This window comes from Planctomicrobium mucosum (assembly GCF_051466335.1).
Taxonomy (GTDB): Bacteria; Planctomycetota; Planctomycetia; order Planctomycetales; family Planctomycetaceae; genus Planctomicrobium.
In genome coordinates, this window is sequence record NZ_CP195793.1 from 2,234,214 (window position 1) to 2,349,556 (window position 115,343).

At 52.8% G+C, this 115,343-nt stretch carries 85 protein-coding genes (2 of these 85 cut by a window edge); 43 read left to right on the forward strand and 42 right to left on the reverse strand.

The window, feature by feature from the left end:
• Both SH668x_RS09105 and SH668x_RS09110 read left to right on the forward strand, forming a co-directional pair.
• Positions 1-2,041, forward strand: the 3' portion of a protein-coding gene (locus SH668x_RS09105) for a hypothetical protein (RefSeq protein WP_437188376.1). It extends 26 nt beyond the left edge of the window; 2,041 of the gene's 2,067 nt are visible here — the last part of the coding sequence; its start codon lies beyond the left edge, outside the window; the stop codon is at positions 2,039-2,041.
• Between the two features lie 87 nt (positions 2,042-2,128).
• Positions 2,129-3,055, forward strand: a complete 927-nt coding sequence (locus SH668x_RS09110) for an ABC transporter ATP-binding protein (RefSeq protein ID WP_437188377.1) — start codon at positions 2,129-2,131, stop codon at positions 3,053-3,055.
• 61 nt (positions 3,056-3,116) lie between these two features.
• On the opposite strand, the gene SH668x_RS09115 is transcribed toward SH668x_RS09110, so the two are convergent.
• Positions 3,117-4,571: a serine/threonine protein kinase gene (locus SH668x_RS09115; RefSeq protein ID WP_437188378.1), complete on the reverse strand. Its 1,455-nt coding sequence runs from the start codon at positions 4,569-4,571 to the stop codon at positions 3,117-3,119.
• A gap of 377 nt (positions 4,572-4,948) precedes the next feature.
• Here SH668x_RS09115 and truD point away from each other — a divergent pair, with 377 nt between their 5' ends.
• On the forward strand, positions 4,949-6,160 hold the full coding sequence (gene truD, locus SH668x_RS09120; protein ID WP_437188379.1) for a tRNA pseudouridine(13) synthase TruD: 1,212 nt from the start codon (positions 4,949-4,951) through the stop codon (positions 6,158-6,160).
• A gap of 164 nt (positions 6,161-6,324) precedes the next feature.
• On the opposite strand, the gene SH668x_RS09125 is transcribed toward truD, so the two are convergent.
• The gene (locus SH668x_RS09125; protein ID WP_437188380.1) at positions 6,325-7,563 is read right to left on the reverse strand and encodes a Gfo/Idh/MocA family protein; all 1,239 of its coding nucleotides are present in this window, start codon (positions 7,561-7,563) and stop codon (positions 6,325-6,327) included.
• 169 nt (positions 7,564-7,732) lie between these two features.
• Between SH668x_RS09125 and SH668x_RS09130 the strand changes: the two genes are divergently transcribed.
• From SH668x_RS09130 to SH668x_RS09140, 3 genes are all read left to right on the forward strand, one after another.
• Positions 7,733-9,001 carry a cytochrome-c peroxidase gene (locus SH668x_RS09130; protein ID WP_437188381.1) on the forward strand — a complete coding sequence of 423 codons (1,269 nt, stop codon included), beginning with the start codon at positions 7,733-7,735 and terminating at the stop codon, positions 8,999-9,001.
• Positions 9,002-9,146: 145 nt separating this feature from the next.
• Positions 9,147-10,460 carry an outer membrane protein assembly factor BamB family protein gene (locus tag SH668x_RS09135; protein WP_437188382.1) on the forward strand — a complete coding sequence of 438 codons (1,314 nt, stop codon included), beginning with the start codon at positions 9,147-9,149 and terminating at the stop codon, positions 10,458-10,460.
• 82 nt (positions 10,461-10,542) lie between these two features.
• On the forward strand, positions 10,543-11,163 hold the full coding sequence (locus SH668x_RS09140) for a redoxin family protein (protein WP_437188383.1): 621 nt from the start codon (positions 10,543-10,545) through the stop codon (positions 11,161-11,163).
• 56 nt (positions 11,164-11,219) lie between these two features.
• Here the strand turns inward: SH668x_RS09140 and SH668x_RS09145 are convergent, their stop codons facing one another.
• Positions 11,220-11,654 carry a hypothetical protein gene (locus SH668x_RS09145; RefSeq protein WP_437188384.1) on the reverse strand — a complete coding sequence of 145 codons (435 nt, stop codon included), beginning with the start codon at positions 11,652-11,654 and terminating at the stop codon, positions 11,220-11,222.
• 188 nt (positions 11,655-11,842) lie between these two features.
• On the opposite strand from SH668x_RS09145, the gene SH668x_RS09150 reads away from it, so the two are divergent.
• The 5 genes from SH668x_RS09150 (at position 11,843) to SH668x_RS09170 (ending at position 19,113) form a co-directional block, all read left to right on the forward strand.
• Positions 11,843-13,138, forward strand: coding sequence for an outer membrane protein assembly factor BamB family protein (locus tag SH668x_RS09150; RefSeq protein WP_437188385.1), 1,296 nt, complete (start codon positions 11,843-11,845; stop codon positions 13,136-13,138).
• Between the two features lie 88 nt (positions 13,139-13,226).
• The gene (locus SH668x_RS09155; protein ID WP_437188386.1) at positions 13,227-14,447 is read left to right on the forward strand and encodes an aminotransferase class V-fold PLP-dependent enzyme; all 1,221 of its coding nucleotides are present in this window, start codon (positions 13,227-13,229) and stop codon (positions 14,445-14,447) included.
• A gap of 295 nt (positions 14,448-14,742) precedes the next feature.
• Positions 14,743-15,165 carry an ExbD/TolR family protein gene (locus SH668x_RS09160; RefSeq protein WP_437188387.1) on the forward strand — a complete coding sequence of 141 codons (423 nt, stop codon included), beginning with the start codon at positions 14,743-14,745 and terminating at the stop codon, positions 15,163-15,165.
• A complete protein-coding gene (locus SH668x_RS09165) occupies positions 15,165-17,399 on the forward strand; it encodes a prenyltransferase/squalene oxidase repeat-containing protein (RefSeq protein ID WP_437188388.1) in 2,235 nt (744 codons plus the stop codon). The genes SH668x_RS09160 and SH668x_RS09165 overlap by 1 nt, the downstream gene beginning before the upstream one ends.
• A gap of 526 nt (positions 17,400-17,925) precedes the next feature.
• Positions 17,926-19,113: an EAL domain-containing protein gene (locus SH668x_RS09170; protein WP_437188389.1), complete on the forward strand. Its 1,188-nt coding sequence runs from the start codon at positions 17,926-17,928 to the stop codon at positions 19,111-19,113.
• On the opposite strand, the gene SH668x_RS09175 is transcribed toward SH668x_RS09170, so the two are convergent.
• Positions 19,085-19,831 (reverse strand): class I SAM-dependent methyltransferase, encoded by a 747-nt coding sequence (locus SH668x_RS09175; RefSeq protein WP_437188390.1) that lies wholly within the window; start codon positions 19,829-19,831, stop codon positions 19,085-19,087. The genes SH668x_RS09170 and SH668x_RS09175 overlap by 29 nt on opposite strands.
• A 194-nt stretch (positions 19,832-20,025) precedes the next feature.
• Here SH668x_RS09175 and xerD point away from each other — a divergent pair, with 194 nt between their 5' ends.
• Positions 20,026-20,973 carry a site-specific tyrosine recombinase XerD gene (gene xerD, locus SH668x_RS09180; protein WP_437188391.1) on the forward strand — a complete coding sequence of 316 codons (948 nt, stop codon included), beginning with the start codon at positions 20,026-20,028 and terminating at the stop codon, positions 20,971-20,973.
• 96 nt (positions 20,974-21,069) lie between these two features.
• Here xerD and SH668x_RS09185 read toward each other — a convergent pair whose 3' ends face one another.
• Positions 21,070-22,911, reverse strand: coding sequence for a hypothetical protein (locus SH668x_RS09185; protein ID WP_437188392.1), 1,842 nt, complete (start codon positions 22,909-22,911; stop codon positions 21,070-21,072).
• Between the two features lie 155 nt (positions 22,912-23,066).
• Positions 23,067-24,122, reverse strand: coding sequence for a Gfo/Idh/MocA family protein (locus tag SH668x_RS09190; RefSeq protein WP_437188393.1), 1,056 nt, complete (start codon positions 24,120-24,122; stop codon positions 23,067-23,069).
• Between the two features lie 237 nt (positions 24,123-24,359).
• Between SH668x_RS09190 and SH668x_RS09195 the strand changes: the two genes are divergently transcribed.
• Positions 24,360-25,763, forward strand: coding sequence for an outer membrane protein assembly factor BamB family protein (locus SH668x_RS09195; RefSeq protein ID WP_437188394.1), 1,404 nt, complete (start codon positions 24,360-24,362; stop codon positions 25,761-25,763).
• Between the two features lie 300 nt (positions 25,764-26,063).
• A complete protein-coding gene (locus tag SH668x_RS09200; RefSeq protein WP_437188395.1) occupies positions 26,064-26,237 on the forward strand; it encodes a hypothetical protein in 174 nt (57 codons plus the stop codon).
• 542 nt (positions 26,238-26,779) lie between these two features.
• Here the strand turns inward: SH668x_RS09200 and SH668x_RS09205 are convergent.
• From SH668x_RS09205 to SH668x_RS09215, 3 genes are all read right to left on the reverse strand, one after another.
• Positions 26,780-27,241 carry a RidA family protein gene (locus SH668x_RS09205; RefSeq protein ID WP_437188396.1) on the reverse strand — a complete coding sequence of 154 codons (462 nt, stop codon included), beginning with the start codon at positions 27,239-27,241 and terminating at the stop codon, positions 26,780-26,782.
• A gap of 166 nt (positions 27,242-27,407) precedes the next feature.
• Positions 27,408-27,572 (reverse strand): hypothetical protein, encoded by a 165-nt coding sequence (locus tag SH668x_RS09210; protein WP_437188397.1) that lies wholly within the window; start codon positions 27,570-27,572, stop codon positions 27,408-27,410.
• Positions 27,573-27,728: 156 nt separating this feature from the next.
• Complete coding sequence (locus SH668x_RS09215; protein WP_437188398.1) at positions 27,729-28,667, reverse strand: bifunctional riboflavin kinase/FAD synthetase; 939 nt, start codon at positions 28,665-28,667, stop codon at positions 27,729-27,731.
• A 391-nt stretch (positions 28,668-29,058) separates the two neighbouring features.
• Here SH668x_RS09215 and SH668x_RS09220 point away from each other — a divergent pair, with 391 nt between their 5' ends.
• On the forward strand, positions 29,059-30,645 hold the full coding sequence (locus SH668x_RS09220) for an ATP-binding protein (RefSeq protein ID WP_437188399.1): 1,587 nt from the start codon (positions 29,059-29,061) through the stop codon (positions 30,643-30,645).
• Between the two features lie 325 nt (positions 30,646-30,970).
• On the opposite strand, the gene SH668x_RS09225 is transcribed toward SH668x_RS09220, so the two are convergent.
• The 3 genes from SH668x_RS09225 to SH668x_RS09235 all read right to left on the reverse strand — a co-directional run bounded on the left by SH668x_RS09225 (position 30,971) and on the right by SH668x_RS09235 (position 39,994).
• Positions 30,971-31,747 (reverse strand): FliA/WhiG family RNA polymerase sigma factor, encoded by a 777-nt coding sequence (locus SH668x_RS09225; RefSeq protein WP_437188400.1) that lies wholly within the window; start codon positions 31,745-31,747, stop codon positions 30,971-30,973.
• 862 nt (positions 31,748-32,609) lie between these two features.
• Positions 32,610-33,107 (reverse strand): hypothetical protein, encoded by a 498-nt coding sequence (locus tag SH668x_RS09230; RefSeq protein WP_437188401.1) that lies wholly within the window; start codon positions 33,105-33,107, stop codon positions 32,610-32,612.
• 608 nt (positions 33,108-33,715) lie between these two features.
• Positions 33,716-39,994 (reverse strand): alpha-2-macroglobulin family protein, encoded by a 6,279-nt coding sequence (locus SH668x_RS09235; RefSeq protein WP_437188402.1) that lies wholly within the window; start codon positions 39,992-39,994, stop codon positions 33,716-33,718.
• A 573-nt stretch (positions 39,995-40,567) separates the two neighbouring features.
• Between SH668x_RS09235 and coaE the strand changes: the two genes are divergently transcribed.
• Positions 40,568-41,224, forward strand: coding sequence for a dephospho-CoA kinase (coaE, locus tag SH668x_RS09240; protein ID WP_437188403.1), 657 nt, complete (start codon positions 40,568-40,570; stop codon positions 41,222-41,224).
• A gap of 174 nt (positions 41,225-41,398) precedes the next feature.
• A complete protein-coding gene (rho, locus tag SH668x_RS09245) occupies positions 41,399-42,814 on the forward strand; it encodes a transcription termination factor Rho (RefSeq protein ID WP_437188404.1) in 1,416 nt (471 codons plus the stop codon).
• 46 nt (positions 42,815-42,860) lie between these two features.
• On the opposite strand, the gene SH668x_RS09250 is transcribed toward rho, so the two are convergent.
• The 9 genes from SH668x_RS09250 to rpsU all read right to left on the reverse strand — a co-directional run bounded on the left by SH668x_RS09250 (position 42,861) and on the right by rpsU (position 52,195).
• Positions 42,861-43,895, reverse strand: a complete 1,035-nt coding sequence (locus tag SH668x_RS09250) for a hypothetical protein (protein ID WP_437188405.1) — start codon at positions 43,893-43,895, stop codon at positions 42,861-42,863.
• Positions 43,895-46,270 carry a hypothetical protein gene (locus tag SH668x_RS09255; protein WP_437188406.1) on the reverse strand — a complete coding sequence of 792 codons (2,376 nt, stop codon included), beginning with the start codon at positions 46,268-46,270 and terminating at the stop codon, positions 43,895-43,897. Before SH668x_RS09255 ends, SH668x_RS09250 begins: the two co-directional genes overlap by 1 nt.
• A gap of 123 nt (positions 46,271-46,393) precedes the next feature.
• Positions 46,394-46,870, reverse strand: coding sequence for a DUF1569 domain-containing protein (locus tag SH668x_RS09260; RefSeq protein ID WP_437188407.1), 477 nt, complete (start codon positions 46,868-46,870; stop codon positions 46,394-46,396).
• A gap of 45 nt (positions 46,871-46,915) precedes the next feature.
• Positions 46,916-47,689, reverse strand: a complete 774-nt coding sequence (locus tag SH668x_RS09265; protein ID WP_437188408.1) for a phosphorylase family protein — start codon at positions 47,687-47,689, stop codon at positions 46,916-46,918.
• The gene (locus SH668x_RS09270; RefSeq protein WP_437188409.1) at positions 47,686-48,012 is read right to left on the reverse strand and encodes a hypothetical protein; all 327 of its coding nucleotides are present in this window, start codon (positions 48,010-48,012) and stop codon (positions 47,686-47,688) included. The genes SH668x_RS09265 and SH668x_RS09270 overlap by 4 nt, the downstream gene beginning before the upstream one ends.
• A 92-nt stretch (positions 48,013-48,104) precedes the next feature.
• Entirely contained in the window at positions 48,105-49,391 is a 1,287-nt protein-coding gene (gene serS / locus SH668x_RS09275) for a serine--tRNA ligase (protein ID WP_437188410.1), read from the reverse strand.
• 82 nt (positions 49,392-49,473) lie between these two features.
• On the reverse strand, positions 49,474-50,850 hold the full coding sequence (locus tag SH668x_RS09280; protein WP_437188411.1) for a dipeptidase: 1,377 nt from the start codon (positions 50,848-50,850) through the stop codon (positions 49,474-49,476).
• 501 nt (positions 50,851-51,351) lie between these two features.
• Positions 51,352-51,903: an inorganic diphosphatase gene (locus SH668x_RS09285; RefSeq protein WP_437188412.1), complete on the reverse strand. Its 552-nt coding sequence runs from the start codon at positions 51,901-51,903 to the stop codon at positions 51,352-51,354.
• A gap of 97 nt (positions 51,904-52,000) precedes the next feature.
• Positions 52,001-52,195, reverse strand: coding sequence for a 30S ribosomal protein S21 (gene rpsU, locus SH668x_RS09290; RefSeq protein ID WP_437188413.1), 195 nt, complete (start codon positions 52,193-52,195; stop codon positions 52,001-52,003).
• Positions 52,196-52,563: 368 nt separating this feature from the next.
• Between rpsU and SH668x_RS09295 the strand changes: the two genes are divergently transcribed.
• From SH668x_RS09295 to SH668x_RS09310, 4 genes are all read left to right on the forward strand, one after another.
• Positions 52,564-53,010 (forward strand): hypothetical protein, encoded by a 447-nt coding sequence (locus tag SH668x_RS09295; RefSeq protein WP_437188414.1) that lies wholly within the window; start codon positions 52,564-52,566, stop codon positions 53,008-53,010.
• A gap of 326 nt (positions 53,011-53,336) precedes the next feature.
• Complete coding sequence (locus tag SH668x_RS09300; protein WP_437188415.1) at positions 53,337-54,761, forward strand: class II fumarate hydratase; 1,425 nt, start codon at positions 53,337-53,339, stop codon at positions 54,759-54,761.
• A 396-nt stretch (positions 54,762-55,157) separates the two neighbouring features.
• A complete protein-coding gene (locus tag SH668x_RS09305) occupies positions 55,158-56,204 on the forward strand; it encodes a DUF1559 family PulG-like putative transporter (RefSeq protein WP_437188416.1) in 1,047 nt (348 codons plus the stop codon).
• 414 nt (positions 56,205-56,618) lie between these two features.
• On the forward strand, positions 56,619-57,647 hold the full coding sequence (locus SH668x_RS09310; RefSeq protein ID WP_437188417.1) for a DUF1559 family PulG-like putative transporter: 1,029 nt from the start codon (positions 56,619-56,621) through the stop codon (positions 57,645-57,647).
• 95 nt (positions 57,648-57,742) lie between these two features.
• Here the strand turns inward: SH668x_RS09310 and SH668x_RS09315 are convergent, their stop codons facing one another.
• Positions 57,743-58,867 carry a serine hydrolase domain-containing protein gene (locus SH668x_RS09315; protein ID WP_437188418.1) on the reverse strand — a complete coding sequence of 375 codons (1,125 nt, stop codon included), beginning with the start codon at positions 58,865-58,867 and terminating at the stop codon, positions 57,743-57,745.
• Between the two features lie 155 nt (positions 58,868-59,022).
• Between SH668x_RS09315 and SH668x_RS09320 the strand changes: the two genes are divergently transcribed.
• Positions 59,023-60,315, forward strand: a complete 1,293-nt coding sequence (locus tag SH668x_RS09320) for a hypothetical protein (RefSeq protein ID WP_437188419.1) — start codon at positions 59,023-59,025, stop codon at positions 60,313-60,315.
• A gap of 71 nt (positions 60,316-60,386) precedes the next feature.
• On the opposite strand, the gene SH668x_RS09325 is transcribed toward SH668x_RS09320, so the two are convergent.
• Complete coding sequence (locus SH668x_RS09325; protein ID WP_437188420.1) at positions 60,387-62,213, reverse strand: M3 family oligoendopeptidase; 1,827 nt, start codon at positions 62,211-62,213, stop codon at positions 60,387-60,389.
• A 468-nt stretch (positions 62,214-62,681) separates the two neighbouring features.
• Between SH668x_RS09325 and SH668x_RS09330 the strand changes: the two genes are divergently transcribed.
• The 9 genes from SH668x_RS09330 to SH668x_RS09370 all read left to right on the forward strand — a co-directional run bounded on the left by SH668x_RS09330 (position 62,682) and on the right by SH668x_RS09370 (position 73,442).
• Positions 62,682-63,434 (forward strand): glycosyltransferase family 2 protein, encoded by a 753-nt coding sequence (locus SH668x_RS09330; protein ID WP_437188421.1) that lies wholly within the window; start codon positions 62,682-62,684, stop codon positions 63,432-63,434.
• 108 nt (positions 63,435-63,542) lie between these two features.
• Positions 63,543-65,204 (forward strand): hypothetical protein, encoded by a 1,662-nt coding sequence (locus SH668x_RS09335; RefSeq protein ID WP_437188422.1) that lies wholly within the window; start codon positions 63,543-63,545, stop codon positions 65,202-65,204.
• 500 nt (positions 65,205-65,704) lie between these two features.
• Entirely contained in the window at positions 65,705-66,229 is a 525-nt protein-coding gene (gene rimI / locus SH668x_RS09340; protein WP_437188527.1) for a ribosomal protein S18-alanine N-acetyltransferase, read from the forward strand.
• Between the two features lie 303 nt (positions 66,230-66,532).
• Positions 66,533-67,846 (forward strand): Gfo/Idh/MocA family protein, encoded by a 1,314-nt coding sequence (locus tag SH668x_RS09345; protein ID WP_437188423.1) that lies wholly within the window; start codon positions 66,533-66,535, stop codon positions 67,844-67,846.
• On the forward strand, positions 67,847-68,806 hold the full coding sequence (locus SH668x_RS09350; RefSeq protein WP_437188424.1) for a nucleoside hydrolase: 960 nt from the start codon (positions 67,847-67,849) through the stop codon (positions 68,804-68,806). It begins immediately after the preceding gene.
• 204 nt (positions 68,807-69,010) lie between these two features.
• Positions 69,011-69,622: a riboflavin synthase gene (locus SH668x_RS09355; protein ID WP_437188425.1), complete on the forward strand. Its 612-nt coding sequence runs from the start codon at positions 69,011-69,013 to the stop codon at positions 69,620-69,622.
• 96 nt (positions 69,623-69,718) lie between these two features.
• Positions 69,719-70,636, forward strand: a complete 918-nt coding sequence (rsmA, locus tag SH668x_RS09360) for a 16S rRNA (adenine(1518)-N(6)/adenine(1519)-N(6))-dimethyltransferase RsmA (protein WP_437188426.1) — start codon at positions 69,719-69,721, stop codon at positions 70,634-70,636.
• A 165-nt stretch (positions 70,637-70,801) separates the two neighbouring features.
• Positions 70,802-72,292, forward strand: coding sequence for an IMP dehydrogenase (guaB, locus tag SH668x_RS09365; protein WP_437188427.1), 1,491 nt, complete (start codon positions 70,802-70,804; stop codon positions 72,290-72,292).
• Complete coding sequence (locus tag SH668x_RS09370; protein WP_437188428.1) at positions 72,225-73,442, forward strand: hypothetical protein; 1,218 nt, start codon at positions 72,225-72,227, stop codon at positions 73,440-73,442. Before guaB ends, SH668x_RS09370 begins: the two co-directional genes overlap by 68 nt.
• 112 nt (positions 73,443-73,554) lie before the next feature.
• Here SH668x_RS09370 and SH668x_RS09375 read toward each other — a convergent pair whose 3' ends face one another.
• Positions 73,555-75,141: a hypothetical protein gene (locus SH668x_RS09375; RefSeq protein WP_437188429.1), complete on the reverse strand. Its 1,587-nt coding sequence runs from the start codon at positions 75,139-75,141 to the stop codon at positions 73,555-73,557.
• Between the two features lie 339 nt (positions 75,142-75,480).
• On the opposite strand from SH668x_RS09375, the gene hisF reads away from it, so the two are divergent.
• The 3 genes from hisF to SH668x_RS09390 all read left to right on the forward strand — a co-directional run bounded on the left by hisF (position 75,481) and on the right by SH668x_RS09390 (position 78,419).
• Positions 75,481-76,368: an imidazole glycerol phosphate synthase subunit HisF gene (hisF, locus tag SH668x_RS09380; RefSeq protein WP_437188430.1), complete on the forward strand. Its 888-nt coding sequence runs from the start codon at positions 75,481-75,483 to the stop codon at positions 76,366-76,368.
• A 60-nt stretch (positions 76,369-76,428) separates the two neighbouring features.
• The gene (locus tag SH668x_RS09385) at positions 76,429-76,680 is read left to right on the forward strand and encodes a hypothetical protein (protein ID WP_437188431.1); all 252 of its coding nucleotides are present in this window, start codon (positions 76,429-76,431) and stop codon (positions 76,678-76,680) included.
• A gap of 611 nt (positions 76,681-77,291) precedes the next feature.
• Positions 77,292-78,419, forward strand: a complete 1,128-nt coding sequence (locus SH668x_RS09390; protein WP_437188432.1) for a hypothetical protein — start codon at positions 77,292-77,294, stop codon at positions 78,417-78,419.
• Positions 78,420-78,581: 162 nt separating this feature from the next.
• Here the strand turns inward: SH668x_RS09390 and SH668x_RS09395 are convergent, their stop codons facing one another.
• From SH668x_RS09395 to SH668x_RS09425, 7 genes are all read right to left on the reverse strand, one after another.
• Positions 78,582-79,988: a DUF1552 domain-containing protein gene (locus SH668x_RS09395; protein ID WP_437188433.1), complete on the reverse strand. Its 1,407-nt coding sequence runs from the start codon at positions 79,986-79,988 to the stop codon at positions 78,582-78,584.
• Positions 79,989-80,055: 67 nt separating this feature from the next.
• Complete coding sequence (locus SH668x_RS09400; RefSeq protein WP_437188434.1) at positions 80,056-81,414, reverse strand: DUF1552 domain-containing protein; 1,359 nt, start codon at positions 81,412-81,414, stop codon at positions 80,056-80,058.
• A 52-nt stretch (positions 81,415-81,466) separates the two neighbouring features.
• Entirely contained in the window at positions 81,467-83,404 is a 1,938-nt protein-coding gene (locus tag SH668x_RS09405; protein ID WP_437188435.1) for a DUF1592 domain-containing protein, read from the reverse strand.
• A gap of 378 nt (positions 83,405-83,782) precedes the next feature.
• Positions 83,783-84,892 carry an AI-2E family transporter gene (locus SH668x_RS09410; protein WP_437188436.1) on the reverse strand — a complete coding sequence of 370 codons (1,110 nt, stop codon included), beginning with the start codon at positions 84,890-84,892 and terminating at the stop codon, positions 83,783-83,785.
• 434 nt (positions 84,893-85,326) lie between these two features.
• Entirely contained in the window at positions 85,327-86,244 is a 918-nt protein-coding gene (locus SH668x_RS09415) for an N-acetylglucosamine-6-phosphate deacetylase (protein ID WP_437188437.1), read from the reverse strand.
• An 80-nt stretch (positions 86,245-86,324) separates the two neighbouring features.
• Positions 86,325-87,074 carry a glucosamine-6-phosphate deaminase gene (locus SH668x_RS09420; protein ID WP_437188438.1) on the reverse strand — a complete coding sequence of 250 codons (750 nt, stop codon included), beginning with the start codon at positions 87,072-87,074 and terminating at the stop codon, positions 86,325-86,327.
• A gap of 249 nt (positions 87,075-87,323) precedes the next feature.
• On the reverse strand, positions 87,324-88,652 hold the full coding sequence (locus SH668x_RS09425; RefSeq protein ID WP_437188439.1) for a Gfo/Idh/MocA family protein: 1,329 nt from the start codon (positions 88,650-88,652) through the stop codon (positions 87,324-87,326).
• Between the two features lie 325 nt (positions 88,653-88,977).
• Between SH668x_RS09425 and SH668x_RS09430 the strand changes: the two genes are divergently transcribed.
• The 4 genes from SH668x_RS09430 to SH668x_RS09445 all read left to right on the forward strand — a co-directional run bounded on the left by SH668x_RS09430 (position 88,978) and on the right by SH668x_RS09445 (position 92,568).
• Complete coding sequence (locus SH668x_RS09430) at positions 88,978-90,198, forward strand: amidohydrolase family protein (protein WP_437188440.1); 1,221 nt, start codon at positions 88,978-88,980, stop codon at positions 90,196-90,198.
• Positions 90,199-90,269: 71 nt separating this feature from the next.
• Entirely contained in the window at positions 90,270-90,971 is a 702-nt protein-coding gene (locus tag SH668x_RS09435) for a 3-keto-disaccharide hydrolase (protein WP_437188441.1), read from the forward strand.
• Positions 90,968-91,630, forward strand: coding sequence for an HAD family hydrolase (locus SH668x_RS09440; protein ID WP_437188442.1), 663 nt, complete (start codon positions 90,968-90,970; stop codon positions 91,628-91,630). Before SH668x_RS09435 ends, SH668x_RS09440 begins: the two co-directional genes overlap by 4 nt.
• Entirely contained in the window at positions 91,627-92,568 is a 942-nt protein-coding gene (locus SH668x_RS09445) for an alpha/beta hydrolase (RefSeq protein WP_437188443.1), read from the forward strand. The genes SH668x_RS09440 and SH668x_RS09445 overlap by 4 nt, the downstream gene beginning before the upstream one ends.
• Positions 92,569-92,662: 94 nt before the next feature.
• Here the strand turns inward: SH668x_RS09445 and SH668x_RS09450 are convergent, their stop codons facing one another.
• The 4 genes from SH668x_RS09450 to SH668x_RS09465 form a co-directional block, all read right to left on the reverse strand.
• On the reverse strand, positions 92,663-93,907 hold the full coding sequence (locus SH668x_RS09450) for an ABC transporter permease (protein ID WP_437188444.1): 1,245 nt from the start codon (positions 93,905-93,907) through the stop codon (positions 92,663-92,665).
• A gap of 61 nt (positions 93,908-93,968) precedes the next feature.
• Positions 93,969-95,078: a substrate-binding domain-containing protein gene (locus tag SH668x_RS09455; protein WP_437188445.1), complete on the reverse strand. Its 1,110-nt coding sequence runs from the start codon at positions 95,076-95,078 to the stop codon at positions 93,969-93,971.
• 359 nt (positions 95,079-95,437) lie between these two features.
• Entirely contained in the window at positions 95,438-97,513 is a 2,076-nt protein-coding gene (locus SH668x_RS09460; RefSeq protein WP_437188446.1) for a diguanylate cyclase, read from the reverse strand.
• 394 nt (positions 97,514-97,907) lie between these two features.
• Entirely contained in the window at positions 97,908-98,783 is an 876-nt protein-coding gene (locus SH668x_RS09465) for a thioredoxin family protein (protein ID WP_437188447.1), read from the reverse strand.
• A 381-nt stretch (positions 98,784-99,164) separates the two neighbouring features.
• Between SH668x_RS09465 and SH668x_RS09470 the strand changes: the two genes are divergently transcribed.
• Both SH668x_RS09470 and SH668x_RS09475 read left to right on the forward strand, forming a co-directional pair.
• On the forward strand, positions 99,165-100,313 hold the full coding sequence (locus SH668x_RS09470) for an FtsW/RodA/SpoVE family cell cycle protein (RefSeq protein WP_437188448.1): 1,149 nt from the start codon (positions 99,165-99,167) through the stop codon (positions 100,311-100,313).
• 44 nt (positions 100,314-100,357) lie between these two features.
• Positions 100,358-101,536: a UDP-N-acetylglucosamine--N-acetylmuramyl-(pentapeptide) pyrophosphoryl-undecaprenol N-acetylglucosamine transferase gene (locus SH668x_RS09475; protein WP_437188449.1), complete on the forward strand. Its 1,179-nt coding sequence runs from the start codon at positions 100,358-100,360 to the stop codon at positions 101,534-101,536.
• Positions 101,537-101,587: 51 nt separating this feature from the next.
• On the opposite strand, the gene SH668x_RS09480 is transcribed toward SH668x_RS09475, so the two are convergent.
• The 5 genes from SH668x_RS09480 to SH668x_RS09500 all read right to left on the reverse strand — a co-directional run bounded on the left by SH668x_RS09480 (position 101,588) and on the right by SH668x_RS09500 (position 108,343).
• Positions 101,588-102,832, reverse strand: a complete 1,245-nt coding sequence (locus tag SH668x_RS09480) for an LL-diaminopimelate aminotransferase (RefSeq protein WP_437188450.1) — start codon at positions 102,830-102,832, stop codon at positions 101,588-101,590.
• Positions 102,833-102,936: 104 nt separating this feature from the next.
• Complete coding sequence (gene metG / locus SH668x_RS09485; RefSeq protein WP_437188451.1) at positions 102,937-104,991, reverse strand: methionine--tRNA ligase; 2,055 nt, start codon at positions 104,989-104,991, stop codon at positions 102,937-102,939.
• A 199-nt stretch (positions 104,992-105,190) separates the two neighbouring features.
• Positions 105,191-106,795, reverse strand: coding sequence for a CTP synthase (locus SH668x_RS09490; protein ID WP_437188452.1), 1,605 nt, complete (start codon positions 106,793-106,795; stop codon positions 105,191-105,193).
• A gap of 98 nt (positions 106,796-106,893) precedes the next feature.
• Positions 106,894-107,703, reverse strand: a complete 810-nt coding sequence (kdsB, locus tag SH668x_RS09495; RefSeq protein ID WP_437188453.1) for a 3-deoxy-manno-octulosonate cytidylyltransferase — start codon at positions 107,701-107,703, stop codon at positions 106,894-106,896.
• Positions 107,704-107,896: 193 nt separating this feature from the next.
• A complete protein-coding gene (locus tag SH668x_RS09500) occupies positions 107,897-108,343 on the reverse strand; it encodes an RbsD/FucU family protein (protein WP_437188454.1) in 447 nt (148 codons plus the stop codon).
• A gap of 574 nt (positions 108,344-108,917) precedes the next feature.
• On the opposite strand from SH668x_RS09500, the gene SH668x_RS09505 reads away from it, so the two are divergent.
• The 3 genes from SH668x_RS09505 (at position 108,918) to SH668x_RS09515 (ending at position 113,617) form a co-directional block, all read left to right on the forward strand.
• Positions 108,918-111,668, forward strand: a complete 2,751-nt coding sequence (locus SH668x_RS09505) for an efflux RND transporter permease subunit (protein ID WP_437188455.1) — start codon at positions 108,918-108,920, stop codon at positions 111,666-111,668.
• A 393-nt stretch (positions 111,669-112,061) separates the two neighbouring features.
• A complete protein-coding gene (locus SH668x_RS09510; protein ID WP_437188528.1) occupies positions 112,062-112,661 on the forward strand; it encodes an OmpH family outer membrane protein in 600 nt (199 codons plus the stop codon).
• Between the two features lie 227 nt (positions 112,662-112,888).
• On the forward strand, positions 112,889-113,617 hold the full coding sequence (locus SH668x_RS09515; protein WP_437188456.1) for a zinc metallopeptidase: 729 nt from the start codon (positions 112,889-112,891) through the stop codon (positions 113,615-113,617).
• 173 nt (positions 113,618-113,790) lie between these two features.
• On the opposite strand, the gene SH668x_RS09520 is transcribed toward SH668x_RS09515, so the two are convergent.
• Complete coding sequence (locus tag SH668x_RS09520) at positions 113,791-114,489, reverse strand: hypothetical protein (protein ID WP_437188457.1); 699 nt, start codon at positions 114,487-114,489, stop codon at positions 113,791-113,793.
• 33 nt (positions 114,490-114,522) lie between these two features.
• A protein-coding gene (locus tag SH668x_RS09525) for a thioredoxin family protein (protein WP_437188458.1) crosses the window boundary here: on the reverse strand, positions 114,523-115,343 show its 3' portion. The gene runs 763 nt beyond the window's last position; 821 of the gene's 1,584 nt are visible here — the last part of the coding sequence; the start codon falls outside the window, past its right edge — the gene reads right to left on this strand; its stop codon occupies positions 114,523-114,525.

Consider the following 115,343-nt stretch of genomic DNA (forward strand, 5'->3'; position numbering starts at 1 on the left):
CCAACCTGCGATTCGCTCGGTGGACCCAGATGGGCAAGGGACGCTTCAGCCTCTCGGCGAAGCTGTGATGGATGCATCTGGTCCAACGCGAGTACGCGGCCTGTTTCGTCATGGGAAATTGAAGGGTTCTCTTCAAATTCAGATTCTGGATGGAGAGCAGCTACTCAAGGCTTTTCCTGTCCGGATCGGAGCAGGGGGGGCAGTTCAGGTGGTCTCCCCTTCGACAAGTGTTTGGGTCGCTGTCGGGAATCAGCCTGTGATTAGTGGAGGCATCGCTGAGTGGAACAGTTCCAAAGCAGGAAGCGTTCAACTGATTGAATTGCCCGATCTTGAGCAGTCGATCCTTTCAGGTGAAGCGTTGGACGGGGTTGATGTGATCGCCCTGACCGGGGACGTGAAGATGTCGGAAACGGCCTCCCGATCAATTCGCGACTGGGTTCGCCGGGGCGGCCGTTTGATTCTCTCCATCGGGAACACAACGGAGTCGCTGAGCCAGAGTTCATTGATGGAATGGCTGCCGATCGAGGTGAATGGCCAGTCAGAAATTGTGAAGCTCGCAGGGATTCAGGAACTGGTTCCGCGTAGTTCGCAACTCCGCACATTGACCAAGTTCACTGCTGCGAACCTGAAACGCGGGAACGGGATTGTCGTTGCGAGCGGAATTTCTGGCCCGCTTGTGACCCGTTCAGCCTACGGGCAAGGGGAAGTCACCGCTGTCGCTGTGCGGCTGGATGAGCCACCACTTTCGACTTGGGAGTCGTCCTCTCAGGCGAAGCTCAGCGGAATTCTGGGATATGTTCCGGATTCGATCGAATCGCTTGGGACTGGGGCACGGGCGCAGGTCGATCTCGACCCGAATTCTGTGACCGATCTTCAATCGCAGTTAAATCACACGCTCGACAGCTTTTCACAAGTGAAAAAGACCTCACCTTGGATGGTGATCGGTTGGATTGCACTCTTTGCTGTTGTGATCGGTCCTTTGGATTATCTAGTTGTCAGCTACTGGCTCAAGCGTCCGGAGTTGACGTGGATCACGATGCTCATGTGGACGGCTCTTGCTTCTTTGTTCGCGATTTCAATGGGAGATCGAGTGAACAGCCACCCGCCCGTCGCGCGACAAATGAGTTCCCTGAATTTCGACGTGGCGACCAACACTGTACGCGGTGAGAGTTGGTACAACTTTTATTCAGACAGTAACCGGCGCCATCGCGTGACGACAAAATTCGGCACCGCTTTCGGGACATCAACTCCTGAGACTGTTCGCGTGAGTTGGGTCAATCGACCTGGAGACGGGTTCCGCGGAATGCTTGGTTCCGGCGGGCTCGATGAATCCAAGCCACAATACCGCTTCTTCCAGGATGCATCAGGAATCGAGAACTTTCCTGTTCGGAATTGGTCTTCGGGTTCAGTGAAGTGCGAATGGGAGTACGATCACGATGTCAGTAATTTCATTCAGTCATCGCTGACAGAAGGTCGGGCGAATCGGATTGGCGGAACTTTGACGCATCACCTCCCGGGTGAGCTCACAGACTGGTTTCTTGCCTGTGGAAGTGTGGCCTATTTTGAACGCGGGCAGGGGGGAGGGGCGCAGCCGTTGCGTCCCGGTGAAGAGTGGAATGTCTCCCGGGCGAGTTCAAACTTGTTACGAGGTCGCATCATGACCTTGATTCAGGAGAAATTCACAGGGAAGATTTCGACCGCCGCAGACGAAGACCTGCAGCGTCTCAGGTATGACCGCAACAACGTTGACCCGTATGTGAATGAGCTGGCAACTTCATTTTACGAAGTCATCGGGGGGGAGTCGTTTACTGGGTTGAAGAACGATTCGCTTTCCCAGTTGGATTTGTCATCAACCATCGAGCTGAAGAGAGCAGTTCTGTTTGGACGAATGAAGCTTCCACCAATGGAATTTGAACTGGATGGAGAACCCCTTCCGATCGAAGAACAGTCGGTGCTGGTCAAGATCCTCATCCCGGTTCAAGTTGTCGAGCGGGAAGCGGATCTCCCCCCTCCAGCAGATGTGCTCGTCCCGAGAAAGTAGCGGACAAAAATTGGGGGAATGTGACTTCCTCGCGAGTTGGTTTGAAGAAAATTCCTGGCTCATCTGATTCCAGAAAAGAACAGTACCGTGATTGAAACCATTAAGTTGACCAAGCGTTACGGTGAATTGATCGCTGCAAACGAAATCACATTGAAGCTGGTTGAAGGGGACGTCTTTGGTTTTATCGGGCCCAACGGCTCGGGCAAGACAACCACGATGCGGATGATCGCAACGCTGCTCAATCCCGATTATGGCGAGTGTTATGTCTGTGGGCAGTCGATCTATCAGAATCCGCAGGAAATCCGCCGTCTGGTTGGCTACATGCCAGACTTCTTCGGCGTCTATGATGATATGACCGTCATGGAGTATCTCGAGTTCTTCGCTTCCACATACCGCATCAATGGACCGAACCGTCGCAAGGTTTGTGAAGAGAAGCTGGAACTGGTCGATATGTCCTTCAAACGGGATGCGATGGTCAGCCAGCTTTCGCGCGGGCAGACGCAGCGTGTCGGACTTGCCCGAACACTGTTGCATGATCCTCAGGTTCTGCTTCTTGACGAGCCTGCCAGCGGACTCGACCCCCGTGCTCGAATTGAGATGCGCGGACTTCTGCGACGTCTGGGAGAGATGAAAAAGACGGTCATCGTATCCAGCCATATTCTTCCGGAACTGGCAGACGTTTGTACTCGCATCGGGATGATCGAAAAAGGAAATATGATCATCGATGGAGATGTCGAAGAAGTGATGCGCGAGGCACGGGGCGCGATCCGCCTGGAAATCAAGCTAATGGATCGAGAAGAGCAGGCTGCCCGCTTTATCGAACAACATGATCTGGTCGGCAACGTGACAATGGAGGGGAACACCATCTGTGTCACATTGAAGCCAGGAATTGAAGATTACAGTCCACTTCCTCAATTGCTGATCGAGAACGGGTATCGGATCCGGCAGTTCAGAGAAGAAGAGGTGAACCTCGAAACTGCTTTCATGCGGTTGACGATGGGAATTCAGCAATAAGACTGTTGCGGAGTTTCAGTAACTTCCGCTGGCGTGCTCACCCCGGTAGTTGCCCGGTCGATCAGTGCTCGCGTAGTTTCAGTACGCTGAGCGTCAGATAGATCAACGCGCCGAAACTGAGGAGCATGAAGCCGGTTCGGAGCCAGGGGAACGAAGCCGCGCTTGTCGGGTTTGCAATTCGGTGAATGGCATTCGCTGCGGCGACGCGGGCCGCTTCGTTCTCGTCACTGATCTGAATTTTCGTCAGTTGGGGAACGACATTCCGTGCTCCACGTCCCGCCTCTGCGAGTCCGTCGATGACCTGTACCCGACGACTCGCGTCAGCATTTGTGAGGTCTTCCTTCAAGATGCTGAGGTTGCTGGCGTCTGACGATGCAAGCTTTCCGAGCGAGCGGGCAGCGTGAGTGCGAACGTCCGGGGAGCCAGTTTGATACGCCTCGACCCATAATTTTTGAGCCTGAGACAGTCTGCTCACACGACTACTTTGGTACAGGTTGAGAAGTAGAGACGCCCCGAGTAATCCAAGGGAGATCAAGGTTAACTGGAACAGCTTTGGGGAGTGGGGCGGCTTGTCAGTCGGAAAGAACTGGGTCGGAGCAATCCTGGGCTCGGTCTGATTCTGATGCAGCGAATCCTCTGCTGCAGCGACGATTCCACCAATTCCCGGTTTCGGTTTGACTACAATCGTGTTGCTGATGGACTTCAGTTTCTCGGCGACCTCGGAGGCGCTTTGAAACCGCATTTCCGGGGGCTTCTCCAGCAATTTGAGGATAATAGCCTCGAGTCCCGGAGGGCAGTCGAGTGCCAGCTCTGTGGGGCGCTTGGGGACGGCGGTGCTGTGAAGGTGAAGGGTCGCTCCCGGCGTTTCGCCAATGAATGGAACTCTGCCGGTGACGAGTTCATAGAGGACGCAGCCCAGGGCGTAGAGATCGGTCCTCGGAGTGACCTCGAGTCCTCGAATTTGCTCCGGCGCCATGTACAGAAACGTCCCTGCAGTTTTTCCTGCAGCCGTGATTTTTCGTGCAGCAGCGACACTTGCCAGCCCGAAGTCACTCAGTTTCAGTTCACCATTCGGCCCAAGCAGGAAATTACTGGGCTTCACATCCCGATGGACGACCCCTTTCTCATGAGAGTAAGCGAGTGCGGCACACATCTGTAACCCGAACTCGATTGTTTGTTCCCAGGGAAAACGACCGCATGCAACCAGTCGATCTTCCAGCGACCCTCCTTCAAGGAGTTCCATGGCGTAGAAACGGCGTTTGTCTTCGCAGACACCGCCAAAGCACCGGACGATGTTCGGGTGCTTCAGAGTCTTGAGAACTTCAACTTCGCGTTCGAATCGGGCGAGAGCAGTTTTGTCGGTAATGTCTCCGGGCAACATTTTCAGAGCGACCATGCGATCGTTGACAACGTAGCGGGCGCGGAAGACGACACCCATGCCCCCTTCGCCGATCTGCTCGAGAATCTCGAACGGCCAGATCCACCGGGATTCGGGTTTTGGAGGCTGTGTCTGCACGACTGCGATCATCCTAGAATGGACAGCTGTTATATCATCAAATCGAAAATGCTCGCCCGCAATAACTCAAGATTGTACCAATCCAGTCTTTATCTGACATAGCCCCTTTGGTGGCGATCTGGCTGGCCTCTCTCGAAGAGCAATTTTATTTTTAAAGCCTTCAATGGCTTAAGCGTTGTCTGCTGAATGGGGTGTGATTGTGTTTTATTTCGTCTTGTTTGATTTTATGTTCGAGGCGTGTTGAGATCGGGTGTTTCTGCAAAGGATGTGGAAAATTTTCCTGATTCTTGTGCGGAATTTTCTTACTCAACACGACGTGCTGGCACTCGTTATGATTCCGGTTTGCATCCGAATCACACGCTATTTCAGAAGACCACATGAAACTTAGGCGACTCGTCGACGACTTCAACGTTCAGGAACTCAACCAGCTTTCCGTTGGGAAGGTGGGGCATTTCGCAGCGTATGAGTTACAAAAAACTGGTTGGACCACCCTCGACGCGATCAGTCACTTTTCGCGAACTCTGAATATTCCTCGAGCCAATTTTTCGCACGCGGGATTGAAAGATCGCCACGCGGTAACCAGCCAACTGATCACGATTCGGAATGGTCCAAGACGCTCATGGGAAGAGGAGAAGCTCTCACTGATATACGTGGGCCAAGCTCAGCGTGAGACCAATTCCACCGACATTCTTGGGAACAAATTCCGGATCGTACTCCGCTCGCTCTATTCAGAAGAAGTTCAGATCGCGACGAACGCAATGCCGGAACTGCAACGCTGCGGGCTGCCGAATTATTTCGACGATCAGCGTTTTGGATCGTGGTACGCAGGTGAGGGGTTTGTCGGAGAAGCCTGGGTCCGGGAAAACTACGAGAAAGCTCTCTGGCTCGCTTTCGCCGAGCATCATCCCAATGATGATGCTGTGGAGCGAGGTCAAAAGAAGATCCTGCGCGAGAACTGGAAAGACTGGCTCACCTGTAAACAGCTTCTCGATCGATCGCATCGGCGCAGCGTGGTGACGTTTCTTTGTGATAAGCCCGAAGACTTTAAAGGTGCCTGGGGAATAGTGAATCCCGATCTTCGCGGGCTCTATCTCTCTGCATTGCAAAGCGATCTGTGGAATAAGATTACCAGCGACTTCATCGCGTCACACACCGAGGAATCGCAGTGTTTTCCGGTCCAGCTTCGGACTGGTGAAGTGAATTTTCCTCAGCGACTGACGGATAATCAGATCGAGCAATTCAGTGGAAAAGAACTCCCATTGCCATCGGGACGGATTAAAGAAGGTGAAGATCCGGAGCAGGAGTTTCTGGACAATGCACTTCAGAAGTACCAATGGTCTTTGCGGCAACTCAAAGTGAAGTTCCCACGGGACAAATTCTTCTCCAAAGCCCGACGTTCCATTTTGATCCCATTGAAGGATCTGCAGGGGACTTTTGGTGACGATGAACTCGATCAAGGACATTCAAAACTTGACCTGAGTTTTACGCTTCCCAAGGGTTCCTATGCCACGATGGTCGTGAAGCGATTGACTTTGGGACTGGATGATGAAATTGCAGCGTTGAACGAGTCGTCCCCTCAAATTGACTGATGCCGCTAGCAAACGGTCCTGCGTGTGAAGCTCACTTGCGAACGGGATAACACGACAAAGAAGGCGAGAACGCACCTCCTTCCGGGATCGCTGTCGTTCTCGCTGCGGAATCGGAGTGGACCAAGTTCAAGGGAAACGGCTGGGAATGTTTTGCAGCGATGCGATTATTTCCAGCCGTCCAGACCGTGGCCCCGATTTTCGAGCGGGAGCTGGATTCGTTGCCCATGGTGACGGTGAGACGCATAGATCGCATGGCTCATTTCCACGACGGAACGACCATCCTCGGCACTGCATAGGGGCTCTCTCTCTTGCTCGATGGCGCTGAGTAAATCTCTCGCTGCCAGCGTGTGAAGTGCAACCTGCTTGCCAACGTCGACGATCGGCTCGTTCACACCGATTCCAGCGCTGCTGATCGGAATCCAGGGACGCGGTTCAGCGGTCGGATGGAACGGGTTGCCAGGGATGAGGTGGGCGACTGGTTCAATATCGATTCGTAGGTCGATAATCCCTTTGTTGCCAATCAGTTGCAGTCCAAAGTTGGCTGCGGGATAGGTGACTCCCTTGATGGAATCAAAGTAGAACGGAAGACCGTTCTCCATGTCAAAGCGAGCGTGTAGGCGGTCTCCGGCGATGAGCCCGATTCCTTCATCTCCCTCGCGGAGATCGGTTGGCACCGCCAGTCGTACGCCCTGATACAGGTTGGCAGAGCAGGCAATTGGATTCCCTGCGAAATAACGAGCCAGGTCAAAAACATGGCTTCCAAGGACCCAAAGGTCGAGGCAGCCACCACGGTGGTCTTCTTTCCCACGCCCCCGCAGTTCGAGAAGGTCGCCGATTTCTCCTGATTTCAATGCTTTCAGCGCGACTTCGAGAGCAGGGTGGTAGTGGTTGCGGTGGGCGATCGCCAATCGGCACTTGTGGCGTTGGCAGGCACTCAGGATTTCGTCGGCCTCTGCAGGAGTGCGGCAAAACGGCTTCTCGCAGTAAATTCCTTTTGCGCCAGCGTTGATCGCAGCCATGATCATGTCGCGGTGTTCGGCAATAGCACGGGGAGCGACAACAACAATGTCCGGCTTCGTTTCCGCAAGCATTTTCCTGTAGTCAGCATAGGCTACTGCATGGGGGAGTTTAGACTGCTCTTTCTCTCGACCCGCATTGTTTGCGTCTGCGAACGCAATGACATTTGCTTGCGGTAGCTCGGACCACATCGTGTCGAGGCCGTGCCCGTAGTTTCCCTGTCCGGAGTGTCCGATTACCGCCACGTTCCACTTGGGCGGTGCAACTTGAGAATGCGCAGAAGCCAAAGAGGGGTTCAGGAGCGTCGTCACCGTTGCAAACCCAGCTGTTTGCAGGAAATTGCGACGCGGAAGTGTGAAATTCGTCGTTTTGATGCTCTGAGCCACTGAACGCACCTTTCATGTCGGGTGTACCCCCGAACCTGAGCCTCTCAAACGGGAAAATTCCTGAGAATGGGTCTCAATGCCGCTCAAAGTTGGCTGTTTTAAACGGCCCCTTCTACAATCTGATTTCACGAAATTTCCCCCACCTCTCTGCTAGGAGTCGATCCTACCAATGTTCTTCAAACTGAACAAACTCCATTTCAGCTTAGGTTTGATGGCTTCCCTTGCCGGAGCAACAATAGTCGCAGGAAATGCAATCGGCGCGGGGATTGAAGAAGCCTCGGAAGAAGTTCTTGTGCTCGGTACAGGAGATCTCCTGAGTGGAGTCCCTGGAGAAGGTGCACTGACAGTCGAGGAAATCAAAAAATGGCTCGCAATTCCAGGCAATCACGAGACTCTGAAATTCAAGCTCCCATTGGGATTAGCGGCTGGAGAATCGACCATTAAAGGGATTCAAGAGAATCCAATGACCCGGGCGAAAATCGAACTCGGTCGTCAGCTCTATTTTGATCCTCGTCTCTCTATCGACGGGACAGTCAGCTGTGCATCCTGCCACCATCCAGATAGCGGTTTTGCATTCAATACCCGCTTCGGTGTTGGGATCAACGGATTGGAAGGGGGACGAAATTCCCCTGTGAGTTTCAATCGTATTCTGTCTGACCTGCAGTTCTGGGATGGGCGTGCAGCAACTCTGGAAGAACAGGCGATCGGGCCCATTGCAAACCCGATTGAAATGGGAAACACCCATGATACGTGCATCGAGTCTCTGAAGAAGATCAAAGGGTATCAGCTTCAGTTTGATGCTGTGTTTGGTCAGAACTCTCTGAACATCGACAATGTCGGCAAGGCATTGGCAGCATTTGAACGCGCGATCGTGACCGGGCCATCGCCGTACGACTACCACGAAGAACTGCAGCGATTTGCTAAACTGGATCAAGCCGATCTGGAAGAATTACTGGAAGATGAAGAAATTGCGGCGACATACAGGGCTGCCGTGGACGCAGCGAAAGCCCATCCGCTGAGCGAAAGTGCTGCTCGCGGTTACAAGCTTTTCTTTAGCGAAAGAGCCAACTGTGCTGCATGTCACGTCGGAGCGAATCTTTCCGACGAGAAGTACCACAATCTGGGAATTGGAATCGACGCGGAAGAGCCAGATGTTGGGCGTTACGCAGTGACCAACAACGATGCCGATTGGGGAGCGTTCAAGACTCCAACCGTTCGTAACGTCGCCCAGACTGGTCCGTATATGCACGACGGCAGCCTGCAGACACTGCTGGAAGTGGTGGAGCACTACAATAAAGGGGGGACTCCGAACAAGAACCTCAGCGACAAGATTTTCCCGTTGAAGTTGACTGAGCAGGAAAAACTGGATCTCGTTGCTTTCATGGAAGCTTGCACCGGTCCATTCCCCGAAATTGAAGCGGCTCGACTGCCTGAATAGTTCTCGATTCAAAATTTGAAATTTTGAAGTAGAAGCGTCCCAGATACCACTTTCGACATGTCAAATTTGATTTGTCGGATGGTATTATTGGGACGCTTTCATTGAATTGACCGGCATTTGAGTTTTGTTCAGACAGGGAGGCCACATGGCTGGTACTCGTATGGTTGCTCGGCTCGTACTTTCCACTCTCGCGTTTTCTCTAATGGGGTACGGAATTGGTTCGGCTTCCGATAGCTGGCCTTCCTTCCGGGGAGAGAACCGTTCTGCCGTTTCCAATGACTCTGGACTTTTAGACAAGTGGCCAGAAAATGGTCCTCCGCTGCTTTGGAAAATGCAGGGTGCCGGCCGAGGTTATGCTGAACTGGCAATTGCAAACGGGCGGATCTACACGCTGGGTGATGCCCCGAGTGTTGCCGACGACAAAGATGAATACCTGATCTGTTTTGAGCAGGCGACCGGGAAGCCGCTCTGGCACACAAAGACTGGTGCTCCCTGGACTGAAGGGAAGCCCGATTGGCAGAGTTCCCGAGGAACCCCGACCGTCGCTGGGGATCAGGTCTTCGTTGTGACCCCCGGAGGCGAACTTGTCTGCTGCAATGCAGAAGATGGAACCGAGCAATGGCGTCGCAATTTGAAGAGCGACTTCAACGGCGTCAAAGCCGATAGCTGGGGATACAGCGAGTCGGTTCTCGTCGATGGAGATCGCGTGATCTGCACACCAGGCGGCGAGACAAATACCGTTGTTGCACTCAATAAACAGACTGGCGAAACAGTCTGGACCTGTGCACGCGAAGGTGATCGCGGTGCTGGACACGCATCGATTGTCCCATCTGAAATTGGCGGGACAAAAGTGTATGTGCAATCAACAGGAAGTGGGCCGATGGGGGTCCGCGCCGAAGACGGCAAACTGCTTTGGACCTACGAGGTAGAAAAAACTGTAGCAGTCATTCCAACACCAATTATTCGTGATGAGTTGGTATTTTTCGTCGCTGGCTACAAGCGAGGAGGGGCACTGCTCAAACAGGTTGCAGGGGAAGGGAATACCGTCTCAATCGAGGAGATTTACCCACTCAAGGTGAAACTGGCTAACAAGCATGGGGGAGTTGTCCTTTATGGTGATTACCTGTACGGCGATTCTGACGACGCGGGCATTCCATATTGTGCAGATCTAATGAGTGGTGAGGTGCTTTGGAGTCAGCGTGGATCGGGTCGCGGATCGACTTCTGTTGCAGCGGCCGATGGTCATCTCTATTTCCTGTTCTCCGACGGTAAAATCGCACTCGTTCCAGCGAATCCCGAGAAGTACGAAGAAGTCAGTTCGTTTCAGGTTCCGGAGAGTGGAGAGCGTCCTAGCTGGGCGCATCCTGTCATTGTCGATGGAAAGCTGTATTTGCGACAGCAAGACACAATTCTCTGCTACGATCTCCGCAGCGGGAATGACAGTCAGGTCCGACGCTAGCCTTCCTGTGAGTGGGCAGTCACTCGCTTAGCGCCGCTTGTGATTGTTTGCATCGAGCGATTCAGTTCTATCGGAGTGACCAATGAAGCGTTTTCTTGCTTATCTGATGATTTTCGCCCTGATACTCGCTCCGCATGTCATGGCCGGTGAATACAACGACGTCCTCTCGATTGGTGATCCGGCTCCCCAATGGAAAGACTTGCCGGGCGTCGATGGTATCGCACATTCCCTGAGCGATCTGGCCGAGAAAGATGTCGTCGTGGTGGTGTTCACGTGTGTCAGTTGTCCCACCGCCGCTGACTATGAAGTTCGAATTAATGAGCTTCACAAGAAGTATGCCACGGAGGGAAAAGTCGGAATCGTCGCCATCTGTGTGAACCGAGTGGCGGATGATAAGCTCCCAGCGCTGACGGCACGTGCCCAGGAAAAAGGGCTGGAATTTCCCTACCTGTATGATGAGTCGCAGAAAGTCGCTCGTGATTTTGGCGCGGTCTTCACCCCGGAGTTTTACGTTCTGAATCGCGAACGCAAGGTCGTCTACATGGGGGCGATGGACGATGCGACCGATGCGTCGAAAGTGACAAAGCACTTTGTCGACGCAGCGATTCAATCGGCGATTAACGGCACTGAATTGCAGGAGAAAGAAGTGATCGCACGAGGATGTCGCGTCCGGTATGTGAAAGAACGGCGACGCCCTGAATGATGTGATTTGTGCATCTGAATCGAAACCGCGTTGCGGGAATTTTTAAGCGGACTCAGCTATGCAGATGGCGGAATGTAGGGATCATCTGCTGGCCGGAATTCATTGACTCCTTGCGTGGTAACCCCCGGAGTTGTCCCCTGAGGTGATTCGATTGGTGGAAGAAAGTTGTCACCCGGATCACCTTGTTTCGGAATTGGTGTGGCAGGCGGGGTTTTGAGTGGCGCTGGAGTCAGGGGAGGAGGCGGTGCGTCCTTTTGAACCGGATACTCGTCAGCCGCCTGTTTGTGACTATGAAAATTCAGCTCATCCGGCGTCCGGAGGTAATGTGGAACCGGGTAGCTCAACGGAGCGGGCGTCGCTTCACGAATTGCGTGTGGAATGTAATTCTCACCAACAGTGTCGCAGTGAATACGTTTCGAGGCACAGCAGCAACCAGTGATGAGTACCGGTGCCGCCATGAGAAGAGCGAAGGAGATGGATTGTCTGAGCATGATGCTAATCTCAACCGATTCTTCAGCGTGTTTCGTCTGTAACGGTTTTTATGATCGGATGGGTCGTGATGCTGCCATCAGCTCAATGGGGGATCGTGTGCGCTGAATTTTAGGTGCAGTTACTACAATCGTTGAAACTATCCCATTCTTCCAAATTGATTCCCGTTTGCTTCCGCCAAGGGGTGCTTATGTTTTCCAATTTAAAGCGAAATGCGTCACTTCAGCTTTGGGCCAGCCTGATTTCGATCATGGGACTTCAGTTCGGACAGGGAGCAATTTTTGCCGATTGGCCTGAATTCCGAGGCCCATCAGGGCAGGGACATTCCGAGCAGGAAAATCTCCCACTCGCCTGGAGTGAATCTGAGAGCATTGGGTGGAAGCAGGAGATCCCGGGGATTTCCTGGGCATCCCCCGTCATCGCGCAAGGAAAGATTTTTCTTTCAACCGCGATCGACGTGACTCCTGAAGCATCTGACGAGAATGAGAATCCAGAGCAAACAATCAATCTGGGAGCGATCTGCCTAGATGAACAAACGGGTGAGAAGCTCTGGGTGATCACCTTGTTCACTCAGGTCGGTGAAGTCGAGTTCCATAAGAAGAACAGCCATGCGAGTCCGACTCCGATCATTGATGGCGATCAGATCTACTTTCACTACGGTCCTCACGGGACCGCTTGTGTGGATATCTCCGGGAACACTCTGTGGTCCCGCAAGTTGGAATATTCGCCCACACACGGGAATGGAGGCTCTCCAGCGTTGGTCGATGACTTGCTGGTTTTCTGCTGCGATGGTCACGATCTTCAGTATTCAATTGCACTCGATAAGAATACCGGCGACGTCAGGTGGAAAACGGATCGCTCTTTCCATGATGGACCGGGGTTTTCTTTTTCGACCCCATTGATTGTGGAGATCAACGGAACGATGCAAGCAATCTGTCCCGCAAGTGGTGCCGTCTACGGATATGAGGCAGCGACAGGGAAAGAGATCTGGCGATTCCAATATCCGGGCGGCTATTCCGTGATCCCCAGACCTGTCTATGGAAATGGACTTGTCTACATCTGCACCGGATACATGAAACCCACATTGCTGGCGATTGATCCAACAGGCACGGGAGACGTCACTGAAACGCACCTTCGCTGGAAGACGGAAAAGCAGGTTCCGCATTCCGCTTCGCTGTTGTTGATCGACGAAAATCTGTTCTTCGTCTCCGACAAGGGGATCGCTCGCTGCGTCGATGCCCTGACAGGCGAAACTCACTGGGAGGAACGCATCGGAGGGAATTTCTCCGCGTCCCCTTTGTATGCTGCGGGGCGGATCTACTTTCAAAACGAAGAAGGGCTAGGAACGGTGATCGCTGCATCCACGACATTTGAGGTGCTCGCCAAAAATCGCATTACGGAGGAGGAGCGGACCTTTGCCAGCTACGCTGTTAATCAGGACTCGCTCTTCATTCGAAGTGAGCGCCATCTGTTCAAGATCGACTGAATTCTGTCGGTCTGATCGAAGATGAAACGTCGAATTCGAAATTAACTCGCCGACTCTTCTGGAGTCGGCGTTTCTCTTGGAATCAACTATGTCTGTCGTCTTAAAACCGGTCAGTGAAGAGGCGCGAATTGCATTTGCCAAGGACCAGTGGTCGTTCCCAGAGGGGGTAACCTTTCTGAATCATGGTTCATTCGGACCGACCCCCCGCGCCGTGCGGGAATCTCGCGAAGGCTGGTTACGGGAGCACGCAGCGAACCCGATGGATTTCTTTGTTCGTCGCGTGGCAGGCCTCATGGAAGAAGCATTGCACGAAGTTGCCAGATTGGTGAAATGCCATCCTGAGAATTTGATCTTTGTCCAGAATGCGACATCAGGCATGAATATCGTCGCGGAGAATACGCCGCTCAGTTCCGGTGACGAAGTTCTTCTGAGTGATCACGAATACGGGGCAGTCGTTCGGATCTGGGGGCAGGCCTGTCAGAAGGTGGGAGCGAAAACAGTGTTGGCCCGCCTCCCGGACCCGCTCGATTCAGAAGACGAGGTCATCGAAGCGATTTTCGCGAAGGCGACACCTCGAACGAAAATGCTCGTGGTGAGCCATGTCACCTCGGCGACCGCAGTCATCATGCCCGTCAAACGGATCTGCGAGCGGGCCAGGGAACTGGGGATTCCAGTCTGCATCGACGGCCCGCATGCGCTCGCGCAGATTGAAATCGACATCAATTCAATTCCATGCGACTTCTACGCGGTCAGTTGCCATAAATGGTTGTGTGCTCCGTATGGAACAGGCTTTCTTTACGTGAAATCACGACACAAACAGGGGTTAAAGCCAAACTTGATTAGCTGGGGAAAAAGTCTCGGCGGAAGACCAGCTTCATGGCGAGATGAATTTCATTGGCCGGGAACCTTTGATCCGACGGGATTTCTCGCGATTCCAGTTGCGATTCAGTGGTTGCGTGATTATGGAATCGCCGAGTTTCGTCGTTACTACACTGAGCTAACGTCTTATGCCAAGTCCCAATTGTTGCAGATTGACGGTGCTCGACTGTTGACGACGGACGCTGTCGATTGGAATGGCAGCATGGTGACTGTTCGTCTTCCGGTTCCAGATACGGGAGAACGTCCCAGCGACTCGCAGCCACTTCAGGTGTGGCTATGGGAGAAGAAGAAAATCGAAATTCCCGTGGTCCGCTGGCGGGATTTCGTCCATACCCGAGTCTCAAGCCACCTCTATAATGACCGGTCTCAGATCGATTATCTTGTCGCGTCGATTCGTGAGTTTTTGGAGACTGAAACCCGGCCGAATTGAGCGGCGTTGAGGAATTCGGGGGTGACTGGAAAGTCTGGTGGCGGGATATTTTCCTATTTCTGCTCAAATTTCCATTTTACTTGTAAAAGTCGTCAACTGCAGGGAAATCTTCTCTGCAGCGGAACCGTAAACCGATATGATGATTCCCGGATTCGCTGACGATTCCAGTGCCACTCTCCTTGCGCTGAAGGATCTTAGGGCGAATCGATTCCTACGCAAAAGTGATTTTTGAATACAATGCCGCTGCACCAGTTCCGTTGGATCCATTTCTGGATGTTGCAGTTCTGAGTTTCCGATGCCAATCAAAAGCAATCAGCTCAAAGACCCTGAATTAAATCTCGTCCCGATGGTGGACGTTCTCATGGTATTGATGATTTTCTTTATGGTGGGGACGCAGTTTATCCGCCGGGAAAGTCAGTATGAGATCAAGCTGCCAACCGTGACAGAAGCGATGCCCTTGACCGACTTGCCGGATGAGCTGGTGGTCAATGTTCAGGAAGACGGGACGTTCTTTCTGGGAGCAGCACAAAAGACGACGGATGAGCTTCTGACGGATTTGATCGCTGCCCAAAAACGTTATCCCGAACAGGTCGTTGTGATACGTGGTGACGAAAGTGGGCGCTACCAGCATGTGATGACAGTGTTGAATCTGTGTAAACGTGCGAGCATTACGAACATTCAGTTGGCGAATCGGATTTCCACCGATGGAGGCTCGTGATGTTCGCAGCCGTGAATCTGAATGCAGAATACTGGCATCTCGTACGCCTCATCATTGCGCTGCTTCAGCCTGTGTTGGTACTGGCATTCATCGCAGGCCTTGTGGTGGCGACCGCGCATCTGCTTTCCATGATTGGAACACGCTGGGGGGATCGACGAACCTCTTCCAAAGCGATGTTCTTCTCGGTGGTGATTCACCTGTTGCTTGTGGTGGGATTGATCACTCTGATCCCGGAGTATCGCACCAAATTTGTTTCACAACTCTCCGAGTTTGACTCCCGACCGATCCGGATCACACAAAATCAAACAGACTCCGGTTCGGAAAGTCTGTCGGAAAAACGCCTTCTTGCTGAGAGTTTGCAGCGTTTTCATGTGAATTCTCTTGCGCCGCTCAATGAATGGGAGCGTTCTGAAACGCCGAGAGAGAAGGCTGCGTCAAATGGAGAGCTGACACGTCCTTTCGACGCCACCGTTCCGCAGACTCCTGATGTGCCTGATCGCGACTGGAAGGCTGAGATTCCTCAACCGGAAGCGCCTCCGAACATTCCTCAGGTGAACACTCAGTTATCGCAGGCTCAAGATGTACTGAGCCCGGAATCGTTGACCCGTGAAACTCAGACAGCGCCGGAAACGCCCGCTGCCTCGATGGAGCGGATAAATCTCACTACATCCCAACCGCAGCCCAATGCTGACCTCGCCCGACCTGAATCACCAGTCGCGATGCCGGAAAATCAGGAACTGATTTCGAACAGGGTGCCTCCGATGGTGAAGGAACCCGCTTCAGAGCCGTTACCCAATCGCACGGACCTCGATGTTTCGCCAACATTGGATGGAGAGATGCCAGCTGCTTCCAATCCTGTTGCGGTCTCTGTTGTCAGGGAATCTCCGGCTGCGAGCCAGGATCAAGCGTTTCCGACGATGACTCGTACTGAGACGAGAACCAGCGTGCCTTCCGCCATGTCTCCGGTGATTGACCGAACTGCGCCACGCCCCCAAGAATTGCCAGCTGACTCAGCGATGGAAGGTTTCGACAGTCGGCTTTCCAGCCTGACTCCAGGATTGAATGGGGCTCAGGAATTGCCGCCGCTCAACACATCGAACGATCCGTTTTTGCAGCGAAGCAATTCCGATCGCGTTCCAATGGCGTACAAGTTACGCACTGAAGACGGTCGGCAAAAAGCTCTCGAAATGTTTGGGGGATCGAAGGAATCTGAGGAAGCAGTCGACCGCAGTCTGAGATGGATGGCGTCTGTTCAGAATCCTGCAGGCTACTGGTCTGCGTCGGAAGAGATTGGTGCAAGTGGGGCTGGGGTTCCGGATGTTGGGGTCACGTCGCTGGCAATCCTGGCGTTCCTCGGCAAATTGAACACGGTGGATCAAGGGCCGTATTCCCCGCAGGTTACCAAAGCGTTGAGATGGCTGGTACAGCAACAAACCGCCAAGCATTGGGGAGAAGGCTGGGGGAGCACTGACGGGTATCTCGGGGGGAATGCAACCGATTTTGAATCGATGTATTGTCACGCGATGGCGACATTTGCGCTGGGAGAAGCCTTCGCAATGTCGCGCGAAAATCCGGAAGCCCAGTGGTTACGAAAGCCTTTGGAAAAAGCGGTCGCATTCATCATCGACGTGCAGAACGTCGACGGAGGGTGGAGGTACGTCAAAGGCCAACGCGAAGGGGATATGAGCATTTTCGGTTGGCAGTTGATGGCTCTGAAAAGTGCCGAAGCAGCAGGCATTTTCATCGATCCGGTCCGTAAAAGTCGGATGCAGAAGTTCTTGACCGAACGTCAACTTGGCAATGCAGGGGGACTCGCAGGGTACCGTGCTCGAGAGGCTGCCAATGCCGCTCAGACAGCGGAAGCTCTTTACTGCCGCCAGATCCTGGGGCTTGGAAAGAACTCCAAAGCCAATCAGGAAGCATTGAATTTGATGCTGGAAAATTTGCCGCAGGAGACGACCCTGAACTTTTACTATTGGTACTACGGCACACTGGCCATGCATCATGAGGGAGGTGAAGCGTGGGAACGTTGGAATGCAGCGTTACGCGATTTGCTGGTCTCTGAACAACGAGTTGATGGCTCGTTCGCAGGGAGCTGGGACCCTAGGGAAGTTTGGGGGAGCTATGGGGGGAGAATGTACTCAACCGCCATCGCGACCCTGAGTCTGGAGGTCTACTATCGTTACCTGCCACATTACAGGTCGTACGATCAATTGTCCGAGGAAACTCGCTAGCCTCTGTCTCAGGTGTGTGTGGCGGCGAAAGCCAGCAATCCGTGCAGACACCCAGTTTTTCAGTCAAACCGTGTGCTTCCAGGTTTACCAATCAGAGATAGCAAATTTCGTCTGATTGAGTGTTTATTTAATGAATGACTAGGAGTTTTTCCTAAGTTGAAATAGGTGTTTTTCTTGTTGATGTGTGGGTTGCAATGGCAGTAGTTTTGGCATCACGACGCTCGATGTTCTGGTCTGCCAATTGATTGCAACAACGTCTCGGCAACGTGGTATCGGCTTTTGTGATGCTGCTGACGGATTCGCCGGAATCACCTGGAAATTAGGGATTCTGGAGGGCTGATTGTCCCCTCTTTCTTTTTTATTTGACTGTTGCGATCAGCAGAAGCGTTATTTTCGATAAGTCGGGGAATATCCCAGCTAAAGTACAAACTTGCCCTTATAAGAAATCCCACTCTACTAGGTTTCGGACGTAGGTTCATGGTGGTGTTGTCTATTGTAGGCACGATATGCCGTTGAGTATTCGACGATGGTGGCAGGATCAGAGATGACCGGTGCGGGCGCGATTCCTGTTGGCAAATCACGTGATGAGTGGGTGCTTGTGGGGTGTCTCCCTCAATCCAACTCGCTCAGCGAAATTCGGATCGATTCACCTTCCTTCGTCATTGGTCGGCGTGCAGAGTCGAATCTGATCATCTCGTCTTCTCGCATCTCTGGACGCCATGCTGAATTACTGAAGATCGGGAAGAACCTCTTTCTGCGAGATCTCGGAAGTACGAATGGAACGTACCTGAACCGCAGAATCGTCAAGCAGCCGACACTCATCTCAGAAGGAGATCACATCGAGCTTGCGGATGTCGAGTTCCGGGTAGAGCTTCGTACCATTCAATCTGAAGAAGAGAACGCTCAGTACGAGATCCTGAAAAAAACAACTCAGGCGTTCGATGTTCTCGAGTCCACATGGGTCATGAGCCAGTTGGATTTATTGTTGTCCGACCGGATGATTCTCGCTGCCTATCAGCCAATCGTTCGACTGGAAGATCGAGAAATTCAAGGATTCGAATCGCTTGCTCGAACGACATTGGCGGGGCTTGAAAACCCGGCCGAGATGTTCCGAACTGCGGAACTGGTCAGAAAGGAAGTGGAACTCAGTCAGTTGTGTCGTGAGTCAGCGGTTGCAGATTCCGGATTTATTCCTCCTGGAATGAATCTCTACATCAATATTCATCCCCATGAACACCTCCTTCAAGATGTGCTTCCTTCGTTAGTCAAAATTCGCCAGAGCTATCCGACGCTCCCGCTGGTGACTGAGATTCATGAAGGAGCGATCTGCGATCTTCAGCTGACGATGGAGTTCTGTCGAGAAGCAAGAAATCTGGGGTGCCAAGTTGCTTACGATGATTTCGGAGCAGGGCAGTCGAGACTTCTCGAACTGATGAAGGCTCCCCCTGATTTTCTGAAGATCGATTCGAGCCTGATTCGTGATATCCATCGTGTTGACCCCTACCAGCGGCGGATGTTGAGAATGCTCGTTAAACTGTGCCGCGATGTTTCGATCACGACAATCGCGGAAGGGGTCGAAAAGGAAGAAGAATTCGTCGTCTGTCGCGAACTGGGATTTGAACTTGCCCAAGGCTTCTATAGTGGGCGCCCCAGATTTGCCTCCAGCTATCTGAATCTCGAATCGATCAAGAAGCAGGGTGCGTCTTCAACTTGAAGATTTGAAATTGATTGCTGAGCGGTTCGGGGTGAAGAGTTCCCTGTTCATCTTCGATCTCGACTGAGAATCCCAGTTTCTTTGCCGCTTTGTAGAAATAGGGGGCCTGAAATCTTCCCGGATCTCCCAGCCAGCACTCGCCTCCCTGTGTCAAGATCGATTGAATGAGGAGCAGGAGAGGTTCGTGTAAGGTTGCATCGTAGGTCACCTCGCATCCAACGAGGACCGGGAACTTGATTTCGGGGATCTCTCGCCAATCGAGTTGCATCACTTCCGGGTCTGACAATCCGTTGAGAACCGCGTTGAAGCGACAGATGTGCAGAGCAGTCTGGTCGTAATCGCTGTAGGTGACTGAATCACCCCGTAGCTGTGCCGCCAGCCCGACTAGTCCTATTCCGGCTCCTAGTTCCAGAACTTTGGTGCCGACCGGCCACGGTGCGGTGAACATTCTGGCTGCCATTTTAATGGAACTGGGCCAAAGAAATGCCCAGTACGGCATGTAATCGTTCTTCGCGTTTTCCGCATGAACCTGCTCATCGTCCAGAAAGAGATCGGGATCTCCGGGACGATACATGCGAATCGTTTGATCGGCGATCCGAATCTCCTGTGGGGTCCAGCCACCGGGGATTTCAGGCAGAACGTCCGCGGTTCCTGGAATCGTAGGAAACGCTGATGGTGCTGGATTTGGAGAATCGGAGTCGAGTGGAGATTGGTTCATGATGCCCGTTTTAAGAACCGCGGCGACTGGAGTCCAGTTCGAGATCCCCGGCAGAGTTTACGCCAACGTCACGATTCCGAAATTCCGCTTGGCATCGCTTCGCATTCCCTGTCAGGGCGGGGATTGCTTAGAGACAATTCCTCGAGAGCCACGATAATTTTCTGAAGAGTTCACAAACACTTCGGAATCCACAAATGCCTCCACGTCGACGCCCCCCAGTCAGCGGACAAGCTGTTACGACGCGTCACTTGCATCCGGAGCAATACCTGCAGCCATTTCTGAGGTATCTGGAGGCTGAATGTGGGATGTCATCCAATACGGTTCAGGCCTACCGGAACGATTTAAGCCAGTTCATCAGCTGGTTCGATGAAAAGCACATCCAGTCGGTGTTGGAAGTCAATTTGCAAGTTCTGGCGGGGTTCGTCGAAGCTCTGCACGAACGGAATTTGAAGCCGACAACGATCTCTCGCCGGCTGGTCGGTCTGAAGATGTTTTTCCGCTTTCTTGTTTTGGAAGGGGTCGTCGTCGAGAGCACGGTCGAACTGCTTTCTTCCCCCAAATTGTGGCAGTATCTCCCGACGGTATTGAGTCCTGAAAAGGTAAATGAACTACTGAACGCCCCGAATTGGGAAGATCAGTTTCCATTACGTGACAGGGCTGTGCTGACTGTCCTGTACGCAACTGGATGTCGAGCTTCTGAAGTGACAGGCCTGCGTCTCACCGACGTCAAACTCGATCAGAATTTCTGTCGATGTTTGGGGAAGGGAAACAAAGAACGCATCGTCTCGCTCAATCCGATCGCAGTGAAGGCGATTCAAGACTACCTGACACGAGAGCGACCGACTCAGACACGGCTGAGGGATTCAGAGTTCATGTTTCTGACGCGAACTGGCCGACCACTGACACGAGTGAATGTCTGGCAGTTAGTGAAGAAGTACTCGCTTCGCGCTGGATGCGGCAATCGTGTGAGCCCGCATACCCTTCGTCACAGCTTTGCGACACACATGCTGGCGGGTGGGGCCGAGATTCGTGCACTTCAAGAGTTACTCGGCCATGCCAGCATCCGTACCACGCAGATCTACACTCAGGTTGAGCATAGTCGACTGAAGTCAATTCATGCCAAATGCCATCCACGAGGGTAGACTCCGCCTGCTGAGGTGCGTTGTGGCGAAACGAGGCAGACTCAACTGAGTGTCGTGTCGACTCCCGATGACATCACACGTCGCTCGGCGTGAGAGTCAGTCATCTCCACGGCCAAGGTACGACCTGTCGATTCCCAGGAGAACCTGCAAACTTGTCGAGACGGTTCCCAGTGCGACACCGATCATGATCGCGCGATTCCCCGCGGTATTGAAGATCGACATGATGTAGACGGTCATCTGATCCAGTCGAAACGCCGAGAACTGATCTGGAATCCAGCTTGTGAGTGCCGGTCCGGCCGATGTTCTTCCCAGTAGAATGATGAACGCCGTCCCGAGAAGCAGGATCGCTTCAAGGTTCTTGGCACGAAATGCCCGGAACGCTGCTGAGGCAACATAGAACGCGAGCACTGCAAACGTTGTCGTCAACAGCGGTTGATAGATGTATTCGTAGAGCCACCAGAATGGGCTTCCCTGACCGGTGTAGTCGCCTGACCATCGATACTTGATCTGGTGAGCGTTGATGAACAATTCACCAACGCGTTGACGCCACGCAAACTGCTCTCTTGTTTCGCTCAACAGATAGTCGCGTTGTTCTGGAGCGAGATGCCCAACTTCCAGCAGTCGGAAGCAGAGAGCCTTCATTTGGTCGGCCTGATTCGGTAGCTGCGAGAAGAAAGAAGCGAGTGCATCCTGCTGTGCGGGCGTAAATTCACCCTGTGCCGCGAGCCCTTCAGCCAGTGCGGACTGTGACATGTCGCCACTCAGAGTGAATTCTTGTATCAGATTGATCTGAGCGTCATTGAGCTGAATTGGAGGGGGGGCTGGAGTGCTGAGATCTGGGTCAGTTGCTCCGCTGCGAATTTCAGTCAGGAGCTCGCAACTCGTTTTTGGAGTCGGTTCTGGAGCCCCGGCGGTATTCAACACTTGAACCAGTAACCCAGGTTTCCAATCGGCGGCAAAGAAGAGCGAGAACGCCTCCGATTGAGCTTCAGTTAACGGCTTTCCACGTTGTTCGATTTCAGCGAGGAGTGCGGCGCGCTGAGCTTCTGTGGATGGGCGTGTTTTCGGAGGATTCGTCCAGACGTTCGCGAGGTTCTCTCTCAGTCCGACCGAAATAGGACCTTTCACCCGGAGAATTCCCTCGTCAAGTTGAACAAGTTCACGTTGCCCCTCCGGGATTGAGAAGTTCTCAGGAACGTGAGCAACTTCGATTGCAGTTTCCCGACGAGTGATGTCGTAGAGATAGTCCGCCGTCTTTTTGGCGATTTCGGAATGATCGAACAGGGCAAGAAACGCCTCCTTGTCTGCGTCGCTCATCGACCCTTTGAATGCGAGCTTGGAGTGGTCAGCGTCGTATCGCAATTTCCCCTTGAGTGCCGCAGGAGGAACCGCCAGTTGAGAGAGATGTTCGATCTCGCATTTCCATTCCAGCTGATCACGATGGCTGATCAAGTCGTCGTGCTGTTGCTGACTCATCCATCCCCGGAAGCGGAGGAGATTTCCATCCTTCGTCTTTTCGAACTGGATTTGCTGGCGCGCCGATTTCGGGATCAGCTTTCCATCACCTCGCACCGGAATCTCTGCGATGGGGGATTCAAACAGAGGAAGCTGATCGAGAGGAAAATCAACGAAAGTTTCTCCGTATGCTTCCGAACTGGCTTCGGGGATCGTTCCAATTTTTCCCAAGCCGAGTAGGAGAGTCCCTACAAAGAAGATCAAGGTGATCGCAGCATAACCCCAGCCAGATTGACGATCGCTAATCTTCTGGAGTTGCAGTCGAAAGAGGTTGGCACCACCCAGCACAAAAGCGATGGCAGCCAGAATGTCGAACCAGATTGCAGCTTCTTCGCCTGGATGCTGTAACGCAGGTACGAAGTAAGAGACAATTAAAATAAACCCGGCAATTGCCGTAATCAGCAGTGGAATCGTCCGTTTCATGGATGCGGAGCCGATCTTTATCTCGTGCTGAAAACGCTCCTGAACATGGATGAGCCGGATTCAGGAGCGTGAGTTCAAATACTGCGACGACGTTCATTCCAAGAGTGAATCATCGATCGGCCTTTCAACTGCGGACGATCGATGTGCACTGTTCATTAACGAACGGGAGTGATCTTCCCGCTGCGAATACTTTCTGCTTCTGCGTAGCAAATCTTCAATGCTTCACAGGCAAGTTCACCTGAGAGGACATGGGCAGGTTCTCCTGCTTTGATTGCGTCGACAGCGGTCTGAATTTCTCCGATAAAGGCCCCGCACCATTCAGTGCTTCCGCCTGGATTAGGAGTTTCAACTGGTCCCTCATTTGGAATGAGGGTCAGTGGTCGGTTGACGACCCATTCTTCGCCGTATGTGCCGACGTCAAGCTGAATCGTGGCCTTCTCTAGCAGCAATTCGAAGCTCTGAGCGAACTTCAGTTGCCCTGCAGCGATTCCACCGCTGATGCAGCTGACGGCAAGGTCGGCGTCATCGTAGATGTACTGAGTGGAGACGTGATTGACGAAGCCTTCCTTGAGGAGACCGCGAGAGAAGACACTCTTCGGAATCCCGCACAGAAGGCCGATATAGTGATTGTCGTGGATGTGCAAATCGATCCCCCATCCGCCCAGCTTGCGGAAGTCGCTGATGTCCGACGACCATGCTGGTGGCGCGATGACTCGGCGGAATGAGGCTCCAAGGAGCTTTCCGTATCGTCCGCTGGTAACCGCTTCGCGTGCCCAGTTGAACTCTGGGAAGAAGGGGAGAACGTGGCCGACAAGGAGCATCTTGCCCGCTTTCTTGGCGGCAGCAAGCATCCGTTCGGCTGCTTCAAGTTCAATTGCAATCGGCTTTTCAACCAGAACATGCTTGCCAGCTTCGAGAGCTTCGATGGTGATGCTCTCGTGCTGATCGGTCGGCAGGCACAAGTGGACCAAGTCAATGTCTGGATCGTTGAGAAGATCTTGATGATCTTCGTAGGTCTTCACACCGGTCAGGTCTGTCTGGGCACTTCCTCGAGGGCCGAAATTCCCTTGAATGTCAGACCAGTCACCAGCGAGCTTTTTCTTGCTCCGAGTGGCAATCGCTGCGACGTGAGCCCCGTTGACATGTTTAATCGCCTCGAAATGGGTCATCCCCATAAATCCGAGCCCAATAATCCCGATTCTTAAACTCATCCACGTATCCTCTATAGTGAAACCGACAACAGCAAATTACCAGAGCTGGGCGCTCGTGCCAACTTGCGGGCGCTTGCATTCAGCGAGATTCGAATGTCCAATCGGAAACTTCCCACCTCTCTTCCATCCTAGTTGGGTCTCGAGATGTTTTGTCCCTGTCCAATCGCTTTCGTTTTGCACCGGAATTTTGCACTTCTCTGCGCGTTTCTGCTGTTGTGTTGCGAGAATCGTGATTGTTTGGCTCAGGCTGAAATATCAGGGCAATCTGCGGAGTCAAAGCAAGCGCTCGACAATAAAGATGCCCACAACTGGCCCGGTCTGCTCGGTCCATATGGAACCGGGCATTCTGATGAGACTGGTTTGCTTGATGAGTGGCCCAAAGAAGGGCCACCGGTAGTCTGGAAGAAGGAAATCGGAACCGGCTACAGCGCTCCAAGTGTGACTAACGGGCGACTGGTGTTTCATCATCGCATCGGAGGCAACGAGATTGTTGAGTGCGTTGAGGCTGCGACAGGCGAACCGATTTGGAGTCAGCAAACACGCAGTCGCTTTCAAGACCCGTATGGTTACAACAACGGACCTCGATGCAGCCCTGTGCTGACTCCAACGCGATGTTTCACGCTGGGAGCGGAAGGGAAGCTGCTCTGTCTCAATCTGGAAGATGGAGCGATCATCTGGGAGCGCAATCTCAGAGATGACTTCACGATTCCAGAAGGCTTCTTCGGAATCGGAGCGACACCCGTTCTGGAAAAAGACAAGTTGATTGTCGCAGTTGGTGGGCAACCGAACTCAGGGATCGTCGCATTTGCGGCGGAGACCGGAGAGATTCTCTGGGAGAGTGTTGGGGAGAACACCTGGGACGGCGCTGAGACCGGGTGGCCCAGCCCCAAGACATACACTTGGGAAGGGGATGAGATGGTTGTCAGCTACTCGTCACCGATGGCTGTCACCATTCATGGGCGGCGACATCTGTTGTGCTTCATGCGGCAAGGTCTGGTTTCAGTCGATCCGGAAACAGGCGAAGAGCTCTTTCATTTCTGGTTCCGTGCGAGGGTTCACGAGTCAGTCAACGCAGCTCAACCGGTCGTCGTCGAAGACACCATTCTGTTAGGGGCGGCATATCGCGCGGGTTCAGTTCTGCTTGGGGTAAATCCCGATGGGACATCGGTGAAAACAATCTGGCGAGAGCCGCAGATACTGTCGACTCACTGGTCCACGACACTCTTTGCAAAGGGGTGTTATTTCGGCTTCAGCGGGCGTCATGAGAATGAAGGAGTGCTGCAGTGTGTTGATGCAGCGACAGGGAAGGTCAAGTGGCAATCAACGGGTTGGGAGCGAGTTGAAGATCTTCAACAAGATGGTGTAGGTCGGGTTGTTGATGGCAAGACTGGAGGCGTGATTCCATGGCCATTCTATGGTCGAGGGTCCGCAATCATCGCAGAGGACAAGCTGATTGTGCTCGGTGAACGCGGGACACTCGCGCTGTTGAAAGTCGATACAGATCGCTGGGTCGAAGTTTCACGGTTCGCTGCGCCGGAGATGAAGTATCCAAGCTGGACAGCCCCTGTTTTATCAGGTGGAAGGCTCTTTTTGCGTTGCGAAGATGCTTTGGTTTGTCTTGATATTGCGGCAAAAAAATGAGGTCGCTCTTGAGGTTGGTGTTGCCGTATTTTGAGACAGTCATGTCGCACGATAGACAACGTTGTGCTGTCGTATTTTTGTGGTCAACATTTCACTCGCTCAATTGATTGAAGAGATTGCTTGGTACAGTGAATAGGCGTTTCAACAATTCTGAATGACTCTGCAAAAAATCACGTAGTGTTAAAAATTTCAGTTGTCGCAATCGCGGAACCGTTGCTATAGTTTCGGTTCAAACCAGTCTGGGGATTCAAAACTCATCCAGAATCCCAATCGTCCGTTCTTCCAATTTGGAGAGTCTTGGTGCAAGAGCATCTGATCGAAATCTGTGTTGGTGAGACCATCATGGTTGGCCAATGTCGAATCACGGTGCTGAAGACTCAAGGAGACGAACTGTTCTTCGAAATTGATGGTGATGGGGAAGGGGATTCTTCATGGGGATCCCTTCTTGATTATCAGCCGGAAGAGGTCGCTTAGTCCGACCTTTTGCAATATCGAATTTCCGACTCCTGTGTTGGGGGATCTGATTGCAAGCTGATTCCGGACGTGATTGAGTAAACTGCTCGTAGGCTCAATGTCCATGAACTCAAGGCTGAATCTCGGTGATCGATCGCTGGAAGTTGGTGGTCTTTTAAGCGGTGATTCGACTCGCAGGACGCGAGTTTTCTCTTAGCGACTCAATGCTTGGTCGTGTTGCGTAGTCGGGCTGTCTGGCGACTATTTTCGAGGCGACCGTGAGCGGCCAGTCTTCTGTCTCTGCTGCCCGCGTAAAACCAGCTTCGTCTTTAGCCTGGCTCTGTGTCACCACACGATGCTGACCAAGTCGGGGTCTGTGCAGACTGTTGGTCTGGCATGAGAGCGAGTTCATCACTGGCAACTCGGGCAATTGCAGAGTGCTGGGGGATTTCTCCCTACTTCAGTTTGTTGAGGAGTAGGGGAGAGTGAAAACGAAATCAGATTGGCTCCCGTTGTACAGAGGCCAATCTGGTTGATTTCAGTGAACTGGTTTCGCTGTTCGATTAAGCGACTTCGAAGATGGCTTCCACTTCCACAGTTGCGTTGAGCGGAAGGGCGTTGACCCCAACAGCAGCGCGAGCATGGCGACCTGCTTCCCCGAAGAGTTTCACCATGAGTTCGCTCGCGCCGTTGGCGACGAGCGGCTGATCGGAAAATCCATCGACAGATTGGACGAAGACGCCCAGTCGGACCACTCGTTTCACCTGGGAGAGATCTCCCCCAAGTTCCTGTTTCAAAATCGCCAGTGCATTCAGGACGCATTGGGAGGCAGCAGCCTGCGCCTGATCAATCTGGACTGAAGATGGAACCGGTCCTGTTGCCAGCAGTGCTTTTCCCGCGAATGGAAGTTGCCCGCTGATAAACACGAGGTTGCCGGTGCGGACACATGGGACATAAGCCGCGACGGGCTTTGGAGCCTCAGGCAGGGAGAGTCCCATCGATTCCAGGATTGTTTCAACAGACATTGCAGGGACTCCCAGTCAAGTTGAGGTTCGTTCGTCAGTAGGCAGGGCAAGCGGAAGGTGCTCGTGCCATAAACAAGTGCAGAGCGCTACAGGGACTGCAGCACTCTGTCTGTTGTTCCGTCCTAAAACCCAGACCGTTCAAAAGCCGGCAGGATTCTGATGAGCTCTACTTGCCTTGTGGGCGCTGGAGCTGTTCAGCTTGTCGGCGGTACTTCAACGCCTGATAAGCGAATGTTGACTGCTTTGGGCGGCTTCCTGCAGTCTTCGAGAGACGCTCGTACTTCGCAGACAGAGCCAACTTAACATCAACCAGAGTTTTTGTGCGGTCCATTATTTTCGCCTCTTCCGCAACTGAGTTTCTGTAATCAGAAACATCTATGCCGCAGTGTTCCAAACCGAATAGTGAGTTTTTTCAAATCCCATTTCGGGACCGGAAAAAGAATCGGGAATTCTAAAGAACTTTCGTCACAAATTCCAGACAACGTCCTCATGCGTCAACCGAGGGTTGCTCGAATTGACCACGAATTAACGCAACGTCCGATTTGATTTGATGTTGCAGCTCTTCGGCTGACTCGAATTTCTTCAGGCCCCGAACGAAATTGAGGAATTCAACAACGAGATATTGGCCGTAAAGGTCGCCGGAAAAGTCGAGAAGGTGAACTTCGATTTTCCGTCGACCATCGGAGAATGTTGGGTTAGGACCAATGCTCACTGCAGCAAGGTGAGATCCAGAACCGGTCAACACCCGGCATCCGTATACACCATCCACAGGGACCATGTTGTCGACATTTTCAATATTCGCTGTCGGAAATCCAATCGTTCGACCTCGCTGAGCGCCATATCTGACGACCCCTTCAATTGAGTGGGGGCGTCCAAGAAATTCCGCAGCGGCAGCGACATCTCCGGATGAGAGTGCTCTGCGAATCATGCTGGACGAAACGAGGCTCTCTCCCTGGGTCTGTAGATCGACGATGGTGAGTTCGCAACCCGCTTCTTCACAAAGCTGCTTGAGAACCGCGTCATTTCCCGTACGGTCTTTGCCAAAGTAGAAATTAGGCCCTTCGACCATGCCGCGGGCCTGAAATTGCCCAATGACAACCCGATCGAAAAATTCACGCGGGGTGAGCTGTAGCAATTCCGGAGTCGTGGGGTAAACGACGACGCGGTCGATCCCCAACTCCTGCATTCTCCGGATTTTCTGATGGGAGGTCGTCAGGCGGGGGGGAGGAGGCGTTTCTGGGTTCAGAAGGATCGCTGGATGCGGATCGAATGTCATCACAACAGATGGAACATTCAATCTGGCCGATTTTTCCATCAATTGCTGAAGGATGTGCTGATGTCCCCGGTGGATGCCATCAAAATTGCCAATCGAAAGGACGCAGCCAAGGTTCGGGTCGAGTCCCTCAATGAATGCCAGAGAGTTCATGCGAAATTCTAACTATTTGCAGCCAAGCATACTGCTCGACGTACGAAAATGATGGCCGAAATCATGTCGTCATTCACAGGGATACAGGGGGACCGGCCAGCTTGCTTCATCTCCCACCTGCGCGATCGAAGTTCCAGAATAGCGGACTGTTGGCCAACTTGCATATCGTCGAACGAATCCGCAATCACTGATTGAGCACCGAGTGCAGGGGGCTCCGGAGCATCTCGGGGTTGTTCTCTCTCGAAATTCACTGGTAGACTCCAGCTCAGTCCGGAAACGGGACGCGTCGCTGCACGAGCTTTGGATGAATGAACTTCGAAAATCGTCCAATTGAGTTTGTCGCGAATTCGAACTGAATCCGATGAGCTGTTTGTTGGAAGGGAACTCTACTGTGCTTCGAAACCGTTCGATCCAATGGACGCTATTTTTCGGCTTGGGATTTGTTGGCTTGCTTGTGGTCGCGTCGACGATCTGCAGTGCGATCGGCTTGCATGCCTACGGGCGAACAGTCGCTGATTTGGAACTCAGTACAGGCAAGCTCCCCCGACGTTCCGATTTGACTGCCGCCATCAGCAGGATCTATCCCCCCTTGATGGTCGATTTCCCTAGTGAGCAGGCTCCGCGTGAAATTCGAATTCAAGCGGGTAAAATTCAAAGATCCAACGTGCAGCGAGTGTTCGATACGGTTGTCGCGGAAGTCGAACTCATCAAACGTTCGTGGCAAACACTTCCCGCTGAGTTGCAACACAACTCGAGCGAACGTGTTGCTTACCAAACGTTGTTCTACACGGTCGACAGCGGACTCGAATCGATCCGCGGGATGATTGAAGGGCTCGAGCCGACTGAAACCCGCGATGTGCATGATCGAAACGCCAAAGCGATCGGTCAGACAGCCGCGCAGATGACAGACGTTATTAACGGATCGCTCGACCCAGCGAGTCGACTGAGTGATCGATTGCGTGAAGCAAAGTTGGCCTACTTGACGCAGACCAGACTTGCGATTGGTCTGGGCGTTCTGTCTGTTGTGGTGTTGTTCGTCTCCGCCTTGGGAGCATTCACGCGGATTTTTAAGCCGATGGCAGATCTCCTGAAGGGAGTTCGTCGCATCACCGTGGGTGACTATGCATTTCGTGTGAAGGTGAACTCTCAATGCGAGATTTCGGAACTCGCCAGCGCCTTCAATGAAATGGGCAGTCGAATTCAGGAAGATCGAGCGAATAAAGAACGCGAAATCGAAGAACGCAGCAAGCAATTGATCGTCTCTGAACGACTCGTGAGTGCCGGCTTTCTAGCATCTGGCGTCGCTCATGAAATTAATAATCCATTGTCAGTCATCATGACGGCGGCTTACGGCCTGGACATGCGACTCGATGACGAAATCCTTTCTCATGTGGTGGAATCAGACCGTGCAGATATCCGGGAGTATCTGGGTTTAATCCAGTCGGAAGCAGAGCGATGTGAACGGATTACCAAGAAGCTGCTCGACTTCTCACACGGCAGGGAAGAAGACCGAAATCTGTACGACGTGACAGCCATCGTGCAAGAGGTGACCAATATGGTTGGCCATCTGAGTCGGTATCAAGACCGCAAGATCAGCGTGAATCGGGAAATTCCTCTGCACGCATGGGTTAACTCATCTGAAATGAAGCAGGTGATTTTGAACCTTGTCGCCAATGCGCTGGATGCGACTCAAGCTGGAGGACATGTCGACATCAGTCTGCGTGAGCTTCCAGAAGAAGTTGAAATCAGCGTCAAGGACGATGGCTGCGGAATGACGAAAGAGCAGCTAAAAAAGATCTTCGAGCCCTTCTTTACGACAAAAGACGTTGGTAAGGGTACCGGACTGGGACTGGCAATCACGCACCGAATCATCCGTGATCACGGCGGAACGCTTGAAGTGGACAGCGCCGGTCCGAACTTGGGGTCACGCTTTTGTTTGCGACTTCCCAAGACCGCTGCCAGAGCCAATGCTGCTTGATGCCGACGTAAGAGTCAGCGAGCGCGCTTTCGCGTCGCCGGAAATGGGCGATATGGGCATCGTCGAGCAGCGAGAAGCTCGAACAGACACCCGTTTTTTCCGTTTCTTGAACGGCCGCGGAGCCTGCAATTTCGATCTGCCCTCAGAACAGAGTTGATCAAGATTGGATCGGAGCAGGGGGCAAAGGGCGGCAATGGGTTTTGAATCACTCTGACGGCCGATTCCGGGGCCGTTGCTGATTCGTCAGTATTTGAGGTGCCAAAACAAAAACGCCCCCTGCGGCACTCGACGCTGGGGGCGATTTTGAATGAATTCTGTCGCTCGCTTACGCAAATTCTGGACGACGGCGGCGAAGCTGATCTTTCAGGCGGGCGACGATGCTGGAGTGCATCTGGCTCACGCGGCTTTCTGAAAGTCCGAGTGTCTGACCAATTTCCTTCATCGTCAGTTCTTCATAATAATAAAGAATGATGATGAGGCGTTCGTTCCGATTGAGTCCTTTTGTGACGAGTTTCATCACATCACGTTTCTGGATGCCCAGTGTCGGGTCTTCACCCTTCTGGTCTTCCACAACATCGATCTCTCGGACGTCTTTGTAGCTGTCCGTTTCGTACCACTTCTTATTCAGACTGACGAGACCAACTGCCAAGGCTTCGGTCTTCAGCTTTTCGAAGTCGTCGAGTGACATTTCCATCTTGCGAGCAAGTTCTGGATCTGTGGGGGGACGACCGAAGGCTGCTTCGAGTTCCTTGCGGGCTGCTTCCAGTTTGCTGGCCTTACTTCGCACGAGACGAGGAACCCAGTCCATGGTGCGCAGTTCATCGAGCATGGCCCCGCGGATACGCGGCACGCAGTAAGTTTCAAATTTCACGCCGCGATCGAGGTCGAATGCTTCAATCGCATCCATGAGCCCGAAGACTCCTGCGGAAATCAGGTCATTCAAATCAACACCATCTGGCAATTTCGACCAGACGCGTTCTGCGTTGAATCGGACGAGCTGGAAATAGTTCTCAATGAGACGATTTCGCAGCTCCTGATTCTCTTGGTCTTTCTTGAATTCCAGCCAGACCGCCTGGATATCTTCTTTGACCCTCATGGTCATAAAACTCCTCCGTGACCTCATGTCGTCGCCGGAACCGAAAGGATCTTGTTTCCTAGGCCTGGCGAAGATGCGAAAGCCATATGGAAACTTGATCTATTAATCGGCAAAGCGAGAAGAGCAGTTGAGTGCGATTGTTACAATTGTTGCGACTGTTACAGATTCACAAAAGTGCCGGGGTTAATCATCTATCTATGAATGTCGCACCTCATTGGTGAGTCAATGGATTCCCAATCGCTCGCATCCTGCTGTTGCGATCGGGTTCGTGACTACCAGAAGTGATCGATTCAATTTTTCGAAACTGGTGAAATTGATCGACTGCGGATCAATTCCTGACCGGCTTGCGAACTCCGCGACAGGTTCATTTATTTGTCAGGCGGAAGCGGGTAGATATCGCAAGAAGCCAAAATCTGTCCAGCGCCCTCTCGAGAAATGAGAGTTGAGAGGGGGGTGGTCTGCAAAAGCTGCCGACCCGTTCCCCAGCAACTGAGGAACGGGTCGGAAACAAGCGAAATCTGCTGGTGAGTCGAGCACGCAGTTCAAGCAAAGCCCAGAGAGGCAACTGGTTCAGACAAGCTACCTAAAGTTACATAAGTTTTGGCTTTTGTATTTCACGGTCAGACATTCCGGCAGGAATTTTTTCCAGATGGGACTGTCGGAGACCTCTTTGCGACCCCGATGGACTCGTCCCGGAAAAGAAGCAGAAATTCGCCGGAACGAAACTGCTTCAGACCAAAAAGCGATCAGCGGTCATTGATGTCGATTACCCCCTGTCTCAGGAGGGTGTGGCGGCGAATGGCGGCAAAAACTCGTTCAAACGCTGCGTTTATGGCCGCCGGAAAGCCACACTCTCGTGAGAGGCGCTCTAGTATCGAACTCGTACCACACCGCGTCGTGGATAAACAACTGCTCGAGGTGCTGGACGCTGCACAGCGCGAATGACGACGGGAGCGGGAGCGACTGGCGTCACCACAACTGGAGCGCCGTAAACAGGAGTCGAGTAATAACCGACCTGCGTCACCATATCGTCAGCCATGGGGGCAACCGGAACTGGGGGAATTGGCGAACTCCCCTCAGGGATCGGTGCGATTGGTGTGGGGACGACTGGAGTCGGAATGGCTGGTGTCGCTGCCGGCACTTGTGGCGGCATTGCCGGTGCAGGGGGGACGATCACGGGAGCAACAGGGACCACCACACGATATGCCGGTGCATAACGCAGTCCGACCGGAACAGGTGTATAGACTGGGCCAACTACCACCGGGAAGGTCGTTGTGCCGGTTGGAACGTAGTAAACCTGAGCTTCCGCCAAAGAAGCGGACAGGCTGCAGACAGCCGCACACAACAACAGTCGAACAGTTCGCATGACTTAATCCTTGTATAATAGGCAAGTTGAAACGGGTAACTTGCGTAGACCTCAACTTTAGGGCAATTTCTGTTGGCTGTCGATTATATAGAGGGAGATATTGGCTTTTCTCACATTTCCCGAGCCATCCAATCGTCGCATTCGGTCTGATGTGCGTTGCGGAGGAGTAGGGAAGCCCCCTCGTTTTATCAGCGCAGACCGATTTGATTGAGCGACATGCTTTCAAACCTCTCGAAGTAATTCGATGGACTCAGAAACCAGACCAGAATGGACGAAGTGGCTCATCAGTCAGCTCATCCGCCAAATTTCTGGGGGTGAAGAACAGCCGATGCACCGACAACTACCGCGATCATGGGGTTCCGCGCCTCTCCAATGTCCCAGACAACCGACCGAAAGCACGAGGATTCACCTCTGAAGGGGAGTGATTTCCAGCTTTCGTGAATCGAAGCAAAGCAAATTGGGAGCAATCGAATTTTCGATCTTTGATTGAAAACTCCGGCTAAGTTGCCTCGGTTGCCACTCAGCGTCGAAATTGCTCGTGCAATAAAAAAAGAGCTGCTCATCCCATCAATGAGCAGCTCTCCCTTCCCTCCCCTTGAGAACTCCACTTACTTCGAAGCAGCCTTCTCAGGGAGATCACCAATAATCAGCTTCATTTCGTCCGAGTTGGCACGAAGTTCAGGGGAGTACATGGCGTGTGCCTTGGTGGGCAGGGCACTGAACTTTCCAGGGACTTCCGCACGCACACGGTAGCTCACAGAGTGTTTGCCGCGCGACAGCTGACGCAAGAAGAACGCCACTTTTTCGTCGCGGAACTCGACATACGCCCCCAAACCTCCGGAGGTGTATCCGCTCTGCAGGTCGACCGGCTCGCAGCCAGCTGCTTTCATGTCCTCGAAGATCACGTACTCGTAGTCATTCTTTGAATCGATCTCGAGTTCAATCTCGACCAGATCCCCGCTGACCACTTCTGAAAGACTTGCGAGTTCTTCCCGCTTGTATTTCAGAACTGCCTGATCAACAACTTCTCCTCGGCTGCCAGCGACTGTGCCTTTTGCGTCCTTATCCTGAATGAGACGATAGAACTTGCGTCCCACCTTGATCTCCAGGCCGGCAGCCGTGATGAACTCCTCCTTGGTGAAGTTCGTCACGTAGGCGTTGAAGTACAACGGATTCAATGGACCTTCTTTTCCGTCCAGCGATTTACGTCGTAGCTCGACAGTGTGTTCTCCAGATGTCACTGCCTCCCCTTCAAGGACAAACGAGCCATTGAAGCTGAACAGCACTTCTGGAGTGATCTCAACCGATTGCTTCAGTTCGCCGTCCAGCAGGACTTCGACAACCATATTCGGTTTCCCTTCGCCAGAAGCCTTGAGGTACTCGGCGAGTGCTTCGATGCAGTACGCGGTATCTCGGGTGCTATTCCAGTAAGTCCCATTCTTTCGGTTGTTGATCAGGTATTTCACCAAGCCTGCTGCCTTGGGATTCTTGGCATCGACCCGTGACAGGAGCTTCAGATACTGAGCGTTCGCTTCCACGGTGTTGCTGTACCAGTACCACCATGCGTTGTTGTTGGGCAGATCGATGTACGCAGTCTGGTTTTCCTCGTCCACTTTCATGAACTGATCAATGTTCTTGATGACCATGTTGCGTTGCTCGATCGCCTGCAGTTCATGCAAAGCCAGTCCGAACAGTGCCTGCGAGTAGAGTGAGACCTTATTGCGATCGCGATACAGGAAACGCTGCATTTCGGCGTTCTCGACCTTCGCATCGACCAGAATGGAGAACACGAGGACATCGAGATCTGACACCTGCTGTTTGTAGCGTTCTTTGCGTGTCGGATCCTTGGTGTGTCGCTCCCCTTCCTGAAGAAGTGCGACCTGTTCGTCCTGACTCGATTTCAGCCAGGCAATTCCTCGGTCCAGCATCCCGTCAACAAGAGCAACGTCGTTCTTGGCTGCGATCTGGAGTCCGTGAACAACAACCGCAGTAGTGTGCGGATAGGAACGTTCCTGGAATCCGGAGAACCAGCCCCAGCCACCATCATCATTCTGCATGGCGGCCAGATCTTTGACGCCGGTTTTCACCATCAACGATAGTTCGTCTTCGCTAAACACCGGGTTTCGGTCGAATTGCTTCCAGCGTTTTGCTCTTTCCGCAGGATCGCCGATTTCCTGAGCGTTCAGGTTGGTTCGCTTCTCTTGAATGGCTTTGAGATTCATCCCCATGTCGAGAAGGATCTTCTGAGTGATCACCGTCGGGACGAAGCGGTTCAGTGTCTGCTCTGTGCATCCATAGGGGTAATCGGCGAGGTAGGGGAGGGCGTCAACCATTGCACCTGCCAGAGTCGGCGAATAACGAATCTCGATTCGGGATTGCTCCGCATTCCGCTCTTCTGGGACAGTGAACTTCACGCTCCCACTTGTTGCGTCTGGACGAATGATTCCGCTGTAGGATTCCGTTTTGAGGATTCCATGAACAATCACAGGGAACTTCATCTGCATTGCGTCCGATTCTTCATCAGTCAACGCCTTCATTGTGATGGCTGCCTCTCCGGGAGCGACAGCTTTCACTTTCCAGTCGATCCGATGTTCTCCGCCAGCAGCAATTGTTACGGTCTGCTTCAGATCATCGCTGATTGGGCGGAGCGTGTCACCGGCCAGTTCCAACACGACCTGAACCTGTTTATCGGACTTCAGGTAGTTGTGAACAACTGCTGAGAGAACGACTTCGTCTGTCTCGACAAAGAAGCGAGGAGCCTGAAGACGAACAACCAGATTCTTGGCTGTGACGACTTCACGTGTCGATTCACCGACATTAGTGCCTGCTCCCATTCCCCAAGCCCGGATCTTCCAGCTGGAGAGATTCTCTGGCATATCGAATGTGACTTTCGCAATGCCAGTTTTGTCGGTGACAATGTCAGCCTTCCAGAACGCGGTATCGGCGAAATTCGTTCGAACTGTGGGGGCAACTGTCGTTGCGTCTGCTCCGCCACCCGCCGGTCCGTTTTGCCCCTTCGCCATCGCTGCCTCAGGGGCTGCCCCATCCATCATCATCATCGGAGCGGCTTGAGGGGCATCGAATTCTGCTCCACCCGCACCGGCCCGACTTCGCAACATCTTGCGACCACCAAAATTGTTGTCTTCTTTGTAATTCTCAGAGATCTTTTCTTCCCTCATCTCAGAAAAGTCCGCCAGAAGAACACTGTCGCCGAAAGCCCCAAGGAGCTGCATTGCGATGGTGTTGTCGGCAAGGATCTGATGACTCCATCTTCCCAGATTCGTCTCGGCGCTTGGCGAATGATGGCGACGCCATTTCCAGAAGAACTCTTTGATTTCGCTGACATTCGAACCCCCGGAGATGTATTCGACTGCTCGGTCATAGACGCTCAGTAGTACCGCACCGACGACAGGCTCGCCGGTGGCATCTGTAACTTTGACTTCAATTTCTGCCTTGGATCCGGGAAGGTAACTTTCTGAAGATGGAATCACTTCGACATTCAATACCCGCTCAGCTGGCGGGACCATGATCTCCTGAGCAATGTTGTGCAATTTCCCATTGCTAACAGTAATAGCCTCCACGAAGAAGTTGGGCATGTCTTTAAGTGCCACTTCCAATTCAACCAGGGTGCTCTTGCCGTCGAGTCGCAAGACCTGTGGAACTCCTGCTGCGACCCCGTTTGATGGGCGAACGAAGAGCAACACGGTTGATTCTGCTCGGTTTGTGTTGACCAGAAGTTGAACTTTGTCTCCCGGAGCGTAGTTCTTCTTGTCGAGAACAAGTTCAAGGTCACTGAATTTGAAGTCGGATCCGTTGAAGCCGTCCCCGCGAATCACGAAGAGGTGTCCCCCCTCAATGACGGGTCCGTTTTCTTCACTTTGAAGTTTGTAGGAAAGGCGATACTGACCGGCTGCAGCCGCTTCCATGACTTGGCTGGCTGCCCCGTCGGCATTGGTTGTGACTTCCCACTCTTTAACCGCTTCCTCAACGGGTTTGCCGTCTTTGTAAGTCACTTTCAGGAGTTTGAGTTTCCCTGTGCCCTCGATTCCTTTGCCGTCGAGAGTGCGGGCCTGAAAGCTCGCTTCGATTTTGTCGCCGACGTTGTAATAGCCACGATCTGTCCACGCGATGATCTGGAATGGCTCGCGAGCAACGAGGACTTTTCCAGAGCCGACAATCGTTCGACGAGAAGCATCGACGACCTCAGCGGTAATGGAGTATTCGTGGTCCTCGTCACCGTGGATCGCTTTTGCGATTGATGAATCAATTTCGATCTGAACCGTTCCGTCTGCTCCGATCTCCACTTCCTGGTCAAGTACCAGTTCAGGCGGATCCTGATTCCAGTGTGCCCACGATGGTCGCGGAGAGGTACATCCCCAAACATTGAAGCCCGGATACCAGCCATTGCTCCGTTCGAACCACCAGTAACCATTTCCGTAGAGCCAATCCCATCGATCAACTGGGAACCAGCTGGCATCGTGAGTTGACCGCTCGACTTTGAACTTCACCGTTGCTTTGGTGACTGGAGCCCCGTAGAAATACTTGGCTTTAATTGTCGCAGTGATCTTGTCGCCAAGCTGAACCGGTTTCGTCGGTGCTTCGACAGTCACTTCAAATTCGGGCTTCTTGTATTCTTCGACCCGGAATCCGAGTGAGCCGCTCACTTCGGGGGTCCCATTCAGGCGGCCAAACTCAGTGTCGATGTAGATCTGGTACGAACCCAACGCTGCCTGAACAGGCAGTGAGTAGAATCCGGAAAACCCTCCGAAGGCATCGGAGACATATTCCTGCGCATAGACTTCCACCCCTTGCGGGTCCTGGATCTTGACGCGGAATTTCTTGTCCGCGTATTTCGATGATTCTGGGAGGTCGTACTTCGCTTCACGCACCCAGAATTTGAATTCGACTTTCTGATCGGGGCGATAGACCGGACGATCCGTCACGATGTAGGTTTTGTTGGCCTGATAGACCTCATCGTAGCGGTCTGAATACCACACTCCATTAAACCCGAGGTACGCAAATCGGCCGTCGTCGCTCTTAACGGTTGCCATCCAGTTGTATCCGGAACTGGCGAGTTTTTCGTTGACGATCACCATGCCGTCCGCATTACTGAATTCAGCAAACTTTTGCGTCTGGACGTTGTATCGCTTTCCGATCTGATCGTAGACCTGCTGGTAGCCAAAGAACTGGACATTGGCCTTTTCGATAGGGGCCCCGGTCTTGGCATCTGCGATGAAATACATCGCTTCCTGATTCAGTGCTTTCTTGACGATCGAAGTATCGTTCAACCAGAGGACGATGTTGGTTGTATTTCCATCGGCGACTTTGGCGGTGACTAGATAAGCCCCCCCTTTTTGCAGGGGAGTGGTGACTGTGATCAAGCGATCGAAGTGCTTCTCTCGGGGAGAGAGTTCAAGTGACCACTCGGCGACCTTTTCACCGAGATACTTTTCTTGTTTCTGATTGACGAGGCTGTAGCCGATCTGTTCGATCTGCATTTGCTGCCAATCGAGTTGCTCTGGCTTGGTTTCAATGTATTTCTGAACGTCCGCGATGAGTTCAGGAATCTTGATGAGATGGGCAGTAAACGACACCTGCTTGGCGTTTCGAAATCTGAAGTCAACCGTCGCGCCACTCCCCGCTGCGGTGCTGACTGTCGGTTCGAACTGTCCCCAGTTTTTGATAATCTGGTCTAGCTGCGCCTGCCGACCGTCTGGCGAATTCGGGAATCGCTTGATGCTCTCCTGGTAGTAGCTCGCTGCTTTTTCGAATTGCTGGCGATCGAGGAATATGGATGCGAGTTGATCCAGTGAATATTGCTGGAACACTCCCTGTGTCGGCCCGGAGACCTGAGCGATTTTCTTCAGAATGGCGATCGGATTGAATTCGTCTGGAAGTTTGAATCGTTTGACCCCATTGGCCAAGCGGGCGATGGTTTCATCTTCGCCCAAACCGGGGAGGGACCAGATTCCTTCTAACTTTTCAGCTCCATCCTCTCGAGGGAGTTGAATTCCCCAGTCGCGGAGTGTTTGCACGCCGAATTGCTGATGCAGAAAGATCGCGAACTGGAAGTCGACTTCACTCTTGCGGGAAGGATCGAACTCGACGCTTTGCTGAAGGCACCAGCGCCAGCGTTCCCCATCGGTTTTCGCGTTTTCAAATGAATCAGGCACCTGAATGAAGACGGGATTTCCCTCTTCATCAACGGGAGCTCCTTGCGGCTGGCTGCGAGGGACACCTCTTCGGAATCTTCCGGAGATTGCGACACCCTCTGGATAGTCGATGACCTGCTGCAGATCAGTCAAATCCTGTAATTTCCAGGCTTCTTGATTCTTCAGCATGTTGGCAAAATCGCGGTAGAAGAGCGATTTCTGATTCGCTTCAGCTCCCTCGGGGAGCTTCAACATCGCAGTGTTCATCCAGACCAACGACTGAGACCGGTCACGCTCGGAAACATCGATGTAAGCTCCACCGCCGCGTTGGTTCCCGCGAGTAAATTCACCCGCGACAATAAAGCCGAAGTGGGGTACGGACGAAATTGTGTTCGCTGCGTTTCGGTAGGCTTCCCAGTTTTCCGGGTGCTTTTCGAGCATCGTCTTCAGCAACCCGTCCACTTCCTGCCATTGCTGAAGCATTCCCAAACACTCGACTAACGCAGAGAGGTCTGTTGAGAACTGATCGCCGCTGGCGTTTTCACTCATGATCAATTTGCGATATTTCTCGAGTGCATCTTTGTAGTTTCCAGCCTTTCGAGCAGCATCAGCCTCCTTGCGAAGTTCCAACGTTGTCGGTTCGGCAGCCATCGAAAAAAGAACTCCAGTAAGCAACACAATGGAGAGTGGGGCGATCAACAACCCACAAAGGCGATTTTTCAACGTGAGCGACATGATATTCCTTCAAAGAGCAGCTCTATGCGGTGCTTCGGAACGGCTGATCGAGATGAGAGACTGACCGGGACCTTCAAGGACGTGAATTAATGAAAGGGGGTTGATGAGTTCTATTGAATCGAAACAGCCCGTATCTCTACGGACAGGCTCTGTTTTTGAGGGATCGACTTCCTCTTTGATACGATGTTCTTTTTAAAAGTTCCATCAGTTCATCACTTTCTACCAAAGTTTTTGGCTGAAAATGATGTCAGACAATCGCAGCGGACCCGAGAAATCAGCATGAGATGATTGACAGGGGGCGATTTCTCGACGACGATATTCCTACTTCAATCAAGTATTGACACCTTTCGGGGTTACTTCCCAATTGTTGATGTCCAGCAGTTGGTTCACGTTTGAACTGGAAGATGGCTTTGGGGGCAAAGCCGCGCAGCGCAATCCGGAGATTCCGGCATGAAAAGCAACCGGAGCTGCAGTTCAGTGCTCGATTTCAGCAGTCTCACAAACTTGGCAACCAAGCCCATCATTTAATCACACCAACCCACATTTCCCCTTTCTATCACTGAAGAGGCAGATATGTCCGCCGCTCGGATTCCGGTGATCGGAATCGTTGGTGGAATCGGTTCTGGGAAGTCCGCCCTGGCAATCGCGTTGAACCAACATTTTCAATGCGCTCGGCTCGATGCTGATGCGTCTGGCCACCGTGCTCTGTTACTTCCCAAAGTCGTGACCGCAATTACAAGTGCGTTTGGAGATCAGATTCTCGATGGGGAAGGGAATATCGCCCGTCCGGAACTGGCCAAACTCGTATTCGGAACCACAGAAAAGCACATCGCCGCTCGAAAGAAACTCGAACAGATCGTTTACCCTTATATTCGCAGCGATATTGTCAAACAACTTGAACAGCATCAAAGCGACTCGGATTGTGATTTAATTCTGCTAGATGCAGCTTTACTTCTGGAATCCGGCTGGTCCAATGATTGTGACGCCATCATTTTTGTAGACGTGCCCGATTCAATCCGAAAGGCTCGAGTCAAACAACGTGGATGGTCGCAGGAACATCTGAGGCAGCGTGAGGCCAGCCAGCTTTCGCTCGAAGAAAAGAAATCCAGATCGGATCTCATCGTCGACAACTCTGGTGACATCGACGAAACCGCAAGGATTGTTGGGGATTGGATCAAGCAGCGCTTTCAGTTGGAGACTGATGTCGAAGTCTCAAGAACTTCCCGTTGATTCGGGGAGAAATACTCAATCGGTACTGCCCCCGTGCAGACGGTTCGAGAGTCGACAACAGCAAGACGAAACACAGTCCTGATATCATTTCGCGGATTTTCGGAAACGTTCTTCAGAAGCGTTTCCCAATCAAACATTTCAGTTTTCCTACCGAGACAAACTGTCGAGAACGACATGCCCAAATCAACTCAAACTTCGAGCTCTCGCGCCAAATCTCCTTCCGATGATACAGAGACCGCTTCGCAAAACGGGATCGCTCCTGTCGACGGCGAGGCGGAAACCGCGTACGAAGCCGCTGATTCTCGTTACGAGGACGCGAAACGTGGAGATATCCACATCGCAGCCCTTCAGAGAATGACCATGAAAGAGTTGATTGATCTCGCGAAACGCGAGAATATCAACGAAGTGGTCGGCCTGAAGAAACAGGACCTGATCTTCCGCATTCTCAAAGAACGCACGAAGATGAACGGTCTGATGTTTGGTGAGGGTACTCTCGAAATTCTCCCGGATGGATTCGGATTCCTTCGCAGCCCGGACTACCACTATCTCCCCTGTCCGGACGATATCTACGTGTCACCGAGTCAGATTCGGCGATTCGGACTACGAACGGGGGCGACAGTCGCTGGGCAGATTCGACCACCCAAAGAGAATGAGCGATATTTCGCTCTCCTCCGTGTCGAAGCAATCAACGGAGCCGATCCGAACCTGGTTCCAGATAAAGTTCCATTCGACGACCTCACTCCGCTGCACCCGAAAGATCGACTCCGTCTTTCTACAGATCCTGCGGAACTGAGCACCAGAACTGTTGATATTGTCGCTCCGATCGGTTTTGGTCAGCGTGGTCTGATTGTTTCTCCTCCGCGTGCAGGAAAGACAGTGTTGTTGCAGAAACTTGCGAAAGCGGTTCTCGACAATCACCCTGAAGCCTACGTCATCGTTTTGTTGATCGACGAGCGGCCGGAAGAAGTGACGGACATGGAGCGTCAGGTGAAAGGAAGTCACTGTGAAGTGATCTCCAGCACGTTTGACGAACCACCCAGCCGACATATTCAGGTCTCGGAAATGGTGATCGAGAAAGCAAAACGAATGGTCGAATACGGCCATGACGTTGTGATCTTCCTGGATTCCATCACGCGTTTGGCCCGTGCGTACAATACGGAATGCCCGAACTCCGGAAAGATCCTCACTGGCGGCGTGGATGCCAACGCATTGCAGCACCCCAAACGATTCTTCGGTGCTGCTCGCGCAGTGGAAGAGGGGGGAAGCCTCACGATCATCGCGACGGCCCTCGTCGACACCGGATCGAAGATGGACGAAGTGATTTTCGAAGAATTTAAGGGAACCGGAAACACCGAGTTGCACCTTGACCGCCGGATGGTTGAGAAACGAATCTGGCCAGCGATCGACGTCAATAAGTCCGGGACCCGCCGAGAAGAACTCCTGATGGGCGAGGATGAACTCCGTCGCGTCTGGATCCTCCGTCGTGTTCTCAACGACATGAGTCCTGTGGAAGCGATGGAGCTTCTCACCAACCGGATGCGTCGAAGTAAAACGAACGATGAATTCCTGCATTCGATGAATCTGAGTTAGTCACTCACTGTTCGAATGCTCTGCTTACAACCGGACCAAAGTGGCGTCAGCGTTCGACGTCACTTTGGTCCGGTTCTTTTTGCGTCTCTGATTCCAGGAGACGGGCAAGATTCAGGAAGATCGCTTCTAGCTCAGCGTAATAGAGATCCTCCGGCATCTCCTTCTTCTTCTTCTTCAATTTGAGCTGCGCGATCTGCAACTCAAGTTCGTTTCTCCTCGCGATGACCTCGGCCGGCAAACGGGAATCTGTCTCATTGGGAATGAGATGCCATTGATGGGCGAGAACGCCATCCGCCAGCAGATTCCCGGTGTCTTTGCGATCGATCGGATGAATGCCGTCAAATCCCTTTCCTGTCACTGGTCGTGCATCACCGTTGTCATCCAGCAGGGCATGCTCCGTCGCGAGTCTCGCATCCGTCTCGTAGAATTTCTGCGTCAGATGATTGGCTAACAGGAACGCTTCCAGTAGCGAGACCTGATCGTCTTTATCGAGATCGCCCGATCTGTTCAAAACAACCTCTGAGAGGAACGCTCCAAACCGGGCGAAGTTCACTTCATTGCCGCTGTTCGTCGCGGTGATGACGACTCGGTTTGGTCCGGTGAGTGCCTCAAGAAAAGGAGCACTCGCTGAACTGCAATTCACAATGGCGACTGGTCGCTCCAACGGGTCGACGAGTTCAGCCAATCGGGAAGGCTCGAGATCAGGCCCCGGCAGATTGAATTTGGCGTTTTTGCCATCGAACGTGCCGTGTCCTAGCATCACAATCCATAGAGGAAGTTGTTTTTCGTCGACATAGTTTCGCAACGACTCTTCGACCGCGTTGAGATCGCAAGCTTTCTGCCCCACTCCCAGCCCCGTCACTCGGAAGTTTCCTTGCTCGGCGGCGCGGATCCAGTTCTGAGCGGAGTTCTCAAAGATCTCGCGATATTCATCGGTGCCTGCGGTCCCAACGATCAGCAATAGCTCACCACGGACGCCCGGCGTTGCAACTGCTTCCCCGTCCGCAGGACAGAGAAATGGAGTACAAAAAAGGAGGGCTGAAAATGCTGTCAGGAAGTTCAGCCGACTGACGAAACTCATTACGCCAACCCCTTCCATCGCCGAAGCCCCCATTCACTGCCAAGGAGTGCGATGACCAACAAGAGAATCCAGGATTGGTGCCACAACGGGAACCGGTTGATCTCCAGCACAGGCATCGATTTCTCTGGCAATCTTTTCGCAAAAGCGTTGAGTGAAGCAATTGGGACCATCTCTCCGCCCGTTGAATCTGCCAAGTCCTTCAGCATTGATGAGTTGATTTCCGGCGATCGGAATTCATCTGCACGCGGGTCACTCACCCAGCCTGACTGTTTCACATGGACCGTGGATCCCGGTTTGCCAGTGACTGTGGCTTCCGCGACATAGGGGCCTGATTGCCGGGGAAAAAACTGGGCGTTGAAGAGGCCTGCTTCGCTCAAGCTGGGGAGGGCAGAGATGGTGATTCGGCTCTTATCCGGTTGCTGGATTGAGAATTCCACCGTTCTCTGATCATCTGGCTGATATTCCTCATCGCGGACCCTCACCTGCAACGTCACGGATTCTCGTTCCACCCCAGCTGTTTCAATGTTTGAGCTCGTCGTCGAGAACTCGACTTGCTGAGGGACATCACCGACGAGCCATCGCGAGATTTGTCGCCAGAGTTTGGCCCCGTCATTGCCATTCGCATTTTGGTTTTGCATGGACCATCGCCACAGGTCTCCGACCAGAAACGCTCCCGTGCGTCCTTTCCCGAACTGCTGCACGACCACCGCTGGCTGTGTCGTTCCCTGCGAATCCGAGACGACTGCCAGAATTCTTCCCCCCGGTTTCGCGTTGGGAATCGGACTGAGCACTTTTAAAGTTGGAGACTCACGGGACCGTTCTCGCTCCGATGCTTCCGTGTCTCGCAATCGCATCCACGGTTCAATCCAGCCATCTCTCGTCAATTCCCACCTGAAGGGACCCGAGCTCACTTCGGCAGGACGATTGAGATACACCGGTAACGCATCCGCAACAGGAGTCTGTTCCCAATGTCCATTTCGAAAGGTTTGTAACCCACCCAGCATGAGCAGACCGCCGCCACGTTCTGAGACGAACTTTTCCAGCATTTGCTGTTGATGATGAGTAAAAAACTCCGCTTCAAGATCGTCAAGAATGACGGCGTCGTACCGATAGAGTTCCGCTTTGGTTTTCGGGAAACCTCCTTTTAGCTCTTCCTCATCGCTGACATTCAAACGAATGACGACCGGCTGGCTGTAGTCGTCGGTCTCTTCGTCTGCTTCAGATTTGAACCCGCGAAAAAGGGGGTTACTCGATTCGCCGACTCGACCTCGGAAATCAAATTTCGCTTCCTTATTTGCAATGCGAACAAGGCTGACAAGATGTAGTTGTTCGTCTTCAGAGAGCGCACGACCGAGAAACTTGTGCTCCCAATTCGGTCGACCGCCGACATAAAGAATCCGCGAAACATGAGGGTCGCGATTCACCGAGACCCATGCTTTGTTATTTTCAAGAGTCAGTTCCGCATCCGGGATTGTTGAAACGACACTCTCCGAATCGGATTCCGTGACGCTCAATCGATAGACCAGTGGTCCAGTTCGATTTGGGTTCAACTGGAATTGCACGTGTGCAGGTCCCTCTTCGGGGACGACGATCCGCTGGGTTTCGACGTCAACTTCCTGAACATCATGGTGTGTCAGCTTCACTGCGACAGAATCCGGTCTCTTTCCTGTAAAGGCGATCTGACATTGGATTGACAGTGGAGTGTCTTCGAAATGCGACTGACTGACTGAAATGGATTGAATCGCGATGTCGCACAGGCGAGGGTCCATTGGAAATTCGACCGGATATACGGGAACCTCTGCAGTAGGAAGGCTCTCTGGAAGGGAGTCGGTGCTGTTTCCATCGGTGAAGAGGAGCACTGCACCCAATGGTTGATGAGCATATCGCTGGAGAATCTCGTGTAGACTCGCACCGAGTCGAGAGCGGTTGTCACTGGCGGTCAGTTGCTGATACTCAGGAACACGAGAAAGTGCGTCCCCAAATGCAAAGCGTTGAACTTTGAAATCTTTCTCGAGGGCAGCGACCCAATCGTTGTTCGAATCGAGTTCCCGCTGGAGCGTTTCGCGACGTGTTTGCGAATCATCGCTGCTGGTGCGAATATTCATGCTCGCGCTGTCGTCCACGAGAATCGTAACGATGTTTTCTCCTTGCTTCGCACGACTGCTGACCAACTGCGGGTCCACCAAGCAGGCAGCCAAGAGAAGAAATGCTGTCGCTTTCAGGAGAAATAGGCTCCACTTCAACCGAAATGGAAGTGTTGAGCGAATCGTTGCCACGACGAGGAACAGGAGAAACGCACCGCCAACAATCAAGACGAAGCCCAACCATTCCGGGCTCCCCAGACTTACCGAATTGATTGCGGACTTCGGGTTCAACTCTGCTCCTTGTTTGACATCACAACAAAGGCGCAACGTCCTTATAGCCTACGAAACCCAAGTGGTCTCAGGAAGGATTGAACGACCTGAATTCCAGTTTTCACCGAAGCTTCATGGAACTGATCAAGAGGCCGGATGCAGCCAATTCAGGTGATGGGCAAAATGAATGAGCTGCAATTTCTCCACAGTCGGATAATCCAGCTTCCCGAACAACGCTGATGGTTGAACCTCGCCATCGAAGGCCTGGAATCGATGAATCGTCTCGAGAAGCTGCCTGACAGCGTCATGATCGCTTTGTTCATGAGCATCGTGAACGGTCGCAGGCATCGTTGGTGTGCCGTCCGTGAAGCCACTTTTCAGTATCTGCTTGAGTGTCGATTTGCCGACAGTGTATCGAATGACTGTCATCACCAGTGACAGTGGAAACGGAGGAGGGGGGAACCCATCCATTGGATACGTCAACCAATCGTTCAGGTGGAGCGCGATCTGCGAGAGGTTCCATTTTCCGTTTTGCTCGTACCCTTGCAGAAGGGCTGCAAGCTCACGGCGGACTTCATCCCATGACTGGAAATTCAATGCACGCTTCTGCTTGCTGGACATTTCCGACCTCCCCAAACATGGTGACGACAGACTCTGAATGTTGTATTACTTGGTCGAAGCAAGCACCTTGATGATCCCCGGGAGAAACGCACCGAGTTTCTTGGCTGCTTCTTCGCTTTTTTCTCTCAAGGCAAACAGATCTTTAATGCAGCCTGGTCGGCGGATTATCGCTCCAAACAACGCTCCGGCCCTCACTGTTCCTTTCGGGCTGACGAGCGCGGTCACTTCAGCAGGCAGATCTTCAGAGAGATCATCGCTGATGACTCGAACCGCCATGAAGCGAGTCTTTCTCTGCCGACAGACTTGCGCGACAGATAGCGACTCCATATCAACGGCGATGGCTCCTGTAATGGCTGCGAGCTGACGTTTTTCAGTCACAAGTCGAACAACGGACGAACTCGAACAGAGCTTTCCAACATAAAGCCCTTGTTCCGGAGCAGCGCGCATCTTCAGGTCGATTGCGAGTTGAATCTCACCGGTTTCATTGGTGATTCCATTGGCGACGACAATATCTCCAACCTTCATCCCGTCGATCAATGCCCCGGAAAAGCCGACAGAAAGAACCCACGGGGGCTGATAGGCATCAATGAGTGCTGTTGTCGCTTTGACTGCCCGAGATGCTCCCATTCCCCCTTCGACAAGGCAGATTCGAGTTTCGTCCAGCTGGCAGCCCCGAAAGGTGAATCCGTTGCCTGATTGACTTTTGAATTGTTCGGTACGCTGCAGAAACGAGGAAACCTCCAGATGCAACGCTGAGACCATCCCTAAAACTGGACCATTGGGTGTTTCATCTGGCGGCGAAGAAGCCTGCTGATTCATTGGCTTTGCGACTCCTTCTGAACCGCTTGTGCTTCCAACTCTTCAATGCGTTTGGCGATGAGATCAATTGCGTCCCGCCGCTCGAGAAGTTTGGCGAACTCTTCGTAACCCGAGGCGTCGAACAAAGTGCTGACAATCGGCGTGAAAAAGTGCATCGCTTGAGAACCGATGAAATTCATCGGCCGGGACATCTCAAGAAATGTGAGCGCCGGCGTCGTCAGGTGACGACGGACAATTTCATAAGCAAGATGATCTACGATCTGCTGCTGACGCTGTGTCGGGGGCGTGTTTTCCCCCTTCACAGCGAAGGCATGCTTCAACATTGAAACCCATTTCGACCGCATAACCACCGCCGCGAAAAGGATGAATGGGGGAGAGGAAACGGATCTCAATGCAGATACGCAGCGAATCGAGACTACCTCTTCTTCGCTACGATTCGATCGGTCCCAACCCATTTGCGAAGGACTTCCGGAACGATGACGCTGCCATCTTCCTGCTGATAGTTTTCAAGAATCGCGATGATTGCTCGGGTGCAGGCGACAGCAGTTCCGTTCAGTGTGTGTACGAACTGCGTTCCCTTCCGTTCAGGAGACTTGCTGCGAACTCCCAAACGCCGTGCCTGATAATCCGTGCAATTCGATGCGGAGGTAACTTCCCCGTATTCGCCGCTATCGCCACGCCCAGGCATCCAGGCTTCAATGTCGAACTTGCGATAAGCAGGTCCGCCGAGGTCGCCCGACGCGATGTTCAACAGGCGATAGGGGATTCCAAGCCCTTGGAAAATCTCTTCTTCAATGCGAACGATCTGGGCGTGGACTTCATCAGAAGCCTTCAAATCGCCTGCAGTGAATGCAAACATTTCGACTTTAGTGAACTGATGGACGCGGTAGATCCCGCGGACTGCTTTGCCGTGTCCGCCAGCTTCTGTTCGGAAACAGTGAGAAATACCCGCCATTTTGATCGGGAGTTCGCTCTCCTGAAAGATCTTGTCTCGCTGTGATCCGCCAAGAGTGATTTCCGCAGTGGCGACGAGAGACAGATCGGTTCCGTCGACAGAGTAAATCTGTGTCTCATTTCCGCGAGGACTAAAGCCGATTCCTTCCAGCACTTCATCGCGTGCGAGATCCGGCGTCGTGTACAGGGTGAACCCTTCAGCTCGCACTTTCTCGATGGCGTACTGAATCAAAGCCATTTCGAGTAGTACCGCTTCGTTCTTCAGGAAGTAGAAACCGGAGCCTGCAACCGTTGTTCCTGCTTCAAAGTCGATCAGATCGAGCTTGGATGCAATCTCAACGTGATCGAGTGGTTTGAATTGGAATTGAGGTTTCTGGCCCCATTCCTTCACAGTAATGGATTCCGCTTCTCCGCCGATGGGAGCCTCTGGGTGGGTCAGATTAGGAATGCTGGTCTGAGCGGCCCGTAGCTCCACTTCGATCGTTCGCAACGCTGCTTCATTGATCGCGACTTTCTCTTTGAGCTGTTTCCCGAGCTCGATCAGAGCAGGGCGTTCTTCGCTGCTTGCCTTGGGAATCTTTCCCGCGACTTCTTTCTGTTCGTGTCGAAGAGCATCTCCCTCGGTGATTAGGCTGGTTCGGTTCGAACGCAGGTTGATCAGTCCGGTCATATCGACTTTGACTCCGCGATCGCGACAGTTCTTTTCGATCAATTCGGCATTGTCACAGATAAATTGCAGGTCAAGCATGGAACGGAAAATTCTGTTGTCGTAGTACTGTGTTTGAGTCAATCAAAAATGCGAGCAGCTCCAACCAGGTGCTGTCGCTCAATTATTTCTGGGCCAGCTCGTGCCAAAGCCAGGCGCTGGAACGAATCCCGTCCCGGTAGGCGTCGAGACTGAAATGCTCGTTTGGACTGTGGAGATTGTCGGTGTTTTGCCCCCAACCCAGCAAGAGAGTATCGACTCCAAGTAGTCGCTTAAATGTCGCGACAACGGGAATTGACCCCCCTTCGCGAATCATCACGGGCTGGTTTCCAAAGCCCTTTTCGATCGCATTTCTTGCGGAGTTGACATATGGGCTGTTCAGGTCGCACAGCACTGCTTCACATCCATGCCATTTGAGAAACTCCAGTTTCAGGCCAGGAGTACAGTTCTCTGTCAGGTACCTTTCCACCACTGCGGAAACCACTTCCGGATCCTGATTGGCGACGAGGCGGAACGAAATTTTCGCCATGGCTTTGGATGGAATAATCGTCTTCGGACCTTCGCCGGTGTAGCCACCGTGGATTCCGTTCACATCGCAAGTGGGGCGGGCCCAACGACGCTCGAGCGTCGTGAATCCTGCTTCCCCGAAAGTCGATTGTGAGCCGACTTTTTGCAGAAACTCTGCTTCGTCAAACGGGAGGGCAGCGAATGCGGATCGTTCTTCAGGAGTCAAAGCGACGACATCATCATAGAAACCCGGAACGAGAATCTTCCCGTTGTCATCCTGCAGCTTGGCTAATAAGCGGGCGAGTGCATTCACTGGATTGGCGACTGCGCCTCCGAAGAGGCCGCTGTGTAAATCCTGTCGTGGGCCGGTGAGTGTCACCTGACAGGCAATGATGCCGCGAAGTCCGTAGGTGATTGCAGGAAGCCCCGGGGCGTATTGAGAAGAGTCGCTGACCACCACGACGTCGCATTTGCAGCGTTCCTGATTCGCTTCGATAAACTTGTCGAGGTTGCTGCTGCCGACTTCCTCTTCCCCTTCGATGACAAACTTCACATTGACTGGAAGTTCACCAACGGAGTTCAGCCAGGCTGCTACTGACTTCACATGAGTAAGCATCTGTCCTTTGTCGTCGGTCGCCCCGCGAGCGTAGATCTTTCCATCGCGAATCATCGGCTCAAACGGTGGAGTCGTCCATTGATCGATCGGATCCGCGGGTTGGACGTCATAATGTCCGTAGACGAGAACCGTGGTCGCTCCCGGCAACTTGTTCCATTCGCCGAAGACGATCGGATACCCAGCGGTGGGGACCAGTTCAGCGTGGCAACCGCAGGCGAGCAATTGATCGCGGATCAGTGCCGCCGCTTTCCAAAGATCTTCCTGATGAGCGGAACTGGCACTCACGCTGGGGATGCGGAGCAGTTCTTTGAGATCTTCAACGTGTTGGTTAGCGTGGTCGTGAAGGTATTTCTCAACAACCTGCATCGTGTCGGCCATGATAATTCCGCGAGGGTGATGAAACATCCACGCGATTTATAACGCCTTTGCCAGCGTTAAAACCAGACAACCCGACCGAGAATTCAGAAGAGTGCGAAGTTGCCGAACAGTCCGCATCGCGCTTCTGTCGCTCTCAAAACCAAAATTTGACGCCATGTCAGGTTGATTGAGCGACTGTCTCTGAGGAGAGAGGCGGCGAATGCTGGTATAAGACCGTTGAAAGGGCTGGGGTACCGCGGCTGGAACGCCACACTCTCAAATAGGGACACTCTCGGGGAGAAATCAACTCCTCTGCCCAAGTGCATCGCATCGCCCGTTAAGATCAGCCTCGACTCGGCGCTGCCTGATTGCGTTGCCTGATTTCCGAGTGCTCGACCGCTCGCGCTCAGAGTAGGGCGGGATGGCAGGGCATCTGGTCGGTACGCTCATGGAGCGAGTTGATCGCTGCCAGGCGGCCAAACTCACTTGCGAAATCTCTTGAATCGAGGCTGTCACGCTAAATTATCGGCGGTCAATGAAACCGCGACGGCGGAGCGTGCTGTACGCTTCGAGTGCGGATTCAATGATGGGGATTGCGGCGCTGACTGGTTGGAACTCGTCCACTTCAACAGTCTTGCCTTCCAGCATCTTGTAATCCTGGAAGAAGCGTCGCACCATGGAGAGGCGGTGTGCTGGCAATTCGTCGAATTGCTCGCAATCGTTGTATTCTGGGTCGTACTTGGCGACAGCCAGAATTTTGTGGTCCTTCTTACCGCCGTCCACCATCGTCATCAGGCCGATCACGCGTGCCTCGACGAGTGTCAGCGGAGCCACTGGTTCCTGGCACATGACCAGAACGTCGAGTGGATCGTCGTCTTCTGCGTATGTCTGGGGAATGAACCCGTAATTAGCGGGGTAGTACACAGCCGAGTAGAGGACACGGTCGACCTTCAGCAGACCGGTCTTCTTGTCCAGTTCGTACTTGACGCTGGATCCCATCGGGATTTCGATGACTGCGGTGAATTCTCTGGGAAGCAATTCACCGGGGGTAACATCATGCCAACAATGGGTCATCTCAACGGCTCTCTACTGGTAAGATTCAATGGCAAAAGCACGCCTAAGGCGTGCTTCACGCTTAACTCACAGCCGGATTCTTAGGCTGAAAGCCATACTAGCCATTCATAACCTGATTCATGCGGGCTCGGTTCTTCGCACGGCGTTTTTCACGACGGCGTTGCTCGCTTGGCTTTTCAAAGAATTCACGCTTGCGCAGTTCCTTCTTCACTCCGCTGTGCTCAACGAGCTTACGGAAACGACGGACTGCATCATTGACTGACTCATTATCACGCAAACGCAAACGAACCACACAACCCTCCAAGCTGCTTTAAGCGGGCGAAAGACCCGATATCCTGAATCGTTCGTTGAACAAACTTTCAACAAACTTCTTGACGAAATCGATCGAAGAATTGGCAGTATATCGACTTTCGCGTCGCCAGCAAGTTTCCTTGGGGAAAACTTTATGTCGAAGAAATGTTTATCTGAGAATGCGACCTGTTACAACAACGACTGATGGGTATTGTGTGTTTTTCATGCACCGGCGTCGAGCTGATTTGTCACTTCCCGTTTAATCGACACAAGTTACACCTGATTGGGGCGCAGTTCTCAGGTCCTGGAAATTCCGCAACGAGGGCCGCCGCCGCGACGATGAACAGTGGAATTCGATTCTATGTAATAATGTTTGCGGTCTTCGGAGCCATCGAAGCGATTCACCGTTGGGCACTCGGTAAAACGCTGGTTGTCGTTAACCGACGATTTCCATCGGTCTTTTTCATTATCCTCCTCGTCGCGATCGATCTCTTTTTGATCTCCATGAATGTGCTGCATACGGATTTCATTCGTTTTGTCGTGATGTCTCTGATTTCTCTTGGACACTGCTCGCTTTGCGAACATGGTGTCCGCGTTGGGATGCTGTTCCATCGGTATCAGAAAATTTCCCATTGGAATTTCTCAACCAAAGTGATTTCTGAGGAGATCAGCATGGCGGAGATTCAATTTTGGCGTGTTGATGATAAGCCGGGCAAAGAATCCCCGATCGTGATCTCTGATTATCCTGAAGATCACAAGCAGTTGATTGCAGAGGTGCTCACCTCAAAAATCGGTCCAGAGAAGTTGGTCGGATAGAGGGTGTCAGGCATCGCTGTTGAGGTAACTCACAATCGGAGCAGAGAAGTCGTTCTGGTTGCTTGGTTGATCTCCGCTGGAGTGGGAGTCGTGTTGAAATTTGCTCTGGAACTCCGTGGAACTCGTCAGCTTCATGCAGATTTCGTGTGAATGCGATGCGGAGCTTCAGCGAGCGTCGAAGATCGGAACTCGTTGAATCCACAGCGAAAGATGCGTGATTACCTACCCGATCCCCTTTGGAAAACGCTATCCTACGGGGAACTGTCACTCTTCATTTTCAACCATTGTGCAGATCCTTGTATCTGCCGCTGCCAGAGCTGAGTAAAATGTCCGAATTTCGCATCGAAAAAGATTCCATGGGCGAAGTGAAAGTTCCGGCCCAAGCCTACTTCGGAGCCCAGACCCAACGCGCTGTTGAGAACTTTCCGGTCTCCGGATGGCCTTTGCACAGCGATCTCATTCATGCCATGGGATTGGTGAAATATGCATGTGGTGTCGCGAATCGTGATCTCGGTAAACTGACCGGCACAGGCAAAGAGCCTCTGAGTGATGCCCAGGTTCTCGCAATGCTGAATGCCGCTGAAGAAGTGGCCGCTGGCAAGTTCGACGATCAATTCCCGATTGACGTCTTCCAGACAGGTTCTGGAACCAGTAGCAACATGAACTGCAATGAAGTGATTTCCAATCGAGCCATTGAACTCATGAATGGGGACCGATTCGCTGCCAAGAAGCCGATTCACCCGAATGACCACGTCAACATGGGGCAGTCGACCAACGACACATTCCCCACTGCAATTCACGTCGCGACAGCGACTGCGATCAACTCTCAGCTGATTCCTGCTCTCAAGAAGTTTCAGGCTGTTCTGGCCAAGAAGGCCGCAGAATGGGACAAGATCATCAAGATCGGACGCACCCACCTTGCAGACGCTACTCCACTGCGTCTCGGGCAAGAGTTCGGTGGCTTCGCTCGCCAGTTGGAGCTTTCTATCGATCGGGCCCACGTCGCACTGAATGCAGTTTGTGAACTCCCAGTGGGTGGAACTGCGGTCGGCTCCGGAATCAATACTCACCCTGAGTTCGGTTGCCGGGTTGCTGAAGTTCTCGCTCAGAAGACGGATATTTTGTTCGTCGAAGCTGAAAATCACTTTGAAGCAAACGCTCAGCGTGATGGTCTCGTCGAATGCCACGGCCAGCTCAAGGCAATTGCAACGACGTTGATGAACGTTGCGAACAACATTCGTTGGTTGGGGTCGGGGCCTCGTTGTGGATTCTACGAAGTGATGATTCCAGACCTGCAGCCAGGAAGTTCGATTATGCCGGGGAAAGTGAACCCGGTGATGTGCGAAAGCCTGATGCAAGTGGCCGCCCGCGTTATTGGAAACGATGCCACGATTACGGCGAGCGGGATGATTGGCGGTAACTTCCAGCTCAATATCATGATGCCTGTTATGGGGCAGACGACTCTGGAGTCGATTTCGTTGCTCGCCAACGGGACAAATGCGTTTGTTGACTTCTGTGCCGAAGGGCTCGAAGCCAATGCAGAAGCTTGTGAAGCAGGGGTGGAAAAGAGTCTTTCCATGTGTACCAGCCTGAATCCATTGATCGGATACGAGAAGGCTGCTCAACTTGCGAAGGAAGCATTCAAGTCCGGTAAGACGATTCGGGAGTTGTGCGTTGAGCAGAACATCCTCCCTCTTGACGTGCTCAATAAGGCTCTCGATCCAATGAGTATGACTGAGCCACACGCATAAGCTGCGTCTCTTGTAGTGCTGTCGGTCGATGATGCTGTTCTGTAGAAGTGTTGAAGCGAGGCTGCAATCTGTGGTTGCGGCCTCGCTTCTTTTGTAGTGCTGCATTCAGCTCAACTGATTCGCTTTTCGACAGTCATCATGCGCACGATGCTGAATCTCTCAGCAGTTCCTCTAGCTGCCAAACGTACTCGCATTGACGTGTGTAGATGTTGTTATGTGTGGTGATAATTGTCTTGTTATTGTTTAGTCATTGATGGGGTTGTATTGCTCACCTGTTGACTGTTGTGGGGCTGGTTTGGTGAAAAAACTGTGTGAAATTCGACAGTGGCATAGGAGTCGCGTAGGATTAGGTCCAGTACGTCTTTAGTTCATTTTTCTAGACATGACGGAGAGACCATGAGGGAAAATTCTGTTTTAGTGATCGGTAAAGTTCCGCGAGGCGCGACGCACCGCAACAAGGGCTTTACGCTGATTGAGTTGCTCGTTGTGATCGCAATTATTGCCGTCCTCATTGCGCTGTTGCTCCCAGCGGTTCAGCAGGCAAGAGAAGCGGCTCGCCGCTCACAGTGCAAAAACAATCTCAAGCAAATTGGCTTGGCGATTCACAACTATCACGATACTCACAGCTGCTTCCCACCCGGTTCGACGGGCTATGCAGCCTACGAAGGCCCCGACAAGGTACCGAACTGGCGTCTGCATATTTTTCCGCAGCTCGAGCAGTCCGCCATTTTTAATCGGCTCGACTTCACATCTGAAGGCCGCACATTCTCTGGGATGAATACATCAGCCCCCAACGTTCAGTTGCTATCGGGGTTCCAAGTGCCGGTGTACAACTGCCCCTCCTCAGCGACCGACCCATACGGTGTCGCAGTCAGTTGGAATCCAGACCACAATGCCGCGAAGATTCAGGTTCCTATGTACATCGGAGTCGCTGGAGCGGTGATTGATTCAGGTGCACAGTTTCCCGCTGGCCGGCAGGTTGGATTCACGAATGTCTACGGGACGTTCTCTAATAACGGGATCTTCAACTGGAACAAATGCGCTCGGATGAGAGACTGCACCGACGGGACTTCCAACACGCTCATGGTTGCTGAGCAGTCTGGAAAAGTTGGGAATATCGATCTTCGTGCTGGCTATTACGGCGGATATACGGGAGCGAGCTTCACAGGGCTTGTCACCACAACGCCCGCATTGTCTCCCGGTGGATTTGACGGATGGGGAAGCGGAATTTCGACGTTGATGTTCGCGATCAATTCAAAAACTGCCCCACACGGGGCGAGCGAGATCTATCAGCCCAACCTGATCTGGAATTCATATCACGTCGGCGGGATTCACACTTTGTTGTCAGACGGTTCCGTCCGCTTTATTAGCGAGAACCTGTCAATGGATACGCTGCGAGCCCTTGCTTCAGCGAGCGATGGAATGGTCGTTGGTGAGTTCTAAGCGATAGCTGTCGCATTTCAGCGAACACTTTCGAACTGGAAACAAGCAAAGCTCCCGCACACTGAAATGCGGGGGCTTTCTTTTTTTGCAAATGCATTCGGTTGAATACAAATAATGAGAACTTGTCGATGTGAGCCTGTGGTGCTCCCTGTCAAAAATGCAGTCTGTTGTCATTAAAAGAGGTGGATGTGCCTCAAAATGTGGCAATGATGTATCAGTGTTTTGGGATGCCAAGAATGATTTTGCCCATATATTTACAGTAGATCCTACGTCGTTGCCGTGGGGTGGTTTGGAATTAAATATTGTCATATTGGTGTATCTGCGGCATCCAAGTCGCATGTGCAGTGGTCGTCCGGGCACCCCGTGGCCAAATGTCGATCTGCTGTTTGTTCAAGAATGGATGGTTTCAGAGTAATGATTTCAGGGCACTTATTTTCAACGTCTCACAGAAAGCCTCGAAGCAAAGGTTTCACGCTCATTGAGTTGCTTGTGGTGATCGCGATCATTGCCGTGCTGATCGCGTTGCTGCTCCCCGCTGTTCAACAGGCTCGTGAAGCGGCACGTCGCTCCCAGTGCAAAAACAATCTCAAGCAGATTGGACTGGCGATTCACAACTACCATGACACTCACAACACATTTCCGCCCGGCGCATTCGGTGGGTCGCAGACTTACGAAGACCCGTTCACGATTCCGAACTGGCGTCTTCACATCTTCCCAGGGCTGGAGCAGACCGCTGTCTACAACCGTCTGGATTTCGTAAGTGCCGATCGCACCTTCGCTGGCTCAGCAACTTGGTCACCGAACGTTCAGGTTCTGAGCGGTCACACAGTACCAGTCTACAATTGCCCGTCATCGCCCAATGATCCGTTCAATGTTCCAACCGTTTACAATCCAGAACACAATAGTGGGCGTATTCAGTGCCCGATGTATGTCGGTGTCGGCGGCGGTTCAATTGGTACTACTGCAGAACTTCCTGCTGGACGAAGCGTTGGATTCAATACTCCGCAAGGGACCGTCACAAACAACGGGATGCTCGGCTGGAATGCCATCACTCGGATGCGAGACTGCACAGACGGAACTTCAAACACTCTGATTGTCGCAGAACAGTCTGGCAAAGTGGGGAATACCGACACTCGTTCCGGCTACTATGGCGGTTACGTCGGTGCGAACTTCGGCATACCAGTCGGAACAAGCAACCCTTCAGGTCTCTACCCATGGTGCACAGGGCTCTCCAGTCTGGTTTACCGTGTCAACAGCCCAACAGCGGCAACTGGTGCCACTCAGGCTTACGAGACCAACACCATTTGGAACTCCTACCACGTCGGTGGAATCCATGCTCTGTTGACCGACGGATCAGTCCGTTTCATCAGCGAGAACATTTCCATGGATACACTTTTGTATCTATCCGCTCGTAACGACGGAATGGTAATCGGCGAGTTCTAAAACTCCCGAGGTGCTGAGGTTGATTAACGCGAAGAGAGAACAGGAATCGCCTGTTCTCTCTTTTTTTATGGAATCACGTCCGAGGATTCGTCAGATTACTGATCAAGTGATTTCATAGCGGCCGTCCCGATTTCTCCAATGAGCTTATTGACCGATCCCTTTCCATCGGGGTGAAGGCGATTACTCAGGAAGATCACGTACAGATCGTGTTCCGGGTCAATCCACATGCCCGTTCCAGTGAAGCCGCCATGCCCAATCGAGCGATCGCTCATTCCGTCGCCGCGGTTACTGGAGAATCCTGTCTGACGATCCCAGCCCCAGGTTCTCGTTCCGCCTCCGGGGACGGGACGAGAAATGAGCATTCGCTCAATGGTCTCAGGCTGCATGGCTCGCACTCCATCGAGTTCGCCTTTTCCCAGAACCATTCGAGCGTATCGGCTCAGGTCAGATGCGGTTGAGAAGACTCCTGCATGGCCGGCGATTCCGCCCATGTCTCTCGCTCGCGGATCGTGAACCACTCCTTTGATCCATTCGCCGTTCTCCTGGTTTTGCGGTGCCGCACGGGCTCCTAACTGTTCCCCGGGCACGTATGTTGTGTCGGTCATTCCAAGCGGAACAAAAACGTTCTCTGCGGAAAACTCCTGCAGTGTCTGACCGGAGACTCGTTCAACGAGAACTCCCAGAGTGATGAAACCAACATCCGAGTAGATAAATGCTTCCCCAACCGGTTTGCTCAGTTTGAGGTTGCAGATCTTTTCCCACGCAACAGTCGGCCCCTGTTCATAATCACGAATATGGTTGTCGGCGATGAGTCCGGAGGTGTGTGTGAGGAGATGATGAATCGTAATCGCTTCCTTGCCGTTCTGGGCGAACTCTGGCAGATAGTTTGATACTGCGGCGTTCAGATCAAGTTTTCCTCGTTCGGCGAGAATCATGATGCAGGAAGCAGTGGAAACCGGCTTGGAAAGTGATGCGATGTCATAAACGGTCTCGAGTGAATTCGAGACCTGAGTCGGTTCGCTTTGCCGTTCCCCGTATGCTTTCTCGAGCAGTATTCCCGAACTTCTTCCGATCGCCACAACGGCCCCGGGGTATTGGCCAGTCGACAGCCCTCGCTGCACGATCTGATCCACTTGTCCCTGCAGTCGATTTGCGTCGTTTGCGGAGGCAATCGAACAGAACAGGGCACTCGCCAAACAGGCTCGTAATACGAAATTCATCAGGGTCAACAACCTTTCTTCGACTTCAAATTGACTTTGCGGTGACCAGTCTAAATGATCGGTTTTCTTTGATCCATTCGCTGGGCAGCCGCGTTCCGCTTCATTGAGAGCAGTATACAGCGACAAAATTCCAGAGTACGACGGCGGAGCAGGAAATGACTGAGCACTCGATACGAAAGCAGCAATTCTGGTTCAAAGTTCTCCGTGTGATTTGCGCCTGCATTCTCATTTTACTGGTGGTCGGTGTGATCAAATGGGGAATTGACTTCTGGCAAGTCAACAGTCAGATCGCGGCGATCCGGAATGCCGGACTTCCGACCAATTTTGAGGAGCTGGATCGGTATTACGAACGAGAGAATGGAATTCCGAACAATTCCGATTTATGGAATGCTGCTTTCGACGCCGCCAACAAAGCCGAAGTCGCCAAGTCGGGGATGCCGTTGTTTGAAGAAGACATTCCGCCGTTCGATGAGCCTTGGGATCAACTTGACTCCTGTCGAGACTACCTCAAAAAAATTGAGCCTGAGCTCGTGATGATCCGAAAAGCTGCCACCGCCGGAGGGCAAGTCATTGTCCCGAGAATCCCCGGTAGCGATCCGATCTCGCGATTCATGGATTCCTCTTCGGCTCGAATAATCCCGCGAATTCTGAATCTCGATATGAATGTTTCTCTCCGCGACGGAGATGTGACTCGCGCACTTCAGGATGTCAGGGATGCGTTCAAAGCCAGTAATGCGATATCTCGTGGTGCCGTGATGATCAATGCGTTGATCAGAAACGCACTGTTCAGCTCCGCGATCGCGATGAGCGATCGACTCCTGAATTCCGCAGAACTCACTGACAGTCAACTTGCTGAACTTCAGAACGAGATCGCAGGTCCAGACTTCCTCCAGGAAATAAATGATTCACTGATTGGAGAACGATCATTTCAGATTGCAAGCATTGACAGTTTTCCCGTGTCTTTGCTCCTCTGGCAGCCATCGAAGCGAGAGATGCTCAGTGAGAATGTCAGAGTACGCAAAATCCTCAGTAAGGGTCTTCCGGAAGCAACACGCAACCTCGACAGTATTTCGAAAACTCAAGCAAAGGGATTTCCACTCGTTGAACTAATTGGTCCATCCCACGCCGCGTTCATTGAATCTGGTGCGAATATGGTCGCAAAACAACATTCCAGAATTGTGGCGATCTCTGTTCAGCGACACGCGCTGCGACATGGCCGTTTCCCGGAGACGCTCAACGCGATTGACGCCGATCTTTTTCCATCGGACCGTGATAAGCCGACATCGATCGTCGACCCATACACCGGTGACCCTCTCCGTTTTGTGGACAGCGAGAAAGAGATTCTCATCTACAGTATCGGTTCCAATTTGATTGATGATGGCGGCAATTTTGACGAGATGAGTCAGGGCAGAGATGTCGGGATTCGGCTGCTCAAAAAAGAACGCTGACCTCTTGATCGCCAATAAAAAAGCCCGAGGCCACAGTGTGACTTCGGGCTTTTCGTATTCTGAAATGAATGCTACTTGATGAACTCTTCGCTGACTGCGAGGAACTCGTTCACGCGTTTCTCAATCACGTCGATACTGCGGTTCCAGAAGTCTGGCTGTGTGAGGTCAAATCCAAGTGTCGACTTGACTGCTTCTTCCGCGTTCGAGTTTCCGGTGGCAATCAGCAATTCGCTGTATTTTGCAGGGAAATCTGCACCGAAATCAGCCGCTGTCGAATAGAGCCCCAAGGAGAGCAAGTATCCGAATGTGTACGGGAAATTGTAGAATGGCAGCCCGGAAATGTAGAAGTGCAGCTTCGAAATCCAGAACACATCGGACCACTCAGAAAACGCGTCGCAGTACGCTTCCTTCTGTGCTGCGAGCATAATTTCTGTGAAACGCTCAGAAGTCAGTTCCGCTTCTGGTCGTTCTTTATAGAACTCGTTTTCAAAGATGAAGCGGGCATGAATGTTCATGAGGAACGCCACGGAATCGGACAGCATATTGTTGAGGATTCCGAGCTTCTCTGCGTTTGTTTTCGCTGATGACAGCCGCTTCTCTCCGAGAATTGCCTCGGCGAAAGTTGATGCAGTCTCAGCCAGATTCATCGGGTAGTCCTGCAGCAGATATGGCTGTTTCCGCAGAACATATGAATGATAGGCATGGCCGATTTCATGAGCGAGAGTCGACATGCTGTCCGGGCTGCCGGTGAATGTCATGAAAATTCGGGATTGTCCCTTCACTGGGAGTCCTGTACAGAAGCCACCCTGTCGCTTGCCAGCACGGTCTTCCGCCTCAATCCACTTGTCTTGGAGAGCAGTGCGGGTGAAGTTTCCAAGGTCTTCGCTGAATTCGTCGAAGCTCTCAATAATTGTGTTGCAGGCCTGATCCCATGTCAGGGTGTCCCCACCGCTGGATGCTTGAGGCAATGGAGCCAGTTGATCGTACCATGCCATCTGCGGCACGCCGATCAGTTGTGCTTTGCGCTCGAAGTATTTCAGAAGGATCTGTTTACGCTCGCTGATGACGGCCCACATTGTCTCCAGCGTCTGACGCTCCATGCGGTTGTAACGGAGCGGGGCATCAAGGTGGTCTTGAGTCCCCAGACGCTTGTAGCGTGAGAGCCGGGTTCCTGCGATGTGATTCAGCGAATCCGCACAATGATCAGCAACTTTCTTCCATGCCTTTTCAACTGCGAAGAAATTGTTCTGTCGCACGTTTCGATCAAGCATGTCCATGCGAACCTGACCAGGAGACTTGCGAACAATTTCGCCTTTCTCCATCAGCTCGATGCGGAGTTCTCCGGAAATGCGGTCGTAGAGACGTCCCCAGGCATGGATGCCATCCACACCCAATTCGGCTGCGAGCATCTCGAGTTCCTTCGGCAAACGGAACTGAGCATTGGCGCGAGAGTCGGTCAGGAAAAACTCAATGTGAGCAAGTCGAGGGTCTGCAGCGGCGAACTCTTTGAGTTGTTCATCACTGACATCGCGCAGTCCCAATTCCAGATTCGTGAAAATCTGGTTTCGTTGCGGACCTGTCGCGCCGAGCAGAGCTTCCACTTGCGCATAAGCTTTGTTCTCGGATTCCGCAGCAGTGTGACAGCCGACAAACGCTCCCAGATCGCAGGAGAAGGAAAAGAGCTTTTCGACTCGCTCGATAAACTCGCCCCAGGCACGTGCTGTTGCCTTCGATGGCGATTGCAGTGCTTCAGATTCTTCTGCGAGAGCAGCAAGGTCTTTCTTGAACTTGCTGAGCAATTGTTTGAATTCCGGAGAATCCGGGCGGGGATAAAGTGAATCCAAATCCCAAACGATGCTGTATTTGCTGGCGACATCTTGCTGCGAGCGATTGGTCATACTTTGCAGGTCCTCTAGAGCGTATCTCAAGTACGTTTTGCGTTCCGGCGATCAATCACCATGTGAGAACGAAATTTTGGCCCCCGACGCCGCTAACTCACCTCTGAAGCAGAGGGGAGAGCAGAGCTCGGAAGTCTCCCAACTGTAACCTCTCAACGAACATTCGGAAAATGTTCTCCAACAAATACGACTGATACTTTTCATTTTTTCAGAGTATCACAGTGCAATACTTCGCCCAGCTTTCGCAACTCAGCGTACCTGTCCAAGGAATCACGAACCTGCAGCGTCGATTTTCAACAAAACCCGACAGGAAAATCGGTTACGACATCTGTTCTCGCAGAGAATCTCGGGGATAAAACTGGTCGATTGCAATGGGGGCATCTAGAATCATCGAATTGGATCGACTCCTCTGCCGACCCACGCTGATCTGATTGCGATTTGTTCCTTCGATCAAACTAGGATTCACCGATGCAACCACGTGTTCTCACAGCTCTTCCCGTTTACAACGAAGAGAAGCATCTGGTGGAAGTGCTGTCCCATGTCAAACAGTTCAGCACGGACATTCTGGTTGTGGATGACGGTTCCTCTGATGGGACATCTGAGATTCTCAAGTCGATCGACGGAATTCAGGTGATTCGCCATGCTGTGAATCAGGGGTACGGAGCAGGGCTGCGGAGTGCGTTCAACTATGCTCTCGAGCACAAGTTCGACGTTCTGGTCACCATCGACTGCGATGGACAGCATCAGCCTCAGATGATTCCGGATCTGGCTGCCGCGATTTACGAAGGAACCGAAGAGCCCTGGGATATCATTTCCGGCAGCCGTTATCTCGAACTCTTTGACGACAATTCGATCCCGCCGGAAGAGCGTCGCAAGGTCAACGTGACGATTACAAACCAGCTGAACGACTGTCTGGGATTGAAGTTGACCGACTCGTTCTGCGGGTTCAAAGCGTACCGGGTTGATGCACTCAGTGTCTTTGACATTACGGAATTGGGATATGCGATGCCGCTGCAACTTTGGGTGCAGGCGGTTCGGCACCGTCTTCGGATCAAAGAATTTCCGGTTCCGCTGATCTATTTAGACGAAGAACGCTCTTTTGGCGGGTCGCTGGATGACTCCGTCCGACGTTTGCAATATTATCAACTCGTCCTGAAACGCGAGATGGAAGCCCAGCATGTCGAATGCGGAGACAATCCCGCTCGCGGGACTCAGGAGTAGAGCAACAGGTTTTGGGTGACAGGATGACGCCGAAGCTCTCGCGCAGGACGCACAGTTGAACAGCCCCTAGATATATTTCCTGAACGTCTTGCGGTTCTTCCCAGATCGATGTCTATCCGGATCGAAATTCCTGTCATTCAACCTCCGCGGCTGTTAGCACCCCGTGGGAATGGTGATGTTCTGAGCAGCCCTCCATTGGCAAATGGAGTTGAGTTAGCGCTGAGAGATGCCAGGAGATTTGCGGAATCGGAAGTGCAAATCGGAGATCGCTCGCTTCCGGAATTCCGGGAATGGACGAAGAGCGTTTGCACTGAGGCAGCACGCAGTTGGATGGCGACGAACCTGGATGTCATCGTTCCTCAGTTTTCGAGCGGCTTGCTCTTTGTCACGGGACACCAGCCACAATTGAATCATGCTGGCGTGTGGATGAAGAATGTCGCCGTATCGCGTCTCGCTGAATGTTGCGGGGGACGGGGGCTGAACCTCGTCGTCGACAACGATCTCGCCGGCCCACCAGTCCTCAGGCTTCCAGCCGGCACCAGACAGCAGCCGAAGTTTCAGGAAATTCCTTTTGATGCGCCGCATCCCACCAAGCCGTGGGAAGAACTTGAGATTCTCGATCGCGATGAATTCCGATCCTTTGCGGACCGGATCGAACAATCGATGAAATCTTGGGGGATTGAACCGAATCTGCAGAAATGGTGGCCCGCTGCCGTTGACGCGATGACTCGTTCCAATCGTCTTGACGTCGCACTGACTGCATGTCGAGTTGCCCATGAGCGCAACTGGGGAATTCAGAATCTTGAACTTCCAGTCAGCGAGATGTGCCGAACAGCTCCATTCCTGGCGTTTCTGGCGCATCTCTGTCGTCACTTCGAACGGTTTTTCGCTTCTTACAATTCCTCTGTCGCGGCCTACCGTAAAAAGTATCGAGTCAGGAATGATCGTCATCCAGTTCCCAGCCTTGAACAGATTGGGAATCGCTACGAACTCCCATTCTGGTTCTGGAAACCGGGAGCCAGTGATCGACTCCGCGTTTTTATTGAACGTACTGATCAGTTGCTCACTCTGACTGCCGGCGATGAGACTTTGGCGGTGCTGCCTGCCGAGGGGAATTCGTACGAGGAACTTTTGGAGATCGAATCCATCGGACGATTCCGGACGCGCGCTCTGACTACGACTCTCTTTTCTCGCGTCTGTCTAAGCGATCTCTTCCTTCATGGAATTGGTGGAGCACGTTACGACGAGATCACCGATGGAATCATCCGCGAGTTTCTAGGAATTGAGGCTCCTTCGTTCATCGTTCTGACAGCGACGCTACATCTTCCTCTCGATCCGTTTCCTGCCCGCGAGGAGAGCGTTTCGGAACTCCGCAACAGCATCCGTCATCTTCAGTTTGACGGACCGATGGAATCTGAATCAGAGCGAGTTCTTGAACTTCGAGAACAACGAGACAGGCTGATGGCGGATGCGAGTGAGTGCCGCGCTCAGGGGGCGTGCAAGAGCGAACGTCGCATCAGAAGAGCGTACAACCGCAAACGCCATCAGGAACTGGTTGAAATACGTAAAGAATTGGCTGATATCGCGGCTCCGGCCATCGAAGGTCAAGAGGAGCGATTGGAGCAGCTTCAGAAAGAAGTTCAGGCCAATGCAATTCTGAAGAGCAGGGAATACGCAACCTGTTTGTTTCCTGAAGAGCAGGTGAAACAGCTTGTCGGAAACTTGCGTATTCAGATTTGTGGAAAGTCACGGCCTGAGGCGTCGATGTGATTTGGATTGCCGTTGAGGCGATAGTGATCCAATCTCGTCTGGTAGTGTTCTGCAATTGGCTCAGCACTCAATATGTTGGGGGTCTGGCATCGGTTGGTGACCTCCGGATTCTTTTGGTTGCTGCGGTGTCATCGACGCCCTGTCTCTTTTGCTGAGCGATCAATACGTGGCGTTCTTCGCGTCAGAAAACTTTCCTTCTGAAAAGTACATTTTCTTGGCAGTGAATTGGGCTGCGAAACTCTCGAATCTCAGGTTTTTCCCCGGAGAATTCAGCAGCGTTTCCTTGACATTTCATGGTGCTACGGCAGTTTCAGCGGATGAACTCTGTTCGATCATCTTTCTCTTAATTCCGACTTCACCTTGATGGAAGAACTGTGTTAAGGTTGTCCCACGACGGACATGAACGCTGGATGCAGACATGCCGAACTTGATAGGAAGATCTAATGGCAAAACGCGGCATGGAGGCCAATGTGAAATCCGGATCAACCCCCGTAGATCGCATGGAAGTTCAAATTCGCTGGCTGATTCGCCGCGATATGCCAGAAGTCCTGCGAATCGAGCAGGCCAGTTTCCCAAGCCCGTGGAGCGATGAGGATTTCCTCTGCTGCCTGCGACAGCGGAACTGTATCGGCATGGTCGCAGAATACGACCATAAGATCCTTGGGTTCATGATTTATGAACTCCACAAATCAAGACTTCACATTCTCAACTTCGCAGTCGCTCCTGAGTGCCGCAAGCAAGGCGTTGGATCGCAGATGATTCTTCGTCTTGTCGATAAGCTTTCTCAGCAGCGACGAAATGAAATCATTCTGGAAGTGCGAGAAAGTAATCTCGACGCCCAGTTGTTCTTCAAATCACAGCAGTTCAAGGCTGTTTGTGTGTTGCGACATCACTTCGACGATACTGAAGAAGATGGCTACATCATGCAGTTCAAGTTGAACGCGGATTCTGAGGAGATGGCACAGTTCACTCCGCACAATCGCATCAGTGAAATTAGCGACATTGACGCTGCCGATGCTGCCTAGTGTCCATTTGTTTATGTTGAATTTCGAGAAAGCCGGATCGATTGATACGGCTTTCTTTTTTTGTGTGGGTTCATTGTAACACCCGGCGTCGCTGATGGTTGGGGATCTGTTCAGATTGTGTCGTCTACCGGCGTCAATCGGTGGGCTCGATCACCAACACTCAGCAGGTTGGAGTCATCCCGGTCGTAGCGCCTGTACACTCTTCAAACTTTGTCGCGTTTGCGTAATCAGGCTGTGCATTTGAAGTTTGGGTGATAAAATGCTTGTGAACTCTGGGGATGTCTGGTCCTTCCAAGTGTGCAGATGACTTCACCATCACAAAGCAAACCGACGATCAATCGTCGCGAATTTCTCGGGAGCAGTGCCCGGAATGCAGCGAGCGTCGCGGCCGGTGTGTTAAGCGTCGGAGTCGCCACGAATCGACGTCCCGGGGGACCGAATCAAGTCGTCCGTGTTGGTATTGTCGGCGTCGGACAGCAGGGGCGGGAACTCGCGTTTTCCTTGGCCCGTATTCCCGGAGTGGAAATCACTGCAATCTGCGACGTCGATGTGAAGGTTCTCGCCCTATCGCAGCATGAGTTGCTGGATCAAACCGGCGTCAGGCCGGCAATCGTCACGGCACACGAGAATCTGGTTGACCGGAATGACGTCGACGCAATTGTCGTCGCCACTCCCGACCACTGGCATGCCCGCATCGCCATTGATGCCATGCGGGCTGGAAAAGACCTTTATTTAGAACAACCAGTTGCCCATTCCATTCAGGAAGGACGACTCATCTCCGAAGTCGCAGAAGCCACGAATCGCATCGTGCAAACCGGGCTCCCTCAACGGAGCGGAGCGCATTTTCAAAGTGCGGTTCAACTTGTTCAATCTGGCGAGATCGGGCGAGTTCATCTGGCGAAAGCGTGGGCGACTCACAGGCGCCGTGATATCGGTCGATCTGCGAAGACAAGCACCCCACCGGGGATTGATTACGATCGTTGGATCGGGCCGGCACCTTCTCACGCGTTCCAGCCAAATCGCTTCCATCAGAACTGGAATTGGTTCTGGGACTACGGTTCCGGCGAACTGGGAGTGTGGGGAGTTCAGCTTCTTGACGTTGTCCGCTGGGGACTCGATCTTGAACTGCCACACCGGATTGTTTCAACGGGGAGTCGACGTGTCTTTCATGATGATCGGGAGACTCCAGATACCCTGACGGTTCAATACGAATTCCCAGATGTCGACGTGATCTGGGAGCATCGCCAGTGGTGCAACCGAGGAATTGAAGGGCGGACCGCAGCCTGCGCCTTCTATGGAGAAAACGGGACGCTGATCGTCGACCGAAGCGGGTGGAAAGTTTACGGCGGAAGAGAAGGGCTGTACGCCGACGCCAGTGAAATTCACCAAAGCCATCTCAGCAATTGGATTCAATCACTTCAAACGCGGCACGCACCGGCAGCACCTCTCGCGGTCGGCGAGAAGAGTATGGTGATGTGTCACCTCGGAAACATTGCCTGCAGGCTGCGACGTGAGTTGCGGTTTGATCCTCAGTCGATGACCTTTGGGGGTGATGAAGCTGCCAATTCCATGCTGAACAGCCCCGCGAGAAGTCCCTGGCAGATCACGGAGGGATAAATGCCCCCAACGAAAGTTGTCATTGACGCTGACGCAGGTGTCGGCGATGCGGTTGCCATTGCGTTGGCGCTTGCTGACCGCGACTTAGATGTCGTCGCGATCACCGCTACGGCCGGAATCGCTTCCGGTGAACAGGTTTTTCGCAACCTGCAAACACTTGTCTCCATGCTCGATCCTCCGAAATGGCCCAGATTGGGGTTGAGCACCGCGCCGAGGATTGCACTCCCCGAGCAGTCCCCTCGTTCCGGATTGCTCTTCCGCGATGGAACTTCCAGCCTGGCGGACTGTGAGATCATCGAAGCGATGCCTCATGCTCCAACCGATTCAGCGAAACTTCTGTCAGAGGTGATTCGTGAGTGGCCCGGAGAGATCACTCTGCTGACCTTGGGGCCGTTGACCAATCTCCAATTGGCGATGGATCGACATCCCGATTTTCTGGAGCAACTCAAAGGCCTGTACTGTCTGGGCGGGTCGTTGAATGCCAGTGGAAATATCACTGCAGCGAGCGAGTTCAATATTTTCGCTGACCCGGAAGCGGCGCGAAATGTGTTGACGTGGCCAGCGACGAAAACGCTCATTCCTCTCGAAGCGGGAAACTCGTTCGGTCTGACGTTTGATCAATTCGACGCACTCAAAATCGATACGTTTTCCCGACTGGGCCAGTTCCTGATCAAGACGTTGCCATACGTGTTACGAGAGAGTCGTAATCAATTGGGGATGGAAGGGGCGCTTCTGCCAGAAGTCGTCGCACTTGCTGCGATTACGCAACCGCGACTGTTTGAGCAGCGTCCGATGCGGGTGGACGTTGAAGTTGCGGGCGAGCTCACCCGAGGAATGACGATTTTCGATCGCCGACAGGGGATTGGGAATCAGCCGAATATCGACGTCGTGACGGAAATCGATCAGATTGGCGTCCGTGATTATGTGATGCGGCTGATCCGCTCGGGCTACATCAAATAGTAGCTGTCGATACTTTCTCAGAATCGGCCAAATTTGCCGCGAGTTGGACTTTTCTGGGGGTGGTTGACATAATTGTTCGATGGAATCGTTTAGTTTCGCCACATTCAGCCCGAATCTCCGTTCGCTTCGCAGCGAATGAGGCTTCGGGCTGAATGCGTTTATTAGCTTGAGAAAGCCCCTTACTTTCTCCTTCGTTTGATGCACATGTTTACCGGACTCATTGAAGGTATTGGTCGAGTTGTTGCTGTTGTGCCTGAAGGCCCAGCAATCGATTTGACGCTGGAAGTGCCAGAAACTCTTCCTGAACGGGAGACCGTGAAACTGGGCGACAGCGTGGCGCTCAACGGCTGTTGCCTGACCGTCGTGCGAATCGACGGCGATCAGTGGGCCTTTCAGGCAGGAAGCGAAACGTGTTCCCGGACGAATCTGGGCCAGTTTGTCGCAGGTAGTTTCGTGAATCTGGAACGAGCGATGCGACCGACCGATCGACTTGGTGGGCATTTCGTTCAAGGGCACGTGGACGATGTCGGAACAGTGGATTCCATCACCAAAGAAGGTGACTGGACCACAATGTGGTTTCGTGTCCCTGCTCGATTGACCCGGCAGATGGTTTCAAAAGGGTCGATCACCGTCGACGGAATTTCCTTGACGCTTGTCGGCGTTGAGGAAGATCGATTCAGTGTGGCATTGATTCCGCATACCTTGCAAGTAACCACTCTTGGTCAACGTCAAGTTGGGGATATCGTCAACATCGAAACCGATGTCCTCGGCAAATACATCGAAAAGATGCTCGGCTCGATTCAGCTTCCAAACTAAGTAACGACTCAACATCCATCGCAGTCCAACGCCGCACCGACGGCAGACAGATTGAGATCACAGTACACACATCGGCTCCAGGTATTGATCGTCGACATGACAGAAGAAAGTGAACGCCAAACACGATCCCATTTGATGCGGCTTTTCGAGCGGCATGGGTATCGACCGCGCCACAATCTTGGACAGAACTTTCTGATCGATATCAATATCGTCGAGTTTGTCGTTCGCGAAGCAGAACTGACTTCGAATGATGTTGTTCTAGAAGTAGGCCCCGGAACAGGGGGAATGACGACATTCATGGCGAAGGAAGCCGCCCACGTGATTTCGGTCGAGATCGACCCGAACATGTATCGCCTGGCGACCGAGGCTGTGCAGCGTTATGACAACGTGACGCTCATCAATCGTGACGCCCTGCGAAATAAGAACAATTTCGCAGATGAAGTGCTGGAATTGATCAATCGTGAGTTGGCTGTTGATCCCAATCGACGCCTGAAGCTCGTCGCGAATCTTCCCTACTGTGTCGCGACTCCAATTATCTCGAATCTCGTTGCGTCCGAACTTCCGTGGACTCGAATGGTCGTGACGATTCAATACGAACTTGGTCTGCGAATGCAGGCACTTCCTCGTACCGAGGATTTCGGAGCATTGTCTGTCTGGCTGCAATCGCAGTGCCAGGTAGAGCTCCTGCGAAAGGTCGGGCCGACAGTGTTCTGGCCCCGTCCGAAAGTGGATTCTGCAGTCGTGAAGCTGACTGCGGATCCGCAATTGCGGGCCCAGATTCACGATCGCGCATTTTTTCATGACTTCATCCGCAAGGTCTTCAACTATCGTCGCAAACTGTTGCGAAGCGTGCTTGTCGGAATGTACAGCAACGAATTGACAAAACCCGAAGTGGATGAAGTCATCGCCAGTGTTGGACTCACAGGGTCCACCCGTGCGGAGGAGCTGGATATCGCGACTCACCTGAGACTCTCTGAGGCGATACAAACCGCGATTCAGCAGAAAAAAGCATAGTACATCGAGTCTGCATCGCTGGGGCGTGCGGCTCTGAATCAAGCTCCAGAACCGAACACAATTGACCTGCACTGAGTCATTCAGTTGTTGGACATCATCATTGCAAGAAGCCTGCATTTGATTCCCCAATTGGGAATGCAGTTGTCGTTATAGAGGAATTCAGCCATGCAAGATCGTATTCTCGAAACCGCACTCACCTTTGATGATGTGTTGCTCGTCCCTGACTACAGCGATTGCATGCCGGGTGAAGTGGATGTGACATCTCAGCTCACTCGCAACATCTCGATCAACATTCCCATCATCTCCAGCCCGATGGATACCGTCACCGAAAGTGATATGGCGATCGGCATGGCTCAGGAGGGGGGCGTTGGGGTCATTCACAAGAACATGTCGATCGACCAGCAGGCGAACGAAGTGCTTCGAGTGAAACGCAGCGAGAACGGCGTGATCGTCGATCCGCTGACTCTTCCCCCGACGGCAACCGTCCGGGAAGCAACCACCATTATGGACACCCGCAACATCGGCGGTGTTCCTATCGTCGGTGAGAACGGTCGACTTCTGGGAATTCTGACCCGCCGCGATTTGCGATTTCTGGAGTCGGATCAAACTCTCGTTCAAGAGGTGATGACCAAAGAAGCCCTCGTCACAGCTCCAGAAGATACTGATCTCAACACAGCCCAGAAGACTCTTCGCGAGAATAAGGTCGAAAAACTTCTGCTGGTGGATGAGAACTTCCAGCTGCGTGGTTTGATCACAATCAAAGACATCGACAAGAATTCTCGGTTCCCTCGTGCGAACAAGGACGAGAAGGGACGATTGAGAGTCGGTGCTGCAATCGGCGTACACGATTACGAACGAGCAGAAAGCATGATCAAAGCCGGCGTCGACTTCCTGACGGTCGATAGCGCTCACGGACACTCCAAAAACGTGATCGAAACTGTCAAGAAATTGAAAAGTCAGTGGCAGATTGACGTCATTGCTGGAAATATCGCGACCGCCGACGGAGCAAAGGCTTTAGTCGACGCTGGAGCAGACGCGGTTAAAGTGGGAATCGGACCCGGGTCGATTTGTACCACACGCATCATTTCCGGAGTCGGTGTTCCTCAACTGACTGCGATTTCCAGTGCTGCAAAAGGCATTGGTACGACCGGAGTTCCGCTGATTGCGGACGGTGGAATTCGCTATAGCGGCGACATGACCAAAGCGTTGGCAGCGGGGGCTTTCACCGTCATGCTGGGCGGACTGCTCGCAGGTTTAGACGAAAGTCCCGGAGAAACGATTTTATTCCAAGGTCGGCGGTTTAAGCGGTATAGGGGGATGGGATCGCTTGGCGCGATGGTAAAAGGGAGCAGCGAGCGCTATCGTCAAAGCAACACTGAAGAGGATGGAAGGGGAACGCCGAAACTTGTGCCAGAGGGGGTGGAAGGTCGGGTTCCTTATCGTGGGCATCTGAACACACTTCTTTACCAACTCGTTGGCGGATTGCGTGCCGGAATGGGCTATCTGGGCGTCCGCAAAATCGACGAGCTTCGCATTCGTGCCAAATTCCTACGAGTGTCAGCTGCGACGGTGAGGGAGAACCATCCGCATGATATTGCCATCACTCAAGAAGCACCGAATTACACAACGGAATACGCTCCGTTTGATGGCCGATAGTCAGCCGAGATTCGCAATTCGCCCCTTGGTCACTCAGATTCGATCATGGGGGGCAGGGTGTGCAATCGCTGCCATGCTTGCGTCTTCTCTTTGGGCAACTGAACCAGTGGCGGCGAAAAGGTCGCCACTGGACCGCTTAAAAGATCGCTCTGCAGCCCAGCGCTGGAAGGAAACTCGTCAGCAGTACCTGAAGAATGGGGCGACGAGCCAAGCACCTGCCGCAGCACCATTTCCTGCTGCCGCGTCTCCATTCCCAGCCGCCACAGATGTGGCAAGCTCAATGCCTGATTTGGATGCGATCGGCACTCCAGAGCCTCTTGATCTTCCATTGTCAGGGTTCAGCACAAGCCGTCCGGAACCTCTTCCATCAACGCGAATTCCGCTCCCGACGATCAACAAAACTGTTCCGGAGCCTTATCCAATCCAGACGGCTGAGCGAATTCCTCCTGCTCCAGTTTCAGCGTCTCAGCGGTTGGTTCCCGTTCCGGAACTTCCTCCGAAGGGAATTGCCCAGGGGGATTCTCCGCTGTTGACCGCTCCAATTCCTCCCGGACCGATTCCATCGGAAACGGTTCCACAGGCTTCACCCCTTTTTCCAGACGAGATCGAGTTTCAGCCGACTCAACGAGATACCCGGTTCTCATCATCCAGCGACTTTGAATCAGTCTTTCGACCGGTTTCGCAGATCAAACCGACATATGCCTATTCGCCGTCTGGAGAAGAGACTGGCAAATATCTGTGCCCGCAGCCAAGCGCCATTCCTGATGACCAGCGCGCCCGTTGTCCGGATTTTCAGACACTCCCCTCCACAGGCTCAATCGATCGTCAGTTCTCAATGATCGATTATCAGTGGATGCCGACCAATCTAAAGCACAAGCCTTTGTACTTCGAAGACGTCGCTCTCGAGCGTTACGGTCAACAGTATCCGTGCGGAATTCAGCCATTCGTTTCGATCGGGCGTTTCGCAGTGCAAGGATTTGGTTTGCCATACCAGATGGCGATCGACCCTGTCTGGCGAGACATTTATCCGCTCGGTTACTACCGTCCAGGGGATAAGGCACCCGAACTTGAAAATCAGGTTCCGATCAACTTGCAGGCCGCTGCCGTCACCGGCGGCGTCTATACCGGGTTGATCTTCCTCGTGCCGTAAGGCGGGACAGTCGGGCGTTGCATTCTCCCGATTCAGCTCTCACGAAATAGAAAACGCGAACGATTCAGATTGATCGTTCGCGTTTTTTCGCGCTCATACTGAAATGGCGGAATTACTTCAGGTCGCCCCAGTCCTGAACCTGAATTTTCGCACGGTCACCGCAGATCTCGCGGATGCGGGAAATCAGTGAGTAAGTACGCCCGGCAACTTCTGTCGCATCGCGTGATTCGAAGTTGATTCGCAACAATGGCTCATTGTTGGAGGCACGAACGTTGAACCACCATTCTGGGGTGTAGTTTTGAACCTCTCGGTACGTGCGTCCTGTTGGATCGCCGACCTTGTCGATCGTGAAGACGTCGTCGACGGTCTTGTATTCCGGAACTCGCGGATGGAAGACGCTGATTCCGTCGATATCGAGCACGTAGTTTCCGGCAGCTTCGCTGGAGTTCTCTGCTTTGAGAGTGGAGATGATCTCTGCACTCATCTTCTTCCAATCGCTGCAATCAACACGTAGGTTCACTTCGCCGCTGTTTGGCCATGGTCTGAGCTGCCCCAGAAGCTGGGAGCATGCGAGTCCGGATTCCAGCAGCATGTCCCAGAACGTAACCAGAGCGAACAGACCGGAATCGAGGCAGTAAGTATCCGGGAAATTGTAGTGCGCGGAAGACTCTCCACCGAACACAGCGGCCTTCTTGACGAGTGCAACCTTCACCGCGTCCTGACCGACTCGAGAAATGACTGGCGTCCCTCCCGCTTGTCTGACGGTTTCCGCAACCAGCCACGAAGAGACAGCTGAGTAAACAACTGCTCCCTTGCCGCCATTCTTTGAGACGAGGCTCTTTGCGAGAGCAGCGAGCAAGACTGAACCCGAAACAAATTGTCCCCATTCATCGACGAGGAAGACGCGGTCTGCGTCACCATCGAAGGCTGCTCCGAATTTCGCCCCCTCAGCGATGACAGTTTCCTGCAACAGCTTTACTGCCCCTGGAAGTCCGGGATTCGAAGGACGAGTTGGGAACGTTCCATCGATGCGTTCAGCGACGGCGAGTAGCTCAACCTTTGCACCGCGTTTCTCCAGCGACTTCTTGAGCAGGGGGCGGAACAAACCACCGACTCCATTGCCCGGATCGAGTACGACTTTGCCCGTCGCATCTTTGAGTCGTTCTGATCGTCCGACTGCTGCGTCGACAAACTGCTCTTGAAGACCAACGCGTCCCTGCTTGGGGAACGCAACAACGGGTGATGCGGCCGCGTCGCCGTCACCGCCATCTTGTTCGTAGCGTGGCTGAAGCTGATCAATCGGTCGGAGAATGTCGAGATCGCCGGTCTTGGTGTTGCGGACGAGGGCTTTGATCCCGTTGTATTCTGCCGGGTTGTGTGAAGCGGTAATCATGACTCCCGCTTGCGCACCGCAGAGGTCTTTACCGACAGCCCATTGAATCATATCTGTTGTTGCCAGTCCGACTGGAATGGGAATTCCTCCTTCCGAAGCGATCCCCTGAATCAATGCTGCATAGATCACGGGTGAGGAAACTCGTCCATCACGACCAACGACAATCTTTGGGGCAGGAGACTGGAGCAGATCCTTCAGACTCTGAGCGAGGTACCTACCGCTCAGCCATGCCAACTCCTCATTGATCTGATTTGGGTAAAGCCCACGGATGTCCGCTGAGCGCAGAAACAGGGACGGATCAAACACAGCGATTCCTTCTGTGATAGGTTGAGGATGACTTGTCGGCCGAAGGCGGCATGAGATTCATATGTTGACGGCGTGAGCAGCTTACGAGATTAGAATCACAGCAATCCCATCTGGCTACTCCGGAAGTTGCAATTTCTGATCAGTCCCCGAGTTCGTCCCGGGAATTCCCGATTCTCTGAACTTTGCAAATGCTTTATCCAAAATTTCCCGCATGATTCCGCACTTCTTCGCTGAACTTTCAATTTCATGCAGTGGTCCTGATTCCGTTCCGCTCAAAAAAACTGTCCGAACTCTGTAAACTGTGGGTCTGTTCCAGTTTCGTGAAAAGATTGATTGACTATGTTGGCAAAACGCATCATTCCGTGTCTCGATGTCTTCGCAGGTCGCGTGGTCAAGGGGGTGAACTTCCTGAACTTGCGAGATGCCGGAGATCCTGTGGATGTCGCTTCGCGATACGAAGCGGAAGGGGCGGATGAACTCGTCTTTTTGGATATCACCGCAAGTCATGAACAACGTGACATCATCCTGGACGTTGTCTCGAGGACGAGCGAAGTCTGCTTCATGCCGTTGACTGTCGGCGGAGGGATTCGCACGCTGGAAGATATTCGGAAGTTGCTGAATGCTGGCTGCGATAAAGTTTCGATCAACAGCGCCGCTGTAACGAATCCGGATTTCATCCGTGAAGCAGCCTTAAAATTCGGGAGCCAGTGTATCGTCGTGAACATCGATCCCAAACGGGTGATTGTCGACGAAACAACAAAAGCTGCCGCCGCTGCCTTTCAGATTCCAGATCACCTGCGTGTCACACCACATCCAACTCCAAAGACTGGCCCATACGCGAAAAAGTTTTCAGCGATCGATCCATTTCCGGAAGAAGTGTATTGGGATGTCCATGTCAATGGCGGACGGAAGCCAACTGGGCTGGATGCAGTCGCCTGGGCGCTTGAAGTCGAAAGGCTCGGAGCAGGCGAAATCGTCCTGACTAGTATGGATGCGGATGGAACGAAGGACGGGTACGATCTGGAAATCACCTCCGCAATTGCTGCCGCGGTTCAGATTCCGGTGATCGCCAGCGGCGGGGCAGGTAACCCACAACATTTGTGTGATGCTGTTACGACAGGTGGAGCGAGCGCTGTGCTGGCAGCCAGCATCTTCCACTACGGCGAATACACAATTTCGGAATCCAAAGAATACATGCAAAAGCAGGGGATCGTCGTTCGGAGGTAGCCCGAACCTCAACGAACAGCACAGCCCATTGATCGCAGTTCAACAACAGGGAGTCATCGAATGCCGACAATTCAGCAGGCCAAGCAGGTTTTGGATCGACATTACCTCGAAATCCGTTGCAGCATCCTCGATATCGCTGGAGCTCTGGATCGCATTGAACGCTCTGATAAGTCCTCCGAAGTGGCTCATGATCCACGGATGGAATTGATTCAGGAAGCACTTAAAATCCTGGGCCAAAACAGTGTCAATCGCGCAGAGCAGGTTCAACTTCTCTTCAGCGATCAATACGTTCCTGGCTGGAATCAGAAGTGATTTTCGATTCTGCCCACAGACAATTCACTCTCGATTGCATTCTCTGACATCCGTGACGCAAGTCGCTCATTTTTGTACTTGTTCAGGATGATTTGCATTGGGGCCGAGGCAGATTTCAGAGTCACTGCGCCGAATGTTGATCGCGGATCAGCCTTTATTTGTGCCCTATTCAGGCTGAAATGGCGCTGACGATGTTGCCCAATTTTCCAGAAGGGGCACTCGTGGCAAACACTCCCATCTTATACGAAGTGTTTACGTTCTCGTGGGGTCTCTGAACGTCGCCAACGTGGTAGACCACGAATTCTAGCTATTTTCTGTGGATTCCGGTCGCGTGAATCCCTCTATTGGCTCCGTCAGCTCACCAAAATCGTTGAATTTTGCTGACCGATTTTGAGTTTGAAATATTTGCAAATTAGCACCTAAGACACGACTGTTTATGGCGTTATGTGTGATGAGTGTAGGCAGAAACGACCGGTTTGCTCGGCTCTTTGGGGTGAGGACTTTAGTCCATCTTGACGAATTCCCAGATTTCTTGAAAATTCGCCGCGCCCCGGCGATTAGTCGGTCGAAAATTGCTGTTCGTCATACTCAGAAATACAAAAGGTCGTCCCGTGAAATACTCCTTACTGTTTCTGCTGGCCATCACTTTGCCCGCAGCAGCTGGATGGGCGAGCGACACTCCATTCGATCTGGCTTTGACTGAGGAAGATGGCTGGTTCGTACGTGGTCAGAGCCCGGAAGCGGGAGGGCCATTTGTCGCACCGCCTCAGGAATCGACCTCGTTCTACCCGCCTGCTTATCCGGTGCAGTACTACGGTGATCCCAACGGGAGCACCACCTACCCGTCACCAATTCAGGATCCGTTTGCAAACGGCGGCGTTCAGCCGTACGCAGTGCAGGGGCCTCCGGGTGGCTACTACATGCGAGGGATCAACGGACCGCAGCCCCAACGCTATGGCTGGCAGGACAAACTTGACTTCACATTTCTCCCCTCCGCAGGGACTTCAGATCCGAACGTTGGAAGTTTCGAATCGTTCGGCATCGACCTTGAAATGCTTTACACCGTTCCGACATGGAACAATTGGACTTTCGGAATCGGTCCTCAAGTCAGCTACCGTTCATGGCAAGGTCCGGGGAATCCCGTTTCAGACCTTCCTGGCGGTGCTTACCGCTTTGGACTCGATATGTTCCTGCGAACCCCGACAGTGAACAACTGGACGCTCGAGTTGGGATTCGATCCAAGCATGGCAACCGATTTCCGTTCGAAGATTAACGGGGATGCTTTCCTGTTCGACGCCCATGCAGTCGCCTTCTGGCAATGGACTCCAAAGTTCACAGCGGTGATCGGAGCGTTGTACTGGGACCGTGTCGACAACATCATTCTTCCGTATGCCGGGGCAATCTGGGCTCCAAACGATATCTGGGAATTCCGGCTGGTCTTCCCGAAGCCACGAATCAGTGCGTTTCTGGGCACGCCTCTAGGGATTCCGACATGGATCTACGGGGGAGTGGAGTACCATGTTGAGGCTTACGAAGTGAAACCCAAAGAGTTCGTCGGAAGCACTCGCGTTCAAATGGCAGACTGGCGTGCGGTCGGAGGACTTCGTTGGGAAACCGGTCGAGTCAGCAGCTTTGTCGAAGCGGGTTACATCTTCGACCGAAAGGTGAAGTACAAGAACCTCGGACAAGACTTCCATATCGACTCCGGATTCATCGGCCGAGTCGGATTCAGGTTCTAGAGCGGGAAAAGTGTACTCGAACGAGTCGCGTCTCAGATCACAGAGTTCAATCAACTGCAAACGATCAATCCCCTTGAGTTTCTATGGAGACTCGAGGGGATTTTTGTTTTTTCAGGCTGTCATCCAGCTTGATCGGAATGGCTGAATGACTAACGAACGCAACTAACTCTCCAGTGTCAGATCAGGGATTCCACCGGTACTGTCACCAAAGCTGTCGACTTCAATTCCCATTTGGTGGAGCATATCGAGATACAGATTGCAGAGCGGCGTGTCATACTTCGGTTTCAAATGCCGACCTGTCACAATCGAACCATTCCCCTTGCCAGCCAGAATGATTGGGAGGTTGCGTGGGTCGTGCGAATTTCCGTCCGACATGCCGCAGCCCATTAATATCATCGAGTGGTCCAGAAGAGTCCCATTTCCTTCTGGGATGTTCTGCATCCGTTCGCACATGTAGGCGAGTTGAGCGACATGCCAGCGGACAATTCGCTTGTACTGCTCGATCTTGTCTTCTTTTCCTTCGTGGTGGGAAAGTTCATGATGTGAACTTCGCACTCCATCAACAAATGAGAAGCTGCGGACGGAAGGATCATTGGCGAACATAAATGTGCTGACGCGAGTCGAATCCGACCAGAATGCCAAGATCATCATGTCGAGCATGAGTTTGACATGATGTGGATAGTCGCCGGGAATTTCGTGTGGAGGCGGGATGTACGCTGCATCAGGGATGTGTGTTGACCAGTCGCGTGGGCCTGCGTTCTGGAAGTATTCGACCTGTCGTTCGACGGATCGAACTGAGTCGAGATATTCGTCCAGCTTGAACTGGTCGTCCCGGCAAAGTTTCCTACGGAGATCATGAGCGTCAGTAAGTGCCAAGTCGAGCAGTTTGCGTCGATCATTGGCGTCTGCCGGATTGCCGACCTTCGCATTTTTCAGACCGAAAAGCCGTTCGTAGACCCGGCGGGGATGGATCTCCTTCGCCACAGGGCGATTCGGCGTTTGCCATGAAATGTTGGAACCATACAGGCGAGTATAGCCCCCGTTGCTATCGATACCGGAAATCACTGGATCGATTCCCAGTTCCAGCGACGGCAATGGTGTCGCGGCACCCAATTTCTGGGCCACCAATTGATCAAGCGAAATTCCACCGACGTTGACGTTGCGTCCGGTCGTTTTCTCGACCTTCAAGCCAGTGAGGAAGTTCGCGTTTTTCGCATAATGTCCATCTCCATCGTGACTATACCGCTTGTCGGTATTCGAGATGATGTTGATGGAAGATCGCACGCTTTCCAGCGGTTCGAGCGAGAACGGAAGCGTAAAATCGGTTCCGTTCTCTTTCGGAATCCATGCGTCTCTCCAGACTCCATTTGGGAAGAACAGACATCCCATCCGGACTGGTGGCCGGGATTCGGATGTGCTCGCCTGCACTCGTTTGGGGGCGAGTGAAACCAGTGCCGGGAGCGACAGTGAAATTCCCGCTCCGCGGAGGAAATGACGCCTTGAAACGGTCGCTTTGTTCATTTCGATTCGCATTGCTTTGATCGATGTGAATTCGTGTAATCGCTCCATTCGCGGAGCGATCCGAGTACTCTCTGCGGGCCGTGCTCGAGGCAACATTCCCCTGGCGGCGGGAGTTTTAACTGGCAGCTGTCAGTTCCGGAATCGGCCCTGTGCTATCTCCAAAGCTGTCCGCTTCGATTCCCATCTGGTGCAACATATTGACGTACAGGTTACAGAGCGGTGTATCGACCGGGGCGGCGATGTGCTGCCCTGTCTTCAACGTTCCGTTTCCTTTGCCTGCGACGACGATTGGAAGATTTCGTGGGTCGTGCGCATTTCCGTCCGACATGCCGCAGCCCATCAGGATCATTGAGTGATCCAGCAGCGTCCCATTTCCTTCGTCGATTCCTTTCATCCGTTCGCACAGGTAGCCCAGTTGCCCCACGTGCCAGCGGACAATTCGCTTGTACTGATCGATCTTGTCTTCTTTTCCTTCGTGATGGGACATCTCGTGGTGAGAGCTGCGGACCTCATCGACGAATGAGAAGTTACGCCCCGACACGTCATTGGCCATCATGAAGGTGATCACTCGGGTTGAATCCGACCAGAACGCCAATACCATCATGTCGAGCATCAATTTGACGTGATGAGGATAGTGTCCCGGAATTTCGTGTGGCGGAGCGACATACGCGGCGTCTGGGACATGAGTGGTCCAATTTCGAGGTCCGGCGTTCTGGAAAAACTCGACCTGCTTTTCGACAGATCGGACAGAATCGAGGTATTCATCCAGTTTGAACTGATCGTCGCGGCCGAGCTTCCCTCTCAAGTCATGCGCATCAGACAAGGCGAGGTCGAGCAGCTTCCTTCGATCGCCCGCGTCCGCTGAGGCACCGGATGAGACGTTCTTCAATCCGAAAAGGCGTTCGTAAACACGGCGTGGGTGAATTTCCTTGGCGACTGGACGGGTCGCAGTTTGCCAGGAAATATTGGACCCGTACAAGCGAGTGAAGCCGACATTACTGTCGATTCCAGAGATGACAGGATCGATCCCCAATTCCAGAGAAGGAAGCGGAGTTGATCCGGCGAGTTTCTGGGCCATCAGCTGATCGAGAGAGATTCCCCCAGTGCTGACATCTCGGCCTGTTGTCTGCTGAACGTGCAGACCGGTCAGGAAGTTTGCGGTTTTCGCATAGTGACCGTCGCCACTATGGCTGTGCCGCTTCTCCAGATTCGAAATGACGTTAATGGAATCCTTGATTCCCTGGAGTGGTTCCAAAGAAAAGGGGAGTGTGAATTCGGTTCCCGTTTCTTTGGGAATCCATGCATCACGCCAGACCCCGTTTGGAAAGAACAGGCAACCCATGCGAACCGGGGGAGTTGCCTCCACGGACGCGATGGCATTCCGATGAGCGAGTGACGGAAGAAATGGAAGTGCTAAGGCAACCCCAGTCCCACGCAAGAACGAGCGGCGGTTTTGTGTAAGTGCATGAGTCATTCCGCGTCTCCTTGATGTGAAATCGCTTGTCTGAAAGTGGGGACCAGCGACATTACTTTTTGTAGTATCGATGTCTGAAAGGAAAGCTCAGCACGATTTCTTCAACCATCGTGTTTGAGTGGTAATTGTTCTGTTGCAAAGCTGCCAATGTGTTCTGAATCACGCAGTCATCAAATTTGTTGAGGTCGCGGCCAACTGCGTAGCCGTACATTTTGCGGATCAAATGACGCATCACATCGTCTTTGCGATTGAGCAGAATCGTCTTCAGCTCGGCAGGCGTTTGAAAGGATTCACCCGATGGCAGCACGCCGCTTGCATCAATCGGCAGTCCATCAAGTTCTTGACGCCATCGACCGATGGCGTCGAAATTCTCGAGTCCGAAGCCCAGTGGATCCATTCTGGAATGGCAACTGGCGCACTCGGGCTTCGAACGGTGAATTTCGAGTTGTTCTCTCAGTGATCGTTTCACGCCGTCATGCGAAACCTCTTCCAGAGATGGAACTCCCGGAGGAGGTGGAGGAACACGACTTCCCATGACTTCGGAGAGCACCCAATGTCCACGCAGGACAGGGCTGGTGCGATGTGGATATGACGAGACTGTGAGCACGCTGGCGTGAGTCAAAATACCACCACGGTTGGGGTCGGCCAGATTGACCTTGCGAAGCTCCGGGCCTTCCACTCCTTCGATTCCATAATGCTTTGCCAGCGGGCCATTCAGGAAGGTGTAGTCCGCGGAGAGAACCTCCACCAGACTTCGATTTTCCATGAACAGGTTGGCGACGAACATCGATGTCTCGCCTAACATGGCGTCAGCGAGTTCTTCGGTGAATTCCGGAAAAGCTTCCGCATCCGGTCGCACGGTCGATCCCAATGGGTTTAGCCCCAGCCACTGCATCGCGAAGTTCTCACCGAGTGCTTTGGCACGCGGGTCCTTCAACATCCGGCGAGTCTGTTCACGCAGGACGTCGTCATTCTGGAGTTGGCCGGCGTCTGCTAACGCGAGCAGTTCTTCATCGGGCAACGATGACCAGATGAGCATCGCCAGTCGGGCTGCCAGCGGATGATTTCCGAGAGGATGTGTTCCTTCTGTTTCTGATTCAGGTTCCGCTAGAAACAAGAAGTGAGGTGACAGCAGGATTCCCTGCATTGCAAAGCGGAGTGCCGCGCGATGAGACTGCCCCTGTGACGCTGCGTGATCATACAGGCCGACGTACCGATCGAGTTCTTCGGATGGGACCGGGCGACGAAAGGCTCTGCGGATCAACGGTGCAAGAATTCTCTGGGCAGTCTCTCGTCCAGGATTTTCAGGCTCGATTTCCCTGCCGCCGATTTCTTCACGTCGTCTTGTGATCAGTTCGGGTTCTGCTTCCGGGATCACATCGGGCCATAACGCTTCTGTCGCAATGACCGCTGCGTCGAGATACTTTTCCAGATGAATTGGGGAGAGATACAGGGTATCACCAACAGAGTCGACTCCGACTCCACCGGATCCATCAGAGGGGAGCAGTCCAACCGCATCGATCTGAACCCCGAGCAGGTCGCGCACGGAATTGGCGTATTCCGGTCGAGTCAGACGACGACTCATCACGTGACCGCGGTAGAAGTTTGTATTTTGGTCACTGGCAACCTGATTGCATTCCCCTTCGTGCGAGACCATCTGGTCCAGCCAGGCACGAATCTTGTCACGTTCCGGATCGTTGGGTTGCGGCGATCCCTCTGGGGGCATCTCTCTTGGAAGCACACGATGCTGTACCGATTCCCAGAACTTCCGATCGGCCAGCGCCTGTTCGTGAGTCTGAAAACGGGTGAGGTCGAGACCCCCTTCCTGCTTCTCCGCCTGATGGCATTCGAAGCAGTACTTCGCCATCAGTGCATTGAACTCAGGAAACGCTTCTGGCGGCGGGGCTGCGAGGGCGAGTTGCGGGCAAAAGAACAGCCCTCCCGCGGCGAGCAGTATTCTGAAACTGGGGGGAAAAGGACGCCAGTTCATGCTTGAACCGTCTGGTTGGGCGAGGCCCGAACTAAAATTTCAGAGGTTGAAATTCGAACCGTGGGCTTCGGTAGGGTAATCAGGCAAGGCTACGATCGTGGATCTCGGGGCTGTGAGACTCACAATCATCCGCGTTTGGATGGTGATTTCAGTCGATGAAATCGTAATGTCAGTTTAATTGTTCGTCTGATTGAGTGCCAGCGGAATGACGGCTTCGTCGGCTTTAAGGCGGAATTGCATATAATGGGATTGCGGTAGGAATGGGCCCAAATAGTGTGAGGTCGATTCCTCTCAGGTTGAGAAAAATCGACCTCTGATGTGCGTTGTCAGGCGAGTGAATCACCCAAGTGTTCTTTGAAGAGCCGGGACTCTCAATGTTCAGTCTTCGCTGATCATCATCGCCCACGAGCGAGTCTGCGGGAACTGTGCCATAATAATGCGGAGTGCAGAGAGCATCGGGACTGCGAGCACCATCCCCGTGATGCCCCAGAACCAGCCCCAGAAGACGATCGAAAAGAGGAGCAGGGCATTGTTAATGCGTAGTTGCTGGCCTGTGTAACGAATCTCAATGTAATCGATCCAGATGAATCGGTTCAAAACGAGAAGCGTGACCAGTCCAACCCAGGGCCAGAATTGGTTGAATTCGAGCGCCGACATCACAATCGGAGGGACAAGTGCGAACATGCTTCCGATGTAGGTGATGTAGTTCAGGAGAAATGTCAAACACGCCCATAACAGCCAGTTTGAGACGCCGAAACTCATGAGAATGACAGCGACGGAGATCGCCATTCCGAAGCTCACGAGTGTTTTGATTCGGATAAAACGTGAAATTCCTTCGCTGATCTTTCCAAACACCCGGACTAGGTTTGGACCCTGCTTGGGGAATGCAGTCTGGATTCGACGGGGCATTTTGTCTGCATCCAACAGGATGAAAACGAAGTAGAAAATCACAAGCAGGATCATCTCGGAAAAATGCCAAGCTGTTCCAAATGAATGCTGAAGGATCTCACTCGGCTGGACTGAAAAGACACTCTCCAACGTTTCTGAGCTGAGCGGGTTCTTGCCGATCCCGGGGATCTTTTTCAGGATGGCTTCTGCTTTGGTCTCCATCTGTGGGTACAGCGTCGACAATCGGCGGACGTCCTGAACGGTCAACGCAGTCATAGCTCCGGAGACCCCGACGATCGACACGATCAGAAAGAGATAGGTGATCCAGCGCGGAATGTTGTTCCGTTCAAGTTTGATTGTCGTCGGGCGGATCACGAAGAACAGGAAGATCGCAGTCACAAGCGGGATCAGAACCGGCCCCAGTATCACCATCACAGAGACGCAGGAGATGATGATAAACAGGAGGTACGCAATCTTGTCGACCTGAGCGGAAGAGTCTTCCACAACCGGTGTGGCAGCAGTAGCGACTGGTGTCGCAGTATTAACGACTGGTGTGGCGGTATTCGGCGAACCAACTTGCATCAGGGGATCGTTCGACATCAGGCATTTCCTGTCTTGGTGAATTCCATAAATCCATTCACGCCCTGCCCAGACGAAATGACCAAGGGAGACGCCGAAACAAGCGCAGCCCCGCGTATGAGGTCTGCAAAGCAAATCGTAGGCCAACTTCGGTTTCGGTCTCTTCGGAGGGGGGAGTCTGGCTGATGACAATCCCTCCCTTGGTGATTCAGCAAACGCCTTGATGGCGAATTGATCGAAAGTCGGCCAATTTCGATCAAGTACTACGGCTCGCCACCTGGAATCGCCGGTGTCGAAATTGAGCTACTGAGCGGGGAGCGGGGGACACGGCGCAGCGACGCCACGATCACGTACCGTTCGGCCAAACAATGAACGCGCCCCTTGCTTAGGGACTGCGGGCGAGAATGAGTAAAGAGGTCAGGCAGAATTAGTGATTGTTGCCGAGAATTCAATTCTCACGACGTTCGCTCGAGCACTCGTCGAGGATTGCGCTTCGTGAGCAGGTCGACCTCAGCGTCTGAAAGGAGCAATTCCCGTTTGAGATTCGTGGCCATTTGCTTTAATGAGGTTCCCGATCCAATCAAGTGGGTTCCATCTTCCGAACGGGGAACACCGTCGGCTCCAACGAGAACAAAGCGGTTTCCAATCGAATGCAGCCCCGGGGGTGACCCCGCAGCAGACATTGTATCGCTGACGACGACCACCTTGCTGAATCCGGTGAGCCGAAGCATATTTTTGATCACGAAGTAAGGGACGTGAACTCCATCGGCAATGATGCTGATCCAGATTTGATCTGACAGACTCAGCACTCTGGAAATAATGTTGTCGTGCCGATTCATCTCGTGCGGGCAACCATTTCCCAGATGCGTGAACATGGTCATCCCGTGATCAATTGCTCCTTGCAACTGCACCAGATTGGCATCGGTATGACCAGCGGCGACGACGATTCCTCTGTCAGCCAAAAAACGCGTGACGTGAAATCCGGGGTCCATTTCGGGTGCCAATGTCACCAGATCAATCAACCCATCACCCGCTTTCAGGATCGACTCCATTTGTCGAATGTCTGCGTAGCAGGCGTGCTCCGCGGGGTGTGCGCCGATATAGCCCTTCTTCGGGCTGATGAAGGGCCCTTCAATGTGAAAACCACGAATCACTTCTGTGAGAAACTTGTCTTGTGAACGCAGCTTTAGAATGTTTTGGATTTTGGATTGCAGGCTGGGGATGGAATCGGTGATCAGAGTCAATAAGAACTGGTCGACTCCATCTTCACGAATACGGGAACAGGCTGCCAGGAGTTGCTCACCCATGAGGTCGGGAGAGTTGAAGTCCACCCCGGCGTATCCGTTAACCTGCAAATCAAAAAAGCCGCTCATATTACCTCAAAGGAGTTCTCTATTTGTTACCCGCACTCACTTCACTGTGACTGTCATCCATTGAGGAGGAAAAGATATTCCTACAGTCTGTTTTCTTCCTGCTTTAATCCACTCGCGGATTGAGGATCGAGGAAGATGCTGCAATCCGGATGGAGTTGGAGAATGGACGCCGGAGTCTGAGGGTCGACCGGTCCTTCGAGGCTCTGCTGGACCGCCCGGACCTTTCGTTCTCCAGGGACGCTACAAACGATCTGATGAGCTTTCAGAATTTGTGCGACCGACATGCTGATCGCCTGCTTGGGGACAGCGTCGAACGATTCGAACCAGCCTTCGGCAAATTGTTGTTGTCGGCATGCATCGTCGAGATTCACGACGAGGTACGGAACAGTTGTTTCAAAATCTGCCGGCGGATCGTTGAATGCAAGATGGGCGTTTTCCCCAATTCCTATGAACGCCAGATCGATGCGAACATGCTCGATCAGTTGAGAAAGCCGCTGGCATTCTTCAACAGGATCGGCGTTTCCGTTCACAGGATAAAACTGCTTGAGCGGAACCAGGCTGACAAAACGTTCCTGCAAATACCGTCTGAACGAGGCAGGGTGGTTTTCGTCGATTCCGATGTACTCATCGAGATGGAATACGGTCACTCGAGACCAGTCAATGTTCTCGGCTGCCACCAGTGCCTTCAGTGTTTCAAACTGGGATGCTCCCGTTGCCACCAGAATCGTCGATTCACCGTATTCAGCGATCGCTCTTCGAAGTGCAGTGGCACCTGTTTCAGCGGCTAAACGTCCTAACTCTCCGGAGTCCTGACAGAGTACGAGATTCATAACAACGCCGAAGTGAATGACTGATTGACGGGATCGATGAAGGGGGTCCAATCGGGCGACGAGGTAAGCGGTCTCGCGTCGTCGCCTGGATCGGTCTATTTTTGTCGAGATTTCACATGAAATCAATGAGATACTTCTGTGAAATCATCGAATTCATGAGATTGCACATGCTGAACAGGCCGTTGAGGCGTCCCATTCGTCATATGCGCTCGAAGTGATTTCTGAAAACGTTGTATCACGTTTTGTGGATTAAGGTTCCGGATAAACCCATTCGCCTCGGTATTCCCGTCTCAGCAACGCGTTGGCGTCCGCGTCATTGAGGATCTCTTCCTTCTCGCCGTCCCATTGAATGCTTCGCCCGACTTTATTTGAGAGAACCGCGAGCAAGCTGAGATTCGTGGACCGATGCCCGATTTCCGCATCCGCCACGGGGCGACGACCGGTAGCGATGCAATCGAGGAAGTCACGCCAGAGCATCGCACAATTGTGGCCGTCCCCCTCGTGATCGAACTTGGGGTCTTCGTGGATCACCGGCTTGCCACCTGTCGGGTAGAAGGTCCAACCATCTTTCCAGCCCATGTGGAAGACACCTTTTTCCCCGTAGAAATAGCATCCGAATGGATGTCGATCGACTTCGGTTCTTCCGAAGTGCTGATTTTCCCAAGTCGCTGTGAAGCCTTCGAATTCGAAAATCGCAGTCTGGTGATCCGGGGTGTCGGAAGTTTGTTCCTTCTCATTGAGAATGACAGGCCCAGCGATCGGCCGTCCGCCCGATGAAAAGACCTTGCGGGGAGCTTTTTCATCAGTCCACCACATTAGCTGATCGAACCAGTGAACTCCCCAGTCTCCAATTGTTCCGTTTGCAAAATCCATAAAGTGACGGAAACCGCCCGGATGAATTCTGCGATTGAACGGACGCAACGGGGCAGGTCCGCAGTAGAGATCCCAGTCGAGTCCTTTGGGTGGCTCTGTGTTGGGGGAAGGGTGATCCTTTCCGCCTCCCTCATGGACAAACATTCGCACCATGCCGATTTTTCCCACGTTGTCCGGGTTCTTCAGGAATTTCATCCCGGAGACGTGATGTGGCCCAATCCTGCGATGCAAACCAACTTGAACGACGCGGTCTGCCTCGCGGGCAGCGTTCACCATTGCGCGGCTCTCTTTGATTGTGTGGCCGGTCGGTTTTTCCAGAAAGACATGGGCGCCATGTTTGACGGCCTCGATCGACTGCAATGCGTGCCAGTGATCGGGTGAGGCGATGATCGCGATTTCAATCTCTTCTTTGTCAAACATTTCGCGAAAGTCGCGATACTGTTTTGGTTCATCCGCTGTGAGAGATGCCAATTCATCCGCAGCAACAGCCATCTGATTGTCGTCTGCATCACATAGGGCGACGACCTGCGATTGTCCAGCTTTGACTGCCTCGGTGAGGAGGTTCATTCCCCACCACCCGGTCCCGATTAACGCCGTTCGGTACTTCTTTGCCTTGTTTGCTCCCAGAATGTAGGGAGAGGCGAAATGCAGTGCGCTGGCTGCTGACACAGATGTCTTCAGGAAATTCCGGCGAGATGTGGGCATGTCCTATTTCCTGTCACCGCTGGCAATCACTGTTGATGCACCAGTCGTTCGTTGCGAGAGCGAATCGCTCGATTTGGGAAATTTCGAGTGAAAAACCACTGCGAAAAACACGGAAAAAACGCTGAGGGCGGTTGTCGAATTAGAACGATTCTATCGGATTGCAACAAGTCGCATCAACGAGGTGTTCTCCGATTGACTCGAGTTGCCGATGCTGCATTCGCTACTGGTGACCCGCGACCGTTTCCTTTAGATTGATGAGATTCCGATTGCCTCCGAGTCGGATCTCAGACCCGCCCCCTTCAGCCCTTACCGAAAGTCTTGCACGGTGAAAGAGTCAGCATCTTTTCGCAAACTGTTGGGTCTGTGTGTCTGCGTACTCGGACTCTTTTCATCAGTCGCAATTGCACAACAGGATAAGACTGCAGAGCGACCCAGACGGATCTACCTGGACGAGTTCCGGCCAACGCCGATGCTGAACGTCGAACTTCACCCACTGACATCCGCAAAGTTTCCCTGCGTCAACGTGCATTGTCACCCGAGAACGCTGTCTGAGGCTGAACTCGATGAAATGGTACGTGTGATGGATGAAGCGAATATCGCTGTCAGTGTCAGTCTCGACGGTGGTTTCCGTGGGACAAAATTCGCAGATCACTACCAAGCATTGATGAAGAAGTATCCGGATCGATTCGTGGTGTTTCAGTGGATCGACCACGTTGGCGATGGATCGTTCGCTGATCCCTCCACTTGGGATATCCATCGACCCGGCTACGGACTCAGAGCTGCAGACAAGCTCAGCGATGCTGTCAAACAAGGGGCCTCCGGACTCAAAGTCTGGAAGGATATTGGGCTCTATATCAAAGACCGACAGGGCAAGTACATTCTTCCAGACGATCCTCGCTTTGATCCCATCTGGCAGCGGGCCGGAGAGCTGAATGTCCCGGTCCTTTGGCACTGTGCTGACCCGAAGGCGTTTTTTACCCCGACTGATGAGAAAAACGAGCGCTGGGAAGAGTTGTACCGTCACCCGGAATGGAGTTTTCATGGGGCCGATTTTCCGACCCATCAGCAACTGATGGATGCTCGAAACAGGGTGATCGAGCGGCATCCCGAGACAATCTTCATCTGCGCCCACATGGCAGAACTTTCAGAAGATTTGAAGCAACTGGGCGAATCGCTCGACAAGTATCCCAATATGAATGTCGAAATCGCAGCCAGAATTTCCGAACTGGGACGCCAACCGTACACTTCAAGAAAATTCTTTGTGAAGTACGCAGATCGGATTCTCTTCGGGACCGATGGCGTCCCTCCAATGAGTGAACTGGTCCCACACTTTCAGTATCTTGAGACTTGGGATGAGTATTTTCCTTACGAGGACAACCCATTTCCGCCGCAGGGACTTTGGAACATTTATGGCATAGGGCTTCCAGACATCGAGCTCCTGAAAGTCTACAATCAAAATGCTTCTCGACTCATTCCGGGTGTCCGGGATCGTATTGAGAAATATGAGGCAAAGATTACTCGACAGAAGCAAGCCGAGTCACCCTGAACGTACTCGTGTTTGAATTCTCCCATAACAGCCATCACGCCTTCCGACTGAAAACTCAAGGAGTTTACGTCATGTTCAACAGCCATCTCTTCTCCCGGTTTCTGGGGGCGGCTTTTGTCGCCACTGCTGGCTTCGTCGCATTTGCTGGAGCAGTCATTGCTGAAGAGGCTGAGAAGCGGTCGGAAGCGAAGCCGGGCGTGATTTCTCTGTTCGATGGTAAGACTCTCGGCAGTTGGGAGGTCGTTCAATCCGGTGGGGAAGGGAAGGTGACCGTTGAAGAGGGAGAGCTTGTCATCGGTCGTGGCGACCCGATCACATCCATCGTCTGGAAAGGGGAGAAACTCCCTCGGAATAATTACGAACTGAGCTGGAAGGCCAAAAAGGTCGACGGCACAGATTTCTTCAGCACCGTGACTTTTCCGGTTCAGGATGCGTACTGCTCCTTGGTCCTCGGGGGCTGGGGTGGTGGTGTTGTTGGTCTGTCGAGTTTGAATGGTGCAGATGCATCAGAAAATCCGACGACGCTATACCAGTCCTTTGAAAAGGGACGTTGGTATGATGTCCGTTTGCGCGTGACCGACTCACATGTAAAGGTTTGGCTCGATGGAAAAGAAATTATCAATGCTCCGACCGAAGAGTACAAATTCTCAATCCGTATCGAGATGACGCTGACGAAACCACTGGGGATTTCCAGCTTCGTCACCGTAGGATCGATTAAGGATATTCAGATTCAGGATCTGACCAAAACAGAAAAACTGCAGGAAAAAGAGTGACAGAAACTTCTCTCATTCAGGGCGTCGCCTTCGATCTCGACGGACTGATGATCAATACGGAAGAGGTATTCCATCTCACTGGAACCGAGCTGATGCGTCGCCGCGGAAAGCTGGCGACGCAGGCTCTTTTCAACGCGATGATGGGGCGCCGCGCCCGTGAAGCATTTAGTGCCATGATTGAAATGATGGAGCTTGATGACTCGATCGAAATGCTTCAGGCAGAGTCTGAAGAGATCTTCGAAGAGTATCTTCATGTCCATCTGCGACCGATGCCCGGATTGTTCGAACTTCTCGATGCGATCGAACGAAGTGGGACACCGAAGGCAGTGGCGACCTCTTCCAATCGCATCTATCTGACTCGAATGCTCACGCACTTCGACCTGATCGATCGCTTCGATCATTTGCTGAGCGGAGACGATGTGACACTCGGTAAGCCAAACCCCGAGATCTATCTCAAGGCCGCCGAAGCGTTGCGAGTTCCTCCTGAAAAGCTGCTTGTGATGGAAGACAGTGAAAACGGCACGAAAGCCGGAGTCGCTGCCGGAGCGTATGTCGTTTCAGTTCCACACGACTACAGTCGGCACCATAACTTCACTGGAGCCCGTGGAGTGGCGTTCGCACTCAATGACCCAATCCTCTTAAATCTGTTTCAAAAATGACTACTCCTCCTCCTGTCGATGATGTCAATGAGACGAAGGTCTTGTTGCGCCTAGGTGTCTTCTTTGTTCTGGCAGCGTTTGGGATCATTGGATTGTTTGTTGGAATTCAGCGCGCACTCATTTACGCCTCGAATCGTGGCTCTGTGGCAATTGCAGATGCAGGACTTCCTGAAGGGACCATCGAAGAAATTCGAGTCCAGATGGATGACGGCCTGAGAGCGTTTGGATGGCTGGTATCAAGTAATAACGACGCATCGCAAGCAGATCGCAAACTCGTCATCTTATTTCCGGGCAATTCGGGGAATCGCGTCAATCGCATTGAGATCCTGAAAGACTTCAACGCATGCGGAGCGGACGCTCTCATCTGCGATTACCGCGGATATGCCGAAAATCCAGGGGTTCCCAGTGAGTCCGCCTTCGCAGCAGATTCCAATGCAGTCTGGCGGTTCGCAACGATCGTCAAAAAATACAAACCAGAGAACATCCTCATTTGCGGGGAATCACTGGGCGGAGGTGTCGCCACGCGTCTGGCGTACGATGTCTGTCAAAACGGAACTCCACCCGCCGGGCTGATTCTCCGGTCGACGTTCTCATCACTAGTTGATGAGGGGAAATACCTGTACCCGTGGCTTCCAGTCGGCTTATTCCTGATTGATCGATATTCTTCAGTCACGCGAATTCCAGAGATTACTTGTCCGATCCTTATGATTCACGGTGAGCTCGACAGCATCGTCCCGCTCTCTCTGGGAGAGAAGTTGTTCTTGGCCGCTCCAGAGAAATCAGCAAGCGGGATTCCTAAAGCCTTCCTCAAGCTGCCGCAGTCTGATCACAATGATTTGCAGTTGACGGCTGCTGAAGAAATTCACCAAGCCCATCAGGAGTTCTTCAAAAAGATCTTTCCTGCATCCCAAGCAGAAGTTGTTCCTGCGAATGAGTGAGCAGGGAGGCTTCTGGGACCAAAATGGAAAAAGGCTGGAGTTTGGCAAGCACGCCAGTCTCCAGCCTTTTTTGTCTCATGTCGATTCTGAGCCTTTAATTCGACGCCAGCCTCTCTCGCCGCCGTTCTAGAAACGTGCGAAGAGAGAGCAGTAGCAGCACCGCAATCGCTGCAAAAATTCCGTTGCGGAATTTGAAGTTTGGTGAGGATGTGGCGAACGAGATCACTCCCGCGAGGACACTCAGAATGAAGACATTCAAATAACCGAGTGAGCCGTCGAAGAACAACTTCTTTGTGCCGCGATTGCCTCTGAGTTCGTTAAATGCAACTGCCAGCACGACCAGAATTCCAACCACAAGACCTTCCACGAGGTCGGGGCCGGATCGGAACGACTTCGCGACTGAGTCAATCACCACACGCAGGAATGTTGAGCCCAGCACGATCCCGCCGATTGATCCCACGCCACCCGTCAAGCTGCATCCGCCGACCACGGAGGCAGCAATTGCATTGAGTTCGTAGCCGGCACCGTCACGGGTCGGTTCGCTGGTTCCGACATAACAGGTGTAAAGGATCCCCGCGATGGCAGCAGTCATGGAACTGATGCAGTAGGCGAGCCATTTCAGATTTACGGTCCGGATGCCGCTGAGTTTCGCCGCCTGTTCATTTCCGCCCAGCGCGTAGAGATGGCGTCCCACGACCGTCTTGCTCAAGAGAATCCAGAGTGAAATGGCGACCGCGGCGAAAATCAAAGCGGGAATCCACCAGATATTCCCCAGCGCCCAGAAGTTCTGATCGGCAATCCCGATGGAAGATTTTCCGGTTGAGGTTCCGTAACCGATTCGCGTCACATCTTGAATGAGCAGCTTTGCCAGGCTGCGAAGCCCCACGAGTGATGCAAGGGTTGCGATGAACGGGGGAAGGCCGATCGCAGTGATAAGCCACGTGTGGAAGCTTCCTACGCAAAATGCCGCAAACATCGTAAACAGGAAGGCAGCGATCAACACCCAAATTGGGAGTTCACCAGTCTGAACGCGACCATCGACTTCCGGGGCGAGGAGCAGACAGACTGACGTGAACGTCATTCCGCTGAAGGCAATCACCGACCCGCTGGAGAGATCGATTCCCCCCGCGATAATCACAACTCCCGCACCTAACGCGAAAATCCCAAGCATGGAGACATCGCGAATAATGGTTTCTGCGTTCTGTTGCGGGGCAGTCCGGTACGAGTCGTTGATGAACGTCGTAAACAGGACAACGCACAGAATTGCAACCAGCAGGCCCAACTCATTGCGGAATCGCTGAATGAAGCTCGCTCTTGAGCCTGTTGGTGAATGCGACATGAGCACGACGCCTTCGAAACTTTGAAGAAGCAACGGTTGGATACTGGCGAACAGCGTCGACTTAAGAGTTACGGAGATTGCGTTCTTTCAGCCACGCTTCAAACTCGTCAATCGTCATCACGCTGGTGTTGGAATCGAACTGGCTTTTGTCGATTTTGTCGGCGTTCTTCTGAGGGATGATCATTCGCAATTCGGTGTCGAACATGTCATTCTTCCCGTCCTGCGAATAGTTTGGATACATCTTTTTGACAAATTCCTGGTTGTCTTCGACGAGCGCTTTCAACAACTCGACACCGGTGAAGCCCATCTGGTAGGGATTCTGGACGATCATTGCATCGATCTTGCCTTCCTTCGTCGCAGCGATACTTTGCTCTGCCGCATCGAACGCGAAGACCTGCTTCTGTCCTTCGAGTGAAAGTTCCTTCAACACTGCAACGATGGCCGGCGGGTTGTACGCCCAGACACCGACCAGTGCATCAATTTGCGGATTGCGATCGAGGGAATCTTTGACTGTACGGCGAGCCTGAGCGCGATCGCCTCCATCCTCCAGACGCTCGACTTCAACGAATCCCTCGCCGGCACCTTCAAGGAACCCTGCAGAGCGCTGAATGACGTTGGCAGCGCCAGATTTTCCAGAGAAAATGGCAACTTTCGCACCTTCAGGACGCACGGATTTGGCAGCTTTGCCCAACTCTCGTCCCGCGACGATGTTGTCGGTGCCCAGATAGGCATAACGTGCATCACGGAAATTTTCGCGGCTGATGTCACCATCAATGGTGATCACTTTGATGCCCTTTTTTTGCATGTCGCGCAGTTCTTTTGCGACAGCGGCACTTTCGGGGTTCACAATGGAAATCCCGATGCCGACGAGGTCGGACTGCATAGCGTACTGTTTGATCTTGTCGATCTGTCCCTTGTCGGTGAAGTCGGCACGGGCGAAGCTCACTTCGTACCCTTGCTCCTTCAGCTTTAACTCGTCCTGTGCCTTCATCGCCCCCGCTTCACAGGCATCCCAATAGGGATCGTCCCCGTTCGTCAGAATGACGATCCGCTTCAATCCTTTGGATGCAGCTCCCCCTTTTGGAACTTCACCGGGGCAACCGCTGGTGAAAAGTGCCAAAGTTCCGCAAACGATCGCGAACGCGAAATGAGTGAGTTGAAGACGTTTCATGCGATTTGCCTGTCAGCGTCAAGGAATTCCAGATCAATGGATGCGCTCGACAATAAGCAGTGCTGCATGTGACGTCAACGAGTACCAAAGTCGATCCTTTAGAATCCAACAAAAACAAAGTTGATTTTCATTAAGAATCTTAAAAAAGCACTCGAATTTAACCTATCTCCGGGTGAGTGTATATGTTGAGCGATCCGGAGGGCTTCAATTTTTACGAGTCAGGTTGGGGGATTTGTAGAACTTTCGGAGGAGTCTCGACGCTCGGTGGAATGCACATGGGGACGTTCCGGTGTTCGCGCGCCGATGCCACCAGGTCTCGGCATTGGGAGACCTGGATGTATCAATGAGTGGTAGATGATCTATTGGGCGATCAGGTGGGATCGAAGCTGGTCGAAGATGTGTTTCGCCTTCTGCTTCAGCAGTCCAGGGTCGTGGCATTTTCCGACCGGAACAACCTGAACTCTCACAGTGGTTGTCATGTGGTGCCCCGGGGCCGCGTCCAGAGGGGGATCGACGAGTGTGATGGTCAATTTCACAGGAAGCCGATCGAGGGCCGATTTTCTCCAGGCGGAAAAGAGTCGATGTCCCCCAGTTTGAAGAATGACTTCACCGGGCGTTACGGCCACGATTTTGGCTTTGATCGCATCGACAAACCCGATTAACTTTAGGTGGAGCATGTCGCTGACCACAGAAGTTTTGAATGTCGATGTGTGAATGTTTGAGTCCGCGATGGCCTGACCAACAGCGTGAATCTGATTTTGATTGGCGAGTGACTTACAAGCTGCCGTTCGGTTCCGGCCGTTGTTTTTCGCTTCGTACAATGCAGCATCCGCTCGCGAAATGACCGACTCCAGACTCTCTCCTGGCTGGATTTCGGCAACCCCGAAGGAAGCTGTGACCCGCAAATCATGGCGATCAGCAAAGCGAGTAGAAGACAGGGTGCGACGAAGCCGTTCAGATCGTTCGATCGCAACGGCAGCGTTCGTTTCCGGGCAGAGAATGATGAACTCCTCACCTCCGTACCGTCCGACCGTCTCCCCGGAATACAATTCGTCCTGTAATAGTCGCGAACACTCGATCAGAACGCGATCTCCAATTGCGTGCGACAATTGATCGTTGATCGACTTAAAGTGATCCAGGTCCATGAAAATAACAGAGAAGGTCCCTTTGGAGTGTGCCGTCCACTCGTCATAGACCTCGTTCAGCCGACGCTCGAGTTCACCCCGATTCAACACACCGGTTAACGCGTCACGCGTTGCAGCGATTTGAAGGGAGCGGTACTGATTCCGGAATCGCTTCGGTTCTGTTTCATTACAGAAGAGCTCGACGACCCCAATAACTTTCTCGTGTGCACCGAATATCGGGATATTCTGCACATTCACATTGATCATGTCTCGATTGGAGCACTGCACCGAGATCGAGTTGCAGGTGATCTCTCCCGACAGAAAGACTGATTCCAACTGGTCGATACTCGCTGACGACCCTCCGACGAGATGTCTCGACCATTTCTTTCCCAGCACTTCGTTTGCGGGGCGATTGAAGAGTTTGGCAGCGCCGCTGCTCCAGATGGCAATATTCCGTTGGGAATCAACGAAATAGAACGCGTCGTACAGACTTTCGAGGAGATAGAGATGGTTCAGAAACTGCACCAGTTGCATCGCGCCCAAGCGGGTTTCGGAATCGACCGGCGCATTGACCTGAATCGAGACTTCCGCAGCGCGTTCATCCGCAAGGATCGCGGCGTCTGTACTATCGAGCCAACGCCCCAGCGCAGCGACGACGTTGCGATCAAATTCTTTCCCTGACTGCTCTTCGAGAATCTGAAGTGCTTCCCAGCGATCATACGGGGCCCGAAAGCTCTGCCGGGTCGTTAAGGAGTCGTAGGCGTCCGCAACCGCCAGAATTCTTGCTCCGAGACTGTGTGGCGGACATCCTGGGACCGAATCGTCTCCTACCCCGTGCGCTTGTGCAACGATTTCAGTAATCGATGTGTGGACGTGACAAGCCTGAAGAAGTGCAATGGCCACTCGATGATGCATCGCGATGAATTCGGCTTCATCGGGGCTCAACCTGCCCGGTTTGAGAAGGATGTGGTCGGGAACTCCAATTTTCCCGATATCGTGCATCAGGGACGCGATCTCAATCACCCGCAGATCTTCGTCTTCCCACCCAAGGCGACTGGCGATGCCAACACTGATCAGTCCGACACGACGAGAATGTTTGAGGATCCCCGCATCACGAAAGTGAATCGCGGAGAGCAGGCGGCGCAGGACGGGCAGTGAGATCAGGCTCAGTTCCGGATTGAATCCCTGTTCACCATCTGATTCTTTGACCAAGGAGAGTAATGCGGCAAACAATCGGGAAGAATCCATCGGATGTGCGGAAGGCAATCCATGTTGGCGTTCGGTGGGGGGGGGAGCTGAGATCGTTCGCATGAAAAAGTTCGCATTCAGAAGGATTCTTCGAAGCTCTTCCGGGGAGTCCAGAAAGAAGAAAGATTCCGCTTACGAAAGCTAGGTCATCCAACGATACAGTCAAACTGTCTGTTTTGACTGCAGGACAAACTGTTACAAGCGAGAGGAACTTCTGTCCATAATATACGCTGGAATCAATATTCCGGCTGCCTGGATGATCTAATCGACCCGGGCGCCCGGGGTTGATCCAATCCGCAGTGGCGGACAGCACCTGTGCAGAGACACTTTTCAGCAAGTGTGGTCGGTACAAATTCCCAATGACCAGTTAGGTGGAACTCTCAGTGAGAGGAGGGGAATTCCTTCGGCAGCATTTCGAAAGATGGAATGGAACTTATTGGGAGGAGGTCGTCACGCGTTAGCGGAGGAGAACTTCGATTTGACTCAGATCCAACACGACACGCGTGCGGATATATTTTTCTGGTGAGGCTTTGAAATTTCGCCGATTGTCTTCGTTCGCAAAGAGAAACAGCTGTCCATCAAAGTAAGCTGCCCATTCGATGCTTCCCGGAACAGCGCGGTCAGCGGTGAAAATCAACACTGGATCGCACCCGAGGAACTGCGGAACGAATCGATCTGGCGACTGCAAGAACTCGACTCGCTCTGCTTCACCGACAAACTGGTAGATCTGTCCTTTGTACTCGGCACGGATCTGCCCGTTCCCCAGCTTCCAGTCTCGCGTCTTTGAGAGCGAAACAGGGCAATAACCTTCGAGCATCAGTTGCGTGGAGACGTTTTTTGTGATCAGAGAAGGATCATTGGCAGGGTCTGGCGTCGTGACGATGGGGGGAGCGGTCTTTTGCTGACGAGACGCCAACAAAGATGAATACCTTCGGGAAGCTCGATCGACAAAGGCCCGATATTCTTCCGCTGACTGGTAGCCAGTCGATTCCATTAACCTCTGGCCGTTCGGCTCGAGAAAGACATCGGTTGGAAAGTTTGAAACTCCAAATCGTTGTGCAAGTTCCTTGTTCTCGTCGACGTCGATTTTCACGCAAACCGCGGAAGCCCGGAGCTGATCCAAGACAGCTTGTTGATTGAAGACGGTTCGTTCCATCTTCTGACACGGCGCGCACCACGTCGCCCCAAAGTGGCAAAGAAGCGGCCGATTCAGTCGTTCAGCTTCGCGACGAGCGGCATTAAGATCTTTGTACCAAATTGATTGCGCAAAACTGATCTGCGCAATGAAATTCAGTGCCAAACAAACAGTTGCAATGAACGAAAGGTTTTTCATCGACTTAATTCCCTACGAGGGTGCTGCCCCAGCAGCAGACGCCCGATCGAGCCCTCACATCAGTATCGACACAAGTTGAGTCGATCCCGATGAATGATTGTGAATTCGGCTGGAAACAGTCTGTAGCCGAAATGTCGCGGGCGATTGTCTTGATCGACCACTTGGCGCGATTGTGATCGCTACAGGAATTCTGGGGGATAGCACAGTCATAACACTCGGTGGAAGCTCAGGTTTGCAGAGATGCGCGAGCGACGTCCAAGAGCAGTTTTCTCGCACCCTTAACGGGCAAATATTGCCGATAGCACACGTAAAGTGTGGCAATCGTGAATGTCACTGACGCTCTCTGGCTTTGCTCCGTCGAATTTCAGATTCAACCGCTCCATGGCTTCGACCCTTGAGTATCCCGAAACAGACGACCAGCTTGCTGGGGTGTTTGTGACATTCTCTGGAATGCTCATGGCCGTTGGGATGCTAATGGTCTACAGCTCAAGCTTCACCTCAATTCCCAGCGAAGAAGAGCAAACCTTTCTGTTTCGGCAGATGACGTTTCTTCTCTTTTCCGGAGTCCTTGGGATTGCCGTCTCGCGAATCCCTCCCAAAGTTTGGCCTGTGATCGCTCCGGTAATCTACGTTGGAACCATCGTGCTTCTGGCGTTGGTTCTCGCACCCGGAATTGGTCGTTCTGTTAACGGGGCACAACGGTGGTTTCGATTGGGATCCATCTCATTTCAGCCATCGGAATCCGCGAAACTGACTGTTCCCCTGATGCTGTGCGTATTGTTATATCGACGCAATCTCACCCATCGGTTTACGCTGGAGCATCTCGGAATCTGTCTGGGATTGATCCTGATTCCAATGGTTCTCATTCTCATTGAACCTGATCTCGGGACCGCTCTTTTCGTCGGCTTTACTGCAAGCGTTGCATTGTGGTTGAGCGGGTGTCCGAAAAGGTACTTCCTGCTCGCGATCGGATCGGTGTTGCCATTCGCAATGATGTTGTTTGCTCTCAAACCGTATCAATTGGCGAGAATTCGAGGTTTCGTCAACACATGGGTTCAGCCTGATGAAGCTCCTTATCAGATTCAGCAATCGCTCATCACGTTGGGGACTGGAGGAGTCGCAGGTGTGGGGCTGGGGCAGGGCTGGCAAAAGCTGAGCTTTCTCCCCGAAGCAAATACCGACTTCGTCGTCGCTGTGGTCGGTGAAGAACTTGGCCTGATCGGGACGCTGGGAATTCTCTTCCTATGGATCGCCATCTTCCTGAGCGGGATACGACTCGTCAGAAGAACCGCGGAAGATACTCTCGAAAGAGCCTTGTCGATGACGTTGCTGACATCGCTCGTCACTCAGGCCCTAGTCAACATGGCGGTCGTCACGGCACTGGTTCCGCCGAAGGGAATTTCACACCCGTTCGTCAGCTACGGCGGAAGTAATCTCGGCTTGAGCGTGGTTCTCCTTGGGGTCATCGTGAGTTTGACGCGATCCACGGAAAAGGATCAGGAAGACTCCCCATTCACTGCCGAAGAGTAATTTCGCTGTGAGATTTTCGATCGATCCGTCATACTGCAGATCGAATGAAGAATAGCAATTCTCACAGCCTGATTCGATCGCCTTCGCCGACTCTGATTGTCCCATCACGTCCGGCGTCGCCTTGGAGTCTGGTTGTCTGTGGGGGGGGGAGTGGAGGGCATCTTTTTCCGGCCCTGGCGGTGATTGAACAAATTCAAACGCTGGAGAATCCTCCCGAGCGTGTTCTATTTCTGAGTGCCGAACGAGCCATCGATAAAGCGATTCTGGAACAGCACGGGGTTGAGCAGGTAACGCTCCCTGCTGTCGACAGCGTCAGTTTCCGCCGACATCCCATTCGTTCGTCCCGGGCATTACTCAAGTCGACACAGCAAGCCATTCGCGAGCTGAACTCGTTGACCAATCCGATCATGCTTGGGACCGGTGGATACAGCAGCGTCCCGGGAGTACTTGCAGGGCGCTGGCGTCGACATTCGATTGTTCTCCTCGAACAGAACATCATTCCGGGACGCGCGACGACACTGCTGTTGCGCTTCGCGGAGACGGTTTGCGTGAGCTTCCTTGAAACTCAACGATTGATTCCAGAGAAAATCCATACGGTCGTCACTGGAAATCCGATCCGTCAGACGATCTCCCAGCTTGCGGCCGTTAAGTCAAAAAGCCTCAAACAGATTCTTGTGCTGGGAGGCAGCCAAGGGGCCATCGCAGTCAACGACGCAATGGTTCGCTACGCAGGACGCCATCGGAGCGAACTGAAAGGCTGGACGATCGTTCATCAGACAGGAGTGCGCGACGCGGAGCGGATCGCAGAGAGTTACAAGAAGATGAACCAGAAAGCTGTTGTCTCACCCTTCTTCGACAACATGCGCGAACTCTACGAAACCTCGGGAATCATCGTGACCCGTGCCGGCGGTACATCGCTCGCAGAGATTGCGTGTGCCGGTGTTCCGTGCGTCATCATTCCTTATCCGAAATCATTGCGGAACCATCAGCGCATTAACGCTCAGCATTTTGTCGGCCGCAAAGCTGCGTACATGATTGAGCAGGGAGAGCAGATTCGGTTCGATGCTGAACTTGAGACAGCGATTTCGAAACTCGTCCTCGATAAGGAACACCGCAAGCAAATGGCTGCTGCAATGAAGCGGGTTGCGACACCGGAGGCCGCTCAGAAGGTGTGCGAGCAGATTCGGAAAATCCTGGCAAAGCAGCAGGCGCTCAAAAAGTAAAGCGGCGACCCAAACGGCCGCCGCTTTCTCCAGTTTCAACTTCACCGAGCGTTATGCCAAGAGTTGGCCGAACAGATTCTTGATGCGGAAGACCGCTTCGTTGATATTCTCTCGGCTGTTGAATGCGCTCAGGCGGAAGTAACCTTCACCGCTGGCACCGAAGCCACTTCCCGGAGTTCCGACAAGATTCGCTTTCTCGAGGAGGTGATCAAAGAACTCCCAACTGCTCATCTCACCCGGAGTCTTCAGCCAGATGTAAGGAGCGTTCACGCCACCAAAGACCTCAAAGCCAACGGATTCGAGACCGTGGCGGAGGAGGGCAGCGTTCTCAAGGTAGAAGCTGATCAACTGCTTGATCTGCTCTTTCCCTTCAGGGCTGTAAACCGCTTCAGCACCCCGTTGGATGATGTATGGAACCCCGTTGAATTTGGTGGTGTGACGGCGATTCCACAGCGGATGGATGGCCTGCTTCTGGCCATCGGCTGTTGATCCCTGAACGCTCTTGGGAACAACGGTGTAGGCACAGCGGGTTCCAGTGAATCCTGCATTTTTGCTGAAGCTGCGGAACTCGATGGCAACATCACGTGCGCCGGGGATCTCGTAGATCGAATGCGGCAATTCCGGATCGGTGATGTAGGCTTCGTACGCTGCGTCGAAGAGAATAATTGCGCCAGTCGACTTCGCGAATTCGACCCATTTGGTCAAGGTTTCACGTGTGGCGACAGCACCCGTTGGATTGTTCGGGTAGCAGAGATAAATCACGTCGACGTGCTGGCTCGGCAACTCAGGTGTGAAGTTGTTTTCAGCGGTACAAGGAAGGTAAACGAGACCTTCGTATCGCCCTTGTTCATCCGCGGCACCTGTTCGACCAACCATCACGTTGGTGTCGACGTAAACCGGGTAGACGGGATCCTGAACTGCGATGACGTTCTTCAGACCGAAGATATCGAGGATGTTTCCCGTATCGCACTTCGAACCGTCTGAAACAAAAATTTCGTCGGCAGCGATGTCACAGCCACGAGCTTTGAAATCGTTTTCAGCGATAGCGTTTCGCAGGAAGTCGTAGCCTTGCTCCGGACCATACCCGCGGAACGTGTCGCGTGTTGCCATCTCATCGACAGCTTTGTGCATGGCAGCTGTGATGGATGGTGGCAATGGCTCGGTCACGTCGCCGATGCCCAGACGAATGACCTTCTTTTCTGGATTTGCCTGACAAAACGCGGTCACTCGTCGACCGATCTCGGGAAACAGGTAACCGGCTTTGAGCTTCAGGTAGTTTTCGTTGATCTGTGGCATGGAATCGCTGAACGTTCTTGGAGTCGTGAAACGGTATGAGAACAGATTCTACCGTCTGCAGCGAGAGAATTCATTGTCCTCGGCTGCAGGGGCGAAAAGACGGATTAGTGAACACGCATTCCAGGCTGTGCACCATCGTCCGGATTCAGAAGGAAGATTTCCTTTCCACCGGGACCGCAGGCGACGACCATTCCTTCGCTCACTCCGAAACGCATCTTGCGCGGAGCCAGATTGGCCACGCAGATCACCAAACGGCCAAGCAGATCTTCAGGCTTGTAGCAGGCTTTGATTCCAGCGAAGACGTTGCGGGTCTCAGTTCCTCCCAGCGACAGTTTCAGAGCGACGAGCTTGTCGGCACCTTCAACTGGGCCTGCTTCGATCACGCGAGCGACCCGTAGGTCGACTTTGGTGAAGTCGTCGATCGAGCAGTGATCGGTGAGAAGCGGTTCTTTTTCGAGTGATTCCGGACCATCGTTGAATGCAGCGGGCGCCGGTGCCTCGACTGGAGCAGCGGGGGCCTGTGAGGATTTGGATTCTTCAATCATTTTCTCGACCTGTTTTGAATCGACTCGTTTGAGCATGTGCTGATAGGAATTCACCAATGTCCCTGTCAGTGGAGTCCGCAGGTGATTCCACTGAGAGAGGGAAGTGTTCAGCAGTTCTTCTGTTTGTTGTTTCAGACGTGGAAGAACGGGGGCCAATGCGATGACCAATTGACGGAACAGATTCAGACCGACAGTACAAATGTCGCGAAGTTCATTTTCCCGGGCAGGGTCCTTGGCGACTTTCCACGGTTCGTTGGATTCGATGTACAGATTAGCGCGATCGGCCTGCGCCATGATTTCCCGCATCGCGGCGCTGTATTCAAGATTCTCGTAGAGAGCTGCAATTTTCTCGGAAGAAGCTGCGGCCTGTTCGAAGAGCCCGCCGTCGTCAGGGTAGGTTTCCGACAGGTGTTTTCCTGCAACGAATTTCGCACAACGACTCGCGATATTGACGACCTTCCCAACGAGATCCGAATCCACCTTGGACTTTAACTCGTCGAAGTTCAGATCGATGTCGTCCACTCCATTGCTGAGTTTCGACGCGAAGTAGTAACGCAGATAGGATGGATCCAGATTGTCAGCGTAAGTCGCTGCCTGAATAAAGGTTCCTTTGCTCTTCGACATCTTTTCCCCACCCACGGTGAGAAAACCGTGAATGTGTACTTTTTCTGGCAGGTTGAAACCAGCGGTCTTGAGCATGGCTGGCCAGAAGAGCGTGTGGAAGTACGTGATGTCTTTTCCGATAAAGTGATGGACCTCGGAATTGGCATTCTGCCACCATTCCAGCAAATCTTCGGAGTTGTTTTTGCACCATTCGTAAGTGCTTGCGATGTACCCGATCGGAGCATCAAACCAGACGTACCAGTAGTTGCCCGGCTGATCCGGAATTTCGAATCCGAAGTATGGAGCAGGGCGGGAAACATCCCAATCACGCAGGGGCTCTCCGAGGAAATGTCCCTTGAGATAGTTGGCGATTTCAGGTTGCAGGTGTTTTCCGCTTTGAGTCCATTCTTCGAGGAATTCGTGTAATTGTTCGATTTCGACGAACAGATGGATTGCCTTGCGGAGTTCTGGAGTCGCTCCACTCAGCGTGCTCTTCGGGTCGATCAGTTCGGACGGGGAGTAGGTTGCTCCACACTTGTCGCAATTGTCACCGTACTGTCCGGGAGACTGACATTTCGGACAGGTCCCCTTCACAAAACGATCTGCGAGGAATGTGTTCGCAACCGGATCGAATAGCTGTTCGATCTCTTTTTCTCGCACTAGATTCGCACCGCGAATCGACTTCCAGACCTGATGACAAAGCTCGCGATTTTCTTCGCTGTTCGTCGAACCGTAGTTGTCGAACTCGATATCGAACTTCGAGAAGTCTCTCAGGTGAGCCTCCCGCATATCCGCAATGAGCTCTTCCTCAGGACGGCCTTCCTGCTTGGCCCGGATCATAATTGCGGTGCCGTGTGTGTCATCTGCGCAGAAGAACCGACAATTTTCCCCTCGAAGCTTCTGGAAGCGAACCCAGATGTCAGTCTGGATGTACTCGACCAGATGCCCGATGTGGATATGCCCATTCGCGTAGGGAAGGGCGGAGGTAACCAGGATGCGACGGTCAGCCATGATTGACGCACAACTTCAAAATGAGATGAGAAAACCGGTTGTTGCCCGAAACAAAGGATGATCGATCCGGCTTCAAACAAACACTGGAGAGTTCGGGTTTTCTGGAAAAGCATAGAAATTTAACAACAATCGTTGTCGATTTCGCCGCATTTCCACTCGCGCCGGCACATTGCAGACGCGAGCGAATTGCTGTTTCGCGTTATCCCCGTTGCTTCGCGAGAGACGCTCCGATGAAATCGCGGAAGAGAGGATGCGGTTTCAGCGGAGAAGACTTGAACTCTGGGTGATATTGGACAGCCACAAACCACGGATGGTTCGGAATCTCAACAACTTCCACCAGATTTCCACTGGGGCTGGTCCCCGCCGGGATCATTCCTGCTTGAACGAGTCGATCGCGGTATTGAGGATTGAACTCGTAGCGGTGGCGGTGTCGTTCCGAAATTTCTGTCGTTCCGTACGCCTTTGCGGAGTGAGACCCTTCTTGAAGGATCGCAGGCTGCGCGCCCAAACGCATCGTTCCTCCCTTGTCTGTGACCGTCTTCTGTTCTTCCAGAAGGCAAATCACAGGGTCTGGAGTGTCCTGAGCAAATTCGGTGCTGTTGGCATCTTTGCAGCCGAGGACGTTTCGTGAGTATTCGATGACCGCGCACTGCATGCCCAGACAGATTCCGAAGAACGGAATTTTGCGTTCGCGAGCGTATTGAATCGCCTTGATTTTTCCTTCTACTCCGCGGTAGCCGAAGCCGCCTGGAATGAGAATTCCGTGCAGATTTCCGAGCAACTGATCGAGATCACCATGCTCGCAGTCTTCTGCCTCGATACGCTTGATCAGAACGCGGGATTTATGGTTAAAGCCGGCGTGAGTGAGTGACTCATAGATCGATTTGTAGGCGTCGCGGTGTTCGATGTACTTACCCACGACACCGATGGTGACTTCGTGCTGAGGGTTGCGAATATCGTTCAGAAGCCCGTACCAGTCGTCGAGATTCAACTCCCCTTTCGGAAGGTTCAATCGATCGCAGATCAGTTTATCGAGATTGTGCTCAGCGAGTCCTGCTGGAACCTCGTAAATGGAGAACTCTTTGTCGTTCTCTTCGATGACCGCGTCTTTTTCAACGTTGCAGAACAGGGCAATCTTCTCGGCGTTCTCCCGTCCGAGAGGTCGTTCTGTACGAACGATCAGGACGTCAGGCTGAATTCCGATGGTTCGGAGCTGCCCGACGCTGTACTGCGTTGGTTTGGTTTTCGCTTCGCGAGCAGCTTTGAGGTAAGGAACCAGTGTCAGGTGGATAAAGAGACAGTTCTGTTTGCCGACGTCCAATGGAACCTGTCGAATCGCTTCCAGAAACGGAAGACCTTCGATGTCGCCGACGGTGCCGCCGAGTTCGGTAATGACGACGTCAACATCCGGCCCACCAAGCTGGAGAATGCGGGACTTGATTTCATCTGTGATATGAGGGATGACCTGAACTGTGGCACCCAGATACTCTCCGCGACGTTCCTTTTCGATCACCGATCGATAGATGCGTCCTGTGGTGAAGTTGGAGAGCGATGACAGGGGACCCGTTGTGAACCGCTCGTAGTGCCCGAGATCGAGGTCTGTCTCGGAACCATCGTCCAGAACATAGACTTCCCCATGCTGATAGGGGCTCATTGTCCCTGGATCGATATTGATATAGGGATCCATCTTCTGCATCCGGACTCGCAGACCACGGCGCTCCAGCAGCATTCCAATCGAAGCCGATGTCAGCCCTTTGCCCAGCGAACTTACAACACCACCGGTGACGAAGATGTATTTCGTCATCTCAAATCCTGTCCTGTCAAAATGGACAGCCCCCGACCGCCTGCCGGGGGCTGAAGTTTCATTCGTGATCTCTGTACAGTCGTCAGGATGGAAGCTGATTAAGACGACCGCGATTTCTGACGTTCCAGGAACGCAGCATAATCGGCAGCGGTATCAATTCCAACGGACTGGTGAGAGACGACCTTCACAAGAATTGATGCTCCTGCTTCCAACGCCCGAAGTTGTTCCAGATTCTCCATTTGTTCCAGTTTTGATCGAGGCATCTTCGTGATCGCCAACAGGAAGCCTGGCTGGTATGCGTAAATCCCTAAGTGTAGAAGCCACGGGCTCTTTTGGAGATGCGCCGTTTCCGCATCCTGATCGAAAAAGTCTTCGGGGCTTCCGTCTCTTAAGAATGGGATTGGATGTCGGCTAAAATACAATGCCCGCTGATCTGCCGCACAGACAACTTTCACGCAACTGGTGTCCAACAGGACCGCCATGGATGTGATGGGAGTCGCGAGCGTCCCCATTTCTACTTCCGGGCGATCCAACATCGATTGAATCAATGTATCGATGACTGTTGGGTCTAATTCTGGTTCGTCGCCTTGAATATTCACGACAAGCGTTGCATTCGGGCATTCCCGTCGCACTACTTCTGCGATGCGGTCACCGCCGCTGGGATGATCGCCCGTCATCGCGACTTTTGCACCGAATCCGCGGGCAACTTCAGCGATTTCCTCGCTGTCTGTGGCGATCAGGACTTCATTTAACAGCTTCGATCGGCTCGCCGCTTCCCATGAATACTGAAGCAGCGGCTTTCCGGAGTCCTTTAAGAGCATTTTTCGCGGCAATCGTGAGGATTGCAGGCGAGCCGGAATGATTCCAACGACCTGTGGTTGATTGGGTGAACTCTGAGCGTCAGTCATGGCATCCGTTCCGGCGAAATCTCAAATTGATCGTTCTCGATCGTTTGAAGTGATTAGGGGCGTTGAGTGCAGAACTCGCCATGTTCCGTCGTGAGCAGCGAAGTCTCGATGCCGGTCCAGTTATGTGGACTGGATTCGGAGACTTCTTCTCTCAGGACGAGGTGCTGACCAGTTCTGCGGTTCACACTGAGAATTACGCCTTACGAACACCAATTGTCAACAACAAGTTCGCCCACAATGCTTGGTCACCAGTTTGAATGGTCAAAATGTGGTCTCTGCCAGAGACAGCCTCATAGAAATCCCATTTCTGGATCGGTTCAAGTTCGACGTCCAGCTCGTTCTCTTTGAGGATCTCCCGGAACTCATTCCAGATGGGTGGCTCGCCAGACTCCGCGTACGGGTCGTCCGCGGGAATTCCCATTGTATTGGCTGCTTCGATGGGAACAGCAGAAAGCAGCGCGCGTAAGACCTGGGTACAGCTGACCAGTCCGGGAGAGAGATTCAGTGAAACGAGTTCTGCGTTTGGACCAAGTGTGTTGTAAGCAGGGTAGTTTCCATCAGCGATCAGGATTTTTGAATGGTGGCCAGCCCGAGCGATGATCTGATTGATTTCAGGATGAATGAGCGTTTGTTTCAGCATGGCAATTTGACCCGACTTTGCAGGAGAGCTCTCTTCTCGTTGGGAACTGAAGTTCTGAACAGCGTATCGATCAACAGAGTATTGAGTCCAGACAACCAACAGTGAGAACCCGTTCTGCCAGAGTGTGAGTTACTTCAGGGGAGCTCATTCATGAACTCCCGCCCGGGACTTGAAGAGGTTTCAAACTCGAGTTCGGCAGATTCTGCGGCACGTTTTCCGGGGATTTTCTGAGTGGTCTTATCACGAATCTTTGCAAGAGTTCTTTGAAAAGCTCCAACATTTTCAAAGTTGACATCATGGGCCGAAAAATCTCTCCAAGTCAGAACAGGCGGAGGAGCTTTCCTGAGTCGCGCGATGCGTAAGTCTCAAAAATATGCAGGTGGGAAATCCGGGGACTCGCCAGCTAGGAGCGAGTCTCATCACCTCACCTGACGATCTAAATCGGGCGCAGGGTGGCGGTTCGCGTTTGGCGACATCCTGAAACAGAAGTGAGAACCATCGACCGAGTCGAGGGCAGGCTGTGACATACGTTCGATTTGATCCAAAATCACGGCAGAGCCGGGGCTTCTTTGAGATGAAAGATCCCTGGGGGCATGGACTGTCCCTTTGGGTGGTCGCTCTCCTGTTGTTCCTTGCGCCGGTTTCGATCTACTCGCTCCGAAACCTTCGCATGGATAATTCGGTCGAGTCATGGCTCCCGAAAGACAATGCCAGTGCCCTCGAATACGCCTGGACACGATCTCACTTTCCAACACAGGAAATCCTCTACCTGACATGGGAGGGGAGCACGCTGGATGACCCACGACTGCCGGTCCTGCTAGGCAATCTTCATGGGAAGATCGACGAAGACGGCATTCGACGAGGTGGCCTCCCATTCGTAGAGTCCGCGATTGATGCTCGTGGTCTCCTCGCCAGAATGGAAGAATTCGGCGTTGATCAGACCGAAGCGTTCCGTCGACTGTCCGGCACAATGATCGGGCACGGCTGGTTAAAGGTTCGCCTCACTGAAAAAGGGGCAGCCAATCCGGGGATTATCCGTGATCGACTCATTGCATCGGCCGCTGATGAGTTCAATATTTCTTTGGAGTCGCACGAGGTGGTCGCGCCTTGGACTCCAGCCAAGTCTCAGGTCGCCAATTTCGAAAAAGCACTCGGTCAGTTCGCCAATGTCGAAGCGGACGCGCCACCAGTCTCAATCGAATTTCAGCCACATGACTTCCAGCTGAGCTGGGAAGGGATCTCGAACCAGCCAGAAGTCGCTCAAAAATTTGTTGAATGGGTGAAGAAGCAGAAGGGGCTCTTCGGATCAGACCTGATCGAAGATTGTTATCTGGAGGTCGGATCACCCGTCGCTGTGGCGATTGGTCTTTCGGAAGCGGGGCTGGCTGAGAAAGAGAAGGCACTGGCAGCGATTCGGGATGCGGCCAGCAACTCATTCATTCCGACTGGCGATGTCGTGCTGGCTGGGGGAGTCGTCACCAGTGCAGAACTCAATCGAGGCGTCGCACGCGCCGCTTGGAATCCGGATGGAAAATCTCCTTGGGGGCCCTCGTTGATGGGGCTCTCCGGATTGATCGGAATCATCTTTGCGCTCGTGTCGCTCAAGAGTATTCGACTCGGCCTGCTGGTCGTGGGAGTCTCGTATTACTCGGCATTGTTGGGGATGTCGTTCGTCCCGATGACTGGAACGAACATGAATATGGTTCTTGTGGTGATGCCGACACTGCTGATGGTGTTGTCACTCTCCGGAGCAATTCATGTCGCCAACTACTGGAAACACGCAGCCTGGGAAGATCCGGAAACTGCTGTCTCGAAAGCGACTCGCATGGCATTCGAGCCGTGTCTCCTCTCTGGATTGACGACAGCGATCGGATTGATTTCGCTCGCCACAAGCCAATTGACGCCCGTTCGCGAATTCGGAATCTATGCAGCGATCGGGACGCTGATTTCCATGGGGATGACGCTCTATGGTCTTCCTTCGCTGCTACAGCTGATTCCTCAGAGGCCTTCTCGAGACATCGAGTCGAACAGCAAGTTCTGGAACAATTATAGCAATTTCCTCTGCCGTCACTGGAAGAGTTCACTCAGCTTCACAGTTGTCCTGTGTATTGTCTGTACATTTGGTTTGATGCACTTCGACGTTGAAACCAAGGTGATTCGCTACTTCCCGGATCAGAGCAAATTGGTCAAGGACGTGAAGCGGATTGAAGATTCACTCGGTGGAACATGCCCGATCGAAATTCTGGTCCGATTCGATGAGTCTGCTCAGGATTCCACACGCTTCCTGCAACGCGTGGAAATGGTTCGTCAGATTGAAGAGAAGATCCGCCAGCATGCTGCCGTGAGCGGAGCACTCTCTCTGGCAGACTTCCTTCCGGAACGTGCCTCTCCGGCGGAAACAGATTCTTCGCGAGAAATTGCGGCCTACAACCGACGTTCACATGAGTCGGAAAAGAGGGTCAAAGCGGAAGACAGCAGTGCTCGCAATCTTCTGGCCATGAGCGACACCGGCCCATTTGCAGCGAATGCCCTGACCAAGGGTGAGGACGAACTCTGGCGCATCAACGCCCAGTGTTCGATTATCAACGATCTCGACTACAACACGCTCTCTGCAGATCTGCACGCGGCGGTAAACAGTGTGATCGCGGATAAAGAGGGAGTGGACCATTTTATCACCGGGACAGTGCCACTCTTCCTGCAAACACAGCACGCTGTCCTCAACAGCCTGATCTGGAGCTTTGTTCTCGCATTCGGGATGATCAGCATCATCATGATGTGGGTACTGCGAGATCCGCTCGCGGGGCTGATCAGCATGTTGCCGAATCTCCTTCCGGTGACGATGGTCTTCGGTCTGGTGTCGTGGTTTGGACAACGCATCGATATCGGAACAATGGTGACGGCCTCCGTCGCATTAGGAATCTCTGTTGATGGAACGCTCCATTTACTGACGTGGTTCCAGAACGGAATTCGACAGGGGCTGACACGTCAGCAGTCGATTAACAAGGCACTCGCACATTGTGCCCCTGCAATGTGGCAGACAAGTGCGGCCGTTGGATTCGGCTTGGTAGTCCTTGTCTTTGCTGATCTGCTCCTGATCAGCCGGTTTGGATCGTTGATGGCAGTGCTGGTATTTGCAGCGTTCATGGCAGATATCGTGATGCTTCCAGCCTTGCTGATGGGATCTCTTGGGAAACTGATTGAGCGAGGGATTCACCGCCGGGGAGAGGTCGTGAAGGCCAAAGAAGAACTCGCTCCACTCCCGATTCCTGCACATCATTTACAGCTTGGCAGCCCGGTCGTCGACGAATCCAGATTCGTTGGCTAAGGCTACTTGGAGAGATCTGCAGCTCTCAGAAAGAGACTACGCGAGCACGTTACTGATTCGGGCGACGTGCTCGTTTGTTTTGTAACTTCTGAGTATTAAATTTCTTGCGTCGATTTTGTGGAATTGCTTGGCGGTTTGATGAGCAGTCTGAACGCGGCTGATTCGGCGTGAAATGCCGATGGAAAATAAAATTTGGTCAGAAGAAAAGACTTCAAATAATTCCAATTGACGAAAAACTCCATACTTGCGAGATTCCGCAAACCTCAAAGAAACAAGTGTGTTTCAAGAGCCTGAAAAAAATATTCCCTGAAGTGGCTGGGCGTAAGCCTCGATCGATCCGGAGCAACGGATGGCACCGGCCTGAACGGAATCGCAAAGGAGTGCAGCACCGTGATGAAGTACAGTCTGTTGGCAGTTGCTCTGGCGACTGTTGGTTTTTTCGTGACAACCCAGCCAGTCGTCGCTCAGGAAGCAGCTCCACAGCCGCACCAAATCGGGCTGATCGACATGGCCCACATCTTCAAGAACTACGAAAAGTTCAAAGATCAGACTTCCGGGCTGCAGAAACTTGCTGAAGAAGCTGAAGCCAAAGCTCAGGCAATGATGGAAGAAGGCAAGAGCGGCCAGGCGAAACTCGCTCAGCTGGCTCCAGGAAGTGCTGAATACACTCAGGTTGAAAACAGCCTGATCAAGCTGAAGACCGAACTGGAAACTTTCCGCCAGGTTGAGCAGCAGAAGATCGTTCGCCAGCAGGCAGAAGTTTACAAGACGATCTACCTCGAAGTTCAGGACGTGGTTGACCGTTACGCCACTCACTACAAGTACACACTGGTGATGCGTTTCAACCGAGCAGAAGTTGGAGCAGCTGGTGATCCTCAAGCTGTGATTCAAAATATGAATCGTCAGGTTGTCTTCCATCAGCAGAAGGATGACATCACAGATCCGATTCTGAAATTCCTGAACGACAACTACAAGAAGACCGCAGCGAAGTAATTTGAACGATTTCGCTAAGCGTTTTGAATTCCCCCCCCATTTTCAAGATGCTTGCTGAGATCGAATTTGAAAAGAGGCCGCATTTTCGCAATGCGGCCTCTTTTTTTTGATCCGGGAAAAAGACCGGTCCGTTTGAATTGGAGTCTACTCACCCACATGTCGCGTATTAGAATAGTGCGTAGATGAATAGTTCGATCACTCTCACCGATTCACGAGTCTGAGGACCAATGTTTCCAATTTTTGACCCCATGTATTTCGTCTTCCTGGCACCGGCAATGTTGCTGATGTTCTGGGCTCAGATGCGAATTAAGTCTGCATATGCAGAGGGGATGCAGATTCCAACGTCACTGACCGGGGCTCAGGCCGCACGGAAGATTCTCGATGATGCAGGTTTAAACAACGTTGCAGTGGAAGAGACCGGGGGGACTCTGTCCGACCACTACGACCCCACGGAAAAAGTTTTGCGGCTGAGCACCGACGTCTATCGGAGCCGGTCCGCAGCAGCAGTCGGAATTGCGGCGCATGAGGCTGGGCACGCACTTCAGGATGCTCACAACTACGGTCCACTGGTGATTCGAAACATGGCCGTTCCTGCGGCTCAGTTCGGTCCGATGTGGTTTATGGGCTTCTTGATCCTCGGCATGTTGCTTCCGATGTTTTCGCAAGAAATGGCGAAAGCGGGTTGGGGGCAGACGTTCCTGTGGATCGCAGTCGGTGGATTTGCAGCGACGGCGGTTTTCCAAATCATCAACTTGCCCGTCGAATTCGATGCGAGCAATCGCGCGAAGCGTCTGCTGCTTGAACACGGGATGGTTGATCAAGATGGGAGTAGCGCTGTAGCGAATGTTCTCAACGCTGCTGCCTGGACCTATGTGGCAGGCACGCTGCAAGCGATTCTGACCGTTGTCTATTACGTCATTCAGCTTGGTCTGCTTCGCGACTCCAATCGCGATTAGTGGCTGGCGGAGAGCGTGGACGCCAATTTCGCCCGCGACTCTTCCAAATGAGATCTGCTCCCTGACCAGAGGGGCAGCGGCAAAAAAAGAAGGAGTGACAGGCAATTGCTTGTCACTCCTTCTTTCAGTTAATTCCCATCAGATCTGGACGTCCAACGCTCGAATCGTCCGGGTTAATTTGCTGCGTCGGACCGATAAGCCGCTGCAAAGTTGACAGATTCTTCTTTGCGGTTCGGGCTATCAGTTGGACCAAGCGGTTCGTCGGATGGCAGCAGCTGGGCGATATCGACTCGGTTCTCATCGCCTCCAAAAGCAGTCAGGTATCCAAGAATTTCCTGATACTGGCCGTAGATTCGCATGGAATCAAAGCGAGTGATAAAACGAGTGCGGTCACGACTGTTCAGACGTGTCCAGGCGACAATCGCTTTGTCGATCGCTCCCAGAAGGACGAGTGCGTGAGCGCTCTTCAGTTTCAGTTGTGAGAGCAGCGGAATGTCGGGATCAGTCCCATCCAACGCAAACGGAAGATCGATGAGTCCTCCTGATTGATTCTGGATGTCGTCTCCTCCAAACGGGCTCTCACTATTTTCAATTTCGTTCGCGGTGTTGATTGCCCGTTCAATTTTTGTCCCGAGATCTGCCTTGTCCGGGTTGTGCGTGACCCGTCGTCGCCACCGATCGCAATAAGCGAGCAACGACGTGAGATGCGCACGGGTGGGATCATCGAATCCGCCTCGATCCGACAGTTCATCGTTCGCTAAAAGTTCGGTTCGCATGGTAAACAGCGGCGTCAGGGCTGCTGCGATGTGAAGATTTCGCAGTGTCACAATGGCTCTGCGAAACTGTTCTTTGGCGGGGGCACCAATCGGCATTGCTTCTCCTGCTTGGTAGGTAGATCGGGCGTTTCAAACCCGTGTTGTTAATGGAGCCACTTCCTCCACTCGCTGATCAATCTGCTTGCGTAACTGTTTTGCAAGTTGCGCTTCAGAGCCTTCTGCTTGTTCCAACTTCTGGAGTTCATCATCGAGGAACATGCCGCGGATCGCATCAAGTGTTGCCACACGTCCTTCTGACTGGCGCAATTCAAGTAGCTCACCTGCTTCATCCAACTCTCGGGGAAAGGGTGCATTTGGAACTGCTGCGCTCCTTTCCGAAGGGCCTCGGTCTTGTGATGAGATTCTGCGCCGGATGTGCCGCGAGGCCCGTAACATTCCGATTCCCCAGATCAGCACTGCACCACCCAGGCCACCGGTGGCGAATACGCCGCTCACCACTCCTGTTAGCTGCAGTAAAGCCAACGAGTCTCGAATCCATGAATCTGGCAATTGCGGCCAATGGATCGATTTGAGAGGCCCATGCGGCTGATTCTTTAACTCTGGCGGAGCAGGCGCGAGGAAGTCGCTTGTGGTCGGCTCTTCGATTTTCGGGGCGATTGTGCCAGTGGAAGGCGAGCTCAGGCGCTCCATTGATTGGCGAAGGGAATGCAGGCGTTGAAGGAAGTCTGCCGGTGTTGTGTAGCCGGCAAACCGCTGAGTTCCGAGAACGAAAGTTGGAACCGAGGTAATCAGCTCAGCCTGAGCCTGATCAGCCGACCGATCGATGTTGCGAACTTCAATTCGATACAGCGACTTCAGCGTCGTCATCAACTCGAAATTCGAGAGGACCTCAGCTTCGAAACGCCGGCAGGGCTCGCACCACTCCGCTGTCCAGATCACGAGGGTCTGCT

What these genes read in the sequence shown, in the direction of transcription:
- truD (WP_437188379.1), top strand. Translation starts at nt 4,949, where the DNA reads ATGAAACTTAGGCGACTCGTCGACGACTTCAACGTTCAGGAACTCAAC.
- SH668x_RS09130 (WP_437188381.1), top strand. Translation starts at nt 7,733, where the DNA reads ATGTTCTTCAAACTGAACAAACTCCATTTCAGCTTAGGTTTGATGGCT.
- SH668x_RS09135 (WP_437188382.1), top strand. Translation starts at nt 9,147, where the DNA reads ATGGCTGGTACTCGTATGGTTGCTCGGCTCGTACTTTCCACTCTCGCG.
- SH668x_RS09140 (WP_437188383.1), top strand. Translation starts at nt 10,543, where the DNA reads ATGAAGCGTTTTCTTGCTTATCTGATGATTTTCGCCCTGATACTCGCT.
- SH668x_RS09145 (WP_437188384.1), bottom strand. Translation starts at nt 11,654, where the DNA reads ATGCTCAGACAATCCATCTCCTTCGCTCTTCTCATGGCGGCACCGGTA.
- SH668x_RS09150 (WP_437188385.1), top strand. Translation starts at nt 11,843, where the DNA reads ATGTTTTCCAATTTAAAGCGAAATGCGTCACTTCAGCTTTGGGCCAGC.
- SH668x_RS09155 (WP_437188386.1), top strand. Translation starts at nt 13,227, where the DNA reads ATGTCTGTCGTCTTAAAACCGGTCAGTGAAGAGGCGCGAATTGCATTT.
- SH668x_RS09160 (WP_437188387.1), top strand. Translation starts at nt 14,743, where the DNA reads ATGCCAATCAAAAGCAATCAGCTCAAAGACCCTGAATTAAATCTCGTC.
- SH668x_RS09165 (WP_437188388.1), top strand. Translation starts at nt 15,165, where the DNA reads ATGTTCGCAGCCGTGAATCTGAATGCAGAATACTGGCATCTCGTACGC.
- SH668x_RS09170 (WP_437188389.1), top strand. Translation starts at nt 17,926, where the DNA reads ATGGTGGCAGGATCAGAGATGACCGGTGCGGGCGCGATTCCTGTTGGC.
- SH668x_RS09175 (WP_437188390.1), bottom strand. Translation starts at nt 19,831, where the DNA reads ATGAACCAATCTCCACTCGACTCCGATTCTCCAAATCCAGCACCATCA.
- xerD (WP_437188391.1), top strand. Translation starts at nt 20,026, where the DNA reads ATGCCTCCACGTCGACGCCCCCCAGTCAGCGGACAAGCTGTTACGACG.
- SH668x_RS09185 (WP_437188392.1), bottom strand. Translation starts at nt 22,911, where the DNA reads ATGAAACGGACGATTCCACTGCTGATTACGGCAATTGCCGGGTTTATT.
- SH668x_RS09190 (WP_437188393.1), bottom strand. Translation starts at nt 24,122, where the DNA reads ATGAGTTTAAGAATCGGGATTATTGGGCTCGGATTTATGGGGATGACC.
- SH668x_RS09205 (WP_437188396.1), bottom strand. Translation starts at nt 27,241, where the DNA reads ATGTCTGTTGAAACAATCCTGGAATCGATGGGACTCTCCCTGCCTGAG.
- SH668x_RS09210 (WP_437188397.1), bottom strand. Translation starts at nt 27,572, where the DNA reads ATGGACCGCACAAAAACTCTGGTTGATGTTAAGTTGGCTCTGTCTGCG.
- SH668x_RS09215 (WP_437188398.1), bottom strand. Translation starts at nt 28,667, where the DNA reads ATGAACTCTCTGGCATTCATTGAGGGACTCGACCCGAACCTTGGCTGC.
- SH668x_RS09225 (WP_437188400.1), bottom strand. Translation starts at nt 31,747, where the DNA reads ATGACCATGAGGGTCAAAGAAGATATCCAGGCGGTCTGGCTGGAATTC.
- SH668x_RS09230 (WP_437188401.1), bottom strand. Translation starts at nt 33,107, where the DNA reads ATGCGAACTGTTCGACTGTTGTTGTGTGCGGCTGTCTGCAGCCTGTCC.
- SH668x_RS09235 (WP_437188402.1), bottom strand. Translation starts at nt 39,994, where the DNA reads ATGTCGCTCACGTTGAAAAATCGCCTTTGTGGGTTGTTGATCGCCCCA.
- coaE (WP_437188403.1), top strand. Translation starts at nt 40,568, where the DNA reads ATGTCCGCCGCTCGGATTCCGGTGATCGGAATCGTTGGTGGAATCGGT.
- rho (WP_437188404.1), top strand. Translation starts at nt 41,399, where the DNA reads ATGCCCAAATCAACTCAAACTTCGAGCTCTCGCGCCAAATCTCCTTCC.
- SH668x_RS09250 (WP_437188405.1), bottom strand. Translation starts at nt 43,895, where the DNA reads ATGAGTTTCGTCAGTCGGCTGAACTTCCTGACAGCATTTTCAGCCCTC.
- SH668x_RS09260 (WP_437188407.1), bottom strand. Translation starts at nt 46,870, where the DNA reads ATGTCCAGCAAGCAGAAGCGTGCATTGAATTTCCAGTCATGGGATGAA.
- SH668x_RS09265 (WP_437188408.1), bottom strand. Translation starts at nt 47,689, where the DNA reads ATGAATCAGCAGGCTTCTTCGCCGCCAGATGAAACACCCAATGGTCCA.
- SH668x_RS09270 (WP_437188409.1), bottom strand. Translation starts at nt 48,012, where the DNA reads ATGTTGAAGCATGCCTTCGCTGTGAAGGGGGAAAACACGCCCCCGACA.
- serS (WP_437188410.1), bottom strand. Translation starts at nt 49,391, where the DNA reads ATGCTTGACCTGCAATTTATCTGTGACAATGCCGAATTGATCGAAAAG.
- SH668x_RS09280 (WP_437188411.1), bottom strand. Translation starts at nt 50,850, where the DNA reads ATGGCCGACACGATGCAGGTTGTTGAGAAATACCTTCACGACCACGCT.
- SH668x_RS09285 (WP_437188412.1), bottom strand. Translation starts at nt 51,903, where the DNA reads ATGACCCATTGTTGGCATGATGTTACCCCCGGTGAATTGCTTCCCAGA.
- SH668x_RS09295 (WP_437188414.1), top strand. Translation starts at nt 52,564, where the DNA reads ATGTTTGCGGTCTTCGGAGCCATCGAAGCGATTCACCGTTGGGCACTC.
- SH668x_RS09300 (WP_437188415.1), top strand. Translation starts at nt 53,337, where the DNA reads ATGTCCGAATTTCGCATCGAAAAAGATTCCATGGGCGAAGTGAAAGTT.
- SH668x_RS09305 (WP_437188416.1), top strand. Translation starts at nt 55,158, where the DNA reads ATGAGGGAAAATTCTGTTTTAGTGATCGGTAAAGTTCCGCGAGGCGCG.
- SH668x_RS09310 (WP_437188417.1), top strand. Translation starts at nt 56,619, where the DNA reads ATGATTTCAGGGCACTTATTTTCAACGTCTCACAGAAAGCCTCGAAGC.
- SH668x_RS09315 (WP_437188418.1), bottom strand. Translation starts at nt 58,867, where the DNA reads ATGAATTTCGTATTACGAGCCTGTTTGGCGAGTGCCCTGTTCTGTTCG.
- SH668x_RS09320 (WP_437188419.1), top strand. Translation starts at nt 59,023, where the DNA reads ATGACTGAGCACTCGATACGAAAGCAGCAATTCTGGTTCAAAGTTCTC.
- SH668x_RS09325 (WP_437188420.1), bottom strand. Translation starts at nt 62,213, where the DNA reads ATGACCAATCGCTCGCAGCAAGATGTCGCCAGCAAATACAGCATCGTT.
- SH668x_RS09330 (WP_437188421.1), top strand. Translation starts at nt 62,682, where the DNA reads ATGCAACCACGTGTTCTCACAGCTCTTCCCGTTTACAACGAAGAGAAG.
- SH668x_RS09335 (WP_437188422.1), top strand. Translation starts at nt 63,543, where the DNA reads ATGTCTATCCGGATCGAAATTCCTGTCATTCAACCTCCGCGGCTGTTA.
- rimI (WP_437188527.1), top strand. Translation starts at nt 65,705, where the DNA reads ATGGAAGTTCAAATTCGCTGGCTGATTCGCCGCGATATGCCAGAAGTC.
- SH668x_RS09345 (WP_437188423.1), top strand. Translation starts at nt 66,533, where the DNA reads ATGACTTCACCATCACAAAGCAAACCGACGATCAATCGTCGCGAATTT.
- SH668x_RS09350 (WP_437188424.1), top strand. Translation starts at nt 67,847, where the DNA reads ATGCCCCCAACGAAAGTTGTCATTGACGCTGACGCAGGTGTCGGCGAT.
- SH668x_RS09355 (WP_437188425.1), top strand. Translation starts at nt 69,011, where the DNA reads ATGTTTACCGGACTCATTGAAGGTATTGGTCGAGTTGTTGCTGTTGTG.
- rsmA (WP_437188426.1), top strand. Translation starts at nt 69,719, where the DNA reads ATGACAGAAGAAAGTGAACGCCAAACACGATCCCATTTGATGCGGCTT.
- guaB (WP_437188427.1), top strand. Translation starts at nt 70,802, where the DNA reads ATGCAAGATCGTATTCTCGAAACCGCACTCACCTTTGATGATGTGTTG.
- SH668x_RS09370 (WP_437188428.1), top strand. Translation starts at nt 72,225, where the DNA reads ATGATATTGCCATCACTCAAGAAGCACCGAATTACACAACGGAATACG.
- hisF (WP_437188430.1), top strand. Translation starts at nt 75,481, where the DNA reads ATGTTGGCAAAACGCATCATTCCGTGTCTCGATGTCTTCGCAGGTCGC.
- SH668x_RS09385 (WP_437188431.1), top strand. Translation starts at nt 76,429, where the DNA reads ATGCCGACAATTCAGCAGGCCAAGCAGGTTTTGGATCGACATTACCTC.
- SH668x_RS09395 (WP_437188433.1), bottom strand. Translation starts at nt 79,988, where the DNA reads ATGGAGCGATTACACGAATTCACATCGATCAAAGCAATGCGAATCGAA.
- SH668x_RS09400 (WP_437188434.1), bottom strand. Translation starts at nt 81,414, where the DNA reads ATGACTCATGCACTTACACAAAACCGCCGCTCGTTCTTGCGTGGGACT.
- SH668x_RS09405 (WP_437188435.1), bottom strand. Translation starts at nt 83,404, where the DNA reads ATGAACTGGCGTCCTTTTCCCCCCAGTTTCAGAATACTGCTCGCCGCG.
- SH668x_RS09410 (WP_437188436.1), bottom strand. Translation starts at nt 84,892, where the DNA reads ATGTCGAACGATCCCCTGATGCAAGTTGGTTCGCCGAATACCGCCACA.
- SH668x_RS09415 (WP_437188437.1), bottom strand. Translation starts at nt 86,244, where the DNA reads ATGAGCGGCTTTTTTGATTTGCAGGTTAACGGATACGCCGGGGTGGAC.
- SH668x_RS09420 (WP_437188438.1), bottom strand. Translation starts at nt 87,074, where the DNA reads ATGAATCTCGTACTCTGTCAGGACTCCGGAGAGTTAGGACGTTTAGCC.
- SH668x_RS09425 (WP_437188439.1), bottom strand. Translation starts at nt 88,652, where the DNA reads ATGCCCACATCTCGCCGGAATTTCCTGAAGACATCTGTGTCAGCAGCC.
- SH668x_RS09435 (WP_437188441.1), top strand. Translation starts at nt 90,270, where the DNA reads ATGTTCAACAGCCATCTCTTCTCCCGGTTTCTGGGGGCGGCTTTTGTC.
- SH668x_RS09445 (WP_437188443.1), top strand. Translation starts at nt 91,627, where the DNA reads ATGACTACTCCTCCTCCTGTCGATGATGTCAATGAGACGAAGGTCTTG.
- SH668x_RS09450 (WP_437188444.1), bottom strand. Translation starts at nt 93,907, where the DNA reads ATGTCGCATTCACCAACAGGCTCAAGAGCGAGCTTCATTCAGCGATTC.
- SH668x_RS09455 (WP_437188445.1), bottom strand. Translation starts at nt 95,078, where the DNA reads ATGAAACGTCTTCAACTCACTCATTTCGCGTTCGCGATCGTTTGCGGA.
- SH668x_RS09460 (WP_437188446.1), bottom strand. Translation starts at nt 97,513, where the DNA reads ATGCGAACGATCTCAGCTCCCCCCCCCACCGAACGCCAACATGGATTG.
- SH668x_RS09465 (WP_437188447.1), bottom strand. Translation starts at nt 98,783, where the DNA reads ATGAAAAACCTTTCGTTCATTGCAACTGTTTGTTTGGCACTGAATTTC.
- SH668x_RS09470 (WP_437188448.1), top strand. Translation starts at nt 99,165, where the DNA reads ATGGCTTCGACCCTTGAGTATCCCGAAACAGACGACCAGCTTGCTGGG.
- SH668x_RS09475 (WP_437188449.1), top strand. Translation starts at nt 100,358, where the DNA reads ATGAAGAATAGCAATTCTCACAGCCTGATTCGATCGCCTTCGCCGACT.
- SH668x_RS09480 (WP_437188450.1), bottom strand. Translation starts at nt 102,832, where the DNA reads ATGCCACAGATCAACGAAAACTACCTGAAGCTCAAAGCCGGTTACCTG.
- metG (WP_437188451.1), bottom strand. Translation starts at nt 104,991, where the DNA reads ATGGCTGACCGTCGCATCCTGGTTACCTCCGCCCTTCCCTACGCGAAT.
- SH668x_RS09490 (WP_437188452.1), bottom strand. Translation starts at nt 106,795, where the DNA reads ATGACGAAATACATCTTCGTCACCGGTGGTGTTGTAAGTTCGCTGGGC.
- kdsB (WP_437188453.1), bottom strand. Translation starts at nt 107,703, where the DNA reads ATGACTGACGCTCAGAGTTCACCCAATCAACCACAGGTCGTTGGAATC.
- SH668x_RS09500 (WP_437188454.1), bottom strand. Translation starts at nt 108,343, where the DNA reads ATGCTGAAACAAACGCTCATTCATCCTGAAATCAATCAGATCATCGCT.
- SH668x_RS09505 (WP_437188455.1), top strand. Translation starts at nt 108,918, where the DNA reads ATGAAAGATCCCTGGGGGCATGGACTGTCCCTTTGGGTGGTCGCTCTC.
- SH668x_RS09510 (WP_437188528.1), top strand. Translation starts at nt 112,062, where the DNA reads ATGAAGTACAGTCTGTTGGCAGTTGCTCTGGCGACTGTTGGTTTTTTC.
- SH668x_RS09515 (WP_437188456.1), top strand. Translation starts at nt 112,889, where the DNA reads ATGTTTCCAATTTTTGACCCCATGTATTTCGTCTTCCTGGCACCGGCA.
- SH668x_RS09520 (WP_437188457.1), bottom strand. Translation starts at nt 114,489, where the DNA reads ATGCCGATTGGTGCCCCCGCCAAAGAACAGTTTCGCAGAGCCATTGTG.